Genomic DNA, 86,666 nt, shown 5'->3' on the forward strand with positions numbered 1-86,666 from the left:
AACTTGTTGCTAAGAATGGAATGGAGTCGACGCCAAAAATCGGATTCTCATTAGCAAGTACGGAGATTAAAACTTCTCCCATCTGCGCCTGCCCAGTTTGAACTGCTCGCTTAATTCCATTTGCAGGAAACAGAGAGCCATTAGGATGCACAACAATTTTTAACGAGCCCCCTGTAGCTTTTTCTACGTCAGCAGCTAACTGCTGCAGATTTTCTGTATGAAAATTGCTAACTGGGTAGGCGCTTGCCAAATCCCATTTAATTTGGGCTTGAGCGCTCAGAACCCAAAAGCCAAATAACACAGCAAACAAGGACTTGGAATGCTTTATGAATTGCAAACTCATTTTTGTCTCCAGTTGAATTTTATGAGGGAGGGTATTGCTTAAATTTAATACTAATATAACTGAGAAATTGCCTCTTTAATTGCTAATGGCAGCTGCTTAGACAGCGCCCTTCTACTCTCTAATGTGGATTTCGAGATCTCTTGAGTTCTAGCTGACCAGGCCGAAGCTGGAAAAAAAGCATCATCTTGGTATCTTGGAATGATGTGCCAATGAATATGCGGGACCATATTACCTAAGGCTGCTAAATTGACCTTGTCTGGATGCATGACATGACGCACTGCCTCTTCAACTACAAATACCAGGCTCATGACATGCTCACGCTCACCATAAGTGAGATCTGACATCTCTGCGATATGCCGATTCCAAATCACACGACAGAATCCTGGTAAATCAGGGTCATTCACCAGAATGACTCGACAGTCATCACCGCGCCAAATGAGTTCACCCTCTTTGGGTTTGAGATCGTCTTTACAGAGTACGCAATTTGCCATGGGAAGAATGTATACGAAAACGGCATCTAAGTCACCCTTGTGGGGTAATTTAGATGCCGCAGTAGTAAGGGTGCTACTACTTCAAAACTGCTTAGGGATTCTTAATGGAATTGCTCTTCTTCAGTAGAACCAGTCAACGCAGTCACAGATGACTTACCACCTTGAATGACGGTAGTGACATCGTCGAAGTAGCCGGTACCCACTTCTTGCTGATGTGAAACGAATGTGTAACCACGGTCACGGGCAGCAAATTCGGGCTCTTGCACTTTCTCAACATAAGCAGTCATGCCACGCTTAGAGTAGTCTTGCGCCAAGTCGAACATGTTGTACCACATCGAGTGGATGCCAGCGAGAGTAATAAATTGATATTTGTAACCCATCGCACCCAACTCACGTTGGAACTTCGCAATCGTTGCATCATCCAAGTTTTTCTTCCAGTTGAAAGAGGGTGAACAGTTATAAGCCAACATCTTGCCTGGGAACTTCGCACGAATGGCTTCAGCAAATTTACGAGCAAAATCAAGATCAGGCGTACCTGTTTCACACCAAACCATATCAGCGTATGCAGCATATGCCAGACCACGTGAGATTGCCTGATCTAAGCCCTTACGTGTTTTATAAAAACCTTCTGGGGTACGTTCGCCAGTCAAGAATGGCTTATCGTTTTCATCATAGTCAGAGGTCAATAAGTCAGCAGCTTCAGCATCGGTGCGAGCCAGGATAATCGTTGGCACACCCATCACGTCAGCAGCTAAACGTGCAGAGATCAACTTTTGTACAGACTCTGTCGTTGGCAACAATACCTTGCCACCTAAGTGACCGCACTTTTTCACCGAAGATAATTGGTCTTCGAAGTGGATGCCAGCCGCACCTTGTTTAATTAATGCTTTACTTAATTCAAATGCATTTAATACTCCACCAAAACCTGCTTCAGCATCAGCAACGATCGGCGCAAAGTACTCGATATAACCAACATCGCCTTTGTTGATTCCTTTTGCAGTCTGAATTTCATCAGCACGCTGGAATGAGTTATTAATACGCTCAACCATTTTTGGAACTGAATCGACTGGATATAAGGATTGATCAGGATACATCGCTGCATATGAATTCCCGTCAGCAGCAACTTGCCAACCAGATAAGTAAATTGCCTGAATGCCAGCTTTCACTTGTTGCATCGCTTGACCGCCAGTCAAGGCTCCCAAACAGTTGACATAAGCTTCGTTATTCACCAACTCCCAAAGACGTTCTGCGCCGTGCTTGGCTAAAGTGTGCTCAATCTTCAATGAGCCACGAAGACGGACAACATCTTCAGCCGTATAACCACGAGTAATACCTTTCCAACGTGGGTTGGTATCCCAATCCTTCTGTAAGGCTGCGATTTCTGCTTTGCGATCTGCCATGGTTTTCTCCCTAAGTTAAACAAGTACTTCAAAATTTGAGACCGGTTAAGACCCATTCAAGTCTTATGTCTTATATAAGAGTTTAGAGAGTTTAAAAAATGTGGAAAGGGGAATTAACAACTTTATATCAATTATTTAACTCTTTAAATTCAATTACTTATAAATTTTATTTTGCAATACGAAATGATTGACCATGGCACGAAATTGAGTTGCCTTGTTTATATTGCACTGCATTTTACTCAGTGTAATAATATTTCACATCATGAAATATTAAACAGTCGCTATTTTGCTTTAGGAGCAATGTCTGAAGAGACTTTAAAGACCGTGGGAATAATCATCAGCTGAAACACCACAATGCCAATGAATAAGGCTTTCGGCAATCCAGCATCCATAAAGAGACCGAAGATAAAAGGTCCCACTGCTGCACCCAAATCAATGCCTGAATAAACAATCCCATACACACGACCCGCTACGCCTTGCGGCGTTGCTTTCTTAACCAATAGATCTCGTGATGGTGCCACTACACCGTATCCAAAACCTAGCGCAAAGAAAATAATTGGAATCAGTTCAAGCGAAATAAAGCCCGTAGCTAGCAGCAAGCACATGACTACCGTCACAGATAAACAAGTTGACACTATGCGCTCTGGGGCTTGCAATTTAGCAGCTAAATACCCTCCGAACAAAACACCTCCAGCGCTACCCAATGCCAGAAGCGTAATGTAATAACTACCCGTCGTTAATGGCAACTCATAGATACTAAAGAGTGCGCTTGGGGCAAAAGACTGTAAGCTTGAAGTGGATGCCATGCTAAAGAAAAAGAACATCCAGCAAAACCACACAGCTGGCAATTTTAAGAAAGCAAATGCACTCTCTGGTGCACCACCAGGATTGGCAGCTTGAGCACTGGCATGGCTACTCTCATGACGCTCTTTGACGTTATCTAGTAACTGGTTTTTATTAACCCAAAGAATCACGAGAATGATGACCTCAAGCAAAGCGGCCGATAGGAAAGCAATACGCCAGTCAGAAAGCTGCGCAATACCCACCATAAATGCAGGTGCGGCAGCCCATCCCAAATAACCTGTTACCCCATGCATAGAATAGGCATAAGGTAAGTTTGGTGGAGAAATTTTATGATTGATCAGAGTGTAATCAACTGGGTGAAAGATGCCATTACCGCATCCAGCAATGACAGCGCCCATGATCAACATGAGATAGCCGTTACTTTGAGAATACGTTAAGGCTGCAAGCGCAAGTAAACCGACCCCTGCAAATAAAACTGGTCTAGCCCCAATACGATCGACTAAAAATCCTGAGGATGCCTGCACAACACAGGAGACCACAAAAAAGATGGACATCAGTAAGCCAAGCTCAGCATAGCTCAGAGCAAATGCGTCCTTCAACCATGGAAACATGGGAGGAAGAACTAAATGAAAGAAGTGTGAGCTGCCGTGCGCCAGGCTAATAAGACCAATCACCCGGACATCACTGGCACGCCTACTAAGCGCAACAGTCATGTGTCGAGTTTACTGGCGCAGGAATATTCCTGCAGAAATACTATTGGAGTACTAGTGAACCTGACGAGTAAAGCTAAAGTCGCCTTTTTTATCGACATCCACTGGCACAACATCCTTAGGACCGAACTTACCCTCCAAAATCATCTTGGAAACGGGGTTCTCAATATGCTGCTGAATGGCACGCTTCAGTGGTCTCGCACCAAATACTGGATCAAAACCGACTTCCGCAATCTTGCTTAAGGCTGCATCACTAACCTCAAGCTGCATATCGACCTTAGCCAAACGATCCGATAAGTTTTTGAGCAAGATCTTTGCGATATTAGCAATATTAGCCTTGTCCAAGCCATGGAACACCACAATCTCATCAATTCGATTCAAGAACTCTGGACGGAAATGATTCTTTAACTCTTCAAATACGGCTTCTTTAATTTCAGCTTGCTTCTTATCCGTCATTGACTGAATTAAATGAGAGCCAATGTTACTCGTCATCACGATCACAGTGTTCTTGAAATCTACAGTGCGGCCTTGACCATCCGTTAAACGGCCATCATCAAGTACTTGCAAAAGGACGTTAAAGACATCTGGGTGCGCCTTTTCGATTTCATCAAACAAGATGACGCTGTATGGATGACGGCGGACTTGCTCTGTTAAGTAGCCTCCCTCTTCGTAACCAACATAGCCTGGAGGCGCGCCAATCAAACGGGCAACGCTATGCTTCTCCATGAACTCACTCATATCGATCCGAATCAAGTGGTCTTCACTATCGAATAAAAAGCCAGCTAAGGCTTTGCACAGCTCTGTCTTACCAACACCTGTTGGCCCCAAGAATAAGAATGATCCATAAGGACGATTCTCTTCAGCCAAGCCAGCGCGCGAGCGACGGATAGCATCGGATACTGCACGGATAGCCTCTTCTTGGCCAACTACGCGCTTATGCAGCAACTCTTCCATCTTGAGAAGTTTGTCACGTTCACCTTGCATCATCTTCGATACCGGAATACCCGTCGCACGAGAAACGACTTCGGCGATTTCTTCTGCGCCTACTTGAGTACGTAACAACTTGTTCTTGACAACGCCGTCTTTACCGCCCTTTGCTTCAGCAGCAGTTGCAGATTTAAGCTTCGCTTCAAGCTCTGGCAATTTGCCATATTGCAATTCAGCGACCTTCTCTAGCTTGCCTTCACGTTGCAACTTAGCAATTTCTCCGCGCACTTTCTCAATCTCTTCTTTCAGATTGGCAGCGCCTAATACAGCACCCTTCTCTGCTTTCCAGATCTCTTCTAGGTCTGCATATTCAGCACCTAGACGCTTGATCTCATCTTCAATCAAAGCAAGACGCTTTTGTGAAGCCTCATCTTTTTCCTTCTTAACGGCCTCACGCTCAATCTTGAGCTGAATTAATCGGCGCTCGAGCTTATCCATCACCTCTGGCTTGGAATCAATTTCCATCCGAATACGTGAACCCGCCTCATCAATCAGATCAATTGCCTTATCTGGCAAGAAACGATCGGTAATGTAGCGGTGGGATAACTCTGCAGCAGCAACGATCGCAGGATCGGTAATCTCAATTCCATGATGGAGCTCATAGCGTTCTTGTAATCCACGCAAGATCGCAATCGTCGCTTCAACACTGGGCTCTTCGACCATCACTTTTTGGAAGCGGCGCTCGAGTGCAGCGTCCTTCTCAATGTACTTGCGGTATTCATCTAAAGTGGTCGCACCGATACAATGCAATTCACCACGCGCTAATGCAGGCTTGAGCATATTGCCGGCATCCATTGCGCCATCCCCCTTACCAGCACCTACCATCGTATGAATTTCATCGATAAAGATGATGGTTTGACCTTCGTCCTTAGCTACATCACTCAAGACCGCCTTCAGACGCTCTTCAAATTCACCTCGATACTTAGCGCCTGCTAATAACAAAGCCATATCCAAAACTAAGACACGTTTATTTTTTAAAGTCTCAGGTACTTCGCCATTCACAATTCGCTGTGCCAAGCCTTCCACAATGGCGGTTTTACCTACACCAGGCTCACCAATCAACACTGGGTTGTTTTTACCGCGACGTTGCAAGATCTGAATGGTGCGACGAATCTCATCATCACGACCAATGACGGGGTCGAGCTTACCCATACGAGCGCGCTCAGTTAAATCGATTGTGTATTTTTTTAAGGCTTCACGTTGACCTTCAGCATCTGCACTATTCACTGATTCCCCTCCGCGTACTAAATCAATAGCCGCCTCTAACGATTTACGATTTAAACCATTCTCGCGGGCTACCTTGCCAAGCTCGCCCTTATCATCAGCCACCACTAGCAAGAACAACTCGCCAGCGATAAATTGATCATTACGCTTATTCGCCTCTTTTTCGCATAGGTTGAGCCAATTACTCAAATCACGACCCACTTGCACTTCACCACTAGTACCCTGCACTTCAGGCAAATTGCTAATGACTTTCTCCACGCCTTTTTCAAGGCCTGGAACATTGACGCCTGCACGGGTTAATAAGCTCTTTGCAGATCCATCAGAGTCACGCAACATTGCCAACAAGACATGGGCTGGCTCGATGTATTGATTATCTTTAGCTAAAGCGATGCTTTGCGCTTCACTTAAAGCCTCTTGAAATTTGGTTGTTAATTTATCTATTCTCATTTTTATGCCTCATGTATTCCATGTATTTCTATCTATAGAATATAAGGGCAATAATGACAATTTCAAGGCTATTTACGCCCTTTTTAACCCTAAATGTGAGCTATTTTGACCTGGCTTGTTTATTTACTAGAGTGCTCTGACGGTAGCTACTACGCTGGCATTACCAATCGCTTGGAGCATCGCCTGGAAGCCCATAATTCAGGGCAAGGCGCTCGCTACACCCGGTCACGAAGACCAGTTATCCTCTTGGCGACCCAAGAGCACCCAGATCGCTCAGAGGCCTCTAAGGCCGAGATGAAATTAAAACAACTGCCAAGATCAGAAAAGTTAGGATTTTTTAAATAGGACTTAAGAGGTTTTAATTCTTCTTCCAGCGCGCCATTGCAGCATCATCTGTGACACGAGCATCTACCCAGCGAGCACCCCCAGGAGTATCTTCTTTTTTCCAAAATGGGGCGGCAGTTTTTAGGTAATCCATCATAAATTCACAAGCAGCAAAAGCTTCCCCTCTGTGGGCGCTAGTTACAGCAACCAAAACGATTTGATCTTCTGGTAACAGCGCACCAACTCGATGAATGACTAGTGCTTGATATATGTCCCAGCGTGCTTTAGCTTGAGTAATGATTTCTTCTAAGGCCTTTTCGGTCATGCCGGGGTAATGCTCTAAGGTCATCTCTTTGACTTGACTGCCATCATTCATGTCGCGGACAGTGCCCAAGAAAGTGACTACTGCGCCCACTCTTGGATCGCCCTGACGAAGCGCTGCAATCTCAGCGCTCAGATCAAAATCGTTTTCTTGAATTCTGATTGGCATATTAACCACCAGTCACCGGTGGGAAAAAAGCTACTTCAGCACCTTCTTGCAAACTTGTATTTGCATCCACCATATGTTGATTGAGTGCGCAACGCAACGCTTTTCCTTCGGCCAATGCCTGAGCCCAAGCTCCACCGCGTTGCGCCAGAAAGATTCTGAGATCAGCGATGGTCTTAACTGTTGCTGGAGCATCAATGCTTTCTTGCGAAGTCTCGAGGGCTTCACGCAATGAGGCAAAGAATCGTAATTCAAGTTTCATTAGAGCATCGTAAACCGATTACTTAAGAAGCGCTTCAAAAGGAATGTACTTGACCATATCACCCTTTTTGATGGGCTGTCCTGGCGAGCAATCTACCAAGCCATCGCCCCATGAAGCACTAGTGAGCACTCCAGAACTTTGGTTCGGGAATAAATCTAAACCGCCCACTGCATTGATCTTTACCCGCAAGAACTCATTACGACGATCTGCTTTCAGCCAATCAAAATCAGCACGCATTAAATAAGACTGTGGCAGCTTAGCCTCACGCCCCTGCAACTTCAAAATAAAAGGGCGCACAAACAGCAGAAAGGTGACAAAGCTAGATACTGGGTTGCCAGGCAATCCAATAAACCAAGCCTCACCCTCTTTTGGCTCATCCGATTTGCGAACCGCACCAAATGCTAATGGCTTACCCGGCTTGATAGCAATCTGCCAAAGATCTAATCTACCCTCAGCATTCACTGCAGGCTTAATATGATCTTCTTCGCCAACAGACACGCCACCTGAAGTAATAATCAAATCATGATCTTTACTTGCTTTGCGCAATGCGGCGCGAGTAGCATCCAAACGATCCGGAACAATCCCCAAATCGGTAGCGTCGCAACCCAAGGATCGGAGACAGGCTAATAAGGTATCGCGATTGGAGTTGTAGATGCCACCTGGCTTTAAAGGTTCACCTGGTAAGGCTAATTCATCGCCGGTGAAAAAGGCGGCCACTTTCACGCGACGCTTCACGTTTAAGTGAGTTAATCCTGCAGATGCTGCTACACCCAACTCTTGAGGGCGCAAATATGTTCCAGCAGTTAATGCCATTTTGCCAGCGCTTAAATCCTCACCTTTGCGGCGAATCCACTGGCCTGATACTGGAGCAATATTGACCTGCACTTGATCCGCAACCCCTTCAGGAACGGCACAATCTTCTTGCATAACGACTGCGTCAGCGCCAGGAGGTATGGGAGCTCCCGTAAAAATCCGTGCTGCCGTACCAGGCTCTAGTTGAATGCCAACTGAACCTGCTGGGATGCGTTGCGCGATTCTGAGGATACTTCCAGAATTTTGGGTATCCGCAGTGCGAACCGCATAACCATCCATCGAAGTGTTATCCAACGGTGGCACATCCACCAAGCTACTGACGTTTTCTGCAAGTACACGACCAAGTGTTGCTTGCATTGGAATGCTTTCACTCTCCTCTACTGGCTTGGCATGGGAGAGTAAATGATCTAAAGCCTGCTGCGCAGTCAACATCGGTGGCTTAGTCATAGCAATATGGATTGTTACTTTGTGTTGATTAAAAAATCTAGTTGAGATGCGCTGTAATAAAATCTTTAACCTGATTTATATCCGCATTGATATTTTCTACGCGCTGTGGCTTTGATTTGATATCTTTAAACGCAGTCGGGCACTCGGCAGGACGACCCAAGGCTTCTTGAATCGTTTCTTCAAACTTAATGGGCAAGGCCGTCTCCAGCACCAGCATCGGAATACCAGCTTGCAAGTGCTCACGCGCTACTTTGACACCATCAGCAGTATGAGTATCAATCATCACACCATAACGCTTATCGATATCACGAATCGTTTCCAAACGATTGGCATGACTACTACGTCCAGATTGGAAGCCATATTTACCAAGCTCTTTAAAGACGGTATCTTGAGAGATGTCAAAGCCACCAGTGGTATCGACTTGCTTGAACATCGCCGCAGTCGCCTTGCCGTCTTGACCCATAAAGTCGAATACAAAGCGCTCAAAGTTACTGGCCTTCGAGATATCCATTGAGGGACTAGAGGTATGCAAAGTCTCGGCAGATTTGCGCGCACGATAAACACCCGTGCGGAAGAACTCATTGAGCACATCGTTCTCATTTGTAGCGACGATCAAATGCTCAATTGGTAATCCCATCATGCGGGCGATATGACCAGCGTAAACATTACCGAAGTTACCAGAGGGCACAGTAAAGGAGACTTTTTCAGAGCTAGCGTTGGTTGCTAGCAGATAGCCTTGGAAGTAATACACCACCTGCGCAACAACGCGCCCCCAATTGATAGAGTTCACGGTGCCAATTTGCTGCTGAGCTTTAAAAACAAGGTCGTTACTCACCGCCTTAACAATATCCTGGCAGTCATCAAAGACTCCGGCTACTGCTAAGTTAAAGATATTAGGGTCCTGCAAAGAATACATTTGGGCAGATTGAAATGCGCTCATCTTGCCGCGCGGTGAAAGCATGAATACCTTCACGCCCTCTTTGCCGCGCATTGCATATTCGGCAGCACTACCAGTATCGCCAGAAGTGGCGCCCAAGATATTCAGCTTCTGGCCAGCGCGCTTTAGCGCGTATTCAAAAAGATTGCCGAGCAACTGCATTGCCATATCTTTAAAGGCGAGAGTTGGGCCATTAGAGAGACTCAATAAGCCAATACGTGTGCCATGCTCTTCACCCAACCAATGCAAAGGCGTAATATCTTTCGCATTATCTTGTGGACGACCATTGCAATAGACTTGCTCGGTATAGGTTTTGCGCAGCAGTGCGCGCAAATCAGCCTCAGGAATATCGTCGCAATACAAACTCAACACCTCATAGGCTAGGTCTGCGTAAGATAAACCGCGCCATGAATCTAACTGCTCCGCAGTCACCTTTGGGTATTGCGTCGGCAAATACAGGCCGCCATCTGGCGCCAACCCACCTAACAAAATTTCTAAGAAGGATTGTTCTGGGCTATTGCCACGAGTAGATTGGTAACGCATAGATTAAATTAAGACAGATTTTCTAAACGAATCTTCACTACTTCACCAGCAACCGTCTTGAGATTCTGAATCTCTTTGATTGCGGCAAGCATGTTCTTCTCTTTGGTTTCGTGAGTTAAGGCCACTAAGTCAGTCTGACTTTCACCTTCATCAGCTTCTTTTTGCAAGAGCGCATCAATAGAAACGCCATGGGAAGCTAAGATCTTCGTAATATCAGCGAGCACACCTGCCTGATCAGCTACGCGCATACGTAAGTAGTAGCTGGTCGTGATCTCGCCAATCGGCAATATAGGGGTGTTTTGGACTGCATCTGGTTGGAATGCCAAGTATGGGACACGATGTTCAGGATCCGCACTTAATAAACGAGTGATATCAACCAGATCGGCAATTACTGCGGAAGCGGTTGGCTCCGAACCAGCACCTTTACCGTAGTAGAGGGTAGTGCCAACAGCATCGCCAAATACTTGGACCGCATTCATGGCTCCCTCTACGTTTGCAATTAAACGCTTAGCAGGAATTAAAGTGGGATGCACACGTAACTCGACGCCCGTTGGTGTTTTCTTAGCAATACCGAGTAGCTTGATACGATAACCCAATTGCTCAGCATAGCGAATATCAATCGCCGCTAGTTTAGTAATGCCTTCAACATGTGCCTTATCAAATTGCATCGGAATACCAAATGCAATCGCACTCATGATGGTTGCTTTATGAGCAGCATCAATACCTTCAATATCGAAGGTCGGATCCGCTTCTGCATAACCTAAGCGTTGCGCTTCTTTGAGAACGGTTTCAAAGTCCAAGCCTTTGTCCCGCATTTCAGAAAGAATGAAATTGGTTGTACCGTTGATGATGCCTGCAATCCATTCAATACGATTGGCCGTTAAGCCTTCACGCAAAGCTTTAATAATCGGAATACCGCCAGCAACTGCTGCCTCAAATGCAACCATCACACCCTTAGCGTGCGCTGCTTTAAAAATCTCATTGCCGTGAACCGCAATTAACGCCTTGTTAGCCGTAACCACGTGTTTGCCAGCTGCAATTGCCTCTAAAACCAAGTCCTTAGCGATGCCATAGCCACCAATCAGCTCAACCACGATATCAATCTCTGGGTTATTGATCACGGCACGAGCATCGTTGACGATCTGCGCACGATCTTTCACGATCTCTTTGGCGCGCTCTACATTTAGATCAGCAACGGTATGAATGCGAATGCCACGACCGGCACGACGAGTGATTTCATCTTGGTTGCGCTCTAGAACAGTGAATACACCACCGCCTACGGTGCCAATACCTAATAGACCTACTTGAATCGGTTTCATGATGCCTTTGCAGCGATTGAAGAAGCCTTACGACCATGCTTATTACGATAACGCTCCAGAAAACGCGCCAGGCGACCAATCGCCTCCGTGAGCACATCTTCATGAGGTAAGAACACAACACGGAAGTGATCAGGTTTGCCCCAGTTAAAACCGGAACCCTGTACTAACAATACCTTTTCCTCTTTAAGAAGATCGGCAACAAACTGTTGATCATCTTTAATGGGATAAACCTCAGAATCCAACTTCGGAAATAAATACAGAGCTGACTTGGGTTTTACGCAAGTGACACCAGGAATTTCTGTGATGAGTTTCCAAGCAAGATCGCGCTGCTTTGCAAGCCGACCGCCTTCGCTCACTAAGTCATTAATACTTTGATATCCGCCTAATGCAGTTTGAATGGCGTATTGGCCCGGTACGTTTGCACATAAACGCATCGAGGCCAACATATTGAGACCTTCGATATAGTCCCGCACCATTTCTTTATCACCAGAAACCACCATCCAGCCTGCGCGGTAGCCGCATGAGCGGTAGTTCTTAGATAGCCCGTTAAAAGTAATGATGACAACATCATGAGACAGGGATGCAAGCGAGATATGTTTCTCACCGTCGTACAACATCTTGTCGTAAATCTCATCAGCGAACAAAATTAAACCGTGCTCACGAGCAATTTGTGTCAACTCAAGCAACACTTCTTTAGAATAAATCGCACCAGTTGGATTATTTGGGTTAATGACCACAATCGCTTTAGTACGAGGGGTAATTTTTTTGCGCAGATCATTTAAGTCTGGCGCCCAATCTTTTGACTCATCACACAGATAATGAACGGGTGTGCCGCTGGATAAACTCACAGCAGCAGTCCATAGTGGGTAGTCTGGCGTAGGCACCAACACTTCGTCGCCATCATTCAGAAGGGCGTTCATGGAAAGTACGATGAGCTCAGACACACCGTTACCGGTATAAACATCATCTAATGCCACGCCCTGAATATCCTTTTCTTGGCAGTACTGCATGATGGCCTTACGTGCCGCAAAAATACCTTTGGAATCAGAATAAGCAGAGGCATTACTCAAATTGCGGATCATGTCCAACTGAATCTCTTCGGGAGGATCGAAACCGAAAACCCCGACGTTTCCGATGTTTAATTTGATGATTTTGTGACCTTCTTCCTCCATGCGCTGAGCAAGCTCGAGCACTGGACCACGAATGTCGTAACAAACGTTATCGAGTTTTTGGGACTTTAGGATGGGTTTCACAATAAATTAAAGGGTAAGTTCTTGAAATCTTAGAAAAAACAGCTAGCTATAATCCACATAATTATGACAGAGAGTCCACTTGAAGCTTCAATCTGACCCCCATTCTGGAGGCAATTCGATTACCGGCTATGGCGATGGCTACATAGAGATCAACAAGGTCCCATATGCCCATGCGGTCTTATTGAGCTCAGACGGGGCTATTTCAGAGTGGCCCGCAAAGTCCTTTGATGACCTAGAAGCCAGCCATTTCACCCAAATGGTCGATCTCAAGCCTGAATTGATTCTCATTGGGACCGGCAGTCGCCAACACTTTCCTAAGCCAGAACTCCTAAAAGCCCTGATTCAAGCCAAAATTGGCTTTGAAATCATGGATTCTCAAGCTGCCTGCCGTACTTACAACATCTTGGTAGGTGAAGGGCGTCAAGTCCTCTTAGCCTTGATCGTGGAGCCGACTTAATGCAGTTTGGGCAAATTAGGCAATCTTCTGCCCTGCACCCCAGCAAAATGTTGCTGTTAATACTCATTTATGCCCTGCTCTGGTTTGGCACCCTGAACTATCGCCACCTCATCCCATCCGATGAAGGACGTTATGCAGAAATCGCCAGAGAGATGTTGGTCACTGGTGATTGGGTAACACCGCGCTACAACGGCTACAAGTATTTTGAGAAACCGCCTCTTCAAGCTTGGGCAACTGCAGCAGCATTTAAAGTATTTGGTATTGGTGATTGGCAAGCAAGGCTCTGGACAGCCCTCACTGGATTTCTGACCATTCTCGCTATTGGCTTTACTGGCGCTCGCATCTTTAATGCGAGAGCAGGTTGGTTGGCTGCAGTCGTTTTAGCATCAAGTCCAATGTGGATCATTAGCGGCCACTTTAATTCTCTCGACATGGGGCTCTCTTCTTTTTTAGTGGCGGCGCTTTGCAGCTTATTGTTGGCACAAACTGCAAGCAATAAATCCAGTTGTCGCTATTGGATGTGGGCTTGCTGGGTGTTTATGGCACTGGCTACCTTATCAAAAGGCGTGATTGGCGCAGCCATCCCAGCCATGGTTTTTACCGCCTACTCTGTTAGCACTTGGAATTGGAAAATTTGGACTCGCTTACGTTTGTTTAGTGGGTTGATTTTGTTCTTAGCTATTACAGCACCTTGGTTTATTTTGGTAGCACAACGTAATCCCGAGTTCCTAGAATTTTTCTTTATTCACGAACACCTGCAACGATTTACACAGGATGCCCATAGTAGAACTGGTCCCATCTATTACTTCGTACCACTGCTATTAATCGGCATACTTCCTTGGGCATTACAAATCCCCGGGGCACTGACACAGGCTTGGCAAGAACGCAGACGAGAGTTCTCCAGCGGATGGTTACTGGTGTGCTGGTTTGTAGTGATCTTTGCGTTCTTCAGCGTGTCCCGCTCCAAGCTTCCTGGTTATATCATCCCGATCTTTCCTGCACTAGCCCTATTGATTGGTAATCGCTTAGATCGTTTATTAGGTCAAACGAACTCCATGGCAATCCCTTGGAAATTACAAACCCTTGGATTTGCTCTGCTGGGTTGTATAGGCTTTTTCTTCTTATCAGAAATTAGCAAGCAAGCAAGGCCTGATGAAATTGAATCCTATGCGCAATATACCCAATGGGTCATTGCTGCATTAGTTGCGCTCATTATCTTTAGCTCGTATGCAGCTCTGCAATCTAAACGCCATGGCATCCAAAGCATTGTGAGTTTTGCCTGTGGCTTTTTCTTGTGCGCCATCATCGCTGGAACTGGCCATGAAACTTTGGGGCGTGCAGTATCAGGCATTGATCTCGTTAACCGCGTCAAAATATCTATTCCAGAAAAAGTCAATTTCTACTCTGTGCGCCTACTAGATCACACTGTCCCGTTTTATCTTGGTAGAACTATGATCATGGTCGAATCACCTGATGAGCTGGAATTTGGTGTCAATCAAGAACCTGATCTGTGGATGCCGACCCTCGATGCTTTCATTACTCGTTGGAAAGAAGATCAAACCGCCTATGCGCTGATGGTTCCCGAGCAATATATTGCTCTGCAGGACTTAAAGATACCGATGCAGGAAGTGGATCGTGATTCTCGTCGAGTGATTGTCAAACATCCAGAAACTACAAGTAGCTCGCAGCAATCAAAGTAATATAAGCGTTATGGCAAACCCTGCACCTACTTCTACTCCCGCATTTATTCCGTTTACGCGCCCCAGCTTTAATCAAGAAACGATTGATGCCGTTGCTGAGGTATTGCTCTCGGGCTGGGTAACCTCGGGACCAAAGTTAGCAGAGTTCGAAGCAGCCCTCAGCGACTACTTTGGTGGTCGCCCGGTGCGTTGTTTTGCTAATGGCACGGCAACCATGAAGATTGCATTGCAAGTTGCTGGCATTGGCGAGGGCGATGAAGTAATTACCACGCCGATATCTTGGGTAGCCACTTCGAATGTGATTTTAAGTGTTGGTGCCAAACCAGTCTTTGTGGATGTTGATCCTGTTACCCGCAATATTGATCTCAATCAAGTGACTGCAGCAATCACTCCTAAGACTCGCGCCATCATGCCAGTATATTTGGCTGGCCTGCCAGTTGATATGGATCAGCTCTACGCATTAGCCAAGCAATACAAGCTGCGCGTGATTGAAGATGCTGCACAAGCGTTTGGATCGCAATGGAAAGGCAAGAAGATTGGTAGCTTTGGTGATCTAGTGAGCTTTAGTTTCCAAGCCAATAAGAATCTCAGTACGGTTGAAGGTGGTTGTCTTGTACTCAATAATGCAGATGAAACCAAGCTTGCTGAAAAGTTTCGTCTACAGGGTTTAACTCGTCAAGGCATGGATGGCATGGATGTGGATGTGTTGGGCGGCAAAGATAATTTGACCGACGTTAATGCGGTCATTGGCTTACAACAACTCAAACAATTGCCAGCTTATCAAACACGTCGCGCTACACTTGCACATCAATACTTTGATGTGATCCGTACCGAACTCAAATCTGCAGACCTGGATCATCTTAAGTTAGAGCTTCCAGTTGAAAATTTCACAGAGAGTAATTGGCACATGTATCAAGTAGTGCTGCCACTAGATCAACTCAATTGTGATCGCGCCCAAGTCATGATGGAATTAAAAGCCCTCGGCATTGGCACTGGTGTGCACTACCCTGCCATCACCGGCTTTACTCTGTACAAAGATCAAGGCTATAAAACGAGTGATACTCCTATTGCAGAACGTATTGGTCGCTCTATTCTCACTCTCCCGCTATTTCCTGGAATGGCTGATGAGGATATTCGTCGTATAGCCAGTGGATTAGTCGGAATCCTCAAGAAACACCGTAAAAACTAGTCTTATTGGGTTAAATCCCCAGAATCAGGCAAAATTGCAGCATGACCGCAAATTTAGCTGCCAATCCAAAACTCAGCATCGTTATTCCCGTTTACAACGAAGAAGACGGTCTTCAGGCTTTATTTGATCGCCTTTATCCTGCATTAGATGCGCTCGCTACCAAACGCAATGTTGCATATGAGATTGTTTTTGTAAACGATGGCAGTAAGGATCGCTCAGCAGGGATTCTGGCTAGACAAGTGGAGTTGCGTCCTGACGTTACACGTGCAGTGTTATTTCATAGCAACTTTGGCCAGCACATGGCCATCATGGCTGGTTTTGAATACGCGAAAGGTGAACACATCATCACCTTGGATGCAGATTTACAAAATCCTCCCGAAGAAATTGATGCGCTCACTGAGCAATTGCTAAAGGGTCATGATTACGTCGGCACTATTCGTGCAGATCGTCGCGATAGCTTCTTCAGAAAATTTGCCTCACGCGCGATGAATCGTTTACGTGAAAATATTACCCGTATCACAATGACCGATCAGGGCTGCATGCTGCGCGGCTATAGCCGTCGCATCGTTGATCTCGTTCGTCAATGTGACGAGAACAATACCTTTATTCCTGCGCTGGCTTATACCTTTGCTGCCAACCCCATTGAAATAAGCGTCAAGCATGAAGAGCGCTTCGCTGGTGAATCCAAATACAGTCTCTATCAACTGATTCGCTTGAACTTTGATTTGGTTACCGGCTTTTCTATCATACCTTTGCAGATCTTCTCGATTCTGGGCATGTTACTGTCGCTCGCTGCCGGCAGCTTGTTTGCATACCTATTGGTGCGCCGCTTTGTTTTAGGTGCAGAGGTTGAGGGTGTCTTCACCCTCTTTGCGCTCACTTTCTTCTTAATTGGTGTGATGCTCTTTGGCCTTGGTCTTTTGGGTGAATATATTGGCCGCATCTATCAGCAGATCCGTAATCGCCCACGTTATGTGGTGCAAACCATTTTAGAGAAAAAATAATTGCACGCTGTCGTATTCGCATATCACGATGTTGGCGTTAATTGCCTCAAAGCACTTCTTAATGCGGGCATCCAAGTTGATCTGGTAGTTACTCACGAAGACGACCCCAATGAGAATGTCTGGTTTGCTAGCGTCGCCAAACTCTGTACCGAAAAAAACATTCCTTACATCACGCCAAGTGCTAGCGAGTTAAATGATTTAACTCCTAAGCTTCAAGCACTATCGCCTGACTATATTTTTTCCTTCTACTACCGCCATATGATTCCGGCGCAAATTTTGGCTTGCGCCAAGATTGCCGCACTCAATATGCATGGCTCATTACTGCCGAAGTACCGAGGTCGAGCTCCAGTCAATTGGGTAATCTTGCATGGTGAGACAGAAACTGGTGCCACCCTCCATGTCATGGAAGTCAAACCAGATGCTGGTGACATTGTTGGACAAGCAAAGGTCAGCATTGGTCCAGACGAAACCGCGACAGATGTCTTTGGCAAAGTCAGCGGAGCTGCTGTAGCGGTAATTAACCAAGTTCTGCCAGAACTCCTCCAAGGCAAAGTTCCCCGCAAGCCCAATGAACTCCAAAAAGGCAGTTATTTTGGCGGCAGAAAGCCTGCTGATGGGCAAATTCACTGGAATCAGAGTGCACAGCAAGTCCATAACCTTGTCAGAGCCGTTGCACCCCCTTATCCAGGCGCTTTTACTGAGCACAATGGCGCAACCATGATCCTAGCCCGCACTAGCCTGAAAGGCCCCTTTCCAGCCAAGCTCGATCTTAGGGCTACTGGTATCCAAGTGGTTGATAATCGGGTATTCGGCATTTGTGGCGACCACCAAGCAGTTGAAGTCTTGGAATGGTTTCCAGCAAGCAAATAGGCATTAAATACAAATTAGATTAAAACGAGGCAGTAGAGATGAAAAAAGTACTCATTCTTGGTGTTAACGGTTTTATCGGCCACCACCTTTCCAAACGCATTCTGGAGACAACCGATTGGGATGTCTATGGCATGGATATGCAGAATGATCGCCTGGGTGATTTGATCAATCACCCTCGCATGCACTTCTTTGAAGGTGATATCACCATCAATAAAGAGTGGGTTGAATATCACATTCGCAAATGCGACGTTATCCTCCCTTTGGTTGCGATTGCTACACCGGCAACTTACGTACAACAACCACTTAAAGTATTTGAGCTCGACTTCGAAGCCAATCTGCCGATCGTGCGCTCTGCTGTTAAATATAAAAAGCACCTGGTCTTCCCATCGACCTCTGAGGTTTATGGCATGTGTGAAGACAGCGAATTTGATCCATCTCAATCGAATATGGTTTACGGTCCAATCAATAAACCCCGCTGGATCTATGCTTGCTCCAAGCAATTGATGGATCGCGTGATTTGGGGTTACGGTATGGAAGGCTTGCGCTTTACCCTCTTCCGCCCATTTAACTGGATTGGTCCTGGACTCGACAGTATCTACACTCCAAAAGAAGGCTCCTCCCGCGTAGTGACTCAGTTCTTGGGTCACATCGTGCGTGGCGAACCTATTAATCTAGTAGATGGTGGCGCACAGAAACGTGCTTTTACTTATATTGATGATGGTATCGACGCACTCATGCGCATCATCGCCAATAAAGATGATGTTGCTAATGGCAAGATCTACAACATTGGCAACCCAAAGAACAATCACTCTGTTCGTGAATTAGCAAATCAAATGCTCGAGATTGCCCGTAGCATCCCTGAGTACGCCAAAACAGCGAATGACGTCAAGATAGTGGAAACAACCTCTGGAGCATATTACGGCGAAGGTTATCAAGATGTTCAGAACCGCGTACCAGCGATTGACAACACTATGAGTGAATTGGGTTGGAAACCGACTACGCCAATGGCAGATGCCCTCAAGAATATTTTTGAAGCTTATCGTCAAGACGTGGAAAAAGCCCGCTCTTTAGTCGACAAAGAATAAGCAGAAATAGATTCAAGGATTCATGGCTAAGATTGCTCTCAAGGTTGATGTTGATACCTTACGTGGCACCAAAGAAGGTGTCCCTAATCTAGCTAGAACCCTTGAGCGTTTTGGCTTAAAGGCCACCTTCCTATTTAGCCTTGGACCAGATCATACTGGCTGGGCCTTAAAAAGAGTTTTTCGCCCCGGCTTTCTAAGAAAAGTGAGTCGTACCTCTGTCGTAGAGCACTACGGCATTAAAACTCTGCTCTATGGCGTTCTTCTTCCTGGCCCAGACATTGGTAAAAAAGCAGCTGCAGAAATGCGCGCAATTGATCAAGCTGGACATGAAACTGGTATACACACTTGGGACCACGTTGCATGGCAAGATGCTGTGCGCAATCAAGACTCCGGATGGACTAAGGCGATGATGCAAAAAAGCTGGGATCGCTTTGTCGAGATCTTTGGTCACGCTCCAGTAACCTATGGTGCAGCAGGCTGGCAAATGAACGAAGCCGCTTTTGAGCAGCTCGATCAATGGGGGATTACATATTCCTCTGACGGAAGAGCAGAGCCGAACTTGATACCGTATCGCCTAGGACTTACTTCAGGTAAGGCAAAACATGTGCAGTACCCAACCACGCTACCGACTTTTGATGAACTCATCGGGATCGATGATGCCGATGAGTTTGGGGCTGTCAAAAAACTCCTTGAAATTACCCAAAGCAATCCCAATGACCAAGTCTTCACCCTGCATGCAGAATTAGAGGGTCAGAAGCTACTTCCAGCGTTTGAACAACTATTGGCTGGATGGCTCAATCAAGGTCATGACCTAGTCACCATGGGCGAGTTACACCAATCCTGGAAAGCCACCAATCAACTGGATAAAATAGCGGTATTGCCACTCACCTGGGGTGAGATACCCAATCGAAGTGGCGAACTGATTATTCAGCATCATTAAGCAAGTAAAACCAAGAGACAAATTACAAAGGATCATCATGACAGTAGCAATCGGCCAAGCAATTCCAACATGCGCTATTCCGGCGACATCAAACCTCACTTTTTCTCCGGCATCTGCTAAAGGAAAAAAACTGGTTCTCTACTTTTATCCAAAAGATATGACGCCAGGCTGCACTGCCGAGTCGGGTGAGTTTCGCGACAACATCGAAGCCTTTACTAAAGCAAATACCTTGGTGGTTGGCGTCTCTCGCGATAGCCTCAAGTCGCATGACAATTTCCGTAGCAAGTTACAACTGCCATTTGAACTAGTTGCCGATACCGAAGAAAAGCTCTGTCAACTCTTTGGAGTCATCAAGATGAAGAATATGTATGGCAAACAGGTCCGCGGAATTGAGCGCAGCACCTTCCTGTTTGACTCTACTGGGACGTTAGTAAAAGAGTGGCGCGGCCTAAAGGTTCCTGGTCATGTGACAGAGGTATTACAAGCGGCTCAAGCTACCAAATAATTTTTGCAACAATTTGTTCTCGGGTGCTTGCAAAGCCCAAAATTTGGGGTAAAGTAAAGTCATATGCACCGTAAACGACGGGAAAGTCTGACAATCCGTTTGAATCAGAAACCTGAGCATCTGAAGTCAGGTTCGGGGAGCAACCCCCTCCGTTTTTTTGAAGTCCTTGCAACTAGTTTCGTAATAAACCGTCAACGCACTCCGCTTGGCGGTTTTTTCTTTTAGGAGAGCCTGCATGCCATTGCCACCCATCCCAACTCAAATTGCTGATCAAGTGAAGCTCAGTCGGAAAGATACTCCCGACTTAAAGAAGCGCCCAGCTCCAGCAAAACCAGTGGTGGTAGAAGCCTCTGATTGGGTAAACGATGTCGAGGAAGATTTATCTGCAGCAGAAGTAGCTCTGGAAAAAATTAAAGCAGACCGCAGCCCCACCCGAAATGAAAATCATGTAGCAACTCCTGCAAAACCAAAACGTGTCATTCGTACAGGTCCCCCAAGTTTATTTGTACTCGATACCAACGTCTTGATGCATGATCCAAGTTCTTTATTCCGTTTCTCGGAGCATGACCTTTTCTTACCTATGACCACTCTGGAAGAATTGGACAATCATAAAAAAGGAATGACCGAAGTAGCCCGCAATGCACGTACTGTCAGCCGCTCTCTCGATCAGTTGGTTGCCGGTACTAGCGGCACCTTAGATGACGGTATCCCGCTCAACAAACTTGGCAACCAAGATGTTTCCGGACGCCTGTATTTCCAAACCAAACTTGCTACTCAAGCTTTGCCAGAGGGACTGCCCGAAGGTAAGGGTGACAACATGATTTTGGCTGTGGTTAGCGAACTTCAAAAAACGCGCAATGGTCAAGAAGTAGTCTTGGTATCCAAAGACATCAACATGCGCATTAAGGCGCGTGCTTTAGGCTTGCCCGCTGAAGATTATTTCAACGACCAGGTACTTGAAGATCGTGACTTAATGTACTCAGGCGTCATGTCATTGCCTGCAGACTTCTGGCCAAAGCATGGCAAAGATATGGAAAGCTGGTCTGATTCAAAATCAGGCACGATGTTCTATAGAGTTACTGGACCATCTGTGCCAAGCATGCTAGTCAATCAATTTGTTTATCAAGAAAATCCAGACGGCTCTACACCGTTCTATGCCCACGTACGAGAAATCAATGGCAGAACTGCTCTCTTGCAAACCCTCAGAGACTTTTCTCACCAGAAGAACAATGTATGGAGTGTTACTGCACGTAATCGTGAGCAAAACTTTGCGATGAACTTGCTAATGAACCCTGATGTAGATTTTGTGACGCTCCTAGGGCAAGCTGGTACTGGTAAAACCTTGTTAGCTCTAGCAGCAGGCCTTGAGCAAGTCCTAGATAGCAAACGTTATAACGAGATCATCATTACCCGCGCCACCGTTCCCGTTGGCGAGGATATCGGCTTCTTGCCTGGTACCGAGGAAGAGAAAATGCAACCTTGGATGGGTGCCTTTGATGACAATCTAGAAGTGTTGCAACGTAACGATGATGCTGGTGAGTGGGGTCGTGCTGCTACTCAAGAGCTCATTCGCTCACGGATTAAAGTCAAGAGCATGAACTTCATGCGCGGTAGAACCTTTGTAAGTAAATTTGTGATCATCGATGAGGCACAAAACTTAACACCAAAGCAAATGAAAACCCTCGTAACGCGTGCGGGCCCAGGAACGAAGATTGTTTGCCTAGGTAATATTGCACAGATTGATACACCTTACTTGACGGAAGGTTCATCTGGTCTTACTTATGTCGTTGACCGTTTTAAAGGTTGGCGCCATGGCGGCCATGTGACCCTAGCGCGCGGCGAGCGCTCACGTCTTGCGGATCATGCTGCCGACGCGCTCTAAGCAAACCCGGTCATGCCGCACTCTCATTGGGTGCGGCATTTTTATTTGTTCGATCCTGGCATTATCGGGATGCAGTACATTCAGCAGTAAAGCAGGCCCATCAAAAGTGGTGCAATTCAAACAAGACACTAGTGTCGGCACCGAGGATATCTCTATTGCAGCCGTAGGCTTAGTAGATGTTCCCTATCGTTATGGGGGCAATACGCCCAAGGGTGGCTTTGATTGCAGCGGCCTCATTGTTTATGTTTATAACAAAGCGGCGGATATTAAATTACCCCGCACAATCCAACAAATGAGTACTCAAGGCAGGAGTGTTGAGAACCAACCACCAGCACCAGGTGACTTAGTGTTTTTCAATACTACCGGTGAAAAATATTCACATGCTGGCATCTATGTGGGGCAAGGAAGGTTTGTGCATGCGCCAAGCGCAGGTGGCACTGTACGCCTTGACTACATTACCGCACCCTATTGGGCTGCTAAGTTTACTGAGGCTCGTCGGATAGCGCCCTAAGCTCTCTATCCCCATAGGGTAAATAGCACTTGCCCTATATTTCCCAATAGCTTAATTTTGATTAGAGTATCGATTTAAGAAAGTCATTCATTGAAGTATTCACAAAAGGGGTCACTATGAAGAAAATCGTCATCGCTTTAAGCATCGCATTGAGTTTTACACTTCCCATCTATGCTTTTGCCGATCAGGCAGCCTGTGAAGCAAAAGCTGTGAGCAAGGATGGTAAGTCTTTATATGGCGCCGCTAAAGATGCCTCCATTAAAAAATGTATGGGCGATGCAAAACCCAATGATTGTGAAGCTAAAGCGGTCAGCAAAGATGGCAAGCCACTATATGGTGCTGCTAAGGCTGCTTCCATTAAGAAATGTGAAGGCGGAAAATAAGTAATTCGGTTGAGCGCACTGCCTCAGTAAAAAAGCCTCGCAATGCGAGGCTTTTTGATGTGTTCATTCTTCATCGATATTTTAGAACGGCTCATAACCGCCAGAAGAGTAGCCGATAGATCCCATCGCTAAGTTATCGAACTTGGTATATGGGCCTTGCCAGCTCAATCTAACTGTACCAATTGGCCCGTTACGCTGCTTGCCGATAATGATCTCAGCCATGCCTTTATCAGTCGTAGTATCAGGGTGATACACCTCATCACGATAAATAAACATAATCAAGTCAGCATCTTGCTCGATCGCGCCTGACTCGCGCAGGTCAGACATGATTGGGCGCTTATTAGGACGTTGCTCCAAACCACGATTTAACTGTGAGAGCGCCACTACTGGGCACTGCAATTCTTTTGCAAGCGATTTAAGGGAGCGGGAGATTTCTGAGATCTCAGTTGCGCGGTTCTCTGAACCGGAGCCACTCATCAACTGCAAGTAGTCAATCACTACTAAACCAAGAGTGCCGCCAAAGTTTCTGGCAATTCGGCGCGCGCGCGTGCGCAACTCTAGACTTGATAAGGAGCCAGTCTCATCAATCAAAATTTGTGTATTACTTAACCGGGCAATTGCATCAGTCACGCGTGGCCACTCATCATCTTGCAGCTTACCGGTACGCATACGACCTTGATCAACGCGCCCTACTGAACCGAGGAGGCGTGATGCCAATTGTTCACCTGACATCTCCATCGAGAACACGACCACAGGCAAACCTTCTGCGAGAGCAACATTCTCGGCAATATTCAATGCAAAAGCCGTCTTACCCATCGAAGGCCTTCCGGCAACAATGACTAAGTCACCTTTTTGTAGACCACTGGTTTGCTTATCCAAATCAATAAAGCCTGTGGCAATACCAGTGATGTCGCTACCACCTTGGCGGTTGTATAGCTCATCAATACGTGCCACAACCGAGCGTAAGAGTGGTTCGATCTCAAGGTAGTCTGCTTTGCGACTACCTTCTTCACCGATTTGCAAAATACGAGCCTCTGCCTCATCCAACAACGTTCTCACTGGACGGCCCTCTGTAACAAAAGCAGAGTTCACAATGCTGTCTGAAACTTCAATTAAGCGACGCAGAATGCTGCGGTCACGAACAATGTCGGCGTAGCCTTTAATGTTCGCCGCACTCGGTGTGTTCTGCGCTAATGAATTGAGGTAATCAACGCTAACCAAATCGCCACCCTGCTCAGACTTAATTGCATCATGAACAGTAATGACGTCGGCGGGATGGTTGTCGCTAACTAAACGTGCAATGACTTTATAAATCAATGCATGCTCAGGGCGATAGAAATCTTTATCGTTTAAGACTCCACCCAGGTTGTCCCAAGAGGAGTTATCGATCAGTAGACCGCCGAGCAATGATTGCTCGGCTTCTACAGAATGGGGTGGAACTTTTAAGGCCTGCACGACTGCATCCCCAGAACCCATCATGCCGGGATTCAGCGTCACGGAACGTGAACGGGATTCAGCCATGAGGCTAGCGAAGTTCCTAAAGCCTGAGTTTTAAAACTTAAGCTTGTTCGCCAACTACACGAATCGTGATGTCAGCCACTACGTCGGTATGTACAGCAACCGCAACAGGATGATCACCAACCATTTTCAATGGGCCAGTTGGCATACGAATTGAAGCCTTCTCAATCGTGAAGCCTTTCGCTTTCAATGCATCGGCGATGTCATGGTTAGTTACAGAACCAAACAAACGACCATCAACGCCTGCTTTTTGACCGATTTCGAGAACCAAGTCTTTGAGCTTCACGCCAACTGCTTGGGCAGCAGCCAATTTCTCAGCAGCCAATTTTTCTAACTCGGCACGACGTATTGCAAAATCAGCGATTGCTGCTTCAGTTGCACGACGAGCTTTACGTTGCGGGATTAGGAAGTTACGAGCGAAACCGTCTTTAACGCGAACGACGTCACCGAGGTTGCCCAAGTTGGTTACTTTTTCTAAAAGAATAATTTGCATTGAGGGCTCCCAATTATTTTCTATGTTGATCGGAGAATGGCAGCAAAGCCAAGAAACGAGCACGCTTGATAGCAGTGTCTAACTGACGCTGATACTTTGCTTTTGTGCCTGTCAAACGAGCAGGAGTGATCTTGGCGTTTTCGCCAATGAAGTCCTTCAATGTATCTACATCTTTGTAGTCGATTTGCTCAACGCCACCAACAGTGAAACGGCAATAACGCTTACGCTTGAACAATGGGTTCTGAGCTGGTTTCTTTTTGAAATCGGGTTTCTTTCCAAACGCCATGATGATTTCCTCTTTAATTTTTCAATTGAATATGGGTAATATGGAAAACAAGTCTTTGATTACGTAGAGTCTTCGGTGTTAAGAATCCTTCAAACACTGCCTCAACTCCTAAATCCATTCGCTCTAGATCCTTTTGTATGGGACCAATTGCTATGGCTTCAACGCTCATCTGAATTTTCCTTGCCACTCCTACCTCGTTCGCTTCGCCACGATGTTCTAGCTGGCAATGCATCACTGGTATTCCTGCAGGTGTAAATCGAATCGCGTCTTTAGAAACTAAGATTGCAGTGAGGGTGAAATGATTCAACGCCGCCCCGCTTCTCTAATACGTTTTCTAGTCTGTGTATTCCTCTTCAAATTTCTAACTTAGGCTACCGCTGCAGGAGCGTCGGCTTGAGCTGATTTGCGAGCTTCTTCACGTTGCACTTCTTTCATCATGATGGAAGGCTCTGTTTCAGCTTTCTTAGTCTTGATAATGAGGTGACGCAAAACAGCATCGTTAAATTTGAACGCATGCTCAAGCTCTTCCAGAGTTTTCTGGTCGCACTCAATGTTCATGCAAACGTAGTGGGCTTTAGCAAGCTTGTCGATCATGTAAGCCATCTGACGACGACCCCAGTCTTCCATACGATGAATTTTGCCGCCCGCAGCTGCTAATGTAGCTTTGTAACGATCGATCATCGCTGGCACTTGCTCGCTTTGGTCCGGATGGACGATAAAGACGATTTCATAATGACGCATCAAACACTCCTTTAGGATTAAGTCACCTGGGCGTCTGCCAATTTCTGATGGTTTTGAAATTAGCGCCAGTGTGACAAGGTAGTAACAAATTGTAAGTACTGCTCACAACACTTTTTAAGTCCTCACCTAAATTCAGGCAAGACCGCTATTCTAGCAAAAAAATCCTGCCAAGTCAGGGATTTAGGGTTTGCTTTGTGATCTTTTTCAGCATTTAAAGCCAGCTGCAGTGCAATCCTCGCTCTGGGAGCAGAAAGAACCCCTGCCAGTTCACAAGAAAGCTCATCTTTTGAGGCTACAGTTGCCCCGGCACCAGTTCGGGACGTTCTGACCAAAGCGATGCCCTGCATTTGAGCCTTTTTCAAAGGCTCAAGCCAAGTTTTATGAAAACCGCCTAAACCAGTCCCAGCCAAAACCAAGCCCTGGACACCTGCGCCAACAAGCGCCTCAATTGTCTGCCCCCGCGCTCCAGCGTGACTAGTCAGAATATCTACCCAAGGCCAAACCTCAGGAATGGGCAAATCCTCAACTGAGGCAGCCTGAATTGCCTTTAACCTAGAAAGCCAAGAGGGGTTTATCAAGCCTATAGGGCTGTTGGGCGAGTCCATCAGTGGCGCATTTAACGCCGAACTATGGCGTTTAGCCAAATCCCGTGCCAAGCAAACTTTGCCGGCAAATACTGCAAATACCCCGCCAGGACAGTTTTCAGGTGCGGTTGATGTCCATTTCAAGGCATCCAAGAGGTTTGCTGGACCATCTGCTTGAGGTGCATTTGCAGGCAGCATGGCGCCAACTAAGACCACCCTTTTGCCTAATTTTTCAGCAAGCCTGCCACAGGTAGCATGTAAGAAAAACCCAGTTTCTTCAATGGTGTCGGTACCATGAGTAATCACTACGCCTTTTACAGCAGGATTTTGAAGAGATTCTTTAACTGTATTGCCTATCAGGGTGAGTAAATCCTCACTAAGATCACGACTATCGATATTGGCCAGCTGTTGAGAGACTATTTTTACAGCATCTGGAATACTTTCCTGAATCTTTGCCAAGAGGGTCTCAATACCAACTTGGCCCGATTGATATGCAGTCGAATTGGCAGGATCATAGGCTAAACCAGCAATGGTTCCACCCACCCCCAAAACCAAAATATGGGGGATATTTTCAGGATTGCCACGGATCGAGTTCATACCCCATTATCTCCCTAAATTACTTGAATTATCAAAAAGTGCTGTATACAATCCCAGTATGGACATAAATACAGTCGATTATCTAGAGGAGCTGACTGCCCTCCCCAAACTCACTGCACGCCAGAGTGAGATATTGGAACTGATCACCAAAGCAATTGATGAGAGTGGTTTGCCGCCGACTCGAGCAGAGATTGCCACGCAATTAGGATTTGCATCTGCAAATGCTGCTGAAGAGCATCTTCGCGCACTTGCAAAAAAAGGCTATATTGAACTAACGCCAGGAACATCACGCGGCATTCGCATCCCCCAGCGCTTTCATCAAGCACAACACTCAAACAAATATCGTCAATTGTCATTACCATCTGGCGCATTACAGCAACTCACGCTTCCACTCATTGGTCGCGTTGCTGCAGGATCACCGATCATGGCAGTTGAGCACATTGAGAAACAAGTCCCAATTGATCCGAGTTTATTTAGCAAGGGCGCTGATTACTTATTAAAAGTAAAAGGGATGAGCATGCGCGATGCGGGTATTTTGGATGGCGACTATTTAGCTGTCAGAAAAACTACCGAAGTACGTAACGGCGATATCGTTGTTGCACGTCTTGATGATGAAGTCACTGTCAAACGCTGGCAGCAAAAGAAAACAGCTAACGGCATGGTGATTGAGTTGCAAGCAGAAAATCCAGACTTCAAAAATATTGTGGTCGATAGTCGTCAACCGAACTTTGCAATTGAAGGTCAAGCGGTAGGCCTCATCAGGGCTGAAGGCTTGTAAGCCAATTCCTCCATAAGAAAAGGCCTCCAGTGGAGGCCTTTTTATTTCCTGCAGATTTCTTACTGACTGCTTGCTACTTGATTACCGCTTACTTGGCGCCACGACATTGGCGTTCTTTGGAGATGAAGTAATCGTAATCAAGGTTTTTGGTCCAGTCAAAGGACCTTCATTTAATTCGACGGTAGCAGTGCGATCACCTTTAGTAAAGACCAAAATACTAGTTTTAGACTTTACTGCACTGACTGTTGTCCAACCGGCTCGAGGGTATTCTGACTGGAAGAAGGCATAAATATCAGTTGGGGTTTGCACGCCGGACAGAACAACACGACCTACCCAGTTATCACCACGCCCAATAATCAACGACTCTCCGCCAATAATTTTTGATGCGGCAGGCAAAGGCATATCGCCCAAGAGCTGAGTCTGAACTTCTTGTACTTCCTGTTGCGTTCCAGTTGGTGAGTCGCCAGAGCTAGCGCAGGCAGCCAGCAATGCTGTCATGAACAATGTTAGGGCGCTCAATTTAAGAGTATGAATTTTGATCATTTTTCGCTTTAAAAAAGTGATGTGACTTTCTGGAACAGACTGAAAGTATTTTAGGTGCTCCACCTATTTCGTCAAGCGAAATTACTGGAGGCGCGTGAGGGAATCGAACCCCCGTACGAAGCTTTGCAGGCTCCTGCCTAACCACTCGGCCAACGCGCCATATGCCTGAATCAAAAATGGGAAGCTTTTGAGGGCTTCCCATCGAACTTGGAGCGGGAAAGGAGGTTCGAACTCCCGACCTATACCTTGGCAAGGTATCGCTCTACCAGCTGAGCTATTCCCGCATAACAGGGCGATAGTTTAACAAACAATCAAAAAGAAAGCATTATTCCAAGTGATCCAGCAGAGTCTCAGAATTGATCCTACCCGCAAAGCTATACCAGGTGGTGTCTCGATGGAATTAGTCGATTTTTCCTGCAAGTTGCGGCAGGGCTTTTTTCAAGTAATAAAACATCGACCAAAGCGTCAAGAATGCCGCAACCCAAATGAGCCAGGTTCCGACTCTGGCGCAATCTAACCACCCAAACAAAGTGTCATTGAGCAGCAAAAAAGGGATTGCTACCAATTGAGCTGTTGTTTTTAATTTACCAACCATATGCACCGCAACGCTCTTGCCAGCACCCAGTAAAGCCATCCATTCTCGCAAAGCAGAGATCGTGATTTCTCGACCAATGATCACTAAGGCAACCCATACCTGAACACGATCCATATTCAAAAGAACAAGTAATGCCGCCGCAACAATTAATTTATCGGCAACTGGATCCAAGAACTGGCCAAAGGCAGATTCTTGTTTTAAACGGCGCGCAAGAAATCCATCCAACCAATCGGTAATTGCCGCTGAGATAAAGATAATCGCTGCAATCAAGTTCTTCTCAAATGGCGTAAACCAATCACTCGGAAGATAGAAAATTGCCACCAGCAATGGAATTGCTGCAACACGCAACCAGGTAAGGGCAATGGGGAGATTGAACGGCATTAGATAAGCATAAACTAAATATGGTGGGCAACCGCTAGTGTAATTGGCGGTAAATTTGCTCTGCCAAGGTGAGTGACACCCCTTCTACGCTAGCAATTTCTTCTATGCTGGCATTGGCTACGCCCTTGAGACCGCCAAAACGAGCCAACAGCTTTTGGCGTCGCTTAGCACCAATACCTTCAATCTCCTCCAAACGAGAAACTGTTCTTGCCTTAGCTCGCTTAGCGCGCATACCGGTAATGGCAAAACGATGTGCCTCATCTCGAATCTGTGCAACTAGCAAAAGTGCCGCACTATCAATACCGAGCTCTAAGGATTCGCGGTTATCTGCAAAAATCAGTGTTTCTAAGCCAACTTTGCGACCCTCTCCTTTGGCAACACCCACAATCAAGCCCACATCCATACCGAATTCTGAAAGCACCTGCCTTGCCATCTCTACTTGCCCTTTACCACCATCAATCAAAATGACCTGAGGCATTTTTTCTGGAGGAAGTTCTTGGAAGTTAGCATAACGCCTTTGCAAAACTTGACGCATCGCTGCATAGTCATCACCCGGTGTGATGCCATTGATATTGAAACGTCGATACTCGCCTGATTGCATGGCATTCTTCGCATACACCACGCACGAAGCTTGAGTTGCTTCGCCTGAGGTATGGCTGATGTCAAAACATTCAATTCGCAAATGCTCTAGACCCTCGAGATCCAAACCTAAAATATCAACCAAAGCCCTTACTCTAGCTAACTGCCCACCGGTTTCAACTAAGCGTTTCGTTAAAGCGATCTTGGCGTTACCTTCGGCCATCGCCAACCAATGACGACGTTGACCTTGGGGTTGATGTAAGAAGGTAATTTTTTTACCGGCTTGTGCATTTAATAAATCGTGCAGATCTTCGGGAGGTGCTTCATTAGATTGGCTGACATCGTCGCTTAAGGATTGCAGAGGGTGATTTAAGACCAAAACAGGTGGTATTAAATTGACCGTTGCGCTAGATGCACTCTCGCTAGCGACATCCTCTAAATAATGCTGAGCAATAAAGGCTTCTAATATTTCTGCAGGGGGCGGAAGTTCTCCAGAGGCAGTGCGCAAACCTTTAGGGAAATAAGGTCTGTCGCCCAGATGACGCCCACCACGCACCATGGCGAGGTTCACACAAACCATACCTTCCATTTGTGCGACAGCAATGATGTCAACATCGCCCTCACCTTCGGCAACGGCATCCATTGCCTGTTGTTGCAAAACGCTAGAAAGATCTGCAATCCGATCACGCAGTACTGCAGCCATTTCGAATTCCATGGCATCGCTATGCGCATGCATTTCCTTTTCCAGCTCCGCAAGTACCCGACTATGGTCGCCCTCTAAAAATCGTGTTGCTTGCGCCACGTCTTGACCATATTGCTCGACACTAAGGCGACCCACACAGGGAGCACTACAGCGATGAATCTGATGCAAGAGACAGGGGCGGCTGCGATTCTTAAAAACGGAATCTTCACAAGTCCTCAAGCGAAAGACTTTCTGCAAAATTTGCACGCTATTACGCACTGCCCAGCTATTGGGAAAAGGGCCAAAGTAATGATTGCGTTTATCCACCTTGCCACGATAAGAAGCCAAGCGCGGGAATTGATGCCCCGTTAACATCACATATGGGTAGGACTTATCATCCCGAAACAAGATATTGAATGGCGGAGCCAACTCTTTGATGAGATTGTTCTCTAAAATGAGGGCTTCAGTTTCTGTCCGTGTTACTGTTGTTTCATAGCGAGCGATTTTCCCTACCATCAACGCTATTCGCGGTGACAGCTGTTTGCTTTGAAAATAACTAGATACACGCTTCTTAAGATTGCGAGCTTTGCCGACATATAAGATGTTCCCCGCCTCATCAAAGAAGCGATATACCCCCGGCAATCCGGGTAGCCGTTTAACATCCTGCTGAAGGGTTTCAAAAAGCGAATTACTCATGCGTTGGGATATTTTCTGCCAAATCGTAGACAACTATGGTGATGCCGGTGTTTGCTGGCGTCTAGCCCGAAGCTTATCAAGCCTTCATGGCCAAGAGATACGCATTTTTTGCGATGACCTACCAACCCTCAATTTACTCGCTTCTGGCGTAGATCCTGTAATTAAGCAAAAAATAGATCTTCAACCTTGGGAAGCAAGCTTTAGTAATGCAAGGCATCCTGTACAAACTCCCGATGTCATCATCGAAGCCTTTGGCTGTGAATTACCTGAGCGTTACCTTACTGGTGTGTTTATTGCCCCCATCAAGCCCATCATCATCAATCTCGAATATCTCAGCGCTGAACCCTGGATTACGGACTTTCATGCAAAAGCATCGCCACAATCCCATGGCATACCTAAGTATTTTTTCTTCCCGGGATTTCAGGATGAAGTCGGCGGAATATTGGTTGACCCTGTGCCACCAGAAGGTATATCTGTTGCCAACAAAATTCCGTATGACTTACAGGGGGCGTGGTCTAAGCTGCGAAGTGATACAAAACGCATTAGCATCTTTTGCTACCCTGGAGCGCCTTTAAGCAAGTGGCTAGAAGATCTTGGCTCGCTAGGTGAGAATATCGATGTCTTACTAACGCATGGTCATGCTGAGCTCCTAAATCTTTATGGAGAGAAGCCCATTCAACTGCCTGCCAATCTGCAATTAATCTCCATGCCTTTTGTATCGCAAGATGAATTTGACTGGGTACTATCGCAATGTGATTTCAATATCGTTCGTGGTGAGGATTCTTTTGTGCGCGCGCAATTAGCAGGCAAACCATTTATCTGGCACATATACCCGCAAGAGGATCGCGCCCATGAAGTCAAATTAGCCGCCTTTTTAGACCTCTACCTTGAAATGGCTAATCAAGAATTACGTCTTGCAACCATTGCAGCCATGACCTGGGCAATGCCGAGCGAATGGTTCCATATGCTCGATACTTGGAATACCCATTCTCAAGCTTGGCGCACCCAATTAATCAAAAACCAAGGGGATGGAGGCTTAGCAGCCCGTCTATTAAGGTTCGTAGCCTAAGACCAAGCAATAGAGGCTTGCGGGCGGTTACAATCTTGTTTTTGATAAAAACCGCAGAATAATTACTCTGCACCCAGGAATAGCAAGATGAAAACAGCACAAGAACTCCGCGTTGGTAACGTCGTTATGATTGGCACCGATGCCATGGTCGTTTTAAAGGCCGAATACAGCCGCTCTGGCCGCAACTCTTCAGTTGTAAAAATGAAATTTAAGAACTTGTTAACCGGTGCGCCAAATGAAGGCGTTTATAAAGCCGATGACAAATTCGATGTTGTCATCCTCGAGAAAAAAGATTGCACATATTCTTATTTCGCAGATCCAATGTATGTCTTCATGGATGGCGACTATAACCAGTATGAAGTTGAAGCTGAGTTCATGGGCGATGCATTGAACTATCTTGAAGAAAGCATGCCCTGTGAAGTAGTTTTCTACGAAGGTAAAGCACTCTCAGTAGCAATGCCTAACTCGCTCGTTCGTGAAATCATTTACACAGAACCTGCAGTGAAAGGCGATACCAGCTCCGGCAAAGTATTGAAGAACGCAAAACTGGCTACTGGCTATGAATTGCAAGTTCCATTGTTCTGCAACACTGGGGATAAGATCGAGATCGATACTCGTACTGGTGAATATCGTAGCCGCGCTAACTAAGCAAAAACTGAGTAGCAAACGCTCAAACAAAAGCCCGGCATGCCGGGCTTTTTACTTAACTACTACTTGGTTTAAGTAATCAATTTGAACTGCTTAAGCAAGCCCTTAGCATGTTGATACTCTGCTTCTTTTTGCAACACATCCCACGCTAGGGCTAGCGAGTCTGGCATCAAGCGATTCAAACGGGTAGCGGACTCCGCTTGTTTTTGCTTTGAAACCTTTAGCTTGCTCAGTAACTGATCAGCTAAGTCCGGGCGATTACAAATTAAGACGGCATCACAACCGGCGTCTAGCGCCATTTCGGCCCCCTTCACCACTGATCCAGCAACGCTCGCCCCCTCCATCGAAAGATCATCACTAAAGATTACCCCCTGAAATCCTAGTTCTTGCCGAAGAATAGAATGTAGCCAAATCTTTGAGAAGCCCGCAGGATTTTGATCCACCTGCGAATAAATCACATGGGCTGGCATCACCGCGGCCAAACTTAAGTCCAGCCACTCATAGGGCTTGGTATCGTCGTTGAGAATTTCTTGAAGTGAGCGCTCGTCCACTGGAATAGCTACATGAGAGTCTGCCTCTGCCCAGCCATGACCTGGGAAGTGTTTGCCACAGTTGGCCATGCCACCAAGCCGTAAACCTTCATTCAAACTCTTGGCTAATGAAAACACGATTTGCGGATCACGACTGAATGAGCGATCACCGATCACACCACTGCGATCAAAATCCAAATCGAGGACAGGGGTAAAACTAAAGTCCACACCACACGCACGAAGCTCTGCAGCCAATACATATCCACAGGCAGTTGCGGCAGCCATGGCGAGCGCAGCAGAATCAGCGGCATGGCTTGATTTACTTTTCGCACCCCAAAGCTCGCCTAACTTACGCATTGCGGGAAGATGCGTAAAACCATCCGTCTTGCAACGCTGTACTCGTCCACCCTCATGGTCAATCGAGATCAAGACATCAGGCCGTAATTTCTTGATATCAGCTGTCAATTTACTCAATTGCTGACGATTAGCAAAGTTCCTGCCAAACAAAATCACACCACCCGTCAGAGGATGCAAGATCCTACGGCGATCTTCCGCATTTAAGACCTGACCTACCACATCTAAGGTAATTGGGCCGGGGTTCATGGTGGCTTTGCTCATGTATTCCTCTTAAAAAATTCTTCAGTTATTTCTGAGTAACGATGACATGGGCAATTGCCATGTCTTGCTCATCACTCACAGTCACGTGAGCTTCCCAATTTTTCTCTTGCATAAATTGAGCCAAAGCCCCGAGATAACTAGTTACTGGCTTCCCACTAGCTTCATTTAAAGTTTGGAGAGAGCGCCAAGTCATTGGCATTCTCATTCCCAAACCAATTGCTTTTGAGAACGCCTCTTTAGCAGCAAAGCGGGTGGCCAAAAATGCAATGCCGCGTTTGTGATTTCTGGCAAGACGATGTTTGAAGACCGCCATCTCATCTGGACCCAAAATCTTTTCTGCCAAGCGGCCATTAGTACGATCGTAAGCAGCTTGTAAGCGCCCAATCTGCAGAATGTCAGTACCAATGCCGATGATCATCAAATGTTTACTAGTCAGAGAGGTTTGATACGGTCTTGATGTCGACCTCTTACCATCAAGGCTTTCATATCCTCAATAGCATTTTGCCAACCTTTAAATAAAGCCTCAGCCACAATGGCATGGCCAATATTAAGTTCGGATAATTCTGCAATAGCGGCTATGGGCATCACATTGCCTTCATGCAAGCCATGGCCAGCATTGACTCTGAGCCCAATGCTCTTGCCGAACTGCGCAGCCTTTCGAATGCGCTCTAATTCTACTGCTTGTTCAGAACCAGATAAATCTGCATAACGCCCTGTGTGCAACTCCACTACAGTAGCACCAACGTCTTTTGCTGCCTGTATTTGCTTTTCTTCAGGATCGATAAATAGAGAAACCCGAATACCGGCGTCTTGTAACTGCTTGGTAGCAGCCTTCACTGCATCAAATTTCCCTAATACATCTAAGCCACCTTCAGTAGTGACCTCCTCACGCTTCTCGGGCACCAAACAAACATCGTGTGGCTTTACCTTACAAGCAATATCGAGCATTTCAGGGGTCACTGCACACTCTAGGTTCATCCGAGTTTTAATAAGCGGGCGTATTGCTAATAAATCAGCATCTTTAATATGGCGGCGATCCTCTCGCAAATGCAAAGTGATTAAATCCGCGCCAGCCTCCTCGGCTAATTGCGCCGCCTTGAGGGGATCTGGATATACCGTGCCACGCGCATTGCGTAAGGTGGCAACGTGGTCAATATTGATGCCCAGTTCTAAGGCGTGCGGAGAAGTCATGTCAATAGATTACTAGATTTTCTTCAAATCAATCAAAATTTGACGGGTCGTCAAGACTTGATCTTGCAAGTGCAAGCCCAAAAGGAAACGCATGAGCTGCTTACTTTCAGAGAGCGTCTCTGGAGCAGAAAAGTCCCCAGCAGCAATTGCCAATAAAGATTGACCCTTCAATACTGGCCAGTGGCCTGGATCGTCACCTTGGGTAGGACGCACACCTCGCTCTGGCTGGTAAACATAGTGGGTTTGGGCATCAGGTATTTGATTGGTTTCAACGCAACGATCTAAGGCAGCCGCGTAGCCCGTCTCTTGAAGCAGCGATAACTCAAAAGGACGCAGAATTTCTTCTAAGCCCTTCGACTCAAACTCAAGATTCGATAGAGCATTGATGGTTTCAGCATAGCGATCGTAAAGCTTTTCGTATTCATCTTCACGAGCTAAAAACTTCACGAGTAGTTCATTGAGGTAAAAACCGCAGAGGAGTGCATCGCCAACTAAAGAAGGCATGCCCCCCACCCACTCAGACTTGGTAAGCGTGCGCAATTCAGACTTACCACTCCAAGAAACCAGTAATGGCTGAAAGCGTTGCAACACAGGACGTAATGTTGAATGAGGACGTTTAGCACCTTTAGCAATCAGTGCCATGCGGCCATGTTGCCGCGTGAAGACATCCAGAATTAAGCTAGTCTCTTTATAGGGAATGCTGTGCAATACAAAAGCAGGCTCGTCAGCAACACGAATCGAGGCCATAGGAGCTTATTCCAGACCCTGTGCCCGCAATTCAGCGCGATCATCTGCCCAACCACGCTTCACTTTGACCCAAGTCTCCAAAAAGACTTTGCCATCAAAGAGCTTTTCCATATCAATGCGAGCATCGGTAGAAATCTTCTTCAGCCGCTCACCCTTTTGCCCAATGATCATGGCTTTATGGCTATCGCGATCTACCAAAATGGTGGCAGCAATCCGGCGCATCTTGCCATCCATCTTGAATTGATCGATTACTACGGTAGAGGTGTAAGGTAACTCTTCGCCAGTAAAACGGAAAACCTTTTCACGCAAAATTTCTGCCGCTAAGAAGCGCTCACTGCGATCAGTAATGGTGTCACCATCATATACAGCCTCAGCCTGAGGCAAATAACCCTCAAGCACATCTAACAGTCTTTCAATATCTCCCGGACTCTTTGCGCTCATGGGTACGATTTCTGCAAACTCACACTTTTGATCTTCGTGCCCACCTAATTCACACCAAGGTTTAGACATCTCTTTCATAAAGTTGAGCAAGGCTTGATCCCGCTCAGATGGAGTCTGAAAGCGACTATTGAACAAGTCCAATTTATTTAAGACCAGCAGCACTGGAAGATCATCTGGCAGCAGCTTTAATACTTTTTTATCATCCTCGCCAAAGTAACCAGCCTCTACTACAAAGCAAGCGACATTGACATCTTGTAAGGCGGTAGTAACAGTACGATTCAATGCTTTATTAAGGGTGTTCATTAAACGCGTCTGGAAACCAGGCGTATCAATAAAAATGAACTGTGCTTCCTCGCGATTCTGAATACCTAATATCCGATGACGGGTTGTCTGCGCCTTACGTGAAGTAATACTGATCTTTTGTCCAACTAATGCGTTGAGCAAGGTTGACTTACCCATATTGGGACGCCCAACAATGGCGATAGTGCCGCATCTAAACACGATTAGCCCTTCAGCTTAAGATTTAACTGCTCTTCAGTCGCTTCTTTCTTGGCTGCTTTTTTCTTAGCCGACCGAGTTTTCTTGGGCTTGCGAGATTCTTGTGGCAAGGCTTTTAAGACTCCCAGCAAAGCGGTTTTAGCGGCTGACTGCTCAGCAGCGCGGCGGGATGCACCCTCACCTTTTACTGAGACCTTGAGGCTTGGTATGACACACTCCACCTCAAATTGCTGATTGTGTGCAGCGCCACTAGTGCCTGTCACGTTATAAGTTGGCAAAGGTAACTGGTAACTTTGCAAACACTCTTGCAACAGTGTTTTGTCATCTTTACCTAAAGTTTTGGGATCAACCTGCGTCAGAATAATTGAATAGAGTTTGCGCAAACACGCTTTTGCCGCTTCAAAACCGCCATCCAAAAAGATCGCGCCCGTCACTGCCTCTAAGGTATCTGCCAGAATGGATGGACGGCGAAAGCCACCACTCTTGAGCTCACCCTCGCCCAAGCGAAGGTAATCTGATAGAGATAGTGTTTGGGCAATCTCATACAAAGCTTGCTGTTTGACTAAATTTGCACGCACACGTGAGAGGTCACCCTCATCTAAATCGGAATAACGCTCATACAGTAAATCAGCAACCACGCAATTCAGAATGGAGTCACCCAAAAACTCTAAGCGCTCATTATTTTTCTTGCTATGACTACGATGAGTCAAGGCTTGATTTAAGAGTTCGGGCTTTTTAAAGGTATACCCCAGACGCTCTTGAAGTGGTGCGGTTTCGATAACGGCGCGCGCGTTCATGATCGACTACTCAAAACCACCAATACGACCTAGATTACCTAGGTTAAGCCAGACAAAAAATGCCCTGCCAACAATATTCTTATCAGGCACAAAACCCCAATAACGAGAGTCAGCACTGTTATCGCGGTTATCACCCATCGCAAAGTAATGCCCTGCAGGCACCTTGCAGGTCAGACCAGATGGTTGGTATTGGCAAAACTCTGCACCCGGAAAACGCTCTGCGGGGAATGCCCCTGCAGGACGATCAGGGTCATTCAAAATCTCATGACGATTGCCACCTAAATCTGCTGGGAAAGCTTCTGTATAACGTTTGGCGTAACGCATATTTTCGGGATCTAGATAGGCTTCGCCGCCGCTGTATTGCAAAGGCTGGCCATTAATCGTTAAGCGCTTATCCTCATAAGCAATCACATCACCCGGCAAGGCAACGACTCGCTTGATATAGTCCACTGACTCATCGCGAGGGTAACGGAACACCACCACATCCCCACGTTTAGGGGAGCCCAGCTCCACAACTTTTTGATTGATCACCGGCAAACGAATGCCATACGTAAATTTATTCACCAATATGAAATCGCCGATCTGCAATGTCGGAATCATGGAGCCAGAAGGGATCTTGAATGGCTCAACAATAAAAGAGCGCAATACAAATACTGCACAAATGACTGGGAAAAAGCCTGCGGTGTACTCGAGCCATAATGGCATGCGATCAATACCGGCTGCTTTTCTTTGTGGTGCAAAGTAGACCCTGTCAGCAATCCAAGCAATGCCAGAAACAATTACCAAAATGAAAAGAATCAGAGCGAAGTTCATTAATCCTCCACCTGCAAAATCGCCAAGAAAGCTTCTTGCGGAATCTCAACGTTACCCACTTGCTTCATGCGTTTCTTACCTTCTTTTTGCTTCTCTAATAACTTGCGCTTACGAGAAATGTCACCACCGTAGCACTTCGCCAAAACATTCTTCCGTAAGGCCTTGACGTTTTCACGCGCAACGATATTGCTACCAATCGCCGCCTGAATAGCTACATCAAACATCTGCCGCGGAATAATGCCGCGCATCTTGGAGACCACTTCACGACCGCGGTGCTGACTATTACTTCTATGAACAATGACTGACAAAGCATCTACGCGATCACCGTTAATCAAGATATCCACTTTGACCACATCGGCTGGGCGATATTCTTTGAACTCATAATCCATCGAAGCATAACCGCGTGAGATTGATTTGAGACGATCAAAGAAGTCGAGCACAATCTCAGCCATCGGCAACTCATAAGTGAGCTGCACTTGACGACCTAAGTAGTTCATCCCCGTCTGAATCCCGCGCTTGCCAACGCATAGAGTGATCACTGAGCCTACATACTCCTGTGGCATATACAGATTGACAGTCACAATCGGCTCCATGGTCGTATCGACCTTGCTGGTCTCGGGCATCTTAGATGGGTTATCTACCATCAAGATCGTGCCGTCAGATTGCTGCACCTGATACACCACGGTTGGCGCAGTCGTAATCAAGTTCATGCCGTACTGGCGCTCCAAGCGCTCTTGGACGATTTCCATATGGAGCAAACCCAAGAATCCGCAGCGGAATCCAAAACCTAAAGCTTGTGAAACCTCTGGCTCATACAGGAGTGATGCATCGTTTAATTTCAGTTTCTCCAGTGACTCACGCAATTGATCGTACTCACTTGCCTCTACTGGGTAGAGGCCAGCAAATACTTGTGACTTCACTTCCTTGAAACCAGGTAATGGCTCAGTAGCAGGTGTGCGGCCTTGTTGGCCTACAGCATGGGTCACCGTATCACCTACTTTTGCAGCTTTAAGCTCTTTGATACCAGCGATGATAAAACCGACTTGACCAGCACTCAGCTCAGGGCGATCTACTGACTTTGGACTAAAGACGCCCACGTGTTCAACTAAATGGGTTGAGCCATGGGCCATTAAAGTAATTTTATCTTTGGGTTTTAAGGTGCCATTAACTACACGCACTAACATCACCACACCAACATAATTATCAAACCAAGAGTCAATGATCAAGCATTGCAATGGTGCACTCGCATCACCCTTGGGTGGCGGAACGCGACGAATCATTTCTTCAATGACTTCATGCACACCCATCCCGGTCTTGGCAGAACAAGTTACTGCATCAGTTGCATCAATACCAATCACATCTTCAATTTCTTGAATAGCGCGTTCAGGGTCTGCCTGCGGCAAATCAATCTTATTGAGCACCGGTACCACTTCAACACCTAACTCAATTGCGGTGTAACAGTTTGCTACTGTTTGCGCCTCAACGCCCTGACTTGCATCTACCACCAGCAAAGCACCTTCACAAGCCGATAAAGAGCGACTCACCTCGTATGAGAAGTCAACGTGACCTGGGGTATCAATGAGGTTGAGGTTATAAATCTTGCCGTCTTTGGCTTTGTAATTTAGAGCAGCCGTTTGGGCCTTGATTGTGATACCTCGCTCACGCTCAATGTCCATTGAATCGAGAACCTGGGCTTCCATTTCTCGATCAGAGAGACCGCCACAAATTTGGATAATACGATCAGCAAGCGTAGATTTGCCGTGATCGATATGGGCGATGATAGAAAAATTGCGGATTAAATCCATAGCGTCTTAAAAAGTCATTCAAGAAAACGCCTTGTCAGAACGCACCACAATGATGCGCTGCAAAAAGTCGTCTTAAAGGGGATTGTAATGGGTGGCGCCCGTAAGACGCCGAACCCTATTTTTTAGCCTAAAAACGGCTTATTTTGGCTTTACCGGAAGCACCAAAGTGCTATCTGCACGGCGAATAAAGACTGGAACAGCCTTATTGGCATCCAGGGCTTTAACCAGTGCTTCAAACTGCTTAACCCCAGTAATATCAGTATCAGCCACCCGAATAATGACGTCGCCTGGTCGAACCCCTGCCTTAGCTAGAGGGCCATCACCTAGACTAGTGACCTCTACCCCACCCTTCAGATTCAGATCCTTCTTTTTGGCATCCGATAAATCGATTACAGCCACCCCAAAGACATTTGTACTGTTGCTATCTGCAGTTGGCGCATCAGATTTCTTATTAACAGCTTTTGCAGACTCAGTGTCAGCCACTGTCACTGTTAATTCGCGCGCTGCACCCTTGCGCCAAACTTGTACTGGAACAGAGCTACCAGGTTTTGTATCACCCACGACTCGAGGCAAATCGGTTGATTTAGCAATCTCACGTCCATTGAAACTTAAAACCACGTCGCCAGCTTCAATACCACCAGCTGCTGCTGGGCCACTTGGCTCCACGTTACGAACGTATGCACCTCGAGGTTTGCCTAAACCCAAACTCTCTGCAATGTCTTTTGTCATCTCACTTAAGGCGACACCAATACGACCGCGAGTCATTTTTCCGTTAGTTCGTAACTGATCTGCAACTCGCATTGCTTCATCAATGGGAATGGCGAAAGAGATGCCCATATAACCACCAGAGCGACTAAAGATCTGCGAGTTGATGCCAATCACTTGACCGGCTGTGTTGAGTAATGGGCCGCCAGAGTTGCCGGGATTGACGGCAACGTCAGTTTGAATAAAGGGTAAGTAATCCCCCGTATCACGACTCTTGGCAGACACAATGCCTGCAGTTACTGTATTTTCCAAACCGAAAGGTGAGCCAATCGCAAGAACCCACTCGCCTACTCGCACCTTCGATGAATCACCCAAAGGCAGTCTTGGCAAATCACGCGCTTCAATTTTGACAACCGCTACATCGGTACGTTTATCCATACCCAATAATTTCGCCTTGAACTCACGCTTATCCGTTAAGGTGACATAAATCGTGGTGGCACCTTCAACCACGTGCGCATTCGTCAGAATCAACCCATTGGATTCAATAATGAAACCGGAACCAACGCCACGATCTGCTTCTTGCGGCTTTCCGGAGTTTGGCTGCGACTGCTTAGGACCGTTAGGAACTCCTGGCATCGGCACACCAAAAAAGCGGCGGAAGAATTCCGCTTGTTCTTCTGGCATTCCGGGAATACCGCCTTGAGCTTGCTGAACCATGACTTTTTCAGTGGTACGAATATTGACAACTGCTGGGCTGGCGCGCTCAACCAAGTCGGCAAAATCAGGAATCGCGACTCGAGGATTCTGAGCCATTGACGGTGTCATAAAAGACATCTGCCCCAGACTCAAAATAGCCAGGAGCGCAATAAAGTGCTTTTTCATAATGCTATAGACCTACTTGGTGAAAACCAACAGTGGAGATAAAGAGAATATTAGGTCAACTTGCCGAAAATCAAGGTGCCGTTAGTACCCCCAAAGCCGAAATTGTTTTTAACAGCATGATCAATCTTGACATCCCTAGCGGTATTGGCGCAGTAGTCCAAATCGCACTCAGGATCTTGATTAAAGATATTAATAGTGGGTGGGGATTTATGGTTATGGAGGGCCAGGATGGTGAAAACTGACTCTAAGCCACCGGCACCACCCAAAAGGTGACCAGTCATTGACTTGGTGGAATTGATCAGCGCCTTCTTAGCATGATCGCCCAAAGCCGCTTTGATGGCTTCGGTTTCATTCTTGTCACCTAAAGGCGTAGAAGTACCATGAGCATTTAAGTACTGAATTTGGTCTGGATTTAAACCGGCATCACGTAAGGCATTAACCATGCAACGACGTGGACCATCCATATTGGGAGCGGTCATGTGATACGCATCACCGCTCATACCAAAACCAAGCAGTTCACAATAAATTTTTGCGCCACGAGCCTTGGCATGCTCATACTCTTCCAGCACAACTACGCCAGCACCCTCGCCAAGGACAAAACCATCGCGGTCTTTATCCCAAGGTCGTGATGCAGTTGCAGGATCATCATTACGAGTGGAGAGGGCTCTTGCAGATGCAAAACCACCAACACCTAAAGCAGAGATGGTGGATTCAGCGCCACCGGCAACCATGACATCCGCATCGCCATACTGAATCAAACGCGCAGCTAAGCCAATGCTGTGCAAGCCAGTTGTACAGGCAGTAACAGCAGCCACGTTTGGACCTTTCAGACCAAACAAAATGCTGAGGTGTCCAGAAATCATATTAATGATTGAACCTGGAACAAAGAATGGTGAAATGCGACGAGGACCGCGGGCCAGTAACTCGGCACCCGTTTCCTCAATCATTGGCAGTCCGCCAATACCAGAGCCGACCATCACGCCAATGCGTTCGGCGTTTTGTTCGTTAACTTCTAGACCGCTGTCGCGAATCGCCTGCGTACCAGCGGCGATACCGTAATGGATAAAGGTATCCATATGGCGTGCCTCTTTGGCAGAGACGTATTCTTCGACATTGAAATCTTTCACCTCTCCAGCGAAATGAACGCTTAATGGAGTGTGGTCAAACTTGGTGATCGTGGCGATGCCTGATTTGCCGGCAAGCAAGTTAGACCAAGCTACATCAACTGAATTACCAACAGGTGAAATAAGACCAAGGCCGGTAACTACAACCCGGCGTCGGCCATTTGATGCTGACACAGTAATACCTAAACTAGGGATTTAACCCTGAGCTTTTGATTTAGCGAAGTCGATCGCGAGCTGCACTGTGGTGATTTTTTCAGCTTCCTCATCAGGAATTTCGATGCCGAATTCATCTTCCAAAGCCATAACCAGCTCAACAGTGTCAAGAGAGTCAGCGCCCAGGTCATTCACAAAAGAAGATTCATTCTTGATATCTCCTTCAGCGACGCCCAATTGCTCAGCGACGATTTTCTTAACGCGTTGTTCGATGTTATCCATTAAGTCCCCCAAGGGTTGTAAAAAAACGATGGAAGGATTTTATCAGCATGGCGGGCTTAATTAGCAAAACCACCCAAAAATGACCAAATCCTTGCTTTGCCGTTAGGCTAAATAGAGTCCACCATTGACGTGTAGGGTATTCCCAGTAATGTATCCAGCTGCTGGGGAGGCCAAAAATGCCACTGCCTGGGCCACATCTTCTGGGCTACCCAAACGAGCTAAAGGAATGTTCACTTTTAGGGCATTTTGCTGATCTTCGCTCAAAGCGCGCGTCATATCGGTATCAATAAATCCCGGTGCCACACAGTTCACAGTGATATTGCGACTGCCGATTTCACGAGCGAGGGCACGAGTCATGCCAGAAACACCGGATTTTGCTGCGGCGTAATTAGCCTGTCCAGCATTACCCATGTGACCAACGATCGAGGTAATGTTAATAATGCGGCCGCCACGAGCCTTCATCATGGGACGTAAAACAGCTTGAGATAAACGGAACACTGAGCTTAAGTTGGTATCAATCACATCAACCCACTCTTCAGGCTTCATCCGCATTGCTAAGTTATCGCGAGTAATGCCAGCGTTGTTCACCAAAATATTGATGCCACCATACTCTTTCACAATGTGATCGATGATTTCTTCGCAAGCGTTTGGTGCAGTTACATTCAATACCAAACCAGCACCACCGGAAGGCTTTAAACGTGCATCAATTGCTTTAGCGCCATCACTGGATGTCGCAGTTCCAATGACCTTGGCGCCACACTTCATCAACTCATCTGCAATCGCCTGACCAATACCGCGCGAGGCGCCAGTCACCAGGGCAATTTGTCCGCTTAAGTCGAGATTCATATTTGTCTTTCGCTTGATTTTTACTGAGTCGATGGTTTTATTTGAAACTTACTAGAACTTCGTTCAAGCTAGCTTCATCAAATACTGGCACCCCAGTCACCTGATCATGAATTCGCTTAGTAAGCCCTGCCAATACTTTGCCTGGACCACACTCCACTACCTGAGTAATTCCTTGTGCGGCCATTGCTTGAATAGTTTCTTGCCAACGGACTGGTTTCGCTGCTTGACGTACCAAGGCGTCTTTAATCGCCGCTGGGTCATTCAAGATTTCGACATCGACGTTGTTAATGACAGCAATTGTTGGCACTTTAAATTCGATGTTCACCAAGTAGCCTTTGAGCTTTTCAGAGGCTGGTTGCAATAACGAAGAATGAAATGGTGCAGACACTGGGAGTGGCAAGGCGCGCTTGGCACCAGCAGCCTTAAGTAATTCACATGCTTTAGTAACGGCAGCGCTGGCACCCGCAATCACAACTTGGCCGGGTGCATTTAAATTGACTGCCTCCACTACACCACCTGATGCAGTGCTTGCTTCAGCGCAAACCCGGATGACTGTTGCGTCATCTAATCCAAGGATCGCTGCCATACCACCGGTACCGACCGGGACCGCAGATTGCATCGCTTCTGCACGAAAACGTACCAAGGGAACTGCGTCTTTAAATGAGATCACGCCGGAAGCAACTAATGCAGAGTATTCGCCCAGGCTGTGACCTGCCATCACCTTCGGTGCAGGGCCTCCCGCCGCTAACCAGGCACGGTAAAAGGCTACCGCTGCAGTCAACATGACAGGCTGGGTATTGGTAGTTAATGAGAGCGCCTCTGCAGGACCTTCAGCAATCAACTTCGCAACATCTTCACCCAAAGCTTCAGAAGCCTCTTGCAAGGTTGCACGCACTTCAGAACGCTCAGCGATGGAATTGAGCATACCTACCGATTGAGAACCCTGTCCAGGGAATACGAATGCAAATGTCATGAGATTAATTTACAAAACAATGAAAAGAGATTGAATACGGATTAACGCGCATGAATACGGCATCAATACTTCAAGGCCACCGCGCCCCAAGCAAAACCACCGCCAACCCCTTCTAATAAGAGATGTTGACCACGCTGAATTTGACCGGAACGCACACCAGCATCCAAGGCCAATGGGATAGAGGCTGCCGAAGTGTTACCGTGCTCATGCACAGTCACAATCACTTTATCCATCGACATGCCCATCTTTTTGGCAGTACCTTCCATGATGCGGATATTGGCTTGGTGAGGAACTAACCAATCAATTTGCTCAGGCTTAAGATGCGCCTTTTCTAAAACTTCATGAGCCACTTGCTCTAGAACTTTGACTGCCAATTTAAATACCGCTTGACCATCCATGGTCATAAATGGTGAGCCATGCACTGCACCGTTACCAGCACGCCCAGGCACACACAAAATATCACGCTGACTGCCATCGGCATGTAAAGCAGTCGACAAAATGCCAGGCTCACTTGAAGCTTCGAGCACTACTGCGCCAGCACCATCACCAAACAACACACACGTACCGCGATCTTGAAAGTCCAAAATGCGTGAGAAAGTTTCCGCACCGATGACCAACACTTTTTTATAGGAGCCACAACGAATAAACGCATCTGCCGTTGCGATGGCATAAGTAAAACCGGCGCAAACTGCCTGTACATCAAATGCAGCGCAGTTACTGTGGACACCCAATTTGTCCTGTACAACGCAAGCTGTACTGGGGAAGCCGCCCAAGTGATCAGGAGTTGAGGTTGACAAAATGATGAGGTCTAAATCTGCTGAAGTAATGCCAGCACTGCTTAATGCCGCTTGCGCTGCTTTTACTGCGAGATCGCTCGTGAGTTCATTTTCTGCAGCAAAGTGACGCGCAGAAATACCGCTACGAGTGGTAATCCACTCATCGCTAGTCTCTAAACCAGATTTAGCCAAACGTTCCACTAAATCTTGATTGGTTAAACGCTGCTCCGGAAGATAGCTTCCAGTACCAGCGACTCTTGCAAAAATACTCATGCTTTTGTCTCCGCTACAAAGGCTGCGGCAATACGTTCAACCATGCGATTTTTAGCTGCTTCGTATGCTCGATCTAAGGCAAAACCAAATCCAAAACGGTCTGCAGAGCCATGGCTTTTAATCACACAACCCCGAAGACCCAACAATACAGCACCGTTATAGCGGCGATGATCAACCCGCTTACGCACCCGTAGCAGTGGCACCATGGCACAAATGGCCATCAACTTAGTCAATAAAGAGCGATTGAATTCATCACGAATCATGCCGCTCATCATTTTTGCCAAGCCTTCACTAGCCTTCAGAACTACGTTGCCTACAAATCCATCGCACACCACGATATCGGTGGTGCCTTTAAAAATATCATTCCCTTCTACGTTACCGTAAAAGTTTAAATTCGTCTGACGCAGCAACTCACTCGTTTGCTTAACAACATCATTGCCCTTAATCACCTCTTCACCGATATTCAGGAGACCAATGGAGGGATTTTGTTTGCCATCAACTACCTGAACCATGACATTGGCCATCTGTGCAAATTGCACCAAGTGCATCGGCTCACAGTCAGCGTTGGCGCCTAAATCGAGCATCGTCGTACCACGCCCTAATTCATTGGGGATGGCAGTGGCAATCGCTGGACGATCAACACCCTCAAGGGTTTTTAGAATATAGCGAGAGATTGCCATCAATGCACCAGTGTTGCCAGAGGAGATGACTGCGTCAGCAAGACCTTCTTTTACTTGCTCAATCGCAACTCGCATCGATGAATCTTTTTTGCGACGTAAAGCAACCTCGATGGGATCGTCCATCAACACCACTTCACTCGCGGGAACAATTTGAATGCGCTCCATTGGCGCTTTGGGAGATTTGCTCAAGACTTGCTTGATCAACTCTGGATCACCCACTAAGGTAATCTTGGCATCAGCATGTTTTTCTAGAAAATCGCAGGCGGCAGGAACCGTCACGACGACTCCATGATCTCCGCCCATGGCATCGATAGCAAGAGTAACGCTCATAAACTGATGGATTGCTGCAGTAATGTTTCTAAGAAAAAAGCGGCTTTAAATGAGCCGCTTCTATCTGTTTAGACTAAAAAATTAGTCGTTTTTAGTTTTAACAACTTTACGACCACGATAGTAGCCGTTAGGTGAAATGTGGTGGCGCAAATGAGCCTCACCAGTTGTGGCTTCAACAGCCGTAGCAGGTGCGGTCAAAAAGTCGTGCGCACGGTGCATGCCACGTTTGGAAGGTGATTTTTTATTTTGTTGAACGGCCATATTGGACTCCTAAGCAAGGCAATATTCTAGCATGGAAAAGCGCCTAAATGCTTGATTTTTCAATGAAGCATACCGAAAACAACAGGCCAACTGAAGACCCTATTTTCAGTTTTTCTTCATATTTTTCAATATGTTAAAGGGGTTTTCTGGTTTATCTGCGACCTCATCACCATCCTCATCTCCAAAAACCGATACATGAGGCTCACAGAAGCCCTCAGGGTGCTTTGGAATCAAGGGGATAGAGAGTAAAACCTCATCCTCGATAGTTTCCAAGACGTTAAATTGCTGACTAATCACCAAGGGCTCCTGCTCCTCGTCTTCGAGGGGGTAATCGTCAGCCTCAGCCTCAGTAGCAACCAGCAAAAAACGCCGCTTTTCCGCCAGATCCACCGCGCAATCCTGTAAACAACGTTGGCAAACTAGGTGAAGCCGCCCTTTTAAGCCCAACTCCATTACTTGGCGAGGCTCGCTGCCTGGCGAATCCTCAAAATGCGTCTCCAAGTCCCAATGGAAGCCATCCCCCAAAACTACGGTAGACGCCTCCTCAGCCACTCTGGGAAGCTCAGAGATGCTTAAAAAACCAGCACCTTTGTAGGATTGGGGGGCACAAAAATCCACCCGCTTCAAAGTATTAGGTTCTGCAGATAACTGGACTTGAGGTAAAACTTGATTACGATTCATGACATCAGTCTAAATCAAGGCATCTTCGAAAGTCAGCAGCAATGAGTAACCAAAGAAATTCACCCGAAAATCCCCCCCTCATCTTGGCATCCACCTCGGTGTATCGCCGCGAGCTTTTAAAGCGCCTGCGTATTCCCTTTGAGGTGATCTCTCCTAAAGTAGATGAAACACCCCTTACCGGTGAAAACACGCTCGACTTAGCACTGCGCCTTGCACTGGCAAAAGCGGCAGCTGTTGCCAAACAAAATCCTCATGCTTGGGTCATTGGCTCTGATCAAGTGGCAGATCTCTGCGGTGCAGCGATTGGTAAACCAGGTAATTTTGAACGGGCGATGGCACAACTCCAACTCATGCGCGGTCAAACAGTGACCTTTCATACAGCGCTGTGTTTAATGAAAGGTGATTCACAAACCACCTTAAGTGTTCCAACTGAGGTGAGGTTTCGTAAACTCTCCGATGAAATATTAGAAAGTTATTTGCTGGCAGAGGAACCTTATGACTGCGCCGGTAGTGCTAAGTCTGAAGGCTTAGGCATCAGCCTTCTAGAGGCGATTCAGAGCGATGACCCTACCGCCCTAATCGGTCTGCCACTCATCGCTTTGACAGGCTTGTTGCGTGATGCAGGTTTTGTGATTCCAGGCAAGAGTTAATCGGTTCATGGCAAAGCTCGGCACACTCTATTTGGTTCCCAACACCTTGGGTGATGATGCTCGCACGGAGCAAATACCTTGGGTGTTGCCAAGTGAAACGATTGCTTGCACAGCCAAGCTGAAGCATTGGATTGTGGAAGATGCAAAAACTGCGCGCGCATTTTTGAAAGCCGTTGATAGCATCTCACCGCTAGCCTGCAGCATTCAAGAGATGCAAATGAGTGAGTGGCGTGGCGCTGCACGCAATGCAAAATATGGAGAGTCAGTAAAACCTACTGATTTATTAAAACCCTTACTTGCGGGCAATGACATGGGTCTGATGTCCGAAGCTGGAGTGCCGGGCGTTGCTGATCCCGGCGCTGAACTAGTGCTTGCGGCCCACAAATTAGGTGCTCAAGTAAAGCCCTTGGTGGGACCTAGTTCTATCTTGCTGGGCCTTATGGCTAGTGGTCTGAATGGTCAGCGCTTTACTTTTCAGGGTTACTTGCCTCATGACGTTCATGAGCGTAGCGCCAAGCTCAAACAGCTAGAAGTTGAATCTCGAAAATTACAAGAAACGCAAATTTGGATTGAGACGCCTTATCGCAATACTGCCATGCTGATGGCCTGTATCAATTCACTAGCACCACAAACATTACTTTGCCTTGGTGTTGATCTCAGCCTCAAATCTGAAATGATCACAACACTGTCAATTGCAGACTGGCGAAAACGCTATCCTAATGAAGAAGCCTGCGCCGCATTGCAAAATAGGCCAACGGTATTTCTACTATTGGCCTAGATTGATTCAGCTTTTATAAGTTCTGAAGTTTTCTATTTTTATTTAAGATCTGGCGCCTTTACTAAAGCTTTACCAGCAGCGGCACCCGCTTCAGCACCAAAGCGTTTAGCCACACGCTCCGCAAAGTTTTCTTTCATGGTGTAATCGAGCACATCAGGCGCCTTAAAGATATCGCGCGCTACTGAATCGACAGTACCGTAACCATCTACCAAACCAAGCTTTACCGCCTGCTCACCATTCCAGATACGGCCCGAGAATAGATCTGGTGCGTCTTTTAAACGTGCGCCACGACCTTCTTTCACTACCGCAATAAATTGCTGATGAATCTCATCAATCATCGTTCTGACCATTTGCACTTGCTTTGGATCTTCCTTACTAAAAGGATCAAGCATTCCTTTATTAGAGCCCGAAGTAATCATGCGACGGGTCACGCCCAATTTATCCATCAAGCCTGTGAAACCAAAGCCTTCCATAATCACGCCGATGGAGCCAACCAAACTGGCTTTATCTACCAAGATTTGATCTGCAGCCACCGCAACATAGTAGCCACCTGAAGCACAAATATCCTCAACCACTACATAGAAGGGCTTGTTTGGATATAGCTTACGTAGGCGATGAATCTCATCATTAATCATGCCTGCTTGCACAGGTGAACCGCCGGGACTATTAATACGCAGTACCACGCCTGCACTGTGCTCATTCTCAAACGCAGATACCAGAGATGAATTGATATCCATCGCATTAGCCAGCGAACTAGATGAGATCTCACCTTCTAGCGTCACCATCGCAGTATGTTTTTCAGTACCCATGCCGCGCCCAGGCAGATGAAAATCAAATACTGAAAGGACGACACCAATAATGGCCACCAAAGTCAGAATGCGAAGTACCGCCTTCCAGCGACGCGCTTTACGAGTCTCTTTTAGATTCTCCAAGAGCAAGTGCTCAAGCGCTTGACGTTCCCAGTTTGGATTTGGATTATTTTCCATCTTGATTCCTCAGTGTTGCCTATTAAATTACAGATTTTGCTTGAGCCATTGTGACAGTTGTGCAACATCATCTACCTGCGCTAACGACTGTGAGGTCTTTAAAATATCCAAAGGATGAGCACCATAGGTGACTGCTACAGCATCTACTCCAGCGCTAGTAGCCATATCTAAATCATGTGTGGTGTCGCCAATCATCAACATGCGACGTGTGGGTACTTGAGTGACATCAGAGAGCTCGAGTAACATTCCTGGGTGCGGCTTAGAGAAGGACTCGTCAGCTGTGCGTGTTTCATGAAAGAGGTGCCCAATCTGATGATGCTGAAGGGATCGATCTAATCCAACACGAGATTTACCAGTGGCAACTCCCAGTAGATAGTTATCTGCTCGTAATTCTTCTAAGAGCTCACGAATCCCTACGAATAAATCGAGTTCATGATCTTTTGCTAAATAGTGATAGCGAAAACGATCGGTCAATTTTGGAAAGTGCACTGGCTCGATCCAAGGAACTGCGCGACGTAGTGAGTCATGAATACCTAAACCAATCACTGAACTTGCCAATGTGTCATCGGGTTCCTTAAAACCCAAATCACGACAAGCCTGCTGAATGCAGTGCACGATGGTTGGCGTGGAATCCATGATGGTTCCATCCCAATCCCACACAATCAGGTCATATCGGCGCTCCGACTTATTTTCTTCAGGCATCTTTTTTACTCATTACTTCTGTTCATATTACTGTTCAAAATTCTTCATCATCGCGGCAAACTCTGCCGGTAGAGGCGACTCGACACGCATCTTCTCGCCCGTGCGAGGATGGGTAAAAACAGCTAAGTGGGCATGTAAATAGAGTCTTTTGGATTTGATGAGCTTATCTCGATCTTCAAAGCCATACTTATCGTCACCCAAAATAGCGTGACCCAACTTCTGCAGATGCACGCGGATTTGATGAGTACGCCCTGTTTTTAACTGAGCCTCAGCCAAAGTAATCGCAGCATCCTCACGCTTCATCGTTTTGCTGACACGTAAAGCAGTGTGACTTGGCAAACCTTCGGGATCAACTCGCACCCGCCGCTCGCCATTTGCTAATAAATATTTATGAAGCGGGTATTTGAGCTGCATCACTTGAGCACCCTGCTGGATTTCACCATGAGCGAGCAAGTAATAACGCTTATCCGTTTGACCTTCGCGAATTTGGCGATGCAACTCTACAAGAGCACTGCGTTTCTTTGCCAAGAGCAACACTCCGGAAGTATCACGATCGAGACGATGCACTAATTCTAGAAATTTCAACTCAGGGCGGGTAATGCGCAAGGTCTCAATCACACCTAAGGCGATGCCAGATCCACCATGAACTGCTAAGCCAGCTGGCTTATCTACTATTAATAGAGCTTCATCCTCAAACAGAATCGGCATTTTGTCGGAATAGCCCTGAGCACGGGATTTGGTCTGGGCGGTATTGACCGCTGCCATTTGGGAAGGTTCAGCAATTCTGACGGGCGGAACTCGAACGACATCACCTTCAATCAGGCGAGTGGTTGGCTCAGCCCGCTTTTTATTCACCCGAACTTCTCCCGAACGAATAATGCGGTAAACGTGGCTTTTGGGGACCCCTTTGGCCCAGCGTAGCAAATAGTTGTCCAAACGCTGGCCTGCTTCTTCCGGACCAATCGTCTGCAAATGGACTGCAGCCGCGGGGCGGGTTGGGGCGGGTTTAGGCTTGGATACTGGGTCGGGTTTCATGATTTATCTCTCTTGCGGCCTCGCTCAAGGACGACAAGGGACTCAACAATACCCCATTGTCATTCAACTTGTGCCGTATAATCAACGCTCTAGCCAATTTATTGGCCCGATAAGAACCTGAAGTCAGGTTTAAATCGTGGAGCTTGGAGTCGCCCTTTAAAAGACTCCCGGGGTTGCCCCTCCCCCGTTGTAATGAGGCGCAGGGTTGGTGTGCCGTATGCCGCGACCCGCGATTAGAAGACAGTTTTCAGGCGCGCGCCTGCATTGATGACCTAAAGGAGGTCTCTGCGGCGATCGTCAAGTGTGGCACCAAATTAACCAACAGTTAACTGGGTGAACTAGGCAAAAAGTGCCTAGAGTTGCATGAACCACACTTATATACCGCCTTAGGCTCAGTCCTTTGCGGCATCTAACTTGTCCCCTAACGCAGCGCGCTTACTTCACCCTCCCCCATAGGAGAGTGTTATGAAACGCATGTTATTTAATGCAACTCAACAAGAAGAGTTGCGAGTTGCCATCGTCGATGGTCAAAAACTCATTGATATTGATATCGAAGCTGCCGGTCGCGAACAACGCAAAGGCAATATCTACAAAGGTGTTATTACCCGTATTGAGCCTTCCCTAGAAGCTTGCTTTGTGAACTACGGTGAAGAGCGTCATGGTTTCTTGCCTTTTAAAGAAGTTGCCAGAGCCTATTTCAAAGAAGGTGTTGATGTTCGCAATGCTTCCATTAAGGATGCCCTGCGCGAAGGTCAAGAAATCATTGTTCAGGTAGAAAAAGAAGAGCGCGGCCAAAAAGGCGCCGCCCTCACTTCCTTTATCTCCCTAGCAGGTCGTTATTTGGTATTAATGCCAAATAATCCTCGTGGAGGTGGTGTCTCCCGTCGTATTGAGGGTGAAGACCGTCAAGAACTTCGTGAAGCCATGTCCCAATTAGAAGTTCCTGATGGCATGAGCATCATTGCCCGCACGGCTGGTATTGGTCGAGACGCTACTGAATTGCAGTGGGACTTAAGCTACCTTATGCAGTTGTGGAAAGCCATTGATGAAGCCGCTAAAGGTAACTCAGCCCCGCTATTGATTTACCTCGAGTCGAGCTTGGTAATCCGCGCAATCCGCGATTACTTCCAGCCAGATATCGGCGAGATTCTCATCGATACCGATGATATCTATGAACAAGCTGCGGCATTTATGTCTGTCGTGATGCCAGACAATTTGCCACGAGTAAAGCGTTATCAAGATGATGTGCCTTTGTTCTCTCGCTTCCAAATTGAGCATCAAATTGAAACTGCATACTCACGCACTGTGCCATTGCCCTCTGGCGGCGCGATCGTGATTGACCACACTGAAGCTTTAGTTTCCGTGGACGTCAACTCAGCACGTGCTACCCGTGGCTCCGACATTGAAGAGACTGCAACCCGCACTAACTTAGAAGCTGCCGATGAAATCGCTCGTCAAGCCCGTTTACGTGACTTGGGTGGTTTGATCGTGATCGACTTCATTGATATGGAATCGAGCAAGGCTCAAAAAGATGTTGAGAATCGCCTGCGCGATGCTTTGCGTCATGACCGTGCACGCGTTCAAATGGGCAAGATCTCTAAGTTTGGTTTGATGGAAATGTCACGCCAACGTTTGCGCCCTGCTCTCTCTGAAGGTAGCCATGTCACCTGCCCACGTTGTAATGGCACTGGTCACATCCGCGATACCGAATCATCTGCATTACAAGTTCTGCGCATCATTCAAGAAGAGGCAATGAAAGAGAACACAGCAGCGATTCATACACAGGTTCCAGTCGAAGTGGCTGCTTTCCTCTTGAATGAAAAACGGGCTGAAGTCATCAAGATTGAAACTCGCTTCAAAGTTAATGTCTTGATGGTTCCGAACAAGCATTTAGAAACACCGCATTACAAGTTAGAGCGTTTGCGTCATGACGATCCTCGTTTAGATGATCAAAAAGCAAGCTACGTGATGGCTGAAGAGGCTGCTCGCGAATTAGAGACTGACACGACAGTGAGCCGCAAGGATGCTGAAGTCAAGGTTCGCCCAGAAGCAGCAGTCAAAGGCATTACACCAACACAACCTGCGCCTATGAGTCAGCCGCGTCCAGCGCGTACTGAAACAGCATCGGCTGAGAGTTCTGGCGGCTTCTTTAGCTTTATCAAGAAACTCTTCTCTTCTTCTCCAGTAACTGAAGAGAAATCAGTGCCAAGTAACAACCGTGGTCGTAATCAAGGTCGCAATGGTAATGGCGGTAATGGTGGCGATCGTAATCGTGTCCGCAATCGTCGTGGCGAACGCAATGATCGCAACGGTGAACGTGCTGAGCGTCCAGTAGCCAATGCTGCTGATGGTGCAGCTACTGAAGGCAATAACAACCGCAACGGCAATCGCAATAATCGCAATGGCAACCGTAATCAAAACGGCCCAAAACCTGAGCGTCAAGCAAACCCGGCTGCAGTAACCCCTGCAACTGAAGCTAGTCCTGGTAGCGAAGCTGCACCAAGTGCTGAAGGTGAAGAGCGTCGTGGTCGTGGTCGCAATCGTCGTGGTCGTGGTCGCGGTAGAAATGAACGTGGTGAACGCGATGAGCGCACTGAGAATAGTGATGCAGTTTCTGTAGCACCATCAGTAAATCCATTTAGTGGGCCTCCTGTAGGCATGGCTGGTGCATCCGCATCTATGCCGATTCAGAATCTTGCCAATAGTTTCGGTAATGCAAAGCCCGCTGCGGAAAAACAAGAAAGAGCTGAGAGAGCGCCACGCCCTCCACGTCAATCAAATCGTCCAGCTCAAAACACAGCTACTACTCCAGCTGCAGCACCGGTTGCAATGGTGGCGGCAGTTTCTACTGTTGAGGTGATTGCTAAACCTGTACCAGAGCTTCCTAAAGTTGCTTTCCAGGCACTTGAAGAAACTCCTTTGCATAGCGTGGTGGAATCTGCCGGCATGATTTGGGTGGGTACTGATTCCTCTAAGCATGCTGAAGCACAAAACCAGATTCAGGCAGAACCCGTTGCGGATAACTTAGGCAGAACACCTAAACCAGCCGCAACCCTGCCTGATGGCCCCATGGTCTTAGTTGAAACCGGTGGCCAAGAAAAAACGGTTTAAGACTTACTAAAACTTTTTCTCCAGACTGCCTCGTATCCCAAAAGGATATTGGGCGGTTTGGCAGAAACCCCGTTTCACAGCCATAATTCAGCATATGGTTGAAAAAGTAATCCCCGCAACGTCCAAAGTCATTCCTATTCGCATTGATGAAGGCAAAGGCCTGACGCCTTCTATTGGCGGGGAATTACTGGCGCCCCATGATCGCACTCAAGATACTCGTGGCCGTACTTTGCGTGATCTACGCATCTCTGTCACTGATCGCTGTAACTTCCGCTGCACGTATTGCATGCCAAAGGAAGTATTCGATCAACACTATCCTTACTTAGCGCATCAAGAGTTATTAAGCTTTGAAGAAATTACGCGCCTCACCACCATTTTCTCAACTCTTGGAGTTGAGAAAATTCGCTTGACTGGCGGTGAACCATTGTTGCGCAAGAATTTAGAAGTACTCATTGAGATGTTGGCAGCCGTGCGCACTCCTGTGGGCAAGCCTTTAGATCTCACCCTCACAACTAACGGCAGCATCCTGCGTAAGAAGGCTGCGGTTCTCAAAGTCGCTGGACTACAAAGACTGACAGTAAGTCTTGATGGCTTGGATGACGCGATCTTTAAAAAGATGAACGATGTTGATTTTCCAGTGGCTGATGTCTTGGATGGTATTAACGCCGCCCAAGAAGCTGGCTTTGAGAACATTAAAGTCAATATGGTTGTGAAAAAGGGAACGAATGATCATGAGATCGTTGCCATGGCCAAACACTTCAAAGGTAGCGGCATCATTCTGCGCTTTATTGAATTTATGGATGTGGGCAGCTCGAATGGATGGAATATGGCCGAAGTGCTTCCCTCTAAAGAAGTGATCGCTCGTATTCATGAAGTATTTCCTCTGGAAGCTATTGAAGCGAATTACACCGGAGAAGTTGCGCAGCGTTGGCGTTATGCTGATGGCTCTGGTGAGATCGGTGTCATCTCTAGTGTGACGCAAACCTTCTGTCATGACTGCACTCGTGCCCGTATCTCTACCGATGGCCAAATGTATCTTTGTCTTTTTGCCAATGAAGGATTTGATTTCAAAACCTTATTACGTTCTGGAAAAAGTGATTTAGAAATCGCCAATGCCATTATGAATACCTGGTCTGCGCGTGATGATCATTACTCCGAAATTCGAGGCTCGCATACCGCCAACCCATCGACTGGCAATCGCAAGGTCGAAATGTCTTATATCGGTGGCTAATGATTCTGACAGAACACATTACTGGACTGATTCTGGCGGGTGGCCGTGCTCAGCGCATGGGGGGTATCGATAAAGGCCTGATTCCTTTTCATCAAAAGCCCTTGATCGAAGCGACGCTCACCAGACTCAAGCCACAAGTGGGCTCAGTGCTGATTAATGCCAATCGAAATATCACTAAATACGCTGGGTATGGCTACCCCGTCATCATGGATGAAACGCCAGATTTCTCAGGGCCTTTGGCAGGTTTCTCGGTTGGACTGAAGGCTTGCACAACGCCTTATCTCATGACTAGCCCATGTGATTCACCGCTACTGCCAACTGATCTCGCTGCAAAACTTGCTACTGAATTAGAGCGGGGCGACTATCAATTGGTCTATGCCTCTAGTCAAGAGGCAGATGGCAAAGTTTGGGCGCAGCCTGTTTTCTGCCTGATGCGTACTGACTTACAAGATTCATTAGATGCTTTTCTACAGAAAGGTGATCTCAAGATTGATCGCTGGTTTAAAGAATTAAAAAGTAGCACCGTGATTTTTGACGATGCCCGAGCATTTGCCAATATCAACACACCGGAAGAATTGCAATCCTTAGAAGCAGCGTCTGCATGAAGCACTCACCCAATAGCCCTATTTTGCTAACTTCATCACTGCACGTTGATGAGGCACGCAAGGCTATCGCTGATTTAGTCAGTGAGTTGCTTCAAGAATCTCAAACTATGCATCATCATACTGACATCGAAACGGTTTCACTAGACCACGCGATTAATCGGATTCTTGCAGAAGATTTACTATCGCCAATCGATGTACCCGCCGCAGATAACTCTGCAATGGATGGTTATGCATTTAATGGCCAATGTCTGGAAACAAACGCTGATGAAATTAGCTTGCGTGTTGCAGGAACTGCCTTAGCAGGCAAGCCCTATGAGGGTGAGATTCAAGCTGGTGAATGTCTCAAGATCATGACTGGCGCGGTGATGCCCGCTGCTTGTGATACCGTGATACCCCAAGAGTTCACCACCAGCAATCATGAATCTATTAGTTTCAAATCTGATCAACTCAAGGCAGGCGAGAACCGTCGCTTACGTGGAGAAGATTTACAAAAAGGTAAAGCAGCTATTACTGCTGGTCGATTATTGCGCCCCTCCGATTTAGGTTTAGCGGCATCGCTGGGTATTGCTACCCTTAAAGTACGACGCAAATTAAAGGTGGCTATTTTGTCTTCAGGTGACGAGCTACGCTCCTTAGGGGAGTCTCTCACTGCCGGCAGCATTTATGACAGCAATCGCTACAGTCTGACCGGTTTACTTAATCGCCTAGATCTAGACATCGTCGACTGTGGCATTGTGCGTGATGATCCAGCATCGCTCAAGCAAGCTTTCATTGAGGCAGCTGCCAAGGCGGATGTATTGATTTCTTCTGGTGGCGTATCCGTTGGTGAGGCAGACTTTACTAAACAAATTATGCAAGAGTTGGGAGACGTTGGTTTCTGGAAAATTGCGATGCGCCCTGGTCGCCCCATGGCTTTCGGAATCCTCAAGCCCATTCCTGGAACATCTAGCGCCCGCAAGACTCTCTTCTTTGGTCTTCCAGGTAACCCGGTTGCGGTAATGGTGACCTTCTATCAATTTGTCCGAAGCGCCCTCTTGCAACTCAATGGCGCCAGTCAAACTGAACCGCCACTAGTACAAGCCGTGACTGAAACAGCTATTCGTAAGAAACCCGGTCGCACAGAATTTCAACGCGCCATCTTGGGGCGCAATGCTGAAGGCAAACCCAGCGTAAGGCTGACGGGTAGCCAAGGGGCAGGAATTTTGCGCTCCATGAGTGAGGCAAACTGCTTTGTCATCCTTGGTCACGACCAGGGAAATATTGCTACGGGTGACTGGGTTGATATAGCGCTTTTCGATGGACTGCTTTAAGATTGCGTCATCATGAAACTAACTAAAAAAGAACTTGTCTTCCTAGATCCAACTCATACCGCTAAAACTTTGGTCTTAGTTTACTTATGCTTCTCTGTGCCTATCGTCTTATTAGCTTTATTTGTAGCCTTTATTCGTGATGGCGCGATTCCTGGATTTACCGTGCTATCTGCCTTGATTCTCAATGCACTTCTTGGATTTGGTTTACTGTGGATTGCCTGCAAAGTCTACAACTGGGTGGCTGGAAAATTTGGCGGTATTGAATTAGCTTTGCGCGATCTTCCAGAAGAGGTTGACGCAGAGTAATTGAGGCCAGCATACTCAAATAAAAAGCCGAGAATTTCTCGGCTTTTTTACTTTCTACTTATTGCTCTTTAAGAACATCTTTCCTAACTACCCCTTAAATACCTCGGTATTAATTAGGCTAGGTGGTTTCTTACCAGCGAGTGCTGCACGCAAATTCTCAACCGCCAAATCGATCATTGCTCTACGGGTTTTTTCAGTTGCACTCGCAATGTGTGGAGCTAACACTACGTTGCTTAATTTCAATAACTCAGGATTGACCTTCGGCTCACCTTCGAATACATCTAAGCCAGCAGCAAAAATCTTTTTGTCTTTGAGTGCTTGAGCTAAAGCCATATCATCCACAATTCCACCCCGGGCAATATTGACAAGGGTCGCAGTGGGTTTCATGAGTGCAATTTCTTTCGCACCGATAGTATGATGGTTCTCTGGCGTGTAAGGTAAAACCAAAACAACGTGATCGGCAGTACGCAGTAATTCCTCTTTAGACACATAGCTCGCGCCACAGGCTTTTTCGTCAACCTCAGATAAACGATTGCGATTGTGATAGATTACCTTCATCCCAAAACCGAGTGCGCGCTTGGCAATCCCTTGGCCAATTCGACCCATTCCAATAATGCCGATGGTGCTGTGATGCAAATCCATACCCAAAGGGTTATGCACAATCGACCATTTATCCCAATGGCCTCCACGCACCCAATGTTCAGATTCAGTAATCCGTCTGGCGGTTGCCATCAATAAGGCAAAACCAAAATCAGCAGTGGTATCGGTCAACACATCGGGCGTATTAGTAGCCATTACACCAGCCACAGTAATTGCCGGCACATCAAAATTGTTATAGCCAACGGAGATATTGGCAACGATCTTCAAATTTTTGGCGTGAGCCAAAGCGGCAGCATCAATACGCTCACTTCCAGTCACTAATGCACCAGCAACACTCTCGAGTTCTTTCTGGAGCTCTTCTGGCGTGAGTACTTGATCTGCCTGGTTGGAGCGAACCTCAAAGGATTCCTCTAACTTTGCGAGTAAATCCGGAAATATTGCTCTCGCTACCAAAACTTTTGGTTTATTGCTCATGAATACCCTTTTATTAATCGATCAATTGCTTTTTGCATCAGCGGTAGTTTACCTAGGGTAGTGCCATGACCCTCGCAATCTCAGCTCAGGGTTTTATTATTGCAATGCACAATAAAAACCCTGAGCAACAAGGGGAAACCCTCAACCCCCTAGCTAGCGAATTCGATTAATCTTAGTAAGATTTTGTTTTACTAAGCCGTAATTTATTAAAAGCAACAACCATAGGAGATACAGATGTCTGAAACAACCAACAACAGCCCACGTCGTAAGTTCTTAAAGAACGCAGCCGTTGGCAGTGCCGGCGCAGCTGCAATGGCTTTCCCAATGATTTCTTCTGCGCAAACTGTGAACTTGCGCTTTCAATCTACCTGGCCAGCAAAAGATATTTTCCATGAGTACGCCAATGACTACGCTACTAAAGTGAATGCAATGTCAGGTGGTCGCCTCAAAATTGAAGTGCTACCAGCTGGTTCAGTAGTAAAGGCCTTCGATATGTTGGACGCTGTATCTAGTGGAACACTGGATGGCGGCCATGGCGTTTTGGCTTACTGGTACGGCAAAAGCCCAGCACTAGCACTATGGGGATCTGGTCCTGCTTTTGGTATGGATGCCAATACATTGCTATCTTGGAACCAATATGGTGGTGGTCAGCAATTGCTCAATGAGATCTATAGCGACCTTAAGCTCGACGTCGTTTCCTTCCCTTATGGTCCAATGCCAACTCAGCCATTAGGCTGGTTTAAAAAGCCAATCGCTAAAACGGATGATTTGAAGGGCTTGAAATACCGTACTGTTGGCTTGTCGATTGAGATCTTCACCGATATGGGTGCATCAGTTCAGGCCTTGCCTGGCGGCGAGATTATTCCAGCGATGGATCGCGGCGTTCTCGATGCAGCTGAGTTTAATAACGCGTCTTCAGACCGTATCCTCGGCTTCCCAGACGTATCTAAGATCAACATGCTCCAAAGCTTCCACCAGTCTTCAGAGCAATTTGAAATTATCTTCAATAAGAAGAAATTCAACTCCTTGCCTGCTGATCTTCAAGCCATTCTGAGCTATGGTACTCAAGCAGCTTCTGCTGATATGTCCTGGAAAGCAATCGATCGCTATTCCAAAGACTTCGCTGAGCTACAAACCAAAGACAAGGTGAAGTTCTACGCTACGCCGAAGTCTATTTTGGTAGCCCAGTTGAATGCTTGGGACAAGATTATTGCGAAAAAGGCTGCTGAACTCCCAATGTTCAAGAAGGTACTGGATTCACAAAAAGCCTTTGCCCAACGCGCAGTTCGCTGGGATTTGCTTGTAAACGTAGATATGAAGATCGCCTACGACCATTACTTCAAGGCTTAATTTGCCTTTATAATAGCGTTTTAAGAGTATCTGACCGGACGGTACCCCCGTCCGGTTTTTTATATTTCCCCAGAGAAATAAATAGTTGTTTTAGGAGAGTATTTCATGGATAAATTCATGCTGAGAGTAGATGAAATCAGCACTTTTGTAGGCAAAGCTGCTGCTTGGCTTGTGGTTCTACTGATGCTGATGGTCTTTACAGACGTTGTTCGGCGCTATGCATTCAATTCCCCATCGGCATGGATTGGTGAGCTATCTGTCATGGCATACGGCACTCTGTTTATGCTGTGTGGCGCCTATACCTTGGCACAAAACGGACACGTTCGTGGCGACTTCCTTTATGGCTCCATGAAACCCCGCACACAAGCAACTCTAGATTTGATTTTGTACATTACTTTTTTCCTGCCTGGAATTGCCGCTTTGGTTTATGCAGGCTATACCTATGCAGCAGAATCTTGGCGCATCGGCGAACACACGACTCAAATTGCTAATGGTCCGCCCCTCTATCCATTTAAAACCATCATTCCGATTGCAGGCGCATTTGTGCTCTTGCAAGGTGTGGTTGAAATTATGCGTTGCATTCTTTGCCTCAAGACAGGCGAATGGCCAGCCCGCTTAAAAGATGCAGAAGAAATCGATGTGATTGAACAGCAGTTAGCTTCTTCCACTCACGTTGATGAAGAAGCCCGTCAACTCGCAATCAAAAATGCCAAAAATATCGATGAAGCAGCACACCATCGCATTGGTCAAACTAAAGAGATAAATCATGAGTGATCCAATTCTTGGCTTAGCCATGCTCGGCTTGATTATTGTTGTAATCATGCTGGGCTTCCCAACCGCCTTTACCCTGATGGGCTTAGGAATGATGTTTGGTTTTGCAGCGTTTTATGATCCCTCACAAAGCTGGGCTGCAAACAAAGTGTTTACTCTCATGGTGCAAAGAACTTTTGGGGGTATGACGAATGATGTCCTGCTATCCATTCCGCTCTTTGTATTAATGGGCTATGTGATGGAACGAGGGGCGCTGGTAGATAAGATGTTCTACAGTATTCAGCTCGCATTTCGTCGTGTACCGGCCTCATTGGCTGTAGCTACTCTGATTGTTTGTACTTTCTGGGGTATCGCAAGTGGTCTCGTTGGCGCCGTAGTTGTTCTCATGGGTGTGATTGCCATGAAGCCTATGCTCAATGCAGGTTACGATACACGGCTTGCTGCTGGTGTTATTACCGCTGGAGGCACCTTAGGCATTTTGATCCCGCCTTCAGTAATGATCATTGTGTATGCGGCTGTTGCAGGCCAATCTGTCGTTAAGCTCTATGCTGCGGCGATGGTGCCAGGTTTCTTCCTGGCATTCTTATATTTGGTGTACATCATTGGTTGGGCTTTAATTAATCCTAAAGTCGCACCGAAGCTACCCCCAGAGCAACTCATCGTTCCAATTCCACCGACGATTCGTTTCCTGCGTGAGAACTATGCAAGCAATATGCTGCTTGCCACATTTAAAGCTTTGTTCTCGCCAGCAAAACTATTGAATGCGCCGGTTGACGCAAAGTTATCTTTTGGGAAAATTTTCAAAAATGTATTGGCTGCATTAACCCCATTAATCTTGGTTGCAGTGACTATGTGGGGAGTGTGGTGGTACGTCATGATTCATCAGCAATCTGCAAAAGATGCCTTGAACGTGCCAGTAGCAACACAAGTTGCCAAAGCTTCTACAAGCGCTGCAGAGCCGGTTGAGGAGACTCTAGTAGCTATTGATGCTACCTCCAACAACATTAGTAAATCCAAAGAGGTTGAAGAAGATGCACCTTTGGTTGCTCTCGATGCTGCCTCTGGAGATGATCCTACTGAAGCTGGCGCCGTGGCAGAAGCTGATACTGGACCACCAGAAAACTTCGAGCTGTATTTTGGCCTGACCTGCATCCTCTTCGGCTTGCTACTCATTTACTACTACATTAAGTTAGATGAAGAGCAGTTTGAAATCCTCAAACTATTGATTGAGTCTGTCATGCCTCTAGGCGTGCTGACTCTCTTAGTCTTGGCTGTCATCCTGCTTGGCATTACTACCGCAACTGAGTCTGCTGCAGTGGGCGCATTGGGTGCTTTCATTCTGGCACTACAAGCGGGCACCCTAGACTTTGAGCGCACTAAGCAAGCCGTTTTCTTGACAGCTAAAACAACATCGATGGTGTGCTGGTTGTTCGTAGGTTCAGCACTCTTCTCGGCTGTGTTTACGATTTTGGGCGGTCAATCGATCATTGAAAAATGGGTGCTCATGTTAGATCTGACGCCTATTCAGTTCATGCTGCTCTCTCAAGCGATCATCTTCTTCCTAGGATGGCCTTTAGAGTGGACTGAAATTATTGTTATTTTCGTGCCGATCTTCTTGCCTTTGTTAGCTCACTTCAACATCGATCCGCTCTTGTGGGGAACCTTGGTATTTGTGAACTTGCAAGCAGCATTCTTGTCACCACCGGTTGCGATGTCTGCCTTCTATCTCAAGGGTGTCTCGCCGCCGGGCGTCACACTCAATCAGATTTTTGCAGGCATGATGCCTTACATGTTCATTGTGATTGCCTGTATGGTCTTCATGTACATCTGGCCAGGTATGACATTGTGGCTACCGAAGTTCCTCTACGGAGGTTGATGTTAGGTAGTTTCAGTAAAAAAGCGCTCCTAAGGGAGCGCTTTTTTATGTCCACTGTAATGAATTAAGCAGCCTGTTTTAGCAACTCACTATTCGTCTTACCCAAAGCCAGCGTAAATAAACCTTGCCAGTAATTGAATGCTGCCAGCTCATCCTCATCTAACTCCATCTCAATAAAGGCTGGATGGCGAATTAAGGAAAGCCAAATACGGCAAAACATCTTATCCTCAAGACGAGAGGGTTTACTCACAAAGGGAATCTCTTCAAGATTGGGAATCATTTCATAAACACCCTCTTTATCGTCCATCTCTTGCTTATCTCTGCTTAAGCGCATCATTTCAAGCATCACGCGACCCAACTGATCGTAATGACCTTGCCAGCAAATAGGGGTTGCCGCAATCTCTTTTGTTTTCTGTAAATACTTACGGGCAAAGTCGCTCCAGGCATGCGCTAAATCAAACTCCGTTTTTACTTTAGCATTTTGCAGAGCAGTTGGTAAGTTGGTAGATTTCATTAACTCCAAACTGCGATCACTCCCAAAGGTGTAATCGATAATCAATAACGGTTTTGCTGTTTTATCGATCTGTAGCCGATACTCTTCCATAGTCCATTCTTTCTTGACAGGTTTTATTCATGTGAATGCCTAAAGTGTAATCAATTGAGGTTTATCTTCTGAAAACCAAAGCCCTAGGGAAAGCCCTTGCTTAGACTTCACTCTTACTCTCGACCGCCATATGGGTAAAGGCAATTTTTAATAGCGGGCAGTCTATAGATCCCTGATTAGCAAAGCCAATCAAATCACCCAAGATATGTTGATGTTCATTTTTCTTGCCTGCCAGCAAGTCTCTCAGCATCGAAGCAGTAAAAGGTGAGCCTTCTTTCGTCAGAATTTCTTGAGAGCTCAATTGAGTCTTCTCGGCAATGGGATGACCTTCACTACTAGCAATAGCACAGCATTCTGCGAACATTCGCTTGCTGAGATCTTTGCCATAAGGGGTTGCGGCAATTTCGCCAATAGAGCCGCGACAGATGGTTGTCATGCCTGCTAAGGTTGCCAAGAACACCCATTTATCCCACAAAGTTTGCTCAATATTCTCATGATAGAAAGCATCGAAATCGGTTTTTTTGCACAGTGAAAAGAGTTCCTGACTCAGTGCGACTTGTTGTGGTGTTCTCGGGCCTATTGTGAATGAACCCAATTCGGTTAGCTGTTTTACTGAGCCTGATTCAGAAATGGTTGCAGCGATATGGGCTACCCCACCCATCACCCGCTCTTTGCCGAACTGACGGTCCAAAACCTCGAAGTGCGTGAACCCGTTTAAAAAAGGTAGGATCACTCCTTGAGAGCTTGCTTTGGCAATCGACTTTAACGAATCATCCAAATCAAAGGCTTTGCAGGCCAAAATAATGAGGTCGTAAATAGGCTCCAACTGGGCGGCTAAGACCGTTTTAGGGTGAACCGTAAAGCTGCCCTTCGGAGTCTCGATAGTCAGCCCCTGGGCTTTAATCAGTTGCTGGCGCTGCTCACGTAATAAATAAGTGATATCCGCGCCTGACTGCTGCAATTTGGCCCCAAAAAAGCCCCCGATACCACCTGCCCCAACAATCAGTATTTTCATAATAGATGCTCTTTTTACTCAATTTTCAGCCCCTAGGATAGTCCTCATTTTGCAAAGCCACCAAAAGGGTCATAAGCGCTAAAAATGGCTCATTTCGGCTAAAATTGACCTTTTATAATTTCCCAATTCTTAATTTGGGCTCTTTAGATTAAACGCTATGACATACGTTGTTACCGAATCCTGCATCCGTTGCAAATACACCGACTGCGTCGATGTTTGTCCAGTTGACTGCTTTCGCGAAGGCCCCAACTTCTTAGTCATTGATCCAGACGAGTGCATTGACTGCGCAGTGTGCGTTCCTGAGTGCCCTGTCAATGCAATTTATGCGGAAGACGACGTCCCTGGAGATCAACAAGACTTCATCAAACTCAATGCTGAGCTTTCTTCATCATGGACATCCATCACTAAATCTAAGTCCGCCCTTCCAGACGCTGATGAGTGGAAAGATGTCAAAAACAAACTCGATCAGTTAGCAAAGTAATCCACAACTACACGAGCATTGATTTGTACTCACCCACAGAAGCTGACGCAGTCATCATTGGCGCCGGTCCTGTGGGCCTCTTCCAAGTCTTTGAACTTGGACTGCTCGATATCAAAACCCACGTCATTGACTCACTACCAGAAGCTGGTGGTCAATGTATAGAGCTCTATCCTGATAAACCCATTTACGATATTCCTGCGATACCGGTGTGTACTGGGCGTGAACTCACGCGTAACCTTCTCAAACAAATTGAACCTTTTAGTCCACAGTTTCATTTAGGGCAAGAAGTCACTCAACTCGAGAAACAAGCCGATGGCCGTTTTTTGATTGGCACATCACAGAATCACTACTTCCTGGCTAAGACCGTCTTTATTGCTGCCGGTGTTGGTGCCTTTCAACCCAGACTACTCAACCTAGAGGGCATTGATAGTTTAGTGGGTAAGCAAGTTTTCTATCACATCAAAGATCCAGAACGATTTATCGGCAAGCGTATTGTTATTTGCGGCGGTGGAGATTCCGCGCTCGATTGGGTCTTGTACTTTGCAGACAAAGTAGCGAGCGTCACCTTGATTCATCGTCGCGATGACTTTAAAGCGGCTCCACAATCTATTGCCAAAATGCGCGCACTGTGTGCCGCTGGAAAAATGCAATTACTCATTGGTCAAATTACTGGATACGAGACTAAAGAGGGTCAATTAACTGATATTGCGATCACCGACATTGATAGCAATACCACATTGCTTCCTTTGGATGATCTCTTGATCTTCTTTGGCCTCTCTCCCAAATTAGGCCCCATTGCAGAGTGGGGTCTTGATATTGATCGCAAGCAAATTACTGTCGATACTGAAAAGTTTCAGACCAGTATTCCAGGAATTTATGCAGTCGGTGACATCAATGTTTACCCCGGGAAAAAGAAACTCATTTTGTCAGGCTTTCATGAGGCGGCCTTAGCTGCTTTTGCGGCAGCCGCATACCTGAACCCTGAAAAACAAATCCAGTTGCAGTACACCACCACCTCCCCTAAGCTCCATAAGGCACTTGGGGTGAAGTCGCCCACATTCGAGTAAGCTATCCTTTCATTTATTTACTAAACCCCTTTTAGCCAATTTTTATGCGCCAATATCACGATCTCATGAAAGAAGTCCTTGCCAAGGGCGTCAATAAGTCAGATAGAACGGGTACTGGCACGATCTCAGTTTTTGGGCACCAGATGCGCTTTAATCTAGCTGAAGGCTTCCCCATGGTTACCACCAAGAAGCTCCACCTCAAATCCATCATTTACGAGTTGCTGTGGTTTCTCAAAGGTAGCACTGACAACAATTGGCTTAAAGAACGTGGCGTCTCTATCTGGAATGAATGGGCTGCACCTGATGGTGATCTAGGTCCGATTTATGGCTATCAATGGCGGTCATGGCCCGCACCAAATGGTCAGCACATTGATCAAATCACTGAAGTCCTTGAGACGATTAAAAAGAATCCAGACTCCCGTCGCATCATTGTTTCAGCATGGAACGTGGCGGATATTCCAAGGATGGCTTTAGCGCCATGCCACGCCTTCTTTCAGTTCTATGTGGCTGATGGCAAATTATCTTGCCAACTCTACCAACGCAGCGCTGATATCTTCCTCGGCGTGCCCTTTAATATCGCTAGCTATGCTTTGTTGACCCACATGATGGCCCAACAATGTAACTTAGAGGTAGGTGACTTTATTTGGACAGGTGGTGATTGCCACTTGTATAGCAATCACCTAGAACAAGTGGATCTTCAGCTCTCTCGAGATTTCTTCCCTCTGCCAAAGCTCAATATCTTGCGTAAACCTGCCTCGATCTTTGATTATGAATTCGAAGATTTTGAAATTGTTGGTTACGAATCGCATCCCCATATTAAAGCTCCAGTAGCTGTTTAAGAAATCTCTCAGACATGACACAACCTGCTATCTCGATGATTGTTGCGCGCTCACGAAACCACGTGATCGGTCGCGACAATCAAATGCCCTGGAAAATCTCGGCAGACTTGCAATTCTTCAAGCGCGTCACTATGGGCTACCCGGTTATTATGGGTCGCAAGACTTGGGAATCCATTGGTCGCCCGCTGCCAGGACGACGGAATATCGTTGTCAGCCGTAATGCCAACTATGAGACTGCTGGTGGAGAACTTGCTAGCTCTCTAGATGCGGCCCTCAATCAATTAAATGAAGCCCCAAGAGTATTTGTAATTGGTGGCGAACAATTATTTACCCAAGCCTTTGATAAAGCAGATCGCCTATACATTACCGAGATCGAGATGGATGTTCAAGGTGGTGATACTTTCTTTGAAATCCCTAACGAATCCGCCTGGAAAGAAGTAGAACGTACCCCAGGCTCAGAAAACAATATTCATTTTAATTTTGTGACGCTTGAGCGCAAATAAAAAGGACTCCTCGGAGTCCTTTTTATTCTGAGTATCAAACTCAATACATCGCTATTACTGAACAACGATTTTTGAATTCTTTGCAATCCCAGAAACAAATTCAAATTGCTTCCTCTGCGCTAGGCCAGCACGAATCGCTGGTTTGGCCTGCTCAAAAGTAGGTGGCTTACTGGACTTTTTATCTTCCAGCTTTACTAAATACCAACCCTGTTGCAATTGAATCGGAGCAGATGTTTGCCCTTTTCCAAGATTGACTAAAACAGCAGATATTTGCGGTGGTACTTGGCCAGGTTGAACCCAGCCTGCAGCACCGCCTTGTGCTTTATTCGGCGCTAATGAAACGCTTTTAGCCACCTTATCAAAGGCTTCGCCCTTCTTAATACGATTTAAAGCAGCCTGAGCATCTGCCTCTGTGGCTAGCGCAATATCACTAATCTTGTATTCCATGATCATGCCTTGAGGGCCAAGGGATGCTACCTGCTTGTTGTACTCTGCCTGAATATCGGCATCGGTAATCGGATTTTGCGCCATGAAAGTAGACAGCTCTAGGTCTGCCAAATAATTTTGGCGAATCATCGTCAGCTGAGCATTGGCTTTTTCAGAATTGGCTAAACCATCTTTTTCAGCTTGCTGTGATAACAACAATACCTCGATGAACTTCTCTATCACCATTTTACGTAGCTCGGGAGAATCCTTTTGACCTTGTGAGATTGCAACTTTGATACCTTGCTCAACCATATCGTTTGTAATGATGGCGCCATTCACCGAGGCTGCGGCATTAATAGGTAAACCGCTTTGCTGTGCATATGCAGCACTACACAATGCAAAACTCAAAAGACCGGCACAAATCAGGTGTACTGACCTTGGTTTTAATGGAGACATAAATGGTTTCATCAGGTTTGATCTTTCTAGACTTTCTTAAAAGTAGCCCTAATAGTAACAGCAGCCTCAACAGTAAAATAAACTGATGTGCGTTCAATACCTCACCACCGTCAATATCGATTGGGTCAAAGCCTACTTTGATCTCGATCTACCAACATCCAGCACGCATGATGTGTTTCCAACCTATCCTGGAACAATCATTCTAAAAAGTCATAATACCCAACGCACTGCCATTGGTCCTGCGCGTTTTGGCTTGATACCGTCTTGGGCAAAAGATGAAGACTTTGGCAGGAAAACCTATAACGCCAGATCTGAAACTGTCAGCCAAAAACCCTCATATAAACAGGCATGGTCTCAGCGGCACTTCGCACTCGCTCTGGCAGATGCTTTTTATGAACCCTGCTATGAATCTGGCAGGGCAGTGCGCACCAAAATTCAACAGGCCAATCTTGAGCCCATGGCAATCGCCTCTATTTGGGATACCTGGACTGAACCAGAAACTGGCGAACTGATTGTGTCATTCTCAATGCTGACGATCAATGCAAATCATCATCCATTAATGAATCGATGCCATCAGCCTGAAGATGAAAAGCGCACAGTCGTCCCATTGCGACCTGAACTATTTAATGATTGGCTTAACGCTACCCCTGATACAGCAAAATCACTCCTCAGTCTTGATGCAATCCCCGAATTAATTTTCTCTGATTGATTTCAAATCCAAAAGTACTAAAAAGAAATCGCCGGGGTCATGGGCTGGTAGGGTGCTGCCGACTCTGTTTCCAAAGCTTCAGCCTCTTGTTCGCCAACAGGGGCATTGAAAAACTTGGAATTTAACTGTGGTGGTTGCTGCAAATTCATTTGCTGTTGATTTGATCCAACCGGCCCAAAAGGCCCTTCTGCTGGAGAAATTTTTTGCTCATTAAAAGCTTTTAACTGTTCAGGGGTATAGGGAGAAAAGGTCTGCATTCCTTGGTTTGATGGGGTTTGCGCGCTGGCTGAACATCCCAATAACAGTAGGCATACTGCTAACTGAATACGGATAGTATTCATCCTACTTCCTGACCAATAAGGTAATTCTGTCTCGCACCACGGGAAGTCTAATCGATAGCAGTAACAGTATTACTCCGGCATAAATCGATACAGTCTGCAAGTCATTTTTACCAGCCTTATGCCACCAGTAGTGAGCAATCACCGTACAAGCAATGACATAGATTAATCGATGTAATAAGCTCCAACGACGTCCCAACTGGCGGACTGCCCAGTGGTTTGATGTGATGGCCAAAGGTATTAATAAAACGAAACTCAAAAATCCCATGGTGATAAATGGTCTTTTGAGAACATCATGGATCATCGCCTGAACATCGAGACTCTGATCCAAGAAAAACCAAATGGCGAAATGAACGCAGGCATAGAAAAAACAAAACAGTCCAAACATACGACGATATTTGATTCCCAGACTAGATCCTGTCAAGACACGTAAGGGTGTCATTGCGAGGGTGATACATAAAAATACTAAAGCCCAAGTTCCAGTAGAGCGCGTCATAAACTCGATGGGATTAGCGCCTAAGTCATCCATATATCCCAGCCATACCAAACGCCCCAAGGGAATAAGGGAGATCAGAAACAAGATGCTTTTGAGATACTTCATGAGTAGATGTTAAACGACCCCATCAATATTCTCTGATGGGGTCGCTATTTTTGCTAAGCTTGGACCGAATAAAACAAATGAATCTATGCCAAGCTCAATCCTTCTTTGTAAAGCGGGAAGTTGCGAACTGGTCTTCCAATGGCTGCAGAGACGGCATTAGCAACTGCTGGCCCAACCACACAAATCGTTGGCTCACCTACTCCACCCCAGAAATCATAAGTTGGCACAAGAACCGTTTCAATTCGAGGTGTAGAGGCTAGTTTGAGCATTGGGTAAGAATCTAAATTCTGTTGCTTAATGCGTCCATTTTCAACCGAGATCTCTGGATTAAAGATGGCACCCAAAGCCATAGCTACAGAACCTTCAATTTGCTCACGCGTTAAATAGGGATTCACCACATGGCCAGAGTTCAAAGCAAATACCAGGCGCTTAACGTGCACCATATTGCCATCGACTGAGACCTCAGCAACGCAAGCCGAGTAACTGGCATATCCCATGAACTGCGCTACTCCCCGGAAAGTTCCTGCTGGCAGTGGCTTATCCCAATTTGCTTTTTGGGCCGCCGCATTGAGTACGCCTAAATGTTTCGGATGACTTTGCATCACAGCCTGCCTAAATTTGACAGGATCCTTGCCGGCTGCTTTGGCGCACTCATCCATAAAGCATTCCATAAAAATACCGTTCTGGTTGGTATTCACACCACGCCATGGGCCCACGGGCACATGCGTATTCTTCATGACATATTCAGTCAACAAGGTTGGGAATGTGTAACCTAGCTGCGCATCAGGGCCATTCTCATAAAGACCTTGAAGTTGGCGCTCATCCTTGCCATTTTTGATATTCTGAGGAGCAAGCGTGGCATTAATCGATTGGCCTGCGACTTTGATATGCATACCAGTGATATTGCCACCAGCATCGATACCCGCAGTCATTTTTGCCATCGCAATGGGATGGTAGAAGTCATGCGTCATATCTTCTTCGCGGCTCCAGAGCACTTTCACTGGCACGCCGGGATATTTCATCGCGACCTTGGCAGCAAAAGTGGTGAAGTCTTGTGTGGAACCACGACGACCTAGGCCACAACCAGAATCCAATTTATATATTTCACAATTAGCCAGCGGAATTCCCGTTGCCTCTGATAATGCCGCTAAAGATCCCTCACCATTTTGGGTGGGTACCCAAGCCTCAGCACGATCGCCACTAATTTTGACAGTCGCATTCATCGGCTCCATAGTCACGTGAGCTTGAAAGGGCGTGAAATAAATGGCTTCTACTTTTTTGGCAGAACTATTGATTACTTCGGGCGCATCACCTACCTTGCGTTGCCAGAAGTCACCCTGCTCATCCAAGCCAGCGCGGAGCATTTTGTTAATGTCACCCTGAGAAACATTAGCGCTCTTACCCTCATCCCAAACTATTGGCAAAGTATTCAAAGCAGTATTGGCACGCCACCAAGTGTCTGCAACTACCGCGAGTGTGCTGTCATTAATCTGTACCACGCCTTTAACACCGCGCATATTTTTGATCTTTGATTCGTCATAACTCACCAGCTTGCCACCAAATACTGGGCACGACTTCACCGATGCACTCAACATCCCAGGCATCTGTAAATCTGCGCCATACACTTTAGTACCGTTCACTTTGTTTGCCGTATCTAAACGCGCATAAGGCTGACCGGCCACTTTCCAGTTGCGAGGATCTCTTAAGGTAATTGATTTTGGATCAGGCGGAGTCAAGGTAGATGCGAGTTCCGCTACTTTTCCATAGGTAGTTTTTCGGCCTGATGGCGCATGGGTAATCACACCCTTATCCACCTTGAGTTCAGATACAGGAACGTTCCACTGGTTTGCAGCGGCTTGAACTAACATGATGCGAGCAGCAGCAGCACCACGACGCACATAATCCTCAGAGATGCGAATACCACGGCTGCCACCAGTTCCGTGCTCACCCCATACCCGCTTACGAGCTAAGCTTTGTCCAGGGGTTGCAGATTGGGTTTTAACATTTTTCCAGTTGCACTCTAACTCTTCTGTAACGAGTTGCGCTAAGCCCGTACGGGTACCTTGGCCCATCTCTGAACGCGCAATTCTGATGTATACCGTGTCATCGGGCTTGATGCTAACCCAAGCATTGACCTCAGCCTCACCAGCCTTGGTCGGTGTATTTGGGTCATATTGACCAGCTTGCGCAAAAGCAAACTCTGGCAAAACACCTACACCCAACATGAGGCCACCACCAACTAGGGTACCTTTGATAATAAAGTCGCGACGTGAATGATTTTCTAGTGTCATCTTCTTCTCCTTAACCACGAGTCGCTGGAGAAGCTTGGTATTGCGCCAATACTTCCGCTAATTTTTTCTGACCAGAGGCGACATGAATGCCATCCCGAATTTTTTGATAGGTGCCACAACGACAGATATTCGACATCGCATTATCAATATCGGCATCAGTAGGCTTTGGTATTCTTTTTAATAAGGCTGCTGCTGCCATGACCTGACCAGACTGGCAATAGCCACATTGCGGAACATCGAGTGCGATCCAGGCTTTTTGCACAGGATGACTATTGTCTTTAGAAAGTGATTCGATCGTGGTGATCTTAGCGGCACCAACCACAGATACTGGAACAGAGCATGAACGTACCGGCTCACCATTCATATAGACGGTGCAGGCGCCGCATTGAGCCACTCCGCAGCCGTACTTTGTACCTGTCAATCCGACCACTTCGCGGATAGCCCACAATAAGGGCATATTGGGTTCTACGTCGATATTATGTGTCTGACCATTAATATTGAGCTGCATATTGCCTCCTATTTATTATTTTCAAATGACTATAAATCATTATTGGTTTTTTGTGGGCGCATATCAATTTCTCCCGCCGCCAGGGGTAATTTGCTATTCTGAGCCATCAATTAAGGATATTTATGACAAACGAAAATCAAACCCAAAACGACGAAGATTTTGACTATGGGTGCGAATGTGCCATGACCCTACTCAATGAGCCAACCGAAGATTGCCTCAATGACTTAATTGACGAGTTAGACGAAGACGGCATGATTGCTACCGAAGTGGTCTACGGCTTACTAGCGACGATTTTGATGAGCCTAAATGAAGAAGATCACGAAGGCGAAGAACATTAACTTCTAAGTCTGGACCTGTAAGGCAAAAGCGTCCATGGCTTTTGCCATCTGAATATCCAATGCAGTCAACGCTTTTGCTGAGTGAGTGCTGAGGTGCACCACCACCTTATTCCAAGAATTGGTCCAATCTGGATGATGATCAATCTCCTCAGCATATTGGGCACATAAAGTCATAAAGGCGAATGCCTGCTTAAAGTCCTGAAAAATAAACTCCCGGGTCAATTGAATACCGGAGGGTTCGAGCACCCAAAGAGGAATCACTCCTTTAAAGTCAAAGTCGATTGTTAAAGCCTGCTGACTCATTTAAGCTCCACACTTTGCGATAAGCATTTCAAATCCTCTGCATCAAGCCAACGCCATTGACCCTCAGCGAGATCTGCTGGCATGACATAAGCGCCGATTTCAGCGCGATGTAACTTGGCCACATGATTACCCACTGCAGCTATCATACGCTTTACCTGATGATAGCGACCCTCCACAATTGTCATTGCTAAGACATGCTCGGAAAGCTGCTTACAAGCGGTGGCATAACATGGCTTTGGATCATCATCCAGAACGACGCCATTCATCAGGTGATCGATTTGAGATTGTGTAATTGGTTCTGGTGTTGTGATTTCATAGACTTTGCCGATATTCTTTTTTGGCGTTGTCATTTTATGAATGAACTGACCATCATCAGAAATCAAGAGTAGCCCTGTAGTGTCATAGTCTAAACGCCCAACACATTGCAAGCCCCGCTCAACGAAAGGAGCTGGCAATAGACTGTACACACTAGGGTGATGCGCAGTCTTATGAGAGCACTCGTAGTTGGGGGGCTTGTTAAAAGCGATATACGCTTTTTCGTGATACTCCCAATCTGCACCCTCGACGTTGAGAACAAGTCCTTCAGTCGCAATGCGCTCCTCTGGATCCTCTGCTAATACACCGTTGACCTTCACGAGGTCCGCATAGACCAAATCGCTGCAATAGCGTCGTGTACCAAAGCCTTGGCTAAAGAGAATTTTTTCAAGGGAAATCGGTTTTGCCATATGCTGCAGAGCATACTACAGAGCACTTCCGCCTAGCCGCTGCCACAGCGGGGAATTCATTATCATTAGACTTATCCATATGAATTGAATTGACGACATGCTCTCCAACCCAAAACCTCGCACACCACTCCATACTCGAGAAATTACTTTTCATGGTTTTGCAAGGGAAGATGGTCTATGGGATATTGAAGGTCACCTCAAAGATTACAAACCAACACCTTTTGTCACTGGCGAAACTACTTGGCAACCTGGCGAAGCTTTTCATGACATGTGGGTCCGTCTTACGCTCAATGATGAACTGGTTATCCAAGATATTGAGGTGGCGATGGATGGTCATCCACATCCTGAATGTCCTCAAGCTATACCCCCAATGACAGGACTGATTGGTGAGCGCTTGGGCAAGGGTTGGCGCAAAACGATCCAAACACACTTGGGTGGCATTGCAGGTTGTACCCATTTACGCGAACTACTCAATAGTTTGGCGACTGCCGCTTTTCAATCGATCCCAAGGGCTCTATTTGATCCCGATGAAAATAAGCCGCCCCTCTATCTAGGCACCTGCAAGTCCTGGGATTTCAATGGCCCCGTTGTAATGCGCATTTATCCCCAGTTTTACCGCTGGCAAGACCAAGACAAAAAGTCTTAGAGCTTAGAGCTCTCCGCGGTGAATCGTGGTCCCTCCAAAAGACTGCTGAATTGGCATAATTTCTACTGCATTGATGTTCATATGGGGAGGCAATAAGGCAGCCCAATAAATCGCTTCAGCAATATCGTCTGAGCTCAAAGCTTGCACGTTCTCATAGACTTTTGCTGCTTTAGCATCATCGCCTTTAAAACGAACATTAGAGTATTCAGTTCCAGAGCTAAGACCTGGCTCAACACAAGTGACTCGTAAGCGCGTACCAAGTAAGTCTGCACGTAAGTTCAAACTAAATTGCTTCACAAATGCTTTGGTAGCTCCATACACATTGCTTCCAGGATAAGGATAAAGACCTGCAACCGAGCCAACATTAATAATGTGGCCACATTTACGCTCAACCATACCTGTCAAAAACGCATGGGTCATATGAACTAAACCTTTGACATTGGTATCAATCATTTGATCCCAATCAAAAATGCTGGTTTTATAAGCAGGCTCTAAGCCTAAAGCAAGACCGGCATTGTTCACGAGTACAGTGACATTCGCAAAGTCAGCAGGTAAAGTTTTTGGCAATGCATCTACTTTAGCGCTATCACAGACATCAACTACAAGAGTCAATAATTTTTTCTGCTGCTCTGCTGGCAAAGATGCTTTGAGCGCCTCTAGACGCTCCGCTCTTCTACCGACTGCAATGACTTTATGGCTGTGAGCCAAAAAACGTCGAGCAGTTGCTTCTCCAAATCCAGCGGTGGCGCCGGTCACTAAAACGGTATGTTCCATATTTCCTCTTTTATTTAAATCATGTTTCTCTTAAATGATGAATAAATGAATTATTCACCTAATTAGGATCTCTTTTTTATCAACTGCAAAATATTTTTAAATTGAGGATGGTCAGAAGTCTTCAGCCATTCGAATGCCAGCATTTCAGCCCCCAGCAAGATCACTCCCTGCTGAACTAAACGATCGATTGCGAGCAATTTATCTTGCGCCAATCTGCTGCCACAGGCCTCAACCACTACCGCCACCTCATACCCCGCCTCGAGCAGACCTAAAGCAGTTTGCATCAAGCAAACGTGGGCCTCACATCCAGCCAATACAACGTGAGTAATTTGTGGACTTACCGACTTCATGTAATCCACCAAACCATCTGCTGCAGCATTGAAAGAATATTTGACTAGAGTCTGGCTGCAGAACTGTTGAATACGCTCATCATTTGGTCCTAATCCCTCTGGATTTTGCTCGGTTCCTAAAATTGGGATATCTAAAGCTTGTGCTACGTTTGCTAAAAATATTGCCGAAGCAATAGCCTTTTCTCCATCATGAATACTGGGCATTAAGCGCGTTTGATAGTCAACTAAAATGAGAATACTCGTGGCTTGATGAATCATGGTTTGAATGAATTTAGAGTAATTTTTTCTTGGGCAAGCGCAGTGCTAAATGATCTAAATAGTGTGCCATTAATTCATCAGCACCCTTTCCAAACATCCGAATGCGACCTGTATGATTGAGTAATAGCACTCCAACAATGTGTGCAAACATCGCAGTCAATTCAGTGTCGGTCTCTTTGGCATTACAACCCAATTTATTCAGAGAAATCTCTTGGGGGCGCATGGCATCTCTGAGGCGCATATTGAGTGCTTGATCCCACTCATTACCTAATCCACGGGGCTTTAGGCCTTGGAAGAGATAAAAACCTAAATCCAAGTCACGCGGGTTATCTCGATAAAACTGGTAGAACGCTAAAGCGCTATGACGCAGCTCATCAAAGGCAGTACCCGGTTGACTTAATACTCTCTGCGCCGCTTCACCGACAAACGCATTTAAGCGCTCGAGTGATTCAGCAAGTAAAGCGCCATAAATCTCTTCTTTGTTGGCAAAGTAGCTGTAAATAGCTCCCGCTGTATAACCAGCGCGTTTAGCAATCTCGCGCATGCTGACTGCTTCCAAACCAAACTCAATAAACACCGCTGTAGCAGCACTCAGAATATGCTTACGCTTGGCATCCGCTAGCGCCTGCTGACGAAGATCTCGCGGAGAAGAAATCGCTTGGTTCATAGGTTAATTATACGACTGTATTAATAATTGAACAGTGTTCAATTATTGTGTATGATTTGAGCTGTTGCCAATATCTAGCACCAGGACCCCAATGAGCCAAAGCACTACCAAATTCATGACCAGCAACGACTATCAGGAGTCTTTGCGCAGCTTAAAGCCCACAGTATATGTAGACGGTCGCCTGATTGAGTCGGTTGCTGATGAGCCCTCTTTAAGGCCAGGCGTACAAGCTTTGGGGGTGACCTACGATATGGTGCACGATCCTGCTTTAGCACCCATAATGCTGGCAGATCAAAATGGCGTGCAAGTACCACGAATGTTGCATATCAATCAATCCTCTGGTGATCTGCTGAACAAATTAGAAGCGATACGCGGACTGTGCCAAGAAACTGGTTGTGCTCAACGCTATTTAGCGCATGATGCATTAAATGCAATTGGCCAAGTGTCAGCGCATATCGATGATGCTCGCGGAAGTAATGAGCATCGCGCAAAATTTGCAGAATACCTTTCACATGTTCAGCAAAACGATTTATCTCTTGGCATTGCGATGACCGATGCCAAAGGCGACAGATCTCGCAGACCTCACGAACAAGCAAACCCAGATACTTATGTTCACGTCGTTTCTCAAGATGCCAAAGGTGTAGTGATTTCTGGAACAAAAGCCATTGTGACTGGTGCGCCTTATATGCATGAGTTTTTAGTCATGCCAGGTCGCAATATGAGCAAAGAGGATGCAGCCTTTGCCATCTGCTGCGCAGTGCCGGTAGACGCGAAAGGTATTACCATCGTTGCCCGCCCTGCAGGTCGGCCAGGCGATAAAGTGGAGCATGGCAAACCATTGTTCTCAAGTAAATATGGGCAATCTACTGGTGTCGTGATTTTCGATAAAGTATTTGTCCCGTGGGAGCGGGTATTTTATGCGGGTGAATGGGAGCACTCTAGCGTCTTAACTTATAGCTATGCCACCCATCATCGTCACAGCTGTATTGCGGCGAGAGCAGGCTTTGGAGATCTTTTAATTGGTGCTGGTGCCTTGATGTGCGAAGCCAATGGTTTTGATCCAGAGACAAAATCCAATTTGCGTGACCCAATGGTTGAGCTCATCAAAATTACCGAAGGGTTTTATGCTTGTGGAGTTGCTGCCAGTGTGTACGGTACTCAAGATCCACATAGCAAATCCTTTATGCCTGAGCCCGTGTTCTCCAATATCGGCAAACTGCTATTGGCTACGCAAATTTACGATATGCATCGCTTAGCTCATGAGGTGTCGGGTGGATTAATCGTAGCACTACCTGGACCCGATGAAGATCACAATCCAGCGACTGCTGCTACCTTAGCAGAAGTCTTGCGTGCTAACCCAGCAGTTCCTTACGATAAGCGCATTGAAGTGGCACGCTTTATTGAAGATTTAACGGCATCCTATCAAGGTGGCTGGTACTCCGTTATCAGCTTGCATGGTGGTGGATCACCTGCTGCAATGAAAAAAGAAATCTATCGCCAATATCCTATTGGCAATAAAGTGGAATTAGTCGAACGTTTATTAGACCGCGGAGTACTGACGAGTAATGATGAGCGGGCGATTACTAAAAACAAACAGCCTGGACGCTGTTGTGATCAAGGTTGTAGTACTCCAGGTCAAGCAGTGATGGTGCCATTGCCAGAGCCTGGCAGAAGAACTTAATTTTTTCTGAGTAAAGCTGATTTATCAGTTAATAGTACTTCTTTAAATCCATGCCAGCGTACATGCTGGCGACCTCATCAGCATACCCATTAAACATCTGGGTCTTGATCTTAGGGGCAAACATCCCCTTAGCATCACCAATACGACGCTCTGTGGCTTGACTCCAGCGTGGATGGTCAACTTGTGGATTGACGTTGGAATAAAAGCCATACTCACGAGCATCAAATTGATTCCAACTGGTTTTTGGCATCTCTTCAGTAAACCGCATTTTGACAATCGATTTAGCACTCTTGAAACCATATTTCCAAGGCACCACAATACGCACAGGCGCACCGTTTTGCTTTGGTAATACCTCACCATACAGGCCGAAAGTGAGGAGAGTAAGTGGATTCATAGCTTCATCCATCCGCAAGCCTTCACGATAAGGCCAGCTAATAATATTGCTACTCAGTCCTGGCATTTGCTTGCGATCAGCTAAGGAAATAAATTCAACATACTTAGCAGAGCCCAGAGGCTCTACCTTATTGATGAGTTTGGCTAGCGAATACCCATCCCAAGGAATCACCATAGACCAACCTTCAACGCAACGCATGCGATAGATTCGCTCTTCCATTGGAGCGAGCTTTAATAAGGCATCAATATCGAGCGTTAGCGGTTTTTTTACTAAGCCTTCAATCGAGATCGTCCAGGGCCGCGTTTGCAAGCTACCGGCATAAGCAACAGGATCAGCCTTATCGGTACCAAACTCATAAAAGTTGTTGTAGCTCGTCACGTATTTATAAGGCGTCGATTCCTCTTTAACGCTATAGGCTGAATTGAGGGTAGCAGCTAATTTATCGGGAGTGGCAGCTAGTGCTTGTCTTGAAAACCAGGGGGCTAGAGCAGCGCCAAAACTACCTGCAGCTGCCGCTTTAATCAGGGCGCGACGGTTTTCAAAAACCGCTTGAGGCGTGATGTCACTAGAAAGAATAGTTTTATCAAGAAAACGCATGGCGAACCCCATCAAAGTATTGAGTCTATTTTGCTCCTGAAAATAATTTATTGCTTGATGCAGCAATGCTTGCTCAAAACAAAAAAGCAAACCCGAAGGTTTGCCTTTTCTGCTGAAACCTCAATTAAATTAGGCTTTCATAGCCTGCAAGGCTGCGTTGAATGTTGCGCTGGGGCGCATCACGGCCGTGCATTTTTCAGAATCAACTACATAGTAACCACCGATATCAGCAGGCTTACCTTGAACTGCCTTTAGTTCGTCAGTAATTTTCTTCTCGTTTTCAGCCAAAGATTTGGCTAAGGGCGCGAAGTAAGCTTGCAGCTCTTTATCTTCCGTTTGTGCAGCCAAAGCCTCAGCCCAATACAACGCCAAGTAGAACTGGCTACCGCGGTTATCTAACTCGCCAGTGCGTGGTGAAGGTGACTTATTGTTATCCAACAATTTGCCAGTCGCATCATCCAGAGTGCGCGCTAAGATTTTCACTTTAGCGTTACCAGTCTTATCACCAATATCTTCGAGTGACACACCCAAGGCTAAAAATTCACCTAACGAATCCCAGCGTAAGTGATTTTCTTCTACGAGTTGTTGCACATGCTTAGGAGCAGAACCACCAGCACCAGTTTCAAATAAGCCGCCGCCAGCCATCAAAGGCACAATGGATAGCATTTTTGCGCTAGTGCCCAATTCCATAATGGGGAACAAGTCGGTGAGGTAGTCACGCAAGATGTTACCGGTAACAGAAATGGTGTCTTTGCCACGAATCACACGCTCTAAGGTGTAACGCATTGCGCGAGTCTGAGACATGATCTGGATATCGATACCTTCGAGATCGTAATCCTTGAGATAAGTTTTTACCTTCTTAATCAGCTCTGCTTCGTGGGGGCGGTACTCATCTAACCAAAATACCGCTGGAGTATTAGAGAGGCGTGCACGATTGACTGCCAATTTGACCCAGTCACGAATCGGAGCATCTTTACATTGGCACATACGCCAGATATCACCAGCTTCCACATGTTGCTCAAGCAATACAGTACCGTCGTCCGCAACGATACGAGCTACGCCTGCTTCTAAGATCTCAAAAGTCTTGTCATGCGAACCATATTCCTCAGCCTGCTGAGCCATCAAGCCAACGTTAGGTACAGTGCCCATAGTGGTTGGATCAAAGTTACCATGTGTCTTACAGAAATTGATGATCTCTTGATAGATGCGGGCAAAAGTACTTTCTGGAATCACTGCTTTAGTGTCATGCAAGCGACCATCCGCGCCCCACATCTTGCCGCCCACCCGAATCATGGCAGGCATAGAAGCATCCACGATCACGTCGCTTGGAGAGTGTAAGTTGGTAATACCTTTGGCAGAATCTACCATCGCCAATGCTGGGCGATGCTCATGACACGCATGAATATCTTGAATAATTTCTTCACGCTTAGATTCAGGCAAGGTTTTGATCTTCTCGTACAAGCTGCTCATGCCGTTATTGACGTTGACGCCTAGCTCATCAAATAGCTTGCCATGTTTAGCAAACGCATCTTTATAGAAAATTTTGACGGCGTGACCAAAGACGATCGGATGAGAAACTTTCATCATGGTAGCCTTGACGTGCAAGGACAGCATCATGCCTGTCTTATACGCATCTTCGATTTCTTTTTCATAGAAATCGCACAAGGCTTTTTTGCTCATATACATGCTGTCGATAATTTCGCCAGCCAATAAGGAGACTTTTGGTTTGAGCACAATCGTTTTGCCGCTCTTCGTCACCAAGTCCATTTTTACATCGCAGGCCTTAGTCATCGTCATCGACTTTTCACCAGCATAGAAATCGCCGCCATGCATGTGTGACACGTGCGTACGGGAAGCTTGGCTCCACTCACCCATCGAGTGAGGATTTTTACGGGCATACCGTTTGACTGCATTCGGGGCGCGACGATCTGAGTTTCCTTCGCGCAAGACTGGATTGACCGAGCTCCCTAGACACTTTGAGTAACGAGCGCGGATAGCCTTCTCTTCATCGGTCTTAGGATCTTCAGGAAAATGAGGGATCTTGTATCCCTTATCTTGTAATTCTTTAATGGCAGCGAGCAGCTGAGGAACAGAAGCGCTGATATTGGGTAGCTTAATAATGTTGGCGTCAGGCATTAAGGTCATCTTGCCCAGCTCAGCCAAATTATCAGGAACCCGTTGCTCAGGAGCTAAACAATCAGAAAATTCAGCCAAGATACGTCCAGCCACTGAAATATCGCTTTCTACTACCTCCACTCCAGCTGACGCTGTAAAGGTACGGATGATCGGCAGAAATGCGCAGGTCGCCAAAAATGGTGCCTCGTCTGTCAGCGTGTAAATAATCTTTGATGTGCCTGAAGCCATGGATGTTTCCTTACTATTGATCAATAGACAGGGTCAGATTTTGACCCCACCACTCCTAGAGTCCGCATTCTGTCCGCCCGCTTTTAGCAGGCTTACTGATATGCCGAGCCTTCTATTTTAAATCATTGGGATTGGCAAAAAAGGGGGTTTTGCACCCCAAAGTCGCAAATCAGCGCTAATTTAAGGAAATCCACCAAAATATCTAAAGCGGAAAATTCCTCGTAAACTGCAAGCCATGATGAGCAAGCACCCTTTACTGAATAAAAACTTGGTGCTGCTGATTGTTTGCCAGGGTCTATTTCTGACCAATAATGTTACCTTCATCGCCATCAATGGCTTGGTTGGCCTCAGTCTGGCCCCAGTGAGTTGGATGGCTACGCTGCCAGTCATGGGCTATGTTGTTGGGGCCGCCTTTTCCACATCAATCGTGGCCAAATCTCAAAACCACTTTGGCAGAAAGATCTCTTTTCAGTTGGGACTGCTTGTAGCAGTGCTATCCGCCCTGTTATGCGCCTATGCAGCTCTGAGCCGAAACTTTTGGCTTTTGGTAACAGGCACCTTTATTGCCGGCTATTACAGCGCCAATGGTCAACTCTACCGTTTTGCTGCAGCAGAACTCACCGTAGCGAGTCAACGTGACAAAGCCGTATCTTGGGTATTGGCAGGCGGAATCTTAGGAGCCGTCATTGGGCCGAACCTAGCCTCCTGGACCCGCAATCTTTTTGACACTGCATTCTTGGGCGCCTACCTCACGCTTTCGATTGCCGGCCTAATGGGGATCGTCGTAATGCAATTCATCCACTTCCCTACCGAATTCAAAACCGAGCACTCTCTGGCGGATGGACGCCCCCTAAAGGCCATCCTCAAGCAACCCGTGTTTATGGTTGCTGTAATTGGGGCAGCACTTGGTTACGGGGTAATGAATCTGCTGATGGCGGCCACACCCTTAGCGATGCAAATTTGTGGCCTGCCTTTTTCCGATACAGCCCTAGTATTGGAGTGGCATGTCATTGGTATGTTTGCTCCAGGATTTTTTACTGGCACCTTAATACAACGTTTTGGTGCCCTCAAGATTATGAGTATCGGAGTCGTACTCAACTTCATCTGCATTCTGATTGCACTCACCGGTACAGACCTTCGTCAATTTTTGATTGCCCTCTTTTTATTAGGCGTTGGCTGGAACTTTTTATTCACAGGCTCAACCTCTTTGGCGATGACTGCCTACAAACCCGATGAGCGTGATAAAGCGCAAGCAGCGATTAACTTCTTTGTATTTGGCACGATGGCCTTCACTTCCTTTGGTTCTGGTGCCTTAATTACCTCACAAGGGTGGAGTATTTTGAACCTCGGCTCTCTGATTCCTGTGATCTTTACTGCGCTGGCACTGCTTTGGCTATCAGCCCAGAATAAGAAGCAGCAAATCGCTTAAGACGCTCTCGCTAGAGGCAAATTAAATAATAAGTTTTGTGGCTTTAGCTTTAATTGCTGCTGATCATTCATGGCAATAGCAAGATAGACGGGCTTCCCTTGCTGCACCTTAGTCACCGCAGTCTCGTCAATAAAGTCAAGACGAAATAGACAAATTACTTTCTCAAGTTCATCTGCCTCTAACAATTCTTTGTTATAAAGTTTATTCAAGATGTCAGTTGCTGCCGCATCTAAACCCACATGCCAGGACCACTTAGGATCACTAATTTGCTGCATTGGGGTAATGCGTACTGACACCCCCAGAAAATGTTTAATCCACTTTTCTAGTACGCGACAAAAATGATTAATTGGCTCATGCCCAAAATTGAGTTGAACGGCAAAATCAAAGTCCTCATTACGCGTCCAATATTCGGCAGCATTGTCTTCATACAAAACATCAAGATCAGCAGACTTCGTGAGCATGGATTTACCTTTCAGTAAGTCCATGATGTTGCCGGACTCGCCCGCTTGCGCATTACGAGTAACCACCTCTTCGTCGGCGGCCATGACAATGCTGTCCTCCAAAACAGTGATTTTTTGAGTCCTAAAGAAGATCTCGCCCATGCGTACTTCCAGCGGATGCGCATCATCTCCCAAGATATGGCGCACAAAAATTTGGGCTAGTTGCATCACAAATAAGGGAGGCACATCAACTCCATCTCCCTTAAATAAACTCATATAAAAACCTTCTAAGGAGCTTGCTGCTAATAGACGTGTTCGGTAGCGGAGCCAAACTCGATAGTTTTCCTGAATATCCTCATCAGCCATCGCCGTAATCTCTTGCTCGGTAATTTCTGTACGAGGGTTTTCAGTAAGGCGCTGATGCAGCGCTTGCTCGGCAGCACAAGATTCTGGAACTAGGCTGAGTTCAGGTCTTTGCAAATAGGTGCGTAAAAAATCGTCTGTTACCAACAACTGCCCATCAGGGCTGGTTAGCAGGGTTTGATATGCAGAATTGGGCCAGTAGTTACTCATGTCATTCCGTTTTCATTGCGCTTACAGTAAGAATCTAGAGCTCAGAATATACTAGCCAGTCATTTTGTACCCAATAGGAAAAATCATGACCGAACTCAAAAAAATCGATACCGTTGTTGGTGACGGCAAAGAGGCTGCTACTGGCAATGACGTTGATGTACATTACACCGGCTGGCTCTATGACGAGAATGCCCCTGACCATAAAGGCCAGAAATTTGACAGCTCACTGGATCGCGGTCAGCTCTTTAGTTTTCCCTTGGGCGCAGGCCATGTGATTAAGGGTTGGGACCAAGGCGTTGCGGGCATGAAGATTGGCGGCAAGCGCACTTTAATTATCCCTTCTGAAATGGGTTATGGTGCCAGGGGTGCTGGCGGCGTCATCCCCCCTAATGCGACCCTGGTCTTTGATGTGGAATTACACGGTGTGAACTAAGCACTGCTCTTAGCTGCTTAGCCAAAATAAAAGCCACCCGAATGAACTGACCCCCAAAAGTTGGACGCTATGTCCAACCAAGGGGGTTTTGTTTTATGAGCAAGTACAGCAAGCAGTTCAAGCTAAAGGTGGTTAAAGAGTTTCTAAAGTTTGGCGGT

The 86,666-nt window shown here is 46.5% G+C and carries 90 protein-coding genes, 2 tRNA genes and 1 pseudogene (1 of these 93 cut by a window edge); 35 read left to right on the top strand and 58 right to left on the bottom strand.

Annotated elements, in window-relative coordinates; genetic code table 11:
• The 5 genes from ICN35_RS03785 to clpB form a co-directional block, all read right to left on the bottom strand.
• Positions 1-343, bottom strand: the beginning of a protein-coding gene (locus tag ICN35_RS03785; protein WP_216124414.1) for a TRAP transporter substrate-binding protein. The gene continues 641 nt to the left of window position 1, outside the view; the window shows 343 of its 984 coding nt (coding positions 1-343); the start codon lies at positions 341-343; its stop codon lies beyond the left edge, outside the window.
• A 50-nt stretch (positions 344-393) separates the two neighbouring features.
• Positions 394-834 carry an HIT family protein gene (locus tag ICN35_RS03790; protein ID WP_216124416.1) on the bottom strand — a complete coding sequence of 147 codons (441 nt, stop codon included), beginning with the start codon at positions 832-834 and terminating at the stop codon, positions 394-396.
• Positions 835-935: 101 nt separating this feature from the next.
• Positions 936-2,234 (bottom strand): isocitrate lyase, encoded by a 1,299-nt coding sequence (gene aceA / locus ICN35_RS03795; RefSeq protein WP_216124418.1) that lies wholly within the window; start codon positions 2,232-2,234, stop codon positions 936-938.
• A gap of 281 nt (positions 2,235-2,515) precedes the next feature.
• A complete protein-coding gene (locus tag ICN35_RS03800) occupies positions 2,516-3,751 on the bottom strand; it encodes an MFS transporter (RefSeq protein WP_216124421.1) in 1,236 nt (411 codons plus the stop codon).
• A 51-nt stretch (positions 3,752-3,802) separates the two neighbouring features.
• Positions 3,803-6,406, bottom strand: a complete 2,604-nt coding sequence (gene clpB, locus ICN35_RS03805) for an ATP-dependent chaperone ClpB (protein ID WP_215296457.1) — start codon at positions 6,404-6,406, stop codon at positions 3,803-3,805.
• Positions 6,407-6,511: 105 nt separating this feature from the next.
• Here clpB and ICN35_RS03810 point away from each other — a divergent pair, with 105 nt between their 5' ends.
• Complete coding sequence (locus tag ICN35_RS03810; RefSeq protein ID WP_216124422.1) at positions 6,512-6,751, top strand: GIY-YIG nuclease family protein; 240 nt, start codon at positions 6,512-6,514, stop codon at positions 6,749-6,751.
• A gap of 13 nt (positions 6,752-6,764) precedes the next feature.
• Here ICN35_RS03810 and moaE read toward each other — a convergent pair whose 3' ends face one another.
• The 6 genes from moaE to ICN35_RS03840 are packed head-to-tail and all read right to left on the bottom strand — an operon-like array spanning position 6,765 to position 12,791.
• A complete protein-coding gene (gene moaE, locus ICN35_RS03815; RefSeq protein ID WP_216124423.1) occupies positions 6,765-7,220 on the bottom strand; it encodes a molybdopterin synthase catalytic subunit MoaE in 456 nt (151 codons plus the stop codon).
• A 1-nt stretch (position 7,221) separates the two neighbouring features.
• On the bottom strand, positions 7,222-7,479 hold the full coding sequence (moaD, locus tag ICN35_RS03820; RefSeq protein WP_215296454.1) for a molybdopterin converting factor subunit 1: 258 nt from the start codon (positions 7,477-7,479) through the stop codon (positions 7,222-7,224).
• A gap of 18 nt (positions 7,480-7,497) precedes the next feature.
• Positions 7,498-8,724: a gephyrin-like molybdotransferase Glp gene (gene glp / locus ICN35_RS03825; RefSeq protein WP_216124535.1), complete on the bottom strand. Its 1,227-nt coding sequence runs from the start codon at positions 8,722-8,724 to the stop codon at positions 7,498-7,500.
• A 52-nt stretch (positions 8,725-8,776) separates the two neighbouring features.
• Positions 8,777-10,219: a threonine synthase gene (gene thrC / locus ICN35_RS03830; protein WP_216124424.1), complete on the bottom strand. Its 1,443-nt coding sequence runs from the start codon at positions 10,217-10,219 to the stop codon at positions 8,777-8,779.
• 8 nt (positions 10,220-10,227) lie between these two features.
• Positions 10,228-11,538, bottom strand: a complete 1,311-nt coding sequence (locus tag ICN35_RS03835) for a homoserine dehydrogenase (RefSeq protein WP_215296452.1) — start codon at positions 11,536-11,538, stop codon at positions 10,228-10,230.
• A complete protein-coding gene (locus ICN35_RS03840) occupies positions 11,535-12,791 on the bottom strand; it encodes an aminotransferase class I/II-fold pyridoxal phosphate-dependent enzyme (protein WP_216124425.1) in 1,257 nt (418 codons plus the stop codon). The genes ICN35_RS03835 and ICN35_RS03840 overlap by 4 nt, the downstream gene beginning before the upstream one ends.
• A gap of 79 nt (positions 12,792-12,870) precedes the next feature.
• Here ICN35_RS03840 and ICN35_RS03845 point away from each other — a divergent pair, with 79 nt between their 5' ends.
• The 11 genes and pseudogenes from ICN35_RS03845 (at position 12,871) to ICN35_RS03895 (ending at position 23,317) form a co-directional block, all read left to right on the top strand.
• Positions 12,871-13,248, top strand: a complete 378-nt coding sequence (locus tag ICN35_RS03845) for an Mth938-like domain-containing protein (protein WP_216124426.1) — start codon at positions 12,871-12,873, stop codon at positions 13,246-13,248.
• The gene (locus ICN35_RS03850; protein WP_216124428.1) at positions 13,248-14,948 is read left to right on the top strand and encodes a glycosyltransferase family 39 protein; all 1,701 of its coding nucleotides are present in this window, start codon (positions 13,248-13,250) and stop codon (positions 14,946-14,948) included. The genes ICN35_RS03845 and ICN35_RS03850 overlap by 1 nt, the downstream gene beginning before the upstream one ends.
• Before the next feature lie 10 nt (positions 14,949-14,958).
• Complete coding sequence (locus tag ICN35_RS03855; protein ID WP_216124430.1) at positions 14,959-16,137, top strand: DegT/DnrJ/EryC1/StrS aminotransferase family protein; 1,179 nt, start codon at positions 14,959-14,961, stop codon at positions 16,135-16,137.
• 41 nt (positions 16,138-16,178) lie between these two features.
• Positions 16,179-17,141 (top strand): glycosyltransferase, encoded by a 963-nt coding sequence (locus ICN35_RS03860; protein WP_216124432.1) that lies wholly within the window; start codon positions 16,179-16,181, stop codon positions 17,139-17,141.
• Positions 17,142-18,011 carry a formyltransferase gene (locus tag ICN35_RS03865; RefSeq protein WP_216124434.1) on the top strand — a complete coding sequence of 290 codons (870 nt, stop codon included), beginning with the start codon at positions 17,142-17,144 and terminating at the stop codon, positions 18,009-18,011.
• 38 nt (positions 18,012-18,049) lie between these two features.
• Positions 18,050-19,096: a bifunctional UDP-4-keto-pentose/UDP-xylose synthase gene (locus tag ICN35_RS03870; RefSeq protein WP_216124436.1), complete on the top strand. Its 1,047-nt coding sequence runs from the start codon at positions 18,050-18,052 to the stop codon at positions 19,094-19,096.
• Between the two features lie 22 nt (positions 19,097-19,118).
• On the top strand, positions 19,119-20,036 hold the full coding sequence (locus ICN35_RS03875) for a polysaccharide deacetylase family protein (RefSeq protein ID WP_216124438.1): 918 nt from the start codon (positions 19,119-19,121) through the stop codon (positions 20,034-20,036).
• Positions 20,037-20,073: 37 nt separating this feature from the next.
• Positions 20,074-20,541 carry a peroxiredoxin gene (locus ICN35_RS03880; protein WP_215296443.1) on the top strand — a complete coding sequence of 156 codons (468 nt, stop codon included), beginning with the start codon at positions 20,074-20,076 and terminating at the stop codon, positions 20,539-20,541.
• Positions 20,542-20,776: 235 nt separating this feature from the next.
• Positions 20,777-22,423, top strand: a complete 1,647-nt coding sequence (locus ICN35_RS03885; protein WP_215319755.1) for a PhoH family protein — start codon at positions 20,777-20,779, stop codon at positions 22,421-22,423.
• Between the two features lie 106 nt (positions 22,424-22,529).
• Positions 22,530-22,931 (top strand): annotated as a pseudogene (locus tag ICN35_RS03890) (C40 family peptidase); the annotation flags it as partial.
• A 119-nt stretch (positions 22,932-23,050) separates the two neighbouring features.
• Positions 23,051-23,317, top strand: a complete 267-nt coding sequence (locus tag ICN35_RS03895; RefSeq protein WP_216124442.1) for a hypothetical protein — start codon at positions 23,051-23,053, stop codon at positions 23,315-23,317.
• Between the two features lie 81 nt (positions 23,318-23,398).
• On the opposite strand, the gene dnaB is transcribed toward ICN35_RS03895, so the two are convergent.
• The 6 genes from dnaB to ICN35_RS03925 all read right to left on the bottom strand — a co-directional run bounded on the left by dnaB (position 23,399) and on the right by ICN35_RS03925 (position 27,536).
• The gene (gene dnaB / locus ICN35_RS03900) at positions 23,399-24,838 is read right to left on the bottom strand and encodes a replicative DNA helicase (RefSeq protein ID WP_370625657.1); all 1,440 of its coding nucleotides are present in this window, start codon (positions 24,836-24,838) and stop codon (positions 23,399-23,401) included.
• Positions 24,839-24,875: 37 nt separating this feature from the next.
• Positions 24,876-25,328: a 50S ribosomal protein L9 gene (gene rplI / locus ICN35_RS03905; protein WP_215296439.1), complete on the bottom strand. Its 453-nt coding sequence runs from the start codon at positions 25,326-25,328 to the stop codon at positions 24,876-24,878.
• Between the two features lie 13 nt (positions 25,329-25,341).
• Entirely contained in the window at positions 25,342-25,614 is a 273-nt protein-coding gene (gene rpsR / locus ICN35_RS03910; RefSeq protein WP_215296438.1) for a 30S ribosomal protein S18, read from the bottom strand.
• Between the two features lie 13 nt (positions 25,615-25,627).
• Positions 25,628-25,921: a primosomal replication protein N gene (gene priB, locus ICN35_RS03915; RefSeq protein ID WP_216124445.1), complete on the bottom strand. Its 294-nt coding sequence runs from the start codon at positions 25,919-25,921 to the stop codon at positions 25,628-25,630.
• A gap of 59 nt (positions 25,922-25,980) precedes the next feature.
• A complete protein-coding gene (rpsF, locus tag ICN35_RS03920; RefSeq protein ID WP_216124447.1) occupies positions 25,981-26,355 on the bottom strand; it encodes a 30S ribosomal protein S6 in 375 nt (124 codons plus the stop codon).
• Between the two features lie 122 nt (positions 26,356-26,477).
• Positions 26,478-27,536: an asparaginase gene (locus tag ICN35_RS03925; protein WP_216124448.1), complete on the bottom strand. Its 1,059-nt coding sequence runs from the start codon at positions 27,534-27,536 to the stop codon at positions 26,478-26,480.
• 58 nt (positions 27,537-27,594) lie between these two features.
• Between ICN35_RS03925 and lexA the strand changes: the two genes are divergently transcribed.
• On the top strand, positions 27,595-28,314 hold the full coding sequence (gene lexA, locus ICN35_RS03930; protein WP_215296434.1) for a transcriptional repressor LexA: 720 nt from the start codon (positions 27,595-27,597) through the stop codon (positions 28,312-28,314).
• Positions 28,315-28,395: 81 nt separating this feature from the next.
• Here lexA and ICN35_RS03935 read toward each other — a convergent pair whose 3' ends face one another.
• The 5 genes from ICN35_RS03935 to uvrC all read right to left on the bottom strand — a co-directional run bounded on the left by ICN35_RS03935 (position 28,396) and on the right by uvrC (position 31,790).
• A complete protein-coding gene (locus tag ICN35_RS03935) occupies positions 28,396-28,812 on the bottom strand; it encodes a hypothetical protein (RefSeq protein WP_255535700.1) in 417 nt (138 codons plus the stop codon).
• A 130-nt stretch (positions 28,813-28,942) separates the two neighbouring features.
• Positions 28,943-29,016, bottom strand: a tRNA-Cys gene (locus tag ICN35_RS03940).
• A 49-nt stretch (positions 29,017-29,065) separates the two neighbouring features.
• Positions 29,066-29,141, bottom strand: a tRNA-Gly gene (locus tag ICN35_RS03945).
• 116 nt (positions 29,142-29,257) lie between these two features.
• Entirely contained in the window at positions 29,258-29,833 is a 576-nt protein-coding gene (gene pgsA, locus ICN35_RS03950) for a CDP-diacylglycerol--glycerol-3-phosphate 3-phosphatidyltransferase (protein WP_215296432.1), read from the bottom strand.
• 34 nt (positions 29,834-29,867) lie between these two features.
• Positions 29,868-31,790, bottom strand: a complete 1,923-nt coding sequence (uvrC, locus tag ICN35_RS03955; RefSeq protein ID WP_216124452.1) for an excinuclease ABC subunit UvrC — start codon at positions 31,788-31,790, stop codon at positions 29,868-29,870.
• Here uvrC and earP point away from each other — a divergent pair.
• The gene (gene earP, locus ICN35_RS03960) at positions 31,789-32,859 is read left to right on the top strand and encodes an elongation factor P maturation arginine rhamnosyltransferase EarP (RefSeq protein WP_216124454.1); all 1,071 of its coding nucleotides are present in this window, start codon (positions 31,789-31,791) and stop codon (positions 32,857-32,859) included. The genes uvrC and earP overlap by 2 nt on opposite strands.
• An 87-nt stretch (positions 32,860-32,946) precedes the next feature.
• Positions 32,947-33,507, top strand: coding sequence for an elongation factor P (gene efp, locus ICN35_RS03965; RefSeq protein ID WP_215296429.1), 561 nt, complete (start codon positions 32,947-32,949; stop codon positions 33,505-33,507).
• A gap of 71 nt (positions 33,508-33,578) precedes the next feature.
• Here the strand turns inward: efp and nagZ are convergent, their stop codons facing one another.
• From nagZ to ICN35_RS04050, 17 genes are all read right to left on the bottom strand, one after another.
• Positions 33,579-34,655 carry a beta-N-acetylhexosaminidase gene (nagZ, locus tag ICN35_RS03970; protein WP_216124456.1) on the bottom strand — a complete coding sequence of 359 codons (1,077 nt, stop codon included), beginning with the start codon at positions 34,653-34,655 and terminating at the stop codon, positions 33,579-33,581.
• A gap of 25 nt (positions 34,656-34,680) precedes the next feature.
• On the bottom strand, positions 34,681-35,073 hold the full coding sequence (gene acpS / locus ICN35_RS03975) for a holo-ACP synthase (RefSeq protein WP_215296427.1): 393 nt from the start codon (positions 35,071-35,073) through the stop codon (positions 34,681-34,683).
• Positions 35,074-35,087: 14 nt separating this feature from the next.
• Entirely contained in the window at positions 35,088-35,846 is a 759-nt protein-coding gene (gene pdxJ, locus ICN35_RS03980; protein ID WP_215296426.1) for a pyridoxine 5'-phosphate synthase, read from the bottom strand.
• Between the two features lie 12 nt (positions 35,847-35,858).
• On the bottom strand, positions 35,859-36,593 hold the full coding sequence (recO, locus tag ICN35_RS03985) for a DNA repair protein RecO (protein WP_215296425.1): 735 nt from the start codon (positions 36,591-36,593) through the stop codon (positions 35,859-35,861).
• Between the two features lie 6 nt (positions 36,594-36,599).
• The gene (gene era / locus ICN35_RS03990; protein ID WP_216860811.1) at positions 36,600-37,493 is read right to left on the bottom strand and encodes a GTPase Era; all 894 of its coding nucleotides are present in this window, start codon (positions 37,491-37,493) and stop codon (positions 36,600-36,602) included.
• A gap of 44 nt (positions 37,494-37,537) precedes the next feature.
• Positions 37,538-38,329 (bottom strand): ribonuclease III, encoded by a 792-nt coding sequence (gene rnc, locus ICN35_RS03995; protein ID WP_215296423.1) that lies wholly within the window; start codon positions 38,327-38,329, stop codon positions 37,538-37,540.
• A gap of 6 nt (positions 38,330-38,335) precedes the next feature.
• Entirely contained in the window at positions 38,336-39,142 is an 807-nt protein-coding gene (gene lepB, locus ICN35_RS04000) for a signal peptidase I (protein ID WP_216124460.1), read from the bottom strand.
• The gene (gene lepA, locus ICN35_RS04005) at positions 39,142-40,947 is read right to left on the bottom strand and encodes a translation elongation factor 4 (RefSeq protein WP_216124462.1); all 1,806 of its coding nucleotides are present in this window, start codon (positions 40,945-40,947) and stop codon (positions 39,142-39,144) included. The genes lepB and lepA overlap by 1 nt, the downstream gene beginning before the upstream one ends.
• Before the next feature lie 138 nt (positions 40,948-41,085).
• On the bottom strand, positions 41,086-42,534 hold the full coding sequence (locus ICN35_RS04010; protein ID WP_216124464.1) for a DegQ family serine endoprotease: 1,449 nt from the start codon (positions 42,532-42,534) through the stop codon (positions 41,086-41,088).
• 50 nt (positions 42,535-42,584) lie between these two features.
• The gene (fabF, locus tag ICN35_RS04015) at positions 42,585-43,832 is read right to left on the bottom strand and encodes a beta-ketoacyl-ACP synthase II (protein ID WP_216124466.1); all 1,248 of its coding nucleotides are present in this window, start codon (positions 43,830-43,832) and stop codon (positions 42,585-42,587) included.
• A gap of 21 nt (positions 43,833-43,853) precedes the next feature.
• Positions 43,854-44,093: an acyl carrier protein gene (gene acpP / locus ICN35_RS04020; protein WP_028819177.1), complete on the bottom strand. Its 240-nt coding sequence runs from the start codon at positions 44,091-44,093 to the stop codon at positions 43,854-43,856.
• Between the two features lie 102 nt (positions 44,094-44,195).
• Positions 44,196-44,939: a 3-oxoacyl-ACP reductase FabG gene (gene fabG, locus ICN35_RS04025; RefSeq protein WP_216124467.1), complete on the bottom strand. Its 744-nt coding sequence runs from the start codon at positions 44,937-44,939 to the stop codon at positions 44,196-44,198.
• A gap of 37 nt (positions 44,940-44,976) precedes the next feature.
• Positions 44,977-45,912 carry an ACP S-malonyltransferase gene (gene fabD, locus ICN35_RS04030; RefSeq protein WP_216124468.1) on the bottom strand — a complete coding sequence of 312 codons (936 nt, stop codon included), beginning with the start codon at positions 45,910-45,912 and terminating at the stop codon, positions 44,977-44,979.
• A 62-nt stretch (positions 45,913-45,974) separates the two neighbouring features.
• Entirely contained in the window at positions 45,975-46,961 is a 987-nt protein-coding gene (locus tag ICN35_RS04035) for a beta-ketoacyl-ACP synthase III (protein ID WP_215296416.1), read from the bottom strand.
• Positions 46,958-47,971 carry a phosphate acyltransferase PlsX gene (gene plsX / locus ICN35_RS04040; RefSeq protein WP_215319737.1) on the bottom strand — a complete coding sequence of 338 codons (1,014 nt, stop codon included), beginning with the start codon at positions 47,969-47,971 and terminating at the stop codon, positions 46,958-46,960. The genes ICN35_RS04035 and plsX overlap by 4 nt, the downstream gene beginning before the upstream one ends.
• An 81-nt stretch (positions 47,972-48,052) precedes the next feature.
• Positions 48,053-48,232, bottom strand: coding sequence for a 50S ribosomal protein L32 (gene rpmF / locus ICN35_RS04045; protein WP_011902241.1), 180 nt, complete (start codon positions 48,230-48,232; stop codon positions 48,053-48,055).
• A gap of 105 nt (positions 48,233-48,337) precedes the next feature.
• On the bottom strand, positions 48,338-48,913 hold the full coding sequence (locus ICN35_RS04050; protein ID WP_216124469.1) for a DUF177 domain-containing protein: 576 nt from the start codon (positions 48,911-48,913) through the stop codon (positions 48,338-48,340).
• Positions 48,914-48,954: 41 nt separating this feature from the next.
• Here ICN35_RS04050 and ICN35_RS04055 point away from each other — a divergent pair, with 41 nt between their 5' ends.
• Both ICN35_RS04055 and ICN35_RS04060 read left to right on the top strand, forming a co-directional pair.
• Entirely contained in the window at positions 48,955-49,563 is a 609-nt protein-coding gene (locus ICN35_RS04055; protein ID WP_216124470.1) for a Maf family nucleotide pyrophosphatase, read from the top strand.
• 7 nt (positions 49,564-49,570) lie between these two features.
• A complete protein-coding gene (locus ICN35_RS04060) occupies positions 49,571-50,341 on the top strand; it encodes an SAM-dependent methyltransferase (protein WP_216124471.1) in 771 nt (256 codons plus the stop codon).
• A gap of 38 nt (positions 50,342-50,379) precedes the next feature.
• Here ICN35_RS04060 and sppA read toward each other — a convergent pair whose 3' ends face one another.
• From sppA to ICN35_RS04075, 3 genes are read right to left on the bottom strand one after another with little or no spacing between them, the layout of a single operon-like run.
• Complete coding sequence (gene sppA, locus ICN35_RS04065; RefSeq protein WP_215296411.1) at positions 50,380-51,327, bottom strand: signal peptide peptidase SppA; 948 nt, start codon at positions 51,325-51,327, stop codon at positions 50,380-50,382.
• Between the two features lie 27 nt (positions 51,328-51,354).
• Positions 51,355-52,029 (bottom strand): HAD-IA family hydrolase, encoded by a 675-nt coding sequence (locus ICN35_RS04070; RefSeq protein WP_216124472.1) that lies wholly within the window; start codon positions 52,027-52,029, stop codon positions 51,355-51,357.
• Positions 52,030-52,056: 27 nt separating this feature from the next.
• Entirely contained in the window at positions 52,057-53,064 is a 1,008-nt protein-coding gene (locus tag ICN35_RS04075) for an RluA family pseudouridine synthase (protein WP_216124473.1), read from the bottom strand.
• A gap of 465 nt (positions 53,065-53,529) precedes the next feature.
• On the opposite strand from ICN35_RS04075, the gene ICN35_RS04080 reads away from it, so the two are divergent.
• The 5 genes from ICN35_RS04080 (at position 53,530) to ICN35_RS04100 (ending at position 59,627) form a co-directional block, all read left to right on the top strand.
• Positions 53,530-56,175 carry an Rne/Rng family ribonuclease gene (locus tag ICN35_RS04080; RefSeq protein ID WP_216124474.1) on the top strand — a complete coding sequence of 882 codons (2,646 nt, stop codon included), beginning with the start codon at positions 53,530-53,532 and terminating at the stop codon, positions 56,173-56,175.
• Positions 56,176-56,269: 94 nt separating this feature from the next.
• On the top strand, positions 56,270-57,406 hold the full coding sequence (moaA, locus tag ICN35_RS04085; RefSeq protein ID WP_216124475.1) for a GTP 3',8-cyclase MoaA: 1,137 nt from the start codon (positions 56,270-56,272) through the stop codon (positions 57,404-57,406).
• Positions 57,406-58,011, top strand: coding sequence for a molybdenum cofactor guanylyltransferase MobA (gene mobA / locus ICN35_RS04090; protein ID WP_216124476.1), 606 nt, complete (start codon positions 57,406-57,408; stop codon positions 58,009-58,011). The genes moaA and mobA overlap by 1 nt, the downstream gene beginning before the upstream one ends.
• Positions 58,008-59,321: a gephyrin-like molybdotransferase Glp gene (gene glp, locus ICN35_RS04095; protein WP_216124477.1), complete on the top strand. Its 1,314-nt coding sequence runs from the start codon at positions 58,008-58,010 to the stop codon at positions 59,319-59,321. The genes mobA and glp (ICN35_RS04095) overlap by 4 nt, the downstream gene beginning before the upstream one ends.
• Before the next feature lie 12 nt (positions 59,322-59,333).
• The gene (locus ICN35_RS04100; RefSeq protein ID WP_215296404.1) at positions 59,334-59,627 is read left to right on the top strand and encodes a hypothetical protein; all 294 of its coding nucleotides are present in this window, start codon (positions 59,334-59,336) and stop codon (positions 59,625-59,627) included.
• 87 nt (positions 59,628-59,714) lie between these two features.
• Here ICN35_RS04100 and ICN35_RS04105 read toward each other — a convergent pair whose 3' ends face one another.
• Positions 59,715-60,701: a D-glycerate dehydrogenase gene (locus ICN35_RS04105; RefSeq protein WP_216124478.1), complete on the bottom strand. Its 987-nt coding sequence runs from the start codon at positions 60,699-60,701 to the stop codon at positions 59,715-59,717.
• A gap of 234 nt (positions 60,702-60,935) precedes the next feature.
• On the opposite strand from ICN35_RS04105, the gene ICN35_RS04110 reads away from it, so the two are divergent.
• The 3 genes from ICN35_RS04110 to ICN35_RS04120 all read left to right on the top strand — a co-directional run bounded on the left by ICN35_RS04110 (position 60,936) and on the right by ICN35_RS04120 (position 64,698).
• Positions 60,936-62,051 carry a TRAP transporter substrate-binding protein gene (locus ICN35_RS04110; protein WP_216124479.1) on the top strand — a complete coding sequence of 372 codons (1,116 nt, stop codon included), beginning with the start codon at positions 60,936-60,938 and terminating at the stop codon, positions 62,049-62,051.
• Between the two features lie 105 nt (positions 62,052-62,156).
• Positions 62,157-62,825: a TRAP transporter small permease subunit gene (locus ICN35_RS04115; RefSeq protein WP_215296401.1), complete on the top strand. Its 669-nt coding sequence runs from the start codon at positions 62,157-62,159 to the stop codon at positions 62,823-62,825.
• The gene (locus ICN35_RS04120; RefSeq protein ID WP_216124481.1) at positions 62,818-64,698 is read left to right on the top strand and encodes a TRAP transporter large permease subunit; all 1,881 of its coding nucleotides are present in this window, start codon (positions 62,818-62,820) and stop codon (positions 64,696-64,698) included. Before ICN35_RS04115 ends, ICN35_RS04120 begins: the two co-directional genes overlap by 8 nt.
• A gap of 64 nt (positions 64,699-64,762) precedes the next feature.
• Here the strand turns inward: ICN35_RS04120 and ICN35_RS04125 are convergent, their stop codons facing one another.
• Together ICN35_RS04125 and ICN35_RS04130 are read right to left on the bottom strand one after the other, a co-directional pair.
• A complete protein-coding gene (locus tag ICN35_RS04125) occupies positions 64,763-65,302 on the bottom strand; it encodes a hypothetical protein (protein ID WP_215296399.1) in 540 nt (179 codons plus the stop codon).
• Between the two features lie 100 nt (positions 65,303-65,402).
• A complete protein-coding gene (locus ICN35_RS04130; RefSeq protein ID WP_216124482.1) occupies positions 65,403-66,317 on the bottom strand; it encodes a ketopantoate reductase family protein in 915 nt (304 codons plus the stop codon).
• Positions 66,318-66,474: 157 nt separating this feature from the next.
• Here ICN35_RS04130 and fdxA point away from each other — a divergent pair, with 157 nt between their 5' ends.
• From fdxA to ICN35_RS04150, 4 genes are read left to right on the top strand one after another with little or no spacing between them, the layout of a single operon-like run.
• Entirely contained in the window at positions 66,475-66,798 is a 324-nt protein-coding gene (gene fdxA / locus ICN35_RS04135) for a ferredoxin FdxA (protein ID WP_215296397.1), read from the top strand.
• Between the two features lie 23 nt (positions 66,799-66,821).
• The gene (locus tag ICN35_RS04140) at positions 66,822-67,865 is read left to right on the top strand and encodes an NAD(P)/FAD-dependent oxidoreductase (RefSeq protein ID WP_216860805.1); all 1,044 of its coding nucleotides are present in this window, start codon (positions 66,822-66,824) and stop codon (positions 67,863-67,865) included.
• Between the two features lie 44 nt (positions 67,866-67,909).
• The gene (locus tag ICN35_RS04145; RefSeq protein ID WP_216124484.1) at positions 67,910-68,704 is read left to right on the top strand and encodes a thymidylate synthase; all 795 of its coding nucleotides are present in this window, start codon (positions 67,910-67,912) and stop codon (positions 68,702-68,704) included.
• A 14-nt stretch (positions 68,705-68,718) separates the two neighbouring features.
• Positions 68,719-69,207, top strand: a complete 489-nt coding sequence (locus ICN35_RS04150) for a dihydrofolate reductase (RefSeq protein WP_216124485.1) — start codon at positions 68,719-68,721, stop codon at positions 69,205-69,207.
• Between the two features lie 54 nt (positions 69,208-69,261).
• Here the strand turns inward: ICN35_RS04150 and ICN35_RS04155 are convergent, their stop codons facing one another.
• Positions 69,262-70,101, bottom strand: coding sequence for a peptidylprolyl isomerase (locus ICN35_RS04155; protein WP_216124486.1), 840 nt, complete (start codon positions 70,099-70,101; stop codon positions 69,262-69,264).
• Positions 70,102-70,174: 73 nt separating this feature from the next.
• On the opposite strand from ICN35_RS04155, the gene ICN35_RS04160 reads away from it, so the two are divergent.
• Positions 70,175-70,798, top strand: a complete 624-nt coding sequence (locus ICN35_RS04160) for an SOS response-associated peptidase (protein WP_216124487.1) — start codon at positions 70,175-70,177, stop codon at positions 70,796-70,798.
• Between the two features lie 17 nt (positions 70,799-70,815).
• Here the strand turns inward: ICN35_RS04160 and ICN35_RS04165 are convergent, their stop codons facing one another.
• The 4 genes from ICN35_RS04165 to ICN35_RS04180 all read right to left on the bottom strand — a co-directional run bounded on the left by ICN35_RS04165 (position 70,816) and on the right by ICN35_RS04180 (position 74,536).
• Positions 70,816-71,139 carry a hypothetical protein gene (locus ICN35_RS04165; protein ID WP_255535701.1) on the bottom strand — a complete coding sequence of 108 codons (324 nt, stop codon included), beginning with the start codon at positions 71,137-71,139 and terminating at the stop codon, positions 70,816-70,818.
• A 1-nt stretch (position 71,140) separates the two neighbouring features.
• On the bottom strand, positions 71,141-71,737 hold the full coding sequence (locus ICN35_RS04170) for a sulfite oxidase heme-binding subunit YedZ (RefSeq protein ID WP_216124488.1): 597 nt from the start codon (positions 71,735-71,737) through the stop codon (positions 71,141-71,143).
• 83 nt (positions 71,738-71,820) lie between these two features.
• Positions 71,821-74,028, bottom strand: a complete 2,208-nt coding sequence (locus tag ICN35_RS04175) for a xanthine dehydrogenase family protein molybdopterin-binding subunit (RefSeq protein ID WP_216124489.1) — start codon at positions 74,026-74,028, stop codon at positions 71,821-71,823.
• Between the two features lie 10 nt (positions 74,029-74,038).
• Entirely contained in the window at positions 74,039-74,536 is a 498-nt protein-coding gene (locus ICN35_RS04180) for a (2Fe-2S)-binding protein (protein WP_215296390.1), read from the bottom strand.
• Between the two features lie 122 nt (positions 74,537-74,658).
• On the opposite strand from ICN35_RS04180, the gene ICN35_RS04185 reads away from it, so the two are divergent.
• Positions 74,659-74,874: a hypothetical protein gene (locus ICN35_RS04185; RefSeq protein ID WP_215296389.1), complete on the top strand. Its 216-nt coding sequence runs from the start codon at positions 74,659-74,661 to the stop codon at positions 74,872-74,874.
• 3 nt (positions 74,875-74,877) lie between these two features.
• Here the strand turns inward: ICN35_RS04185 and ICN35_RS04190 are convergent, their stop codons facing one another.
• A complete protein-coding gene (locus ICN35_RS04190; RefSeq protein ID WP_215296388.1) occupies positions 74,878-75,177 on the bottom strand; it encodes a 4a-hydroxytetrahydrobiopterin dehydratase in 300 nt (99 codons plus the stop codon).
• Positions 75,174-75,902: a pseudouridine synthase gene (locus ICN35_RS04195; RefSeq protein ID WP_216124491.1), complete on the bottom strand. Its 729-nt coding sequence runs from the start codon at positions 75,900-75,902 to the stop codon at positions 75,174-75,176. The genes ICN35_RS04190 and ICN35_RS04195 overlap by 4 nt, the downstream gene beginning before the upstream one ends.
• 97 nt (positions 75,903-75,999) lie before the next feature.
• Here ICN35_RS04195 and ICN35_RS04200 point away from each other — a divergent pair, with 97 nt between their 5' ends.
• Positions 76,000-76,548, top strand: a complete 549-nt coding sequence (locus tag ICN35_RS04200) for a DUF2889 domain-containing protein (protein ID WP_215319714.1) — start codon at positions 76,000-76,002, stop codon at positions 76,546-76,548.
• A 3-nt stretch (positions 76,549-76,551) separates the two neighbouring features.
• Here the strand turns inward: ICN35_RS04200 and ICN35_RS04205 are convergent, their stop codons facing one another.
• The 3 genes from ICN35_RS04205 to ICN35_RS04215 form a co-directional block, all read right to left on the bottom strand.
• A complete protein-coding gene (locus tag ICN35_RS04205) occupies positions 76,552-77,322 on the bottom strand; it encodes an SDR family NAD(P)-dependent oxidoreductase (RefSeq protein ID WP_216124493.1) in 771 nt (256 codons plus the stop codon).
• 62 nt (positions 77,323-77,384) lie between these two features.
• Positions 77,385-77,930, bottom strand: coding sequence for an isochorismatase family protein (locus ICN35_RS04210; protein WP_216124494.1), 546 nt, complete (start codon positions 77,928-77,930; stop codon positions 77,385-77,387).
• Between the two features lie 13 nt (positions 77,931-77,943).
• The gene (locus ICN35_RS04215) at positions 77,944-78,597 is read right to left on the bottom strand and encodes a TetR/AcrR family transcriptional regulator (protein WP_216124495.1); all 654 of its coding nucleotides are present in this window, start codon (positions 78,595-78,597) and stop codon (positions 77,944-77,946) included.
• A gap of 91 nt (positions 78,598-78,688) precedes the next feature.
• Here ICN35_RS04215 and ICN35_RS04220 point away from each other — a divergent pair, with 91 nt between their 5' ends.
• Positions 78,689-80,278, top strand: a complete 1,590-nt coding sequence (locus ICN35_RS04220; RefSeq protein ID WP_216124497.1) for a 4-hydroxyphenylacetate 3-hydroxylase family protein — start codon at positions 78,689-78,691, stop codon at positions 80,276-80,278.
• A gap of 28 nt (positions 80,279-80,306) precedes the next feature.
• Here the strand turns inward: ICN35_RS04220 and msrP are convergent, their stop codons facing one another.
• Entirely contained in the window at positions 80,307-81,269 is a 963-nt protein-coding gene (msrP, locus tag ICN35_RS04225; protein WP_216124507.1) for a protein-methionine-sulfoxide reductase catalytic subunit MsrP, read from the bottom strand.
• Between the two features lie 129 nt (positions 81,270-81,398).
• Positions 81,399-83,633, bottom strand: a complete 2,235-nt coding sequence (locus tag ICN35_RS04230) for an NADP-dependent isocitrate dehydrogenase (protein WP_216124511.1) — start codon at positions 83,631-83,633, stop codon at positions 81,399-81,401.
• A gap of 256 nt (positions 83,634-83,889) precedes the next feature.
• Between ICN35_RS04230 and ICN35_RS04235 the strand changes: the two genes are divergently transcribed.
• Positions 83,890-85,062, top strand: coding sequence for an MFS transporter (locus tag ICN35_RS04235; protein ID WP_215320757.1), 1,173 nt, complete (start codon positions 83,890-83,892; stop codon positions 85,060-85,062).
• On the opposite strand, the gene ICN35_RS04240 is transcribed toward ICN35_RS04235, so the two are convergent.
• On the bottom strand, positions 85,059-86,075 hold the full coding sequence (locus tag ICN35_RS04240) for a DUF6352 family protein (protein WP_216124513.1): 1,017 nt from the start codon (positions 86,073-86,075) through the stop codon (positions 85,059-85,061). The genes ICN35_RS04235 and ICN35_RS04240 overlap by 4 nt on opposite strands.
• A gap of 85 nt (positions 86,076-86,160) precedes the next feature.
• Here ICN35_RS04240 and ICN35_RS04245 point away from each other — a divergent pair, with 85 nt between their 5' ends.
• On the top strand, positions 86,161-86,508 hold the full coding sequence (locus tag ICN35_RS04245) for an FKBP-type peptidyl-prolyl cis-trans isomerase (protein ID WP_215296378.1): 348 nt from the start codon (positions 86,161-86,163) through the stop codon (positions 86,506-86,508).
• The last annotated feature ends 158 nt before the right edge of the window (positions 86,509-86,666 follow it).

This window comes from Polynucleobacter sp. es-GGE-1, assembly GCF_018882005.1.
In the GTDB taxonomy this organism is placed as follows: domain Bacteria; phylum Pseudomonadota; class Gammaproteobacteria; order Burkholderiales; family Burkholderiaceae; genus Polynucleobacter.

Bases quoted from the DNA above. Each gene is read 5' to 3' on its own strand.
- ICN35_RS03790 (WP_216124416.1), bottom strand. From the start codon at position 834: ATGGCAAATTGCGTACTCTGTAAAGACGATCTCAAACCCAAAGAGGGT.
- aceA (WP_216124418.1), bottom strand. From the start codon at position 2,234: ATGGCAGATCGCAAAGCAGAAATCGCAGCCTTACAGAAGGATTGGGAT.
- ICN35_RS03800 (WP_216124421.1), bottom strand. From the start codon at position 3,751: ATGACTGTTGCGCTTAGTAGGCGTGCCAGTGATGTCCGGGTGATTGGT.
- clpB (WP_215296457.1), bottom strand. From the start codon at position 6,406: ATGAGAATAGATAAATTAACAACCAAATTTCAAGAGGCTTTAAGTGAA.
- moaE (WP_216124423.1), bottom strand. From the start codon at position 7,220: ATGCCAATCAGAATTCAAGAAAACGATTTTGATCTGAGCGCTGAGATT.
- moaD (WP_215296454.1), bottom strand. From the start codon at position 7,479: ATGAAACTTGAATTACGATTCTTTGCCTCATTGCGTGAAGCCCTCGAG.
- glp (WP_216124535.1), bottom strand. From the start codon at position 8,724: ATGTTGACTGCGCAGCAGGCTTTAGATCATTTACTCTCCCATGCCAAG.
- thrC (WP_216124424.1), bottom strand. From the start codon at position 10,219: ATGCGTTACCAATCTACTCGTGGCAATAGCCCAGAACAATCCTTCTTA.
- ICN35_RS03835 (WP_215296452.1), bottom strand. From the start codon at position 11,538: ATGAAACCGATTCAAGTAGGTCTATTAGGTATTGGCACCGTAGGCGGT.
- ICN35_RS03850 (WP_216124428.1), top strand. From the start codon at position 13,248: ATGCAGTTTGGGCAAATTAGGCAATCTTCTGCCCTGCACCCCAGCAAA.
- ICN35_RS03855 (WP_216124430.1), top strand. From the start codon at position 14,959: ATGGCAAACCCTGCACCTACTTCTACTCCCGCATTTATTCCGTTTACG.
- ICN35_RS03860 (WP_216124432.1), top strand. From the start codon at position 16,179: ATGACCGCAAATTTAGCTGCCAATCCAAAACTCAGCATCGTTATTCCC.
- ICN35_RS03870 (WP_216124436.1), top strand. From the start codon at position 18,050: ATGAAAAAAGTACTCATTCTTGGTGTTAACGGTTTTATCGGCCACCAC.
- ICN35_RS03875 (WP_216124438.1), top strand. From the start codon at position 19,119: ATGGCTAAGATTGCTCTCAAGGTTGATGTTGATACCTTACGTGGCACC.
- ICN35_RS03880 (WP_215296443.1), top strand. From the start codon at position 20,074: ATGACAGTAGCAATCGGCCAAGCAATTCCAACATGCGCTATTCCGGCG.
- ICN35_RS03885 (WP_215319755.1), top strand. From the start codon at position 20,777: ATGCCATTGCCACCCATCCCAACTCAAATTGCTGATCAAGTGAAGCTC.
- ICN35_RS03895 (WP_216124442.1), top strand. From the start codon at position 23,051: ATGAAGAAAATCGTCATCGCTTTAAGCATCGCATTGAGTTTTACACTT.
- dnaB (WP_370625657.1), bottom strand. From the start codon at position 24,838: ATGGCTGAATCCCGTTCACGTTCCGTGACGCTGAATCCCGGCATGATG.
- rplI (WP_215296439.1), bottom strand. From the start codon at position 25,328: ATGCAAATTATTCTTTTAGAAAAAGTAACCAACTTGGGCAACCTCGGT.
- rpsR (WP_215296438.1), bottom strand. From the start codon at position 25,614: ATGGCGTTTGGAAAGAAACCCGATTTCAAAAAGAAACCAGCTCAGAAC.
- rpsF (WP_216124447.1), bottom strand. From the start codon at position 26,355: ATGCGTCATTATGAAATCGTCTTTATCGTCCATCCGGACCAAAGCGAG.
- ICN35_RS03925 (WP_216124448.1), bottom strand. From the start codon at position 27,536: ATGAACTCGATCCGTGGCAATCCTGAAAATATCCCCCATATTTTGGTT.
- lexA (WP_215296434.1), top strand. From the start codon at position 27,595: ATGGACATAAATACAGTCGATTATCTAGAGGAGCTGACTGCCCTCCCC.
- ICN35_RS03935 (WP_255535700.1), bottom strand. From the start codon at position 28,812: ATGACAGCATTGCTGGCTGCCTGCGCTAGCTCTGGCGACTCACCAACT.
- pgsA (WP_215296432.1), bottom strand. From the start codon at position 29,833: ATGCCGTTCAATCTCCCCATTGCCCTTACCTGGTTGCGTGTTGCAGCA.
- earP (WP_216124454.1), top strand. From the start codon at position 31,789: ATGCGTTGGGATATTTTCTGCCAAATCGTAGACAACTATGGTGATGCC.
- uvrC (WP_216124452.1), bottom strand. From the start codon at position 31,790: ATGAGTAATTCGCTTTTTGAAACCCTTCAGCAGGATGTTAAACGGCTA.
- efp (WP_215296429.1), top strand. From the start codon at position 32,947: ATGAAAACAGCACAAGAACTCCGCGTTGGTAACGTCGTTATGATTGGC.
- nagZ (WP_216124456.1), bottom strand. From the start codon at position 34,655: ATGAGCAAAGCCACCATGAACCCCGGCCCAATTACCTTAGATGTGGTA.
- acpS (WP_215296427.1), bottom strand. From the start codon at position 35,073: ATGATCATCGGCATTGGTACTGACATTCTGCAGATTGGGCGCTTACAA.
- pdxJ (WP_215296426.1), bottom strand. From the start codon at position 35,846: ATGACTTCTCCGCACGCCTTAGAACTGGGCATCAATATTGACCACGTT.
- recO (WP_215296425.1), bottom strand. From the start codon at position 36,593: ATGGCCTCGATTCGTGTTGCTGACGAGCCTGCTTTTGTATTGCACAGC.
- era (WP_216860811.1), bottom strand. From the start codon at position 37,493: ATGGGTAAGTCAACCTTGCTCAACGCATTAGTTGGACAAAAGATCAGT.
- rnc (WP_215296423.1), bottom strand. From the start codon at position 38,329: ATGAACGCGCGCGCCGTTATCGAAACCGCACCACTTCAAGAGCGTCTG.
- lepB (WP_216124460.1), bottom strand. From the start codon at position 39,142: ATGAACTTCGCTCTGATTCTTTTCATTTTGGTAATTGTTTCTGGCATT.
- lepA (WP_216124462.1), bottom strand. From the start codon at position 40,947: ATGGATTTAATCCGCAATTTTTCTATCATCGCCCATATCGATCACGGC.
- ICN35_RS04010 (WP_216124464.1), bottom strand. From the start codon at position 42,534: ATGAAAAAGCACTTTATTGCGCTCCTGGCTATTTTGAGTCTGGGGCAG.
- acpP (WP_028819177.1), bottom strand. From the start codon at position 44,093: ATGGATAACATCGAACAACGCGTTAAGAAAATCGTCGCTGAGCAATTG.
- fabG (WP_216124467.1), bottom strand. From the start codon at position 44,939: ATGAATCTCGACTTAAGCGGACAAATTGCCCTGGTGACTGGCGCCTCG.
- fabD (WP_216124468.1), bottom strand. From the start codon at position 45,912: ATGACATTTGCATTCGTATTCCCTGGACAGGGTTCTCAATCGGTAGGT.
- ICN35_RS04035 (WP_215296416.1), bottom strand. From the start codon at position 46,961: ATGAGTATTTTTGCAAGAGTCGCTGGTACTGGAAGCTATCTTCCGGAG.
- plsX (WP_215319737.1), bottom strand. From the start codon at position 47,971: ATGAGCGTTACTCTTGCTATCGATGCCATGGGCGGAGATCATGGAGTC.
- rpmF (WP_011902241.1), bottom strand. From the start codon at position 48,232: ATGGCCGTTCAACAAAATAAAAAATCACCTTCCAAACGTGGCATGCAC.
- ICN35_RS04050 (WP_216124469.1), bottom strand. From the start codon at position 48,913: ATGAATCGTAATCAAGTTTTACCTCAAGTCCAGTTATCTGCAGAACCT.
- ICN35_RS04055 (WP_216124470.1), top strand. From the start codon at position 48,955: ATGAGTAACCAAAGAAATTCACCCGAAAATCCCCCCCTCATCTTGGCA.
- ICN35_RS04060 (WP_216124471.1), top strand. From the start codon at position 49,571: ATGGCAAAGCTCGGCACACTCTATTTGGTTCCCAACACCTTGGGTGAT.
- sppA (WP_215296411.1), bottom strand. From the start codon at position 51,327: ATGGAAAATAATCCAAATCCAAACTGGGAACGTCAAGCGCTTGAGCAC.
- ICN35_RS04070 (WP_216124472.1), bottom strand. From the start codon at position 52,029: ATGCCTGAAGAAAATAAGTCGGAGCGCCGATATGACCTGATTGTGTGG.
- ICN35_RS04075 (WP_216124473.1), bottom strand. From the start codon at position 53,064: ATGAAACCCGACCCAGTATCCAAGCCTAAACCCGCCCCAACCCGCCCC.
- ICN35_RS04080 (WP_216124474.1), top strand. From the start codon at position 53,530: ATGAAACGCATGTTATTTAATGCAACTCAACAAGAAGAGTTGCGAGTT.
- moaA (WP_216124475.1), top strand. From the start codon at position 56,270: ATGGTTGAAAAAGTAATCCCCGCAACGTCCAAAGTCATTCCTATTCGC.
- mobA (WP_216124476.1), top strand. From the start codon at position 57,406: ATGATTCTGACAGAACACATTACTGGACTGATTCTGGCGGGTGGCCGT.
- glp (WP_216124477.1), top strand. From the start codon at position 58,008: ATGAAGCACTCACCCAATAGCCCTATTTTGCTAACTTCATCACTGCAC.
- ICN35_RS04100 (WP_215296404.1), top strand. From the start codon at position 59,334: ATGAAACTAACTAAAAAAGAACTTGTCTTCCTAGATCCAACTCATACC.
- ICN35_RS04105 (WP_216124478.1), bottom strand. From the start codon at position 60,701: ATGAGCAATAAACCAAAAGTTTTGGTAGCGAGAGCAATATTTCCGGAT.
- ICN35_RS04110 (WP_216124479.1), top strand. From the start codon at position 60,936: ATGTCTGAAACAACCAACAACAGCCCACGTCGTAAGTTCTTAAAGAAC.
- ICN35_RS04115 (WP_215296401.1), top strand. From the start codon at position 62,157: ATGGATAAATTCATGCTGAGAGTAGATGAAATCAGCACTTTTGTAGGC.
- ICN35_RS04120 (WP_216124481.1), top strand. From the start codon at position 62,818: ATGAGTGATCCAATTCTTGGCTTAGCCATGCTCGGCTTGATTATTGTT.
- ICN35_RS04125 (WP_215296399.1), bottom strand. From the start codon at position 65,302: ATGGAAGAGTATCGGCTACAGATCGATAAAACAGCAAAACCGTTATTG.
- ICN35_RS04130 (WP_216124482.1), bottom strand. From the start codon at position 66,317: ATGAAAATACTGATTGTTGGGGCAGGTGGTATCGGGGGCTTTTTTGGG.
- fdxA (WP_215296397.1), top strand. From the start codon at position 66,475: ATGACATACGTTGTTACCGAATCCTGCATCCGTTGCAAATACACCGAC.
- ICN35_RS04145 (WP_216124484.1), top strand. From the start codon at position 67,910: ATGCGCCAATATCACGATCTCATGAAAGAAGTCCTTGCCAAGGGCGTC.
- ICN35_RS04150 (WP_216124485.1), top strand. From the start codon at position 68,719: ATGACACAACCTGCTATCTCGATGATTGTTGCGCGCTCACGAAACCAC.
- ICN35_RS04155 (WP_216124486.1), bottom strand. From the start codon at position 70,101: ATGAAACCATTTATGTCTCCATTAAAACCAAGGTCAGTACACCTGATT.
- ICN35_RS04160 (WP_216124487.1), top strand. From the start codon at position 70,175: ATGTGCGTTCAATACCTCACCACCGTCAATATCGATTGGGTCAAAGCC.
- ICN35_RS04165 (WP_255535701.1), bottom strand. From the start codon at position 71,139: ATGAATACTATCCGTATTCAGTTAGCAGTATGCCTACTGTTATTGGGA.
- ICN35_RS04170 (WP_216124488.1), bottom strand. From the start codon at position 71,737: ATGAAGTATCTCAAAAGCATCTTGTTTCTGATCTCCCTTATTCCCTTG.
- ICN35_RS04175 (WP_216124489.1), bottom strand. From the start codon at position 74,028: ATGACACTAGAAAATCATTCACGTCGCGACTTTATTATCAAAGGTACC.
- ICN35_RS04180 (WP_215296390.1), bottom strand. From the start codon at position 74,536: ATGCAGCTCAATATTAATGGTCAGACACATAATATCGACGTAGAACCC.
- ICN35_RS04185 (WP_215296389.1), top strand. From the start codon at position 74,659: ATGACAAACGAAAATCAAACCCAAAACGACGAAGATTTTGACTATGGG.
- ICN35_RS04190 (WP_215296388.1), bottom strand. From the start codon at position 75,177: ATGAGTCAGCAGGCTTTAACAATCGACTTTGACTTTAAAGGAGTGATT.
- ICN35_RS04195 (WP_216124491.1), bottom strand. From the start codon at position 75,902: ATGGCAAAACCGATTTCCCTTGAAAAAATTCTCTTTAGCCAAGGCTTT.
- ICN35_RS04200 (WP_215319714.1), top strand. From the start codon at position 76,000: ATGCTCTCCAACCCAAAACCTCGCACACCACTCCATACTCGAGAAATT.
- ICN35_RS04205 (WP_216124493.1), bottom strand. From the start codon at position 77,322: ATGGAACATACCGTTTTAGTGACCGGCGCCACCGCTGGATTTGGAGAA.
- ICN35_RS04210 (WP_216124494.1), bottom strand. From the start codon at position 77,930: ATGATTCATCAAGCCACGAGTATTCTCATTTTAGTTGACTATCAAACG.
- ICN35_RS04215 (WP_216124495.1), bottom strand. From the start codon at position 78,597: ATGAACCAAGCGATTTCTTCTCCGCGAGATCTTCGTCAGCAGGCGCTA.
- ICN35_RS04220 (WP_216124497.1), top strand. From the start codon at position 78,689: ATGAGCCAAAGCACTACCAAATTCATGACCAGCAACGACTATCAGGAG.
- msrP (WP_216124507.1), bottom strand. From the start codon at position 81,269: ATGCGTTTTCTTGATAAAACTATTCTTTCTAGTGACATCACGCCTCAA.
- ICN35_RS04230 (WP_216124511.1), bottom strand. From the start codon at position 83,633: ATGGCTTCAGGCACATCAAAGATTATTTACACGCTGACAGACGAGGCA.
- ICN35_RS04240 (WP_216124513.1), bottom strand. From the start codon at position 86,075: ATGAGTAACTACTGGCCCAATTCTGCATATCAAACCCTGCTAACCAGC.
- ICN35_RS04245 (WP_215296378.1), top strand. From the start codon at position 86,161: ATGACCGAACTCAAAAAAATCGATACCGTTGTTGGTGACGGCAAAGAG.